The organism is Nonomuraea sp. H19, from assembly GCF_052068215.1.
Taxonomy (GTDB): domain Bacteria; phylum Actinomycetota; class Actinomycetes; order Streptosporangiales; family Streptosporangiaceae; genus Nonomuraea.
This window is the reverse complement of record NZ_JBQHCV010000007.1, coordinates 113771-226029: the sequence shown is the minus strand read 5'-3', so window position 1 is coordinate 226029 and position 112259 is coordinate 113771. Positions and strand designations below refer to the sequence as shown.

Annotated in this window: 101 protein-coding genes and 1 riboswitch (2 of these 102 running past the window's edge); of the genes, 44 read left to right on the top strand and 57 right to left on the bottom strand. The window is 71.0% G+C overall.

Annotated elements, in window-relative coordinates; all coding sequences use genetic code 11:
* On the top strand, positions 1-1456 hold the 3' portion of the coding sequence (locus ACTMTI_RS17450; protein WP_441121406.1) for an ExeM/NucH family extracellular endonuclease. The gene continues 227 nt to the left of window position 1, outside the view; the window shows 1456 of its 1683 coding nt (coding positions 228-1683); its start codon lies off the left edge, out of view; its stop codon occupies positions 1454-1456.
* Positions 1457-1617: 161 nt separating this feature from the next.
* Positions 1618-1992 (top strand): thioredoxin family protein, encoded by a 375-nt coding sequence (locus ACTMTI_RS17445; protein WP_441121405.1) that lies wholly within the window; start codon positions 1618-1620, stop codon positions 1990-1992.
* A 46-nt stretch (positions 1993-2038) separates the two neighbouring features.
* On the opposite strand, the gene ACTMTI_RS17440 is transcribed toward ACTMTI_RS17445, so the two are convergent.
* The 3 genes from ACTMTI_RS17440 to ACTMTI_RS17430 form a co-directional block, all read right to left on the bottom strand.
* Complete coding sequence (locus ACTMTI_RS17440) at positions 2039-2806, bottom strand: SAM-dependent methyltransferase (protein ID WP_441121404.1); 768 nt, start codon at positions 2804-2806, stop codon at positions 2039-2041.
* 201 nt (positions 2807-3007) lie between these two features.
* Positions 3008-4345 carry a class II 3-deoxy-7-phosphoheptulonate synthase gene (locus ACTMTI_RS17435; RefSeq protein WP_441121403.1) on the bottom strand — a complete coding sequence of 446 codons (1338 nt, stop codon included), beginning with the start codon at positions 4343-4345 and terminating at the stop codon, positions 3008-3010.
* Positions 4342-5619 carry an FAD-dependent oxidoreductase gene (locus ACTMTI_RS17430; protein WP_441121402.1) on the bottom strand — a complete coding sequence of 426 codons (1278 nt, stop codon included), beginning with the start codon at positions 5617-5619 and terminating at the stop codon, positions 4342-4344. The genes ACTMTI_RS17435 and ACTMTI_RS17430 overlap by 4 nt, the downstream gene beginning before the upstream one ends.
* A 117-nt stretch (positions 5620-5736) precedes the next feature.
* Between ACTMTI_RS17430 and ACTMTI_RS17425 the strand changes: the two genes are divergently transcribed.
* Together ACTMTI_RS17425 and ACTMTI_RS17420 are read left to right on the top strand one after the other, a co-directional pair.
* A complete protein-coding gene (locus ACTMTI_RS17425) occupies positions 5737-6783 on the top strand; it encodes an anti-sigma factor (RefSeq protein WP_441121401.1) in 1047 nt (348 codons plus the stop codon).
* Between the two features lie 78 nt (positions 6784-6861).
* Positions 6862-9108 (top strand): M64 family metallopeptidase, encoded by a 2247-nt coding sequence (locus ACTMTI_RS17420; protein ID WP_441121400.1) that lies wholly within the window; start codon positions 6862-6864, stop codon positions 9106-9108.
* Here ACTMTI_RS17420 and ACTMTI_RS17415 read toward each other — a convergent pair.
* Genes ACTMTI_RS17415 through ACTMTI_RS17390 form a run of 6 tightly spaced genes read right to left on the bottom strand, consistent with a single transcriptional unit; the run spans position 9052 to position 15624 of the window.
* The gene (locus ACTMTI_RS17415; protein ID WP_441121399.1) at positions 9052-10047 is read right to left on the bottom strand and encodes a phosphotransferase family protein; all 996 of its coding nucleotides are present in this window, start codon (positions 10045-10047) and stop codon (positions 9052-9054) included. The two genes, ACTMTI_RS17420 and ACTMTI_RS17415, sit on opposite strands and share 57 nt — an antisense overlap.
* A 10-nt stretch (positions 10048-10057) precedes the next feature.
* Positions 10058-11056, bottom strand: a complete 999-nt coding sequence (locus tag ACTMTI_RS17410; RefSeq protein WP_441121398.1) for a LacI family DNA-binding transcriptional regulator — start codon at positions 11054-11056, stop codon at positions 10058-10060.
* Entirely contained in the window at positions 11037-12446 is a 1410-nt protein-coding gene (locus tag ACTMTI_RS17405; protein ID WP_441121397.1) for a GH1 family beta-glucosidase, read from the bottom strand. Before ACTMTI_RS17405 ends, ACTMTI_RS17410 begins: the two co-directional genes overlap by 20 nt.
* Positions 12443-13273 (bottom strand): carbohydrate ABC transporter permease, encoded by an 831-nt coding sequence (locus tag ACTMTI_RS17400; protein WP_441121396.1) that lies wholly within the window; start codon positions 13271-13273, stop codon positions 12443-12445. The genes ACTMTI_RS17405 and ACTMTI_RS17400 overlap by 4 nt, the downstream gene beginning before the upstream one ends.
* Complete coding sequence (locus ACTMTI_RS17395) at positions 13270-14226, bottom strand: carbohydrate ABC transporter permease (RefSeq protein WP_441121395.1); 957 nt, start codon at positions 14224-14226, stop codon at positions 13270-13272. Before ACTMTI_RS17395 ends, ACTMTI_RS17400 begins: the two co-directional genes overlap by 4 nt.
* Before the next feature lie 57 nt (positions 14227-14283).
* Positions 14284-15624, bottom strand: coding sequence for an ABC transporter substrate-binding protein (locus ACTMTI_RS17390; protein WP_441121394.1), 1341 nt, complete (start codon positions 15622-15624; stop codon positions 14284-14286).
* Between the two features lie 630 nt (positions 15625-16254).
* Here ACTMTI_RS17390 and ACTMTI_RS17385 point away from each other — a divergent pair.
* A complete protein-coding gene (locus ACTMTI_RS17385) occupies positions 16255-17550 on the top strand; it encodes a UDP-glucose dehydrogenase family protein (RefSeq protein WP_441121393.1) in 1296 nt (431 codons plus the stop codon).
* A gap of 31 nt (positions 17551-17581) precedes the next feature.
* Here ACTMTI_RS17385 and ACTMTI_RS17380 read toward each other — a convergent pair whose 3' ends face one another.
* The 6 genes from ACTMTI_RS17380 to ACTMTI_RS17355 all read right to left on the bottom strand — a co-directional run bounded on the left by ACTMTI_RS17380 (position 17582) and on the right by ACTMTI_RS17355 (position 22900).
* Positions 17582-18460, bottom strand: a complete 879-nt coding sequence (locus ACTMTI_RS17380) for an aminoglycoside phosphotransferase family protein (RefSeq protein ID WP_441121392.1) — start codon at positions 18458-18460, stop codon at positions 17582-17584.
* A 116-nt stretch (positions 18461-18576) separates the two neighbouring features.
* Positions 18577-19809: an RNA polymerase sigma factor gene (locus ACTMTI_RS17375; protein WP_441121391.1), complete on the bottom strand. Its 1233-nt coding sequence runs from the start codon at positions 19807-19809 to the stop codon at positions 18577-18579.
* A gap of 17 nt (positions 19810-19826) precedes the next feature.
* Positions 19827-20282, bottom strand: a complete 456-nt coding sequence (locus tag ACTMTI_RS17370; RefSeq protein ID WP_441121390.1) for a YciI family protein — start codon at positions 20280-20282, stop codon at positions 19827-19829.
* A 94-nt stretch (positions 20283-20376) separates the two neighbouring features.
* Positions 20377-20739, bottom strand: a complete 363-nt coding sequence (locus ACTMTI_RS17365) for a hypothetical protein (RefSeq protein ID WP_441121389.1) — start codon at positions 20737-20739, stop codon at positions 20377-20379.
* A gap of 212 nt (positions 20740-20951) precedes the next feature.
* Complete coding sequence (locus ACTMTI_RS17360) at positions 20952-21812, bottom strand: phosphotransferase (protein WP_441121644.1); 861 nt, start codon at positions 21810-21812, stop codon at positions 20952-20954.
* 155 nt (positions 21813-21967) lie between these two features.
* Entirely contained in the window at positions 21968-22900 is a 933-nt protein-coding gene (locus ACTMTI_RS17355) for a LysR family transcriptional regulator (protein ID WP_441121388.1), read from the bottom strand.
* A 58-nt stretch (positions 22901-22958) separates the two neighbouring features.
* On the opposite strand from ACTMTI_RS17355, the gene ACTMTI_RS17350 reads away from it, so the two are divergent.
* The gene (locus tag ACTMTI_RS17350; RefSeq protein WP_441121387.1) at positions 22959-23777 is read left to right on the top strand and encodes an alpha/beta fold hydrolase; all 819 of its coding nucleotides are present in this window, start codon (positions 22959-22961) and stop codon (positions 23775-23777) included.
* Positions 23778-23792: 15 nt separating this feature from the next.
* Here the strand turns inward: ACTMTI_RS17350 and ACTMTI_RS17345 are convergent, their stop codons facing one another.
* Positions 23793-24488 carry a YoaK family protein gene (locus tag ACTMTI_RS17345; RefSeq protein WP_441121386.1) on the bottom strand — a complete coding sequence of 232 codons (696 nt, stop codon included), beginning with the start codon at positions 24486-24488 and terminating at the stop codon, positions 23793-23795.
* A gap of 312 nt (positions 24489-24800) precedes the next feature.
* Here ACTMTI_RS17345 and ACTMTI_RS17340 point away from each other — a divergent pair, with 312 nt between their 5' ends.
* From ACTMTI_RS17340 to ACTMTI_RS17320, 5 genes are read left to right on the top strand one after another with little or no spacing between them, the layout of a single operon-like run.
* Positions 24801-25334, top strand: coding sequence for an RNA polymerase sigma factor (locus ACTMTI_RS17340; protein WP_441121385.1), 534 nt, complete (start codon positions 24801-24803; stop codon positions 25332-25334).
* The gene (locus ACTMTI_RS17335; protein ID WP_441121384.1) at positions 25318-26070 is read left to right on the top strand and encodes a hypothetical protein; all 753 of its coding nucleotides are present in this window, start codon (positions 25318-25320) and stop codon (positions 26068-26070) included. The genes ACTMTI_RS17340 and ACTMTI_RS17335 overlap by 17 nt, the downstream gene beginning before the upstream one ends.
* A complete protein-coding gene (locus ACTMTI_RS17330) occupies positions 26057-26806 on the top strand; it encodes a hypothetical protein (protein ID WP_441121383.1) in 750 nt (249 codons plus the stop codon). The genes ACTMTI_RS17335 and ACTMTI_RS17330 overlap by 14 nt, the downstream gene beginning before the upstream one ends.
* Complete coding sequence (locus ACTMTI_RS17325) at positions 26803-27588, top strand: hypothetical protein (protein WP_441121382.1); 786 nt, start codon at positions 26803-26805, stop codon at positions 27586-27588. Before ACTMTI_RS17330 ends, ACTMTI_RS17325 begins: the two co-directional genes overlap by 4 nt.
* A 1-nt stretch (position 27589) precedes the next feature.
* Complete coding sequence (locus ACTMTI_RS17320; RefSeq protein WP_441121381.1) at positions 27590-28450, top strand: ABC transporter ATP-binding protein; 861 nt, start codon at positions 27590-27592, stop codon at positions 28448-28450.
* A 52-nt stretch (positions 28451-28502) separates the two neighbouring features.
* Here the strand turns inward: ACTMTI_RS17320 and ACTMTI_RS17315 are convergent, their stop codons facing one another.
* The 3 genes from ACTMTI_RS17315 to ACTMTI_RS17305 all read right to left on the bottom strand — a co-directional run bounded on the left by ACTMTI_RS17315 (position 28503) and on the right by ACTMTI_RS17305 (position 31250).
* Entirely contained in the window at positions 28503-29192 is a 690-nt protein-coding gene (locus ACTMTI_RS17315; protein WP_441121380.1) for a CHAP domain-containing protein, read from the bottom strand.
* Between the two features lie 12 nt (positions 29193-29204).
* Positions 29205-29342: riboswitch (cyclic di-AMP (ydaO/yuaA leader) on the bottom strand.
* A gap of 117 nt (positions 29343-29459) precedes the next feature.
* Positions 29460-30413 (bottom strand): Gfo/Idh/MocA family protein, encoded by a 954-nt coding sequence (locus tag ACTMTI_RS17310; RefSeq protein ID WP_441121379.1) that lies wholly within the window; start codon positions 30411-30413, stop codon positions 29460-29462.
* 15 nt (positions 30414-30428) lie between these two features.
* Positions 30429-31250 (bottom strand): aldo/keto reductase, encoded by an 822-nt coding sequence (locus ACTMTI_RS17305; RefSeq protein WP_441121378.1) that lies wholly within the window; start codon positions 31248-31250, stop codon positions 30429-30431.
* A gap of 98 nt (positions 31251-31348) precedes the next feature.
* On the opposite strand from ACTMTI_RS17305, the gene ACTMTI_RS17300 reads away from it, so the two are divergent.
* A complete protein-coding gene (locus ACTMTI_RS17300) occupies positions 31349-32293 on the top strand; it encodes a hypothetical protein (protein ID WP_441121377.1) in 945 nt (314 codons plus the stop codon).
* A 2-nt stretch (positions 32294-32295) separates the two neighbouring features.
* Positions 32296-33456: a DUF6716 putative glycosyltransferase gene (locus tag ACTMTI_RS17295; protein ID WP_441121643.1), complete on the top strand. Its 1161-nt coding sequence runs from the start codon at positions 32296-32298 to the stop codon at positions 33454-33456.
* 48 nt (positions 33457-33504) lie between these two features.
* Here ACTMTI_RS17295 and ACTMTI_RS17290 read toward each other — a convergent pair whose 3' ends face one another.
* The 5 genes from ACTMTI_RS17290 to ACTMTI_RS17270 all read right to left on the bottom strand — a co-directional run bounded on the left by ACTMTI_RS17290 (position 33505) and on the right by ACTMTI_RS17270 (position 40282).
* Entirely contained in the window at positions 33505-34740 is a 1236-nt protein-coding gene (locus tag ACTMTI_RS17290; protein WP_441121376.1) for a polysialyltransferase family glycosyltransferase, read from the bottom strand.
* On the bottom strand, positions 34740-35720 hold the full coding sequence (locus ACTMTI_RS17285; protein WP_441121375.1) for a glycosyltransferase family 2 protein: 981 nt from the start codon (positions 35718-35720) through the stop codon (positions 34740-34742). Before ACTMTI_RS17285 ends, ACTMTI_RS17290 begins: the two co-directional genes overlap by 1 nt.
* 25 nt (positions 35721-35745) lie before the next feature.
* On the bottom strand, positions 35746-37782 hold the full coding sequence (locus ACTMTI_RS17280; RefSeq protein ID WP_441121374.1) for an N-acetylneuraminate synthase family protein: 2037 nt from the start codon (positions 37780-37782) through the stop codon (positions 35746-35748).
* Positions 37783-37853: 71 nt separating this feature from the next.
* Positions 37854-38519: a response regulator gene (locus ACTMTI_RS17275; protein WP_441121373.1), complete on the bottom strand. Its 666-nt coding sequence runs from the start codon at positions 38517-38519 to the stop codon at positions 37854-37856.
* Positions 38516-40282, bottom strand: a complete 1767-nt coding sequence (locus tag ACTMTI_RS17270; protein ID WP_441121372.1) for a sensor histidine kinase — start codon at positions 40280-40282, stop codon at positions 38516-38518. Before ACTMTI_RS17270 ends, ACTMTI_RS17275 begins: the two co-directional genes overlap by 4 nt.
* 108 nt (positions 40283-40390) lie before the next feature.
* On the opposite strand from ACTMTI_RS17270, the gene ACTMTI_RS17265 reads away from it, so the two are divergent.
* Positions 40391-41719: a cation:dicarboxylate symporter family transporter gene (locus tag ACTMTI_RS17265; RefSeq protein WP_441121371.1), complete on the top strand. Its 1329-nt coding sequence runs from the start codon at positions 40391-40393 to the stop codon at positions 41717-41719.
* Here the strand turns inward: ACTMTI_RS17265 and ACTMTI_RS17260 are convergent.
* The 3 genes from ACTMTI_RS17260 to ACTMTI_RS17250 form a co-directional block, all read right to left on the bottom strand.
* On the bottom strand, positions 41716-42540 hold the full coding sequence (locus ACTMTI_RS17260) for an SAM-dependent methyltransferase (protein WP_441121370.1): 825 nt from the start codon (positions 42538-42540) through the stop codon (positions 41716-41718). The two genes, ACTMTI_RS17265 and ACTMTI_RS17260, sit on opposite strands and share 4 nt — an antisense overlap.
* A gap of 46 nt (positions 42541-42586) precedes the next feature.
* A complete protein-coding gene (locus tag ACTMTI_RS17255) occupies positions 42587-43927 on the bottom strand; it encodes a sensor histidine kinase (protein ID WP_441121369.1) in 1341 nt (446 codons plus the stop codon).
* Between the two features lie 64 nt (positions 43928-43991).
* On the bottom strand, positions 43992-45485 hold the full coding sequence (locus ACTMTI_RS17250) for a glycoside hydrolase family 13 protein (RefSeq protein ID WP_441121368.1): 1494 nt from the start codon (positions 45483-45485) through the stop codon (positions 43992-43994).
* 305 nt (positions 45486-45790) lie between these two features.
* Between ACTMTI_RS17250 and ACTMTI_RS17245 the strand changes: the two genes are divergently transcribed.
* Genes ACTMTI_RS17245 through ACTMTI_RS17225 form a run of 5 tightly spaced genes read left to right on the top strand, consistent with a single transcriptional unit; the run spans position 45791 to position 52564 of the window.
* Positions 45791-47065 carry a sugar ABC transporter substrate-binding protein gene (locus tag ACTMTI_RS17245; protein ID WP_441121367.1) on the top strand — a complete coding sequence of 425 codons (1275 nt, stop codon included), beginning with the start codon at positions 45791-45793 and terminating at the stop codon, positions 47063-47065.
* 4 nt (positions 47066-47069) lie between these two features.
* Complete coding sequence (locus ACTMTI_RS17240; RefSeq protein ID WP_441121366.1) at positions 47070-48638, top strand: ABC transporter permease subunit; 1569 nt, start codon at positions 47070-47072, stop codon at positions 48636-48638.
* The gene (locus ACTMTI_RS17235) at positions 48635-49474 is read left to right on the top strand and encodes a sugar ABC transporter permease (protein ID WP_441121365.1); all 840 of its coding nucleotides are present in this window, start codon (positions 48635-48637) and stop codon (positions 49472-49474) included. Before ACTMTI_RS17240 ends, ACTMTI_RS17235 begins: the two co-directional genes overlap by 4 nt.
* Before the next feature lie 5 nt (positions 49475-49479).
* Positions 49480-51258, top strand: coding sequence for a glycoside hydrolase family 13 protein (locus ACTMTI_RS17230; protein WP_441121364.1), 1779 nt, complete (start codon positions 49480-49482; stop codon positions 51256-51258).
* Between the two features lie 55 nt (positions 51259-51313).
* On the top strand, positions 51314-52564 hold the full coding sequence (locus ACTMTI_RS17225) for a NosD domain-containing protein (protein WP_441121363.1): 1251 nt from the start codon (positions 51314-51316) through the stop codon (positions 52562-52564).
* A 26-nt stretch (positions 52565-52590) separates the two neighbouring features.
* Here ACTMTI_RS17225 and ACTMTI_RS17220 read toward each other — a convergent pair whose 3' ends face one another.
* The gene (locus ACTMTI_RS17220; protein WP_441121362.1) at positions 52591-53478 is read right to left on the bottom strand and encodes a cation diffusion facilitator family transporter; all 888 of its coding nucleotides are present in this window, start codon (positions 53476-53478) and stop codon (positions 52591-52593) included.
* An 83-nt stretch (positions 53479-53561) separates the two neighbouring features.
* Positions 53562-53684 (bottom strand): hypothetical protein, encoded by a 123-nt coding sequence (locus tag ACTMTI_RS17215; protein WP_441121361.1) that lies wholly within the window; start codon positions 53682-53684, stop codon positions 53562-53564.
* A gap of 144 nt (positions 53685-53828) precedes the next feature.
* Here ACTMTI_RS17215 and ACTMTI_RS17210 point away from each other — a divergent pair, with 144 nt between their 5' ends.
* Positions 53829-54185: an ArsR/SmtB family transcription factor gene (locus ACTMTI_RS17210; protein WP_441121360.1), complete on the top strand. Its 357-nt coding sequence runs from the start codon at positions 53829-53831 to the stop codon at positions 54183-54185.
* A gap of 5 nt (positions 54186-54190) precedes the next feature.
* On the opposite strand, the gene ACTMTI_RS17205 is transcribed toward ACTMTI_RS17210, so the two are convergent.
* The gene (locus ACTMTI_RS17205) at positions 54191-54835 is read right to left on the bottom strand and encodes an ACT domain-containing protein (protein ID WP_441121359.1); all 645 of its coding nucleotides are present in this window, start codon (positions 54833-54835) and stop codon (positions 54191-54193) included.
* 200 nt (positions 54836-55035) lie between these two features.
* Positions 55036-58146, bottom strand: a complete 3111-nt coding sequence (locus tag ACTMTI_RS17200) for a bifunctional cytochrome P450/NADPH--P450 reductase (RefSeq protein ID WP_441121358.1) — start codon at positions 58144-58146, stop codon at positions 55036-55038.
* A 53-nt stretch (positions 58147-58199) separates the two neighbouring features.
* Here ACTMTI_RS17200 and ACTMTI_RS17195 point away from each other — a divergent pair, with 53 nt between their 5' ends.
* Positions 58200-58763 carry a TetR/AcrR family transcriptional regulator gene (locus ACTMTI_RS17195; protein ID WP_441121357.1) on the top strand — a complete coding sequence of 188 codons (564 nt, stop codon included), beginning with the start codon at positions 58200-58202 and terminating at the stop codon, positions 58761-58763.
* Positions 58764-58873: 110 nt separating this feature from the next.
* Here the strand turns inward: ACTMTI_RS17195 and ACTMTI_RS17190 are convergent, their stop codons facing one another.
* The gene (locus ACTMTI_RS17190) at positions 58874-59173 is read right to left on the bottom strand and encodes a hypothetical protein (protein WP_441121356.1); all 300 of its coding nucleotides are present in this window, start codon (positions 59171-59173) and stop codon (positions 58874-58876) included.
* A gap of 90 nt (positions 59174-59263) precedes the next feature.
* Between ACTMTI_RS17190 and ACTMTI_RS17185 the strand changes: the two genes are divergently transcribed.
* The 4 genes from ACTMTI_RS17185 (at position 59264) to ACTMTI_RS17170 (ending at position 62987) form a co-directional block, all read left to right on the top strand.
* Positions 59264-60574: an acyltransferase family protein gene (locus tag ACTMTI_RS17185; RefSeq protein WP_441121355.1), complete on the top strand. Its 1311-nt coding sequence runs from the start codon at positions 59264-59266 to the stop codon at positions 60572-60574.
* Complete coding sequence (locus ACTMTI_RS17180; RefSeq protein ID WP_441121354.1) at positions 60531-60794, top strand: hypothetical protein; 264 nt, start codon at positions 60531-60533, stop codon at positions 60792-60794. The genes ACTMTI_RS17185 and ACTMTI_RS17180 overlap by 44 nt, the downstream gene beginning before the upstream one ends.
* Positions 60795-61000: 206 nt before the next feature.
* Positions 61001-62173: a hypothetical protein gene (locus ACTMTI_RS17175; RefSeq protein WP_441121353.1), complete on the top strand. Its 1173-nt coding sequence runs from the start codon at positions 61001-61003 to the stop codon at positions 62171-62173.
* Between the two features lie 163 nt (positions 62174-62336).
* A complete protein-coding gene (locus ACTMTI_RS17170) occupies positions 62337-62987 on the top strand; it encodes a Uma2 family endonuclease (RefSeq protein ID WP_441121352.1) in 651 nt (216 codons plus the stop codon).
* Between the two features lie 21 nt (positions 62988-63008).
* On the opposite strand, the gene ACTMTI_RS17165 is transcribed toward ACTMTI_RS17170, so the two are convergent.
* Entirely contained in the window at positions 63009-64292 is a 1284-nt protein-coding gene (locus ACTMTI_RS17165) for an ABC transporter ATP-binding protein (protein WP_441121351.1), read from the bottom strand.
* Between the two features lie 341 nt (positions 64293-64633).
* On the opposite strand from ACTMTI_RS17165, the gene ACTMTI_RS17160 reads away from it, so the two are divergent.
* Entirely contained in the window at positions 64634-65659 is a 1026-nt protein-coding gene (locus ACTMTI_RS17160) for a LacI family DNA-binding transcriptional regulator (protein ID WP_441121350.1), read from the top strand.
* Positions 65656-66603 carry a carbohydrate kinase family protein gene (locus tag ACTMTI_RS17155; RefSeq protein ID WP_441121349.1) on the top strand — a complete coding sequence of 316 codons (948 nt, stop codon included), beginning with the start codon at positions 65656-65658 and terminating at the stop codon, positions 66601-66603. Before ACTMTI_RS17160 ends, ACTMTI_RS17155 begins: the two co-directional genes overlap by 4 nt.
* Here ACTMTI_RS17155 and ACTMTI_RS17150 read toward each other — a convergent pair.
* On the bottom strand, positions 66509-67723 hold the full coding sequence (locus tag ACTMTI_RS17150) for an MFS transporter (RefSeq protein ID WP_441121348.1): 1215 nt from the start codon (positions 67721-67723) through the stop codon (positions 66509-66511). The two genes, ACTMTI_RS17155 and ACTMTI_RS17150, sit on opposite strands and share 95 nt — an antisense overlap.
* Before the next feature lie 229 nt (positions 67724-67952).
* On the opposite strand from ACTMTI_RS17150, the gene ACTMTI_RS17145 reads away from it, so the two are divergent.
* Positions 67953-68573 (top strand): bifunctional 4-hydroxy-2-oxoglutarate aldolase/2-dehydro-3-deoxy-phosphogluconate aldolase, encoded by a 621-nt coding sequence (locus ACTMTI_RS17145; protein WP_441121347.1) that lies wholly within the window; start codon positions 67953-67955, stop codon positions 68571-68573.
* Positions 68574-68595: 22 nt separating this feature from the next.
* Positions 68596-69501, top strand: coding sequence for a D-isomer specific 2-hydroxyacid dehydrogenase family protein (locus tag ACTMTI_RS17140; protein ID WP_441121346.1), 906 nt, complete (start codon positions 68596-68598; stop codon positions 69499-69501).
* Positions 69502-69525: 24 nt separating this feature from the next.
* Here the strand turns inward: ACTMTI_RS17140 and ACTMTI_RS17135 are convergent, their stop codons facing one another.
* The 4 genes from ACTMTI_RS17135 to ACTMTI_RS17120 all read right to left on the bottom strand — a co-directional run bounded on the left by ACTMTI_RS17135 (position 69526) and on the right by ACTMTI_RS17120 (position 74231).
* The gene (locus ACTMTI_RS17135; protein ID WP_441121345.1) at positions 69526-71421 is read right to left on the bottom strand and encodes a serine/threonine-protein kinase; all 1896 of its coding nucleotides are present in this window, start codon (positions 71419-71421) and stop codon (positions 69526-69528) included.
* A 148-nt stretch (positions 71422-71569) separates the two neighbouring features.
* Positions 71570-72691 (bottom strand): cytochrome P450, encoded by a 1122-nt coding sequence (locus ACTMTI_RS17130; RefSeq protein WP_441121344.1) that lies wholly within the window; start codon positions 72689-72691, stop codon positions 71570-71572.
* Positions 72692-72894: 203 nt separating this feature from the next.
* Entirely contained in the window at positions 72895-73653 is a 759-nt protein-coding gene (locus ACTMTI_RS17125) for an IclR family transcriptional regulator (RefSeq protein ID WP_441121343.1), read from the bottom strand.
* A gap of 134 nt (positions 73654-73787) precedes the next feature.
* The gene (locus ACTMTI_RS17120) at positions 73788-74231 is read right to left on the bottom strand and encodes an XdhC family protein (RefSeq protein ID WP_441121342.1); all 444 of its coding nucleotides are present in this window, start codon (positions 74229-74231) and stop codon (positions 73788-73790) included.
* Positions 74232-74489: 258 nt separating this feature from the next.
* Here ACTMTI_RS17120 and ACTMTI_RS17115 point away from each other — a divergent pair, with 258 nt between their 5' ends.
* The gene (locus tag ACTMTI_RS17115) at positions 74490-75719 is read left to right on the top strand and encodes an RNA-guided endonuclease InsQ/TnpB family protein (RefSeq protein ID WP_441121341.1); all 1230 of its coding nucleotides are present in this window, start codon (positions 74490-74492) and stop codon (positions 75717-75719) included.
* Between the two features lie 144 nt (positions 75720-75863).
* Here ACTMTI_RS17115 and eda read toward each other — a convergent pair whose 3' ends face one another.
* The 4 genes from eda to zwf all read right to left on the bottom strand — a co-directional run bounded on the left by eda (position 75864) and on the right by zwf (position 81164).
* A complete protein-coding gene (gene eda, locus ACTMTI_RS17110) occupies positions 75864-76475 on the bottom strand; it encodes a bifunctional 4-hydroxy-2-oxoglutarate aldolase/2-dehydro-3-deoxy-phosphogluconate aldolase (protein ID WP_441121340.1) in 612 nt (203 codons plus the stop codon).
* Between the two features lie 63 nt (positions 76476-76538).
* Entirely contained in the window at positions 76539-77504 is a 966-nt protein-coding gene (glk, locus tag ACTMTI_RS17105; RefSeq protein ID WP_441121339.1) for a glucokinase, read from the bottom strand.
* A 235-nt stretch (positions 77505-77739) separates the two neighbouring features.
* Positions 77740-79692, bottom strand: a complete 1953-nt coding sequence (gene edd, locus ACTMTI_RS17100; protein WP_441121338.1) for a phosphogluconate dehydratase — start codon at positions 79690-79692, stop codon at positions 77740-77742.
* On the bottom strand, positions 79689-81164 hold the full coding sequence (gene zwf / locus ACTMTI_RS17095; protein ID WP_441121337.1) for a glucose-6-phosphate dehydrogenase: 1476 nt from the start codon (positions 81162-81164) through the stop codon (positions 79689-79691). Before zwf ends, edd begins: the two co-directional genes overlap by 4 nt.
* Before the next feature lie 143 nt (positions 81165-81307).
* Here zwf and ACTMTI_RS17090 point away from each other — a divergent pair, with 143 nt between their 5' ends.
* Positions 81308-82513, top strand: a complete 1206-nt coding sequence (locus tag ACTMTI_RS17090; RefSeq protein ID WP_441121336.1) for an ROK family protein — start codon at positions 81308-81310, stop codon at positions 82511-82513.
* Positions 82514-82545: 32 nt separating this feature from the next.
* Here ACTMTI_RS17090 and ACTMTI_RS17085 read toward each other — a convergent pair whose 3' ends face one another.
* Positions 82546-84120 (bottom strand): ABC-F family ATP-binding cassette domain-containing protein, encoded by a 1575-nt coding sequence (locus ACTMTI_RS17085; protein WP_441121335.1) that lies wholly within the window; start codon positions 84118-84120, stop codon positions 82546-82548.
* A 74-nt stretch (positions 84121-84194) separates the two neighbouring features.
* Between ACTMTI_RS17085 and ACTMTI_RS17080 the strand changes: the two genes are divergently transcribed.
* Positions 84195-84848, top strand: a complete 654-nt coding sequence (locus ACTMTI_RS17080) for a TetR/AcrR family transcriptional regulator (protein WP_441121334.1) — start codon at positions 84195-84197, stop codon at positions 84846-84848.
* 39 nt (positions 84849-84887) lie between these two features.
* On the opposite strand, the gene ACTMTI_RS17075 is transcribed toward ACTMTI_RS17080, so the two are convergent.
* Both ACTMTI_RS17075 and ACTMTI_RS17070 read right to left on the bottom strand, forming a co-directional pair.
* Complete coding sequence (locus ACTMTI_RS17075) at positions 84888-86294, bottom strand: MFS transporter (RefSeq protein ID WP_441121333.1); 1407 nt, start codon at positions 86292-86294, stop codon at positions 84888-84890.
* Positions 86295-86498: 204 nt separating this feature from the next.
* Positions 86499-88655: a bifunctional polysaccharide deacetylase/glycosyltransferase family 2 protein gene (locus ACTMTI_RS17070; RefSeq protein WP_441121332.1), complete on the bottom strand. Its 2157-nt coding sequence runs from the start codon at positions 88653-88655 to the stop codon at positions 86499-86501.
* A 3-nt stretch (positions 88656-88658) separates the two neighbouring features.
* On the opposite strand from ACTMTI_RS17070, the gene ACTMTI_RS17065 reads away from it, so the two are divergent.
* A complete protein-coding gene (locus tag ACTMTI_RS17065; RefSeq protein ID WP_441121331.1) occupies positions 88659-89096 on the top strand; it encodes a hypothetical protein in 438 nt (145 codons plus the stop codon).
* A gap of 121 nt (positions 89097-89217) precedes the next feature.
* Here ACTMTI_RS17065 and ACTMTI_RS17060 read toward each other — a convergent pair whose 3' ends face one another.
* Positions 89218-89919 (bottom strand): DUF2470 domain-containing protein, encoded by a 702-nt coding sequence (locus tag ACTMTI_RS17060; RefSeq protein WP_441121330.1) that lies wholly within the window; start codon positions 89917-89919, stop codon positions 89218-89220.
* Between the two features lie 75 nt (positions 89920-89994).
* Here ACTMTI_RS17060 and rpsD point away from each other — a divergent pair, with 75 nt between their 5' ends.
* Positions 89995-90609, top strand: a complete 615-nt coding sequence (gene rpsD, locus ACTMTI_RS17055) for a 30S ribosomal protein S4 (protein ID WP_441121642.1) — start codon at positions 89995-89997, stop codon at positions 90607-90609.
* Positions 90610-90719: 110 nt separating this feature from the next.
* On the opposite strand, the gene ACTMTI_RS17050 is transcribed toward rpsD, so the two are convergent.
* Positions 90720-91508, bottom strand: a complete 789-nt coding sequence (locus tag ACTMTI_RS17050; RefSeq protein WP_441121329.1) for an ion transporter — start codon at positions 91506-91508, stop codon at positions 90720-90722.
* A gap of 122 nt (positions 91509-91630) precedes the next feature.
* On the opposite strand from ACTMTI_RS17050, the gene ACTMTI_RS17045 reads away from it, so the two are divergent.
* A complete protein-coding gene (locus ACTMTI_RS17045; protein ID WP_441121328.1) occupies positions 91631-91954 on the top strand; it encodes a DUF4190 domain-containing protein in 324 nt (107 codons plus the stop codon).
* On the opposite strand, the gene ACTMTI_RS17040 is transcribed toward ACTMTI_RS17045, so the two are convergent.
* Positions 91868-92587, bottom strand: a complete 720-nt coding sequence (locus tag ACTMTI_RS17040; protein ID WP_441121327.1) for a TetR/AcrR family transcriptional regulator — start codon at positions 92585-92587, stop codon at positions 91868-91870. The two genes, ACTMTI_RS17045 and ACTMTI_RS17040, sit on opposite strands and share 87 nt — an antisense overlap.
* A gap of 66 nt (positions 92588-92653) precedes the next feature.
* On the opposite strand from ACTMTI_RS17040, the gene ACTMTI_RS17035 reads away from it, so the two are divergent.
* A complete protein-coding gene (locus ACTMTI_RS17035; RefSeq protein WP_441121326.1) occupies positions 92654-93394 on the top strand; it encodes an ABC transporter ATP-binding protein in 741 nt (246 codons plus the stop codon).
* A complete protein-coding gene (locus tag ACTMTI_RS17030; protein WP_441121325.1) occupies positions 93394-94119 on the top strand; it encodes an ABC transporter permease in 726 nt (241 codons plus the stop codon). The genes ACTMTI_RS17035 and ACTMTI_RS17030 overlap by 1 nt, the downstream gene beginning before the upstream one ends.
* A gap of 74 nt (positions 94120-94193) precedes the next feature.
* On the opposite strand, the gene ACTMTI_RS17025 is transcribed toward ACTMTI_RS17030, so the two are convergent.
* Positions 94194-95552, bottom strand: a complete 1359-nt coding sequence (locus ACTMTI_RS17025; protein WP_441121324.1) for a S8 family peptidase — start codon at positions 95550-95552, stop codon at positions 94194-94196.
* Between the two features lie 184 nt (positions 95553-95736).
* On the opposite strand from ACTMTI_RS17025, the gene ACTMTI_RS17020 reads away from it, so the two are divergent.
* Both ACTMTI_RS17020 and ACTMTI_RS17015 read left to right on the top strand, forming a co-directional pair.
* Positions 95737-97773 carry a spermidine synthase gene (locus ACTMTI_RS17020; RefSeq protein ID WP_441121323.1) on the top strand — a complete coding sequence of 679 codons (2037 nt, stop codon included), beginning with the start codon at positions 95737-95739 and terminating at the stop codon, positions 97771-97773.
* Positions 97774-98024: 251 nt separating this feature from the next.
* A complete protein-coding gene (locus ACTMTI_RS17015; RefSeq protein ID WP_441121322.1) occupies positions 98025-99368 on the top strand; it encodes a hypothetical protein in 1344 nt (447 codons plus the stop codon).
* 78 nt (positions 99369-99446) lie between these two features.
* Here ACTMTI_RS17015 and ACTMTI_RS17010 read toward each other — a convergent pair whose 3' ends face one another.
* Positions 99447-101030, bottom strand: a complete 1584-nt coding sequence (locus ACTMTI_RS17010; protein WP_441121321.1) for an LCP family protein — start codon at positions 101028-101030, stop codon at positions 99447-99449.
* 133 nt (positions 101031-101163) lie between these two features.
* Entirely contained in the window at positions 101164-102189 is a 1026-nt protein-coding gene (locus tag ACTMTI_RS17005) for a neutral zinc metallopeptidase (RefSeq protein ID WP_441121320.1), read from the bottom strand.
* A 523-nt stretch (positions 102190-102712) separates the two neighbouring features.
* Here ACTMTI_RS17005 and ACTMTI_RS17000 point away from each other — a divergent pair.
* Positions 102713-103582 carry a LysR family transcriptional regulator gene (locus tag ACTMTI_RS17000; RefSeq protein WP_441121319.1) on the top strand — a complete coding sequence of 290 codons (870 nt, stop codon included), beginning with the start codon at positions 102713-102715 and terminating at the stop codon, positions 103580-103582.
* A gap of 152 nt (positions 103583-103734) precedes the next feature.
* Here ACTMTI_RS17000 and ACTMTI_RS16995 read toward each other — a convergent pair whose 3' ends face one another.
* Positions 103735-105081, bottom strand: a complete 1347-nt coding sequence (locus tag ACTMTI_RS16995) for a sensor histidine kinase (protein ID WP_441121318.1) — start codon at positions 105079-105081, stop codon at positions 103735-103737.
* Positions 105074-105748 carry a response regulator transcription factor gene (locus ACTMTI_RS16990; protein WP_441121317.1) on the bottom strand — a complete coding sequence of 225 codons (675 nt, stop codon included), beginning with the start codon at positions 105746-105748 and terminating at the stop codon, positions 105074-105076. The genes ACTMTI_RS16995 and ACTMTI_RS16990 overlap by 8 nt, the downstream gene beginning before the upstream one ends.
* Before the next feature lie 127 nt (positions 105749-105875).
* Here ACTMTI_RS16990 and ACTMTI_RS16985 point away from each other — a divergent pair, with 127 nt between their 5' ends.
* The 3 genes from ACTMTI_RS16985 to ACTMTI_RS16975 all read left to right on the top strand — a co-directional run bounded on the left by ACTMTI_RS16985 (position 105876) and on the right by ACTMTI_RS16975 (position 108989).
* On the top strand, positions 105876-107018 hold the full coding sequence (locus tag ACTMTI_RS16985) for a LolA family protein (RefSeq protein ID WP_441121316.1): 1143 nt from the start codon (positions 105876-105878) through the stop codon (positions 107016-107018).
* Positions 107015-107989 (top strand): ATP-binding cassette domain-containing protein, encoded by a 975-nt coding sequence (locus ACTMTI_RS16980; RefSeq protein WP_441121315.1) that lies wholly within the window; start codon positions 107015-107017, stop codon positions 107987-107989. The genes ACTMTI_RS16985 and ACTMTI_RS16980 overlap by 4 nt, the downstream gene beginning before the upstream one ends.
* Positions 107990-108050: 61 nt before the next feature.
* Positions 108051-108989 carry an ABC transporter permease gene (locus tag ACTMTI_RS16975; protein WP_441121314.1) on the top strand — a complete coding sequence of 313 codons (939 nt, stop codon included), beginning with the start codon at positions 108051-108053 and terminating at the stop codon, positions 108987-108989.
* A gap of 247 nt (positions 108990-109236) precedes the next feature.
* On the opposite strand, the gene ACTMTI_RS16970 is transcribed toward ACTMTI_RS16975, so the two are convergent.
* Both ACTMTI_RS16970 and ACTMTI_RS16965 read right to left on the bottom strand, forming a co-directional pair.
* Positions 109237-109956: a YcnI family copper-binding membrane protein gene (locus tag ACTMTI_RS16970; protein ID WP_441121313.1), complete on the bottom strand. Its 720-nt coding sequence runs from the start codon at positions 109954-109956 to the stop codon at positions 109237-109239.
* Positions 109957-110003: 47 nt separating this feature from the next.
* Positions 110004-110543 (bottom strand): MFS transporter, encoded by a 540-nt coding sequence (locus ACTMTI_RS16965; RefSeq protein WP_441121312.1) that lies wholly within the window; start codon positions 110541-110543, stop codon positions 110004-110006.
* A 154-nt stretch (positions 110544-110697) separates the two neighbouring features.
* On the opposite strand from ACTMTI_RS16965, the gene ACTMTI_RS16960 reads away from it, so the two are divergent.
* Positions 110698-111138, top strand: a complete 441-nt coding sequence (locus tag ACTMTI_RS16960) for a hypothetical protein (protein WP_441121311.1) — start codon at positions 110698-110700, stop codon at positions 111136-111138.
* Here the strand turns inward: ACTMTI_RS16960 and ACTMTI_RS16955 are convergent.
* Together ACTMTI_RS16955 and ACTMTI_RS16950 are read right to left on the bottom strand one after the other, a co-directional pair.
* Positions 111132-111881, bottom strand: coding sequence for an ABC transporter ATP-binding protein (locus ACTMTI_RS16955; RefSeq protein WP_441121310.1), 750 nt, complete (start codon positions 111879-111881; stop codon positions 111132-111134). The genes ACTMTI_RS16960 and ACTMTI_RS16955 overlap by 7 nt on opposite strands.
* A gap of 2 nt (positions 111882-111883) precedes the next feature.
* Positions 111884-112259, bottom strand: the 3' portion of a protein-coding gene (locus ACTMTI_RS16950) for an ABC transporter permease (RefSeq protein ID WP_441121309.1). 413 nt of this gene lie beyond the right edge of the window; the window shows 376 of its 789 coding nt (coding positions 414-789); the start codon falls outside the window, past its right edge; it ends in the stop codon at positions 111884-111886.

Genomic DNA, 112259 nt, shown 5'->3' with positions numbered 1-112259 from the left:
GCAGGACCCGAAGCCCGACGCCGACCCGAAGACCTCCGAGGGCCTGTTCGCGTTCGCGCGCGAGTCGTTCAAGGACGTCAAGGTCGGCGACCGGGTGCTGGTCACCGGCAAGGCCGTCGAGTTCAACGGCTGGACCGAGCTGTCGCCGGTCACCGCCGTGGACGTGTGCGGCACCGGGAGCGTGGCGGCGCGGCCGTACACGCTGCCCTCCGACGGGCTCGAGCCGGTCGAGAACATGCTGCTCACGTTCCCGCAGCCGCTGACCGTCAGCGACCACTACAACCTGGGCCGCTACGGCGAGGTCACCGTGTCCTCGCAGGGCCGGCTGTACCAGCCGACCGACCGGCCCGGCGTGGACGCGGCGCTCGACGCCCGGCGCTCGCTGCTCGTCGACGACGGCTCGAACAGGGAGAACCCCGCCACCCTGCCGCCGATCGTGCGGACCGGCGAGGTCGCCGTCGGCGTCACCGGCGTGCTCGGGTACGGATTCGGCAAGTACCGCCTGCAGCCCACCAAGCCCATCGGCTACACCAACCTCAATCCGCGCCTGCCGAAGCCGTTCCCGGTGATCGGCAACGTCAAGGTGGCCTCGCTCAACACCCTCAACTGGTTCACCACGCTCGGCTCGCGCGGCGCCACCACCGCCGAGGAGCAGCAGCGCCAGCTCGCCAAGCTGGTGGCCGCGCTCAAGGGGCTCGACGCCGACGCCGTCGCGCTCATGGAGATCGAGAACAACGGCCAGACCGCGCTCCAGGCGCTGGTGGACGCCGTCAACGCCGAGGTCGGGGCGGGCACGTACGCGGCGCTCGCGCACCCGTACCCCGGCACCGACCTCATCCAGGTCGGCCTGATCTACAAGCCCGGCAAGCTCACCCCGGTCGGCGCGCCCACGGCCTCGCAGGACCCGGTGTTCAGCCGCCCGCCGCTGATCCAGACCTTCCGCAGGACGAGCGGAAGCCAGCCGTTCACCATGATCGTCAACCACCTCAAGTCCAAGGGCACCTGCCCCTCCGGCGGCCCCGACGCCGACCAGGGCGACGGGCAGGGGTGCTGGAACGCCACCCGCGTCAAGCAGGCCGAGACGCTGCTGGGCATCGTCGCGGACCTGCCGAACCCGATCGTGCTCGGTGACCTCAACGCCTACGGCGAGGAGGACCCCATCGACACCCTCGAGGCGGGCGGGCTGACCAGCGTGACCAAGAGGTTCGTGCCCGCGCCGCTGCGCTACAGCTACCTGTTCGACGGCCGGGCGGGCGAGCTCGACCACGCCATGGTCGGCAAGCAGCTGCTCAAGCGGGTCACCAGCGCGACGATCTGGCACATCAACGCCGACGAGCCGCGCATCCTCGACTACAACACCGAGTACAACCCGCCCGGCCTCTACAAGCCGGACGCCTACCGTTCCTCCGACCACGACCCCCTGATCGTCGGCCTGACCCTGCCGGGCGGCCGCTGATCTTCCCCAGGCGCGGCCCGCTCCGGGCCGCGCCTGCCCTCCACGGCGCGCATTCCGCATGATCGCCGATCATGGGCGGAACGGGGCCGAGCATGGAATGCTGGGAGCGGGTACGTGGTTGACACCCGTGCATTGAAGCGACGAGGAGCGAGGAGCCACGTGTGGCGACGATCGAAGTAACAGAGAAGAACTTCAACGACATCGCCGACAAGGGGATCGTCTTGCTCGACTTCTGGGCCGAGTGGTGCCCGCCGTGCAAGAAGTTCGGGCCGATCTTCGAGCAGGCGTCGGACAAGCACGACGACATCACTTTCGGCAAGATCGACACTGATGCCGAGCAGGGCCTCGCGCAGGGCTTCGACATCACCTCGATCCCCACGCTCATGGCGATCCGCGACGGCATCGTGGTCTTCGCCCAGGCCGGCGCCATCCCGGCTCCGGCGCTCGACGACCTGATCCGGCAGGTGCGGGCGCTCGACATGGACGCCATCAGGGCCGAGCTCGCCGAGGAACTGAAGAAGGCCGGGAACAACTGACGGTCCAGGCCCCGCCCGTCCGGCGGGGCATTACGCGTGCCCGGGGTCAGAGCTTGCGGCCGACCCCCACGTACCCGAAGTCGATGCCGTTGCCAGGAGCGTTCGGATCGTCGGGGCGCCAGCCGTTCGGGTACGTCAGCCCCGGCTCGGCGAGCTCGTAGCCGTCGAAGAAGCGCAGGATCTCCTCGCGGGTCCTGAGGCTGAGCGAGGCCGTGGCCTTCTTGTAGATCTCCAGAGCCTGCGGAGTGGTGTCCGGCGTGCTGTCCACCGCGTGACTGATCACCAGCCGGCTGCCCGGCACGCTGACCTTCCGCAGCTTCGCCACCAGGTCGTAGGCCGGGTCGTCCGGGACGAAGTGCAGGACCGCCAGCATCAGGAACGCCACCGGCCGCCCGAAGTCCACCAGGCCGCCCAGCTTCTCCAGCAGCGCGTCCGGCTCGCGCACGTCGGCCTGGACGAAGTCGACGTTGTCCTTCCTGGCCAGCAGCGCCCTGCCGTGGACGCACACCACGGCGTCGTAGTCGACGTAGACCACGCGCGCCTCCGGCGCGATCTCGTGCGTGTTCCCCTGCGTCGGCAGCCCGGCGCCCAGGTCGACGATCTGCAGCACGCCCTCGTCCACCACGTGCCGCACGGCGCGGCGCAGGAACGCGCGGTTCGCCCGGCAGCCTTCCTTGGTGTTGGGGAACGTCTTCAGGATCTGCTCGGCCGCTGCCCGGTCGGCTGCGAAGTTGTCCTTGCCGTCGAGGTAGTAGTCATACATGCGCGCGACGTTGGGGACGTTGGGGTCCACCCCCTCGGGGGCACTGTCCACGTTTTCTCCCGAAATTTCGCCTCTTTCGGGCGATCATAGTCGCGAAGGCTCTCAATTCACCGGAAACCGTATTAGTCCCATCCGGCTGAGACGCAGATCACTATGGCGCGCCTTTTCGACGTCGGAGCCGGTGAATCGCAGGGCGGAAAAGGGCGGACCGGAACACATTCCGGCCCGCCACGGTCGTACCGAATCGCGGGGTCAGCCGCGGTAGAGCTCCGCCACCCGGAAGGCCAGATCAAGCGACTGGCTGCGGTTGAGCCGCGGGTCGCAGGCCGTCTCGTAGCGGGTGGCCAGGTCGCCTTCGACGATCCCGTGCCCGCCCCCGACGCACTCGGTCACGTCGTCGCCGGTGAACTCGATGTGGATGCCGCCCGGATGCGTGCCGAGCGACCGGTGCACCTCGAAGAAGCCCGCCACCTCGTCGAGCACGTCGTCGAGCCGCCGCGTCTTGTGCCCGCTCGGCGCCTCGAAGGTGTTGCCGTGCATCGGGTCACAGATCCAGGCGACCTGCGCACCGGAGGCGGTGACCTCCTTGACCAGCGACGGCAGGTGCTCGCGGATCTTGGAGGCGCCCATCCTGGTGATGAACGTGAGCCGCCCGGCCTCGTTGTCCGGGTTGAGCCGCTCGACGAGCGCCAGCGCCTCCTGCGGCGTGGTCGTCGGGCCGAGCTTGACGCCGATCGGGTTGCGGATGCGGGCGAAGAAGTCGACGTGCGCGCCGTCGAGCTGGCGGGTGCGCTCGCCGATCCAGACCATGTGCGCCGAGACGTCGTACGGCAGCCCCGTACGCGAGTCGATGCGGGTCAGCGCCCGGTCGTAGTCGAGGATCAGCGCCTCGTGAGAGGAGTAGAACTCGACCGTGTGGAACTCCTCCGGATCGGCGCCGCAGGCGTGCATGAACGCCAGCGCCTGGTCGATCTCCCTGGCCAGCTGCTCGTAGCGGCGCCCGGCCGGCGACTCGGCCACGAAGTCCTGGTTCCAGGCGTGCACCTGGCGCAGGTCGGCGTAGCCGCCCTTGGTGAAGGCCCGGGCGAGGTTGAGCGTCACGGCCGAGGAGTGGTACGCCTTGAGCAGCCGCCACGGATCCGGCCTGCGTGACCCGGGGGTGAACTCGAAACCGTTGACCATGTCGCCGCGGTAGGCGGGCAGCTCGATGCCGTCGCGGGTCTCGGTGGGCTTGGAGCGCGGCTTGGCGAACTGCCCCGCGACCCGGCCGATCTTCACCACCGGCACCTTGCCCGCGTAGGTCAGCACGATCGCCATCTGCAGCAGCGTCTTGAGCTTGTTGCGGACGTTGTCGGCGGTGGCGCCGGAGAAGGTCTCGGCGCAGTCGCCGCCCTGCAGGACGAACGCCTCACCGCGGGCGACGGCGGCCAGCTGCTCCTTGAGCTGGTCGCACTCGCCGGCGAAGACCAACGGGGGCAGGCCGCCGAGCTCGGCGACGACCTTGTCGAGCTCGCCACGGTCGGGCCAGTCGGGCTGCTGCGCCGCGGGGAGGGCTCGCCACGAATCGAGATCCAGAAGATTGCTGCTCACAAGATACGAGGGTATTCCACTGAGTCACCCCCACCGACCCCTGTTGTCCACGTTTTGACCCCGAGCCCGGCAGCTCGATCATGCCTTTTCGTGGCCACGTGCTCGGGGCGCACGCCGTAGCCGAAGAAGCGCGCGGTCAGGCGGGCGAGCGGCGGGATCCGCGACAGGTTCCGCGGCAGCCTCGCCGGGTCGAACTGGCGCTTCAGCGCCCTTTCGATCAGCAGGTTCTGAACCACGCGCTGGGCGGCCTGGGTCACCTTGGTCGGCCGCATGCGCCGCTGTTGCAGCAGACGCAGGGTGGACTCCGGGATGGGCGCGCCCGACCGCAGCGACCCCGCCAGCAGGTTGGCGGTGGCCACCGCGTCCTGTATGGCCAGGTTGATGCCCACCCCGAACACCGGCGACATGGCGTGCGCCGCGTCCCCGATGCACAGGAAACCGGGCCGGTGCCAGCGTCGCAGCCGGTTGATCACGACCGTGAGCACGCTGACGTCGTCGTAGCCGCCGAGCTGCCCGATGCGGTCCCCGAGGAACGGCAGCAGCGCCGCCACCGGCTTGCGGAGCGCGTCGGCGCCCGCCGCCACGAGCCGGTCGAACCCGCCCTTGGGGATCATGTACGCCAGCTGCCAGTAGCTCACCCGGTTGATCGCGACCATCATGTGGCCCCGCGCCACCCGCAGGAAGGTGTCCTCGGGATCGCCCTCCCGCCAGGGCAGCCGGAACCACACCACGTCCATCGGCGCGCCGAACTCCTGCGGCACCAGGCCCGCGCGCTCGCGGAGCACCGACTGCCGGCCGTCGGCCGCCACGGTGAGGTCGGCCCTGATCTCGTGCTCGCCCGACTCGTCGCGATAGCGCAGCCCGCGCACGGCCCCGCCCTCGCGGATCAGGTCGTACGCCTCCGACCTCATCAGCAGCCGGAACCCCGGATACCGCGCGGCGGCCGAGGTCACGATGGAGAGGAAGTCCCATTGCGGGATGAACGCGATGTAGTTATAGGGTCCGGGCAGCGTGCGCAGGCTCGTCAGCCGGACCTCGCCCGTGTCGGTGACCAGGCGCGGCTCGTACAGCTTGCGGTGCGGCAGCTTCAGCACCTCGTCGGCCAGCCCCAGCTCGTCCAGGACCTGAAGCGTGGACGGGTGGATCGTGTCGCCCCTGAAGTCACGCAGGAAATCGGCGTGCTTCTCCAGCAGCGTGACCTCGACACCCGATCTTGCCAGCAGCAGGGCGAGCATCGCGCCCGCCGGGCCGCCTCCCGCGATCACACAAGACATAATTCATCACCCAATGAGATTGTTCCACATCACGGGAAATGAGCAAGGCCCCGCGGCCATCCGACATGCCCGAGCGGCCGAAGTACATGCGTGAGCCGCCTCTCACCGTGGGAGTGGATGATGTACGACGACCTCCACGCCCTCTCCGGTGCCTACGCCGTGCACGCACTGCCGTACGCCGAGTGGGTGCTGTTCGAGGAGCACCTGCGCGCGTGCGAGAGATGCGTGGCCGAGATACGGCGCCTGCGGGAGACGGCCGCCAGGCTGGCGGAGTCGGTGGCCGAACAGCCGCCCGCCGTGCTGCGCGAGCGCCTCCTCGCCGAAGCCCGGCGCCGTGCCGACCGGCCGGACCGGGTGCCCGACGACAGCCCCACCATCTGGCGCCCTCCCGAGACCCGCGCGCCCTCGCGGCCCCACCAGGACGAACCGCCGGCGAACGCCCCGGCCGTCCGGCGGGCGCCGGAGTCCTTCGCCTCCGGCGCGATGCCGTCCGACGCGCCCACGCTCGCATTCCCTCCGGCCCAGGGACAGGGCGACGCCCCGCCCCCTGGGATCGCGCCCCGGCCGCCGGACGCTCCGGGCTTCCGGGCCGGGCCGGTGCCGGCGTTCCCGATGACACGGGAGATCCCGCTGCGCCCGGAAGAGGCCGGAGAGGCCCCGCGGCCGGAGGGCGGCGGGGAGGTCGTGCCGCTCAGGCGAGGACGGTCGAAGGTCATGGCGGGGCTGGCGGCGGTGGCCGCGGCGGCCGCGGTCGCGCTCGGCGCCGTCGCCTTCGACGCCCGCCGCGACCTGGGCGAACTGGCCGCCAGGAACGCGGAGACGGCCGCCGTGCTGGCCGCCCCCGACGCCGAGACGCTCCGCCGGCCGGTCACCTCGGGCGGCACCGGCACGATCGTGATCTCGCGTGCCGAGGGCCGGATGGTGTTCATCTCCTCGGGCCTGGCCGCGCTGCCGGATTCCCGGACGTACGAACTGTGGCTGATGAGCCCGGACGGCCCGCGCCCGGCCGGGCTGCTCGGCCCGGCCCCGGGCGGCGTCACCGCGCCGATCCTGGTCACGCCCCTGCGGGAGGACGACCACGTGGCGCTCACGGTCGAGCCCGCCGGCGGCTCCGGCAAGCCCACGGGCAAGCCCATCCTCCTGGCCGAGCTGCCTGCCGCCTGAACGGGCCCGTGGCCCCCGCCGAAACGCCGCGATCATGTCCTACTGGGCAGTGATCGCGGTCTGCGAGATAGTGCGGGCATGCGTACATTCGCGGCACTGCTGCCGGCCGCCGCCCTGCTCTTTCCCCTGGTATCCGCAGCCCCGGCGCACGCGTCCGCCGTCCCGGGCGCGGCCACCGTGGTGCCCGTGCAGGTCACCGGCGCCCCGGCCAAGAGGTTCAACCTCATCCTCATGGGCGACGGCTACACCGAGGCCGAGCAGGCCGAGTTCCAGGCCGACGCCGACCGGCACCTCAACGTGATGTGGTCGATCGAGCCGTTCAAGTCGTACCGCAACTACATCAACGTCTTCCGCATCGACATCGTCTCCGGCGAGTCCGGCATCAGCTGCGACCCCGGCCTGGACGCGCCGAGGAGGACGACGCCGCTCGGGATGGGCTTCTGGGGACGGTGCAACCCGAACAGCGTCCAGCGCCTCATCACCATGGACAACGCCGCCGCCACCCGCTACGCGAACATGGTCACCGGCACCACCTCGGCCAACAGGCAGATCCTCGCGCTCGGCAACAGCGGCACGTACGGCGGCGCGGGCGGCACGTACGCCACCGCCTCCGGCAGCAACAGCATGTCCGCCCTGATCAGCCCGCACGAGCTGGGCCACTCCCTGGGCGGCCTGCAGGACGAGTACGACTACTACCAGCGCGGCGTCCCCGGCGGCGCCTACACCGGCCCGGAGCCGTCCAGCGCGCACCACACGCTGCTGACCGAGCAGCAGTTGCGCGACCAGCAGCAGAAATGGTGGCGCTGGCTGGGGGAGCCGAGCGAGTCCGGCGGCCCGATCGGCCGCTACGAGGGCGGCCTCTACTACACGACCGGCGTGTGGCGGCCGAGCGCGCACTCGATGATGAAGACCCTCGGCTACTACTTCGACCAGGTCAGCCGCGAGGTCATGACGCAGCGCATCACCGCCAAGACCACGGTCATCCAGGACTCGGCGCCCGTGGACGCCCCCGTCGGCGCCGACCGGGTGCTGTGGGTCGAGCCCATGCGCCCCGTGAGTCACTCGCTGACGACCACCTGGACCCTGGACGGCCGGGAGCTGCCGGGCGACCAGGACGCTCTCGACCTGCGCACACTCGGCCTCTCACCGGGCACGCACACGGTCACGGCCACCGTCTCGGACCCGACCGGGTTCGTCAGGGACCCGGCGGTCAAGGCGGCCATGACGCGCTCGCGCACCTGGACAGTCGACACCGCGCTGACCACCCCGCCGGACGGCGTCGAGCCCGCCTTCGTCTCCTCCACCCCGGTGGACCGGCCGGTCGGCCGCGACGACGTCGTGTACGCCGAGACCACCCATCCCGCCGCCGCCATCCCCAAGATCACCTGGATGCTCGACGGCAAGCAGGTCCACGGCGGCGCCGACCTCGACCTGGGAGAGCACGACCTCGGGCCGGGCCGGCACACGCTCACCGCGGCTCTCGGCGGTCAGACGCTCACCTGGTCGATCGACGCGGCGCCGCCCGCCACCGCGTACGAGCTGTCGGAGCCCCTGGCCGCATCGGCCGGCACCTACGTCTACAACGGCCCGTTCACGATGCGGCTCACCGGGACCGACGACCGCGACGGGTATGTGGTCTCGGAGTCCAGGGTGGACGGCGACGGCTGGTTCAACTATTTCGGCTGGCCCACGTCCTCCGAGCTGCCGTGGACCTTCTCGGAGCGGGGCACGGTCATCGACTCGCTGGTGTACGGCAAGCTGCCGCGCGGCCGCCACACCATCGAATACCGCTCGATCGACGCCGCCGGCAACCACGGCAAGGCCAGGAGCTTCACCGTCACGACGATCGCGCCGCCGCCCGCCTGCACCCGTACGGTCACCGGCGATCACCGGGGCGCGCTCGTCATCGCCGGCGGCGTCACCTGCCTCGACCACGCCCGGGTGACCGGCCCCGTCACGGTGAAGGCCGGCGCCTCACTGGTGGTCACCGGCGGCGCGATCACCGGCGCGCTGGCCGCGTCCAAGCCGGCCGCGGTGCACCTGCTCGGCGCCCGCCTCCAGGGCGCGCTGACCGTGCAGGACGCGGCGGAGCTGATCGTCGTGGGCGCCGATCTGCGCGGCGCCGCGCTGCTGACCGGCAACACGGCGCCGATCCTGTCAGGCACCACCGTCAAGGGCGCGCTCGCCTGCGCCGGGAACACGCCCGCGCCGGCGGACCTCGGCGTGCCGAACAAGCAGGCCGGAGCCGGCGCGGGACAGTGCGCGAAACTATCCCAGGGCGCTGAGGGAGGAGCGTACGAGGCGGTCCAGCACGTCGTCCAGTGACTTCGTCGCGCCGTCGCGGATCCTGGCGTACTCGTCCTCCGGGTATTGCCGGGGTCCGTTCTCCACCAGCAGGATCAGGGAGAGGTAGGCCCGGTAGAGGTCGAGCCGGATGCGCGCGGCAGGGGTGAGCTCCAGCGGCGTCACCTCGCGGTAGCCCACCAGCAGCGGGTCGTCCTCGCGCAGCTCACCGAAGATCGTCGGAGTGACGAACTCGGCGAGTGGATCGCCCCAGAACGCCCGCTCGTGATCGATGATGGCCTGGATCCGCGGCGGCCCGCTCAGGTCCAGGAAGACGTTGCCCACCCACACGTCGAAGTGGACCAGGCGCGGCGTCGTCACCTCGTCGAGCACGGGCGCGGCGGCCTCGAACACGGCCATGATCTCCTCGACCGGCCGGGGCAGCGGTGTCGGATAGCGCTCGGTGTCGCCGAGCAGCGCCGCCACCATCGCCAGGAACGCCTCCCGCCAGGTCGCGCCGACGATCCCGGCGTGTGGATAGCCGAACACCTCGCCGGTCACCGTGTTGAACCTGGCCAGGTGGCGGCCCAGCTCCCGGCGCAGCGCCTCTTCGCCCTCGGGCTTGACGTCGTTCCACGACACGCCGTCCAGCGCGGCCAGCATGAGGAAGTCGCCGCCCAGCACCGGGTCGTCGTAGCCGGCGTGCACCAACGCCGCGACCGGGACGCCCGCCCCGGCCGCCAGCTCGATCGCGGCGGCCTCCATGCGCAGCAGGTTGCGCTCGTAGCTGAGCTGGTCGAAGTCGGGCGGCGGCGCCAGCTTCAGCACCACCTGGCGCCCGTCCTCGAGCGCCAGCCGCCAGACGGCGTTGGCGTAGCCGTCGGTGAGCTCGGTGGCGGCCGCCACGCCCGCGCCCAGCGCCCGCCGGGCCAGGGCGTCGAGCTCGGCGGGGGATAACCGGCGCTTGGTCCTGCTGTCCACGGAAGTCCTCTCAGGCCGATTGCCTGCGCACCAGGTGGGTGTCCAGGATCACGACGGGCTGGCGCAGCTCCTCGCCGTTGATGCGGGCCACGAGCAGCTGCGCCATCTGCCGGCCCATCGCCTCGGTCGGCTGATGGACGGTGGTCAGCGGCGGGTCGGCGCTCACCGCGGCCTTGGAGTCGTCGAACCCGATCACCGCCACGTCCTCCGGGATCGTCCGGCCCGCGGCCTTGAGCACCCGCATCGCGCCCAGTGCCATCGGGTCGGACGCGGCGAACACCGCGTCGAGATCGGGATGCCGCTGCAGTAGCTCGGCCATCGCCGCCGCGCCGCTCTGCTCGGAGAAGTCGCCGTAGACCACCAGCTCCGGCAGGCCCGAGGGCAGCAGCGCGTCGCGGTAGCCGGCCAGCCGGTCCACGCCCACACCCATGTCCTGCGAGCCGGCGATCGCGGCGATCCGGCGGCGGCCGAGGCCCAGCAGGTGCTTGACCGCGTGCCGCGCCCCGGCTCTGTTGTCCATGTCCACGTAGCTGTAGGGGTCGAGGCCGACGGGGAGGCCGCCCAGCACGGTCGGCACGCCCATCGCCTCCAGCCGGCCCGGCAGCGGGTCGGCGCCGTGCAGTGACAGCAGCAGCACGCCGTCGACGTGCTGCCCCGTCAGGTAGTGCTCCAGCCGCGCGTGCTCCTCCGGCGTGCGGGCCATCGCCAGGATGAGCTGCAGGCCGGTCTCGGCCAGCGCCGAGCCGATGCCGCGGATGGTGCCGGCGAAGTAGGGCTCGTCGAACACCCGCAGCTGCGACTCGGACACCACCAGCGCCACCGTGTCCGTGCGGCGCGTCACCAGGGCGCGCGCCGCACGGTTGGGCACGTAGCCCAGCTCGCGAATGGCCAGCTCGACGGCCTCGCGGGCCCTGGCGCTGACGTTCGGCGAGCCATTGATGACTCTCGACACCGTGCCCCGGCCTACACCGGCCCGAGCCGCGACTGCCTCAAGAGTCGGTCGGTTCATGACGCCTATTCTGCCGGATGATCTCTGAGTACCAGAGCGCGCTGTCCTTGAGCAGTCGTTCCTGGGTGTCGAAGTCCACATGGACCAGGCCGAACCGCTTGCCGTAACCCCACGCCCACTCGAAATTATCCATCAGCGACCAGGCGAAATAGCCCTCCAGCGGCACGCCCGCGTCGATGGCCTCCTTGCACGCGCCGAGGTGCGCCTCCACGTACGCCTGCCGCTCCCGGTCGTGCACCCGGCCGTCCACCAGCACGTCGTCGAAGGCGGCGCCGTTCTCGGAGACCACCATCGGGATCGGCGGGTACTCCTGCGCCACCCTCGTGAGGACCTCCACCAGGCCGCCCTCGTCGATCTCCCAGCCCATCGCCGTCACCGGATTCCCGGCGTTGACGAACGACACGTGCTCGCTGCCCACCCATGGCGAACCCGTGTCCACGGGGGCCGCGGCCGCCGACTGCTTGCCGCCCGGCGCTCCGGAGACCGTGAAGCGGCTGTAGTAGTTGACGAGCAGCACGTCGATGGGCGCGTTGATGATCTTCATGTCGCCCGGCCGGATGAAGTCGGCGTCGCCGGGCAGGTCGTTCAGCACGTCCTCGGGATAGCGGCCCAGCAGCAGCGCGTCCAGGAAGAACCGGTTCTGCAGCCCGTCGATGCGGCGGGCCGCGTCCAGGTCCGCGACGCTGTCGGTGGCGGGCGTGATCGCGTACAGGTTCACGCAGCCGCCGACCCGCCGGGCGTTCATCGCCTGCACGGCCAGCCCGTGCGCCAGGTTGAGATGATGCGCGCCCCTGATCGCGTTCTGCGGCTCGCGCCGGCCGGGGGCGTGCTCGCCCGAGGCGTAGCCGAGGAACGCGGCGCACCATGGCTCGTTGACGGTGCTGAAGGTGTGCACGTGGTCCTTCAGCGCCTCGTGCACCGTCGCCGCGTAGTCGGCGAAGCAGTACGCGACGTCGCGGTTGGGCCAGCCGCCCTTGTCCTCCAGCTCCTGGGGCAGGTCCCAGTGGTAGAGGGTCAGCCAGGGATCGATGCCGTGCCCGCGCAGCTCGTCGGTGAGCCGCTTGTAGAAGTCCAGCCCCTTCTGGTTGACCTTGCCGGAGCCGGTCGGCTGGATGCGGGGCCACGACACCGAGAACCGGTAGGCCGTCAGGCCCAGGTCCGCCATGATGGCGACGTCTTCCCGGAACCGGTGGTAGTGGTCGATGGCCACGTCCGCGTGGTGCCCGTTGAGAATCCGGCCCGGCGTCTTGGTGAAGGTGTCCCAGATGGAGGTGCCCCGCCCGTCCTCGGTGACGGCCCCTTCGATCTGGTACGCCGAGGTCGCCGCGCCCCACGCGAAGCCCGCAGGGAAGCGCAGTCCGGCACGCGTCTGTTCCTCTTGTGTCGTCACGCCTTGACCGCACCTTCCATGAGTCCGCCGACGATTTGGCGGCCGAATAGGACGAATACCGCGACGAGCGGGATGATGGACAGCGCCGTGCCAGCGAAGATCAACGTGTAGTTCGTGGAGAACCTGGCGTTGAGCTGGGTGATCGCGATCTGCACGGTGGGATTGTCCGGGGTCAGCACGATCAACGGCCACATGAAGTCGTTCCACATGAGCATGAACGTGTTGATGCCGAGCACCGCCATGCCCGGACGCACGGCGGGCAGGACGACGTTCCACCAGATCCGCAGTGTGGCGGCGCCGTCCACCCGGGCCGCCTCGACCAGCTCCATGGGCACGGCCTGCCGGGTGTACTGGGTCATCAGGAACACGCCGAACCCGTTGAGCAGGTACGGCAGGATGACCGCCGTGAGCGTGCCCGTCCACTCCAGGCTCACCATGAGCCGGTAGAGCGGCACGACGCCCATCTGCTGCAGCGGCACCGCCATTGTCAGCAGCACGAGCACCAGCAGCAGGTTCCTGCCCTTGAAGTTCAGGTTGGCGAACGAGAAGCCGGCCAGCGTCGAGATGATGACCACGGAGACGGTGACGACGCTCGCGACGATGAACGAGTTCGTCAGGCCCAGCAGGAAGTGCGCGTCCTCGTTGTTCAGCACCGCGACGATGTTCTCGCCCAGGTTCCCGCCCGGCAGGAACGCCGGCGGCACCGAGACCGCGTCCGCGTTGGTGCGCGAGGCGATGACCAGCATCCAGTACAGCGGGAACGCCGACAGCACGATGGCCAGGCCGAGCATGACCCTGGTGAGGATGGTCGGCGACCAGTTGGTCATTTCGTGCCCCCGATCCTGCGCACGAACAGGAAGTTGATCGCGGCACCGATGAGAATGAGCAGGAACAGCAGCCAGGCGGCCGCGGCGGCGTAGCCGTAGTCGAACTCGCGGAACCCCTGCTTGACGATGAACATGGCCACCGTCTGGAACTGGCCCTGCGACCCGCCGTCGACGTTGCCGTTGTAGAACGTGGTCGGCTCCGAGAACAGCGTCAGGCCGCCGATCGTGGAGTTGAGCACCACGAAGATCATGGTGGGGCGCAGCATCGGCAGCGTGATCTGCCAGAACTGCCGGCGCCTGGACGCCCCGTCGATCGCCGCGGCCTCGTACAGGTCTTTCGGGATCGTCTGCATGCCGGCCAGGAAGATGATCGCGTTGTAGCCGGTCCAGCGCCAGTCGACCATGGTGGCGATGGCGATCCACGACGGGATGCGCTCGGCCCGCCAGTTCGTGCTGTCGATGCCGAACCAGCTCAGCACCCAGTTGACCAGGCCCCAGTCGCGGGCGTACAGCTGCGTGAACACCACCGCGACCGCCACCACCGAGGTCACCAGCGGGAGCAGCACGCTCATCCGGATCGCCAGGCGGAACTTGAAGCGCTTGTTGAGCGCGTTGGCCAGGAACAGCGCCAGCAGCATCTGCGGGACGGTGGCGATGACGAACATGGCCACCGTGTTGGTCACGGCGTTCCAGAAGTCCTCGTCGGCCAGCAGCGCGGTGTAGTTGTCCAGCCCGGCCCACTCGATGGTTCCGGCCAGGTCGTAGTCGTAGAGCGAGTAGTACAGCGTGAAGGCCAGCGGGAAGAGTCCGAAGGCGGCGAAGAGGAGGAAGTACGGAGACACCAGGGCGTACGGCATCGCCTTGACGTCCAGGCGGGAACGCCAGCGGCGGCCGGGCGGGCGGTCGCGGCGGTGGTTGCTCCGCGCCGCCCGCGGAAGGGTGTCGAGGCTCATAACAGACCTTTCAGCGGCAAGGAGCCCGGCCCGCTTCTGGCGGGCCGGGCGAGGAGATCAGCCCGCGGCCTTGACCGCGTCGTCGACCAGCTGCTGCCAGGCCTTGTCGTGCGGAACGGAGCCGTCGTCCATGCCCTGGACGACCGACTCGATGGCGTTCTTGACCTGGGCGTGCTTCACGCCGAGGAAGACCGGCTGCAGGCTCGACGCCGACTTGGCGAAGATCTCACCGATGGGGGCGTCGTTGAAGAACGGGTTCTTCGCGCCCTGGACGGCCGGGTCCTGCTGAGCCTTGGTGTTGCTCGGCATGTTGCCGAAGTCGGTGAAGATGCTCGCCTCGGTCTGCGCCTGCGTCAGGTAGTCGGCGACCATGGCCGCTTCCTTCGGGTGCTTGGTCTGCTTCGGCACGGCGACCCAGGAGCCACCCCAGTTGCCGCCGCCGCCCGGCACCGTCGCCACGTCCCACTTGCCCTTGCCGGCGTCGCCGGCGTTGCCGCTGACCACGCCGAGCATCCACGACGGGCAGCCGAGCGTGGCGAAGGCGCCCTTCTGGGTGCCCGCCGCCCACTCGTCGCTGAAGTTGCGCAGCTTGGCGGTCAGCCCCTGCTGGCTCATCTTCGTGGCGAAGTCGAACGCCGTCTTCACCGCCGGGTTCGTGTCGACGATGAGCTTGTTGCTCTGGTCGAAGTAGGAGACGCCGCCGTTCTTGGCGGCCTCCTGGTACAGCACCACCTGGTAGAGGGTGTTGGTGCCGTCAGCCCACTTGGTGTCCTTGACCTTCGCCTGGAACTGCTGGCCGACCTTCATGAACTCGTCCCACGTCGGCCACAGGGCGCTGACCTTCTCCCGGTCGGTGGGCAGGCCGGCCTTCTTGAACAGGTCCGTGCGGTAGCAGAGGCTCATTCCGCCGATGTCGGTGCCCAGGCCGAAGACCTTGCCGTCCGTGGTGACGCCGTTCTCCCACTTCCACGCGGGGAAGTCGGCCTTGCGGGACTCCAGGCCGTGCTCCTTCAGGTCGACCCACCACTCGGGATGGGCCTTGGCCAGGCCCATGCCGCCCTCGTCGATGCCGACCACGTCGCCCGCGCCGTTGCCGGACTGCAGCCACTGGATCATCTGCGGCCAGTACTGCTGCTCGAACTGGTCGGTGAGGTTCTCGTGCTTGATCTGGATGTCCTTGTGCTCGGCGTTCCACTTGGCGACGGCCTTCTCGTAGCCGAAGTTCGAGCCGCCGCCGAAGGTCTGCACGCGGATCGTGACCGGCTCGGCCGCCGCCGAGGAGGCGGGAGCGCTGCTCGACTGCGGGGTGCTGCCGGAGCCGCAGGACGCGACGGTCAGCGCCGCCGCGGCAAGGGCCGAAGCCGCGGCAAGACCGCCGCGACGCTTGCTGATCATCATGGAGGACCCCTTCTCGGGTGGATTGTTGGGGAGTGCACCGCGGCACGCGCTCCGCCGCGGTGGGAGTCTTTGGGAGCGCTCCCACAAAGGGTGCACTTACCGGGTCTGCACGTCAATCCACTGAAACGCAACCGTTACCTATGGTGCAGTTTGTCACTGTGAAATCGGAATTTATGCATCATACCTCGCAAAGAGCGGATTGGGAGCGCTCCCACCACAAGAGACATCTTTTGTGTCGCATCGGGGCCATGTCTCCCGCACACAGCCCGCTTTGCCAGGGGTTGGACCAGCAGTCATGCGCCGGGCGCCGAGGATTTCGCGGTTCCGGCGGGCCTTGCGAAGCCCTCCGGGAGTGAGCATCGCCCTATCCAAGATCCGCCACCAGGAAATCGCCTCCCGGATCGGGTCGAAGGCGAAGATCATACGGATGCCTTGGGCGGTGTTGCGGTGGTAGCGGATGAGTGGTCCCGCCGGGCGGGGATTCCGGGCACTTGATGGCGTTGGCGCCCTTGGAGATCGAAGGGATGGTGGATGGCGGGTTAGGGTGGGCATCCTTCGCAGGCTTCGACGCCGGCTTCCCAAGGAGCGGATGAACTGGGAATTCGGCCGCGTGAAAATGGAGGGTCGGTCATGGTCGGCAAGCCGCAACGGCAGGTCGCGGTGTTCGGTGCCGGATACATCGGTCTGGTGACCGGCGCATGCCTCGCCGAGCTCGGGCACCGGGTGGCGGTCCGGGACATCGACCCGGAGAAGATCAGGCTTCTGCGCTCCGGCGACGTGCCGATCTACGAGCCGGGGCTGGGCGACATGATCGCTCGAAACAAGGAGCGGCTGACGTTCACCCTGGATCTGCAGGAGACTCTGGACGGCGCCGAGATCGCGTACGTGTGCGTGGACACGCCGCCGTCGGCGTCGGGCGATGCGGATCTGTCACGGGTCTGGTCGGTGGTGAAGTCCCTGGAGGGCGCGGCACACCTCAAGGCAGTGGTGGTGAAGTCGACCGTGCCGGTGGGCACCGGCACGCGGGTGCGGGCCGCCCTGGACGCGGCCGGGCTCGGTCACGTCGGGTACGCCTCGAATCCGGAGTTCACCGCGGAAGGCACGGCGGTCAACGACTTCCTGCACCCGGACCGGGTCGTCGTCGGTGCTTCCGACGAGGCGACCGCCGCCCTGCTCTCGGAGTTGCACGAGGGCGTGGACGGACCGGTCGTCGTGATGGACGTGCGCTCCGCCGAGATGGTGAAGCTCGCCTCGAACGCCCTCCTGGCGACGAAGATCAGCTTCATCAACGAGATCGCCACCTTGTGTGAGAACACCGGCGCGGATGTCGAAGAAGTCGCCAACGCTGTCGGGCTGGACCATCGCCTCGGCCGCCACTTCCTGCGTCCCGGTATCGGCTGGGGCGGCTCCTGCTTCCCCAAGGACTCCGAGGCGCTGCGGCAACTGGCCAACAACACCGGTTACCACCCGCAGTTGCTCTCGGCCGTGATCGAGGTCAACAACCTGCAGAAACGCCGGGCGATCCAGAAGCTCAAGGATGAGCTCGGCACGCTGGTGGGCGCGCGGGTGGCGCTGCTCGGGCTGACGTTCAAGCCGGGGACGGACGACATGCGCGAGGCTCCGAGCACCGTGCTGGCGGCCCGGCTGCTGGCCGAAGGCGCCGAAGTGCGCTGCTGGGATCCGATGGCGCGGCCGGCCAAGGTCGAGCCCTGGACGTCCACGAGCCGTCACGCGAGCCCCGAAGCGGCGGTCGAGGGTGCGGACGCGGCGATCGTGGTCACGGAGTGGCCGCAGCTCAAGGAGGTCGATTGGGCGCGGGCCGCGTCGGTGATGCGGCGGCCCGTGCTCTTCGACGGCCGCAACCTGCTGGACCCGGCCGGGATGCGCGCCCTCGGCTTCACCTATAGCAGCGTCGGGCGTCCCTGACCTGCCCGAGCTCATGGCGCCGTCCTCCGCGTCAGGGCCGGGCGTCGGCGAGGACCTCGTCGATCGTGTGCTGGAACGGGGCGGCGACGGCCGGATCGATGTCCCTGTAGTAGGGGAGCGCGATGAGCGACATCGACAGCGCGCGGCCCCGGGCCCGCGTCCAGGTGGCGTCGTCGGCGTCGGCCGCCGACCGGAAGGCCGCCCGCGCGCCGGACGGCAGCAGGTTCCACGCGACCATCAGGTCGCATGCGGGGTCGCCGACGCCCACGGTGGCGAAGTCGATGACGGCGGAGAGGCGCCCGTCCACGGTCAGCACGTTGCCGGGCAGCAGGTCCGCGTGGACCCACGTGGGCGGCCCGTCCCATGGGGGAGCCTGCAGGGCGGCATCCCACACGGCGGTGGCCGCGTCGGTGTCGATCACCCCGTGCAGCTGTGCGATGGCGGCACGCGTGGGCGCGTCCAGCGCCGCCAGTGACCCGCCGCGGTAGGCCTGGGGGCCGTCAGGGAGATCGATCGTGCGGAAGGCGCGGACGAACGCCGCCAGGTCGGCGGCGAGCGCGTCGGGCCGGGCCGGGCGGCCGGGGATCGGGTTGACGCCGTCGAGCCAGTCAAGGACCATCCACGTCCAGGGGTATTCGCCGGTGGGCCGTCCCTCCGCTATCGGCGTGGGAACGGCGACCGGCAGGTGAGGGGCCAGCCGCGGCAGCCACCGGGCCTCTGCGATGACGTCGTCCGCGCCCCAGGGCACGCGCGACATTCGTACCGCCATGGTCTCGCCCAGCCGGAACATGGCATTGACGGTGCCCGTCGAGGACACCGGCCGGATCGGGAGGCCGGACCACTGCGGGAACTGCGCGGCGATCAGCCGGGCGACCATGTCCGCCGTGACATCGATCTCGTCGGCGTGCAACTTCTGCGCGGGCAGGGTGGTTCCTCCTCATGAGCCGGGTGGGCCGTTTCGACCCGTGCGGCAGTATCTTCCGATCGGCGGGCTCGCAGCAACCGGAATAGGCGGCGGTGATCGGCTCAGCAGGCGGCGGCGCGTTGCTCCAGGAGGGCGCGTTCGCGGGCGTTGCGGGTCATCCCGGCCGCCCGCTCGAACTCCGCCCGCGCCTCCTCCCGGCGTCCCAGCTTGAACAGCAGGTCCCCGCGGACGCTCGGCAGCAGGTGGTAGTCCTTCAGCGACGGCTCGTCCACGATCTGGTCCAGGAGCTGGAGGCCCACCGCGGGGCCGTAGGCCATGGAGAGCGCCACCGCCCGGTTGAGCTCGACGACGGGGGAGCGGGACAGCTTGGCCAGGGCCTCGTACAGGGCCGCGATGCGTTCCCAGTCGGTGTCCTCGGGGTTGACGGCACGGGCGTGACAGGCGGCGATGGCGGCCTGCAGGGTGTACGGGCCGGGCGTGCCGCCGAGTTGCTCGGCTCGCTCCAGCGCGGCCAGCCCGCGGCGGATGAGGAGCCGGTCCCAGCGGGCCCTGTTCTGGTCCAGGAGGAGGATCGGCTCGCCGGACGGGCCCACGCGGGCGGCCGACCTGGAGGCATGGATCTCCATGAGCGCGACCAGGCCGTGGACCTCGGGTTCCGTGGGCATCAGGCCCGCCAGCACCCGGCCCAGCCGCAGCGCGTCCTCGCACAGGGCGGGGCGCATCCAGTCGTCCCCGGCCGTGGCCGAGTAGCCCTCGTTGAAGATCAGGTAGATGACCTCCAGCACGGCCCCCAGGCGGCCCGCCAGCTCGGCGCCCTGCGGGACCTCGAAGGGGATCTGCCTGTCGGCCAGCGTCCGCTTCGCGCGTACGATGCGTTGCGCCACCGTCGGCTCCGGGACCAGGAACGCCCGCGCGATCTCGTCGGTGGTCAGGCCGCCGAGCACCCGCAGCGTCAGCGCCACCCGCGCCTCCATGGACAGCGTGGGATGGCAGGCCGTGAACACCAGCCGCAGCAGGTCGTCCTCGATCTCATCGGCCTCGGGCAGCTCCTCGTCGTCCAGCCGGTGGCCGAGCTCGACCAGGTTGCGCTCGAAGCGCTCGTTCCTGCGGATCATGTCGATGGCGCGGCGCTTGGCCACGGTCATCAGCCAGGCACCGGGGTTGCGCGGCACCCCGGACTCCGGCCACTGCTCCAGGGCGGCGACCAGCGCGTCCTGCGCCAGCTCCTCGGCCAGGCCGACGTCGCGCACCAGCCGGGCGAGCCCGGCGATGAGCCGGGCCGCCTCGATCCGCCATACCGCCTCGATCGCGCGATGCGTGTCGGAAGCCGTCACCGGCCCATGAGAGCAGGTCAGCCCTCCGGACGCAACCCGTCAGGGGTTGTGGCCCGGAGCCGCTCGCGCAGGACCTCCTCGCGCTCCCGCTCCTCGGCGGGCATGGAGTCGTCCGGTACGTCCGCGGCGTCGAACACCTGCCACACGTCGAGCCCGATCCCTTCGGCCCCCGGCGGCACCGGGAGGCGCAGCGCCCACTCGATGGCCTCTTCCCTGGACTTGACCTGGATCAGCCAGAATCCGGCGATGAGCTCCTTGGCCTCGGCGAACGGCCCGTCGATCACGGTCGCCTTGCCGCCGCTGTAGGCGATCTGCGCGCCGTGCGAGCTCGGGTAGAGCCCTTCGGCGGCCAGCAGCACCCCGGCCTTGGCCAGCGACTCGTTGTAGGCGTGCATGTTGTCGACGAGCTCCTGGCTGGGCAGCGCTCCGGCCTCGATCTCCGCGCTCCCCTTACCCACGATCATGAACTTCATCGGTGTCTCCTTTTTCGCGCGTTCCGTGTCTCACCAACGCGTCGAACGAGCCCGGCGCGGATCGACAGCATCTAGCGGGTGAACAGCCGGGCGGCTATGCCGTCGAGAACGTACTCCAGTCCCGTCTCGAACTGCCAGTCCGGATCGTTCTTGCGTTTCCGTCGTAGAGCTCGGTGGCCAGCCGCCGCATGGTGATGGCGTCGAGCCCCTCCGCGTCGGCGATGCCGACGGCCACGGCGGCGATCCGCTGCGGCGACAGGCTCTGGCGGGGCGCCGGCGCCGACCGGCCTATTCCGCCTCCATGCGGCTGGTGAACACCGCCCCGAGCCGTCGGGGAGGCGGTCAGCGCGGGCCTGCAGGGGGTGCTGGCCGGTTCGGCGGTCCTGGCTGTGCTGGCCTTCGCCGCGGCCTGGTTCGTACGGGAGGTGCCGCTGTGCCGGGCCACGATAGTTGGCACTAATCGGGCTGTGTGACCTGGGGCTCCCAACGGCCTGGCCACGCTAGTTGGCACCGTCTGGCCAAGATTCTTGGCATCTGTAATGAATTGCCACGTTTGTTGGCACCGGCGCCATGGTTCAGCGCGGCAGCGAGGCCGGCGCGCATGGGGTTGTAACGGCGACAGTCTCGTCGCTTGGTTCCTTGCCGCTTTCACGTGACCTTCGGCGATTTCTACAGAACATCCAGTCGCCTGGTCACTGTGTCGAGTGTCGGCCAAGGAGGACCCTCGCGCAGCAAGCGCAGGAATTCCTCGCCGAATCGCCTCCCATTCGGAAACTGGTCGCCAAGCTCCCAACGCCACGCGGCGACCATCGCGATAACGAGCTGCCGGCACTCGTCCAGCAGCCCTTGGTCAACGCTTGGGTAGTGCTCGCAGACCGCCTCGGGAACATGGGCGAGATCGAACTCGACGGGTCCACGGCAGCACGTCTCAAGGTCGATGAACAACGGGCCGTTCTTCGTGCTGAGCACATTGCCTGGATGCGGCTCGCCGTGGAGCAACTGCTCCACGGCGCCGCGGTCGTCGATCGCTCGCCGCAGGCTTGCCAGCCTGCCGCTGAGGAACACGCGGTCCGCGTCGGCGAGCTCCGGCGAGCGATCCGGGTCGGCGACAACTTCTTCCGCCTCCGTGATCCGGTCCGTGAACCTCGGGCTCGGCACATCGACCTTGCGCATGCCGGCGTGCAGCTGCTCCAGCGCCTTGGCGTAGTCGACCGGTGAGGTGTGAGGTGTCACGGGCTCGTAGTAGGTCCACAGCGTCACTGCGAAGCCATCGCGCGTGTACACACGCGGGTCCGCCCGAGGCTCCAAGGGACACACCGGGCATCCGACCTCGGCGAGCCGCTGAGCGAGCTCGACTTCGAACTGTGCAACCTCTTGTCCCACAGGGGCGACCCGGGCAAGGACGTCGCATGGCGTCAGCCGCAGTGCCAGCTTGTTCGAGTTGTGGAGAACGATTGCGTCGTTGGCTGGCAGGTCGAGCGATGCGGCGACCGAAGTCGCAGCCGCGATCGCACGCGTGACGTCGATCATCTCCACCCTCGAATCTTGGCATAGATGAGCGAGGGCGATGTCAACCAGCGTGGCCAGGTGCCAACTATCGTGGCTCGGCACAGCCGCTCCGCACCGAGGCCCCCGCCGCGGTCGCCGAAAAATCTACAACGTAAAGGCGGGGAGCCGGCGGTCCGTCACGGCGACGGCTCGGCGAGCTGATCGAGGAACGCGCGGGCGGCCGGACCGCAGTCGGGCAGCGACGGGACGGCGAGGGCCAGCGATCGGGTCGTCTTCGGCTCCAGCGGGCGGGTGACGACGGCGCCCAGGTCGGCGGGCAGGCCGAGCGTGGGCACGATGCTGACGCCCAGCCCCGCGGCCACCATCTCCAGGATGGCGGCGGGTCCGCTGGCCTCGAAGGCGATGTCGAGCCGTACCCGGGAGCCGCGCGCCGCCGCCATGATCAACGGCCGGCAGCCGGCGGTGGTCAGGATGAACGGCTGGCCGGCCAGGTCGGCGAGGCGGACGGCCGGCCCTTCGGCCAGCCGGTGGCCGGCGGGCAGCGCGGCCACCATGTCGTGGGTGCTGAGCGGGACGGTGTGCAGGCCGGGGGCGGGCAGGGTGACGACGCCGATCTCGGCGGCGCCGCGGCGCAGCCAGGCGCGGATGTCGTCGTCGACCCCCTCGAACAGGCGCACCTGGACCTGCGGGTAGCGGTCGCCGAACGCGCGCAGCAGCCGCGCGATGAGCGTGCCCGTGGCGCTGGGGAGGCTGGCCAGGCGCAGTTCGCCGGTGACCTGGCCGGCCGCGGCCGCGACGTCGGCGCGGATGAGGTCGAAGTGGCGCAGTGCCTCGCGGGCCCGGTCGACCGCCCGGCGGCCGGCCTCGGTGAGCGCGATGCCCTGATCATGCCTCTCCCCGCTCTGGTCGCTACGCTCATGCCGCTCCTCCAGGCGGCGGCGCTCCCTCGCGGGGCGGTGGCGGACGAACAGGGCCGCGCCGAGCTCGCGCTCGAGGGCGGCGATCGCGCGGCTGACGGCGGGCTGGGACATGCCGATGTGGTCGGCGGCGGCGGTGAAGCCGCCGTGCTCGGCGACCGCGATCAGGGCCCGGAGCTGCGCCAATGTCATACCGGCATACCCTAATTGATATTTGACCAGGGGTATGTCAGAACCCGATGGTTATGCCATGTCTGAGCGAATGACGATCGAGGTCGACGGGCTGCGGGCCAGCTATCTGACGGCGGGCGAGCGGGGCCCCGTGGTGTTGCTGCTGCACGGCACGTACTGGAGCCGGGTCTGGCAGCCCGTGCTCGACGATCTGGCCGCGGCCGGGCTGCGTCCCGTAGCGGTGGATCTGCCGGGGTTGGGGCGTTCCGAAGGGGAGCTCACGATGGCGACGGCCGCCGTTCCGGCGCTGGCCGGGTGGGTGGCGCGGTTCGCCGCGGCGGTGAGGGCGGACCAGCCGCTGGCCGTGGCCGGGCACGACATCGGTGGGGCGGTGGCGCAGCACCTGCTGGCCGGTGGCGAGGTGAAGGTGCGCCGGCTGGCGCTGATCAACTCGGTCACCTACGACTCGTGGCCGGTGCCGGGCGTGGCCCGCTTCCGCGACCCGGCCGTGGTGGCCGCCGTGACGGCGGAGGAGTTGCTGGCCGCCCGCCGTACGGCGATCACCACGGCGCTGGCCCGTCCCTCGACGGAGGCCGAGCTGGCCGACTACCTGGACCCCTGGAACGACGCGCGGGTGCGCCGGTCCTGGATGGCGCTGGCGGGCGCGGCCGACAGCCGCTACACCCTCGACCTCGTGCCCGCGCTGGCCTCCGATGGGACGCCGAAGCTGCTGGTCTGGGGCGAGGACGACACCTTCCAGGAGATCCGGTACGCCGAGCGCTTCGCCGCCGAGATGCCGGGCACGACGCTGGTCCGCGTCCCCGGCGCCGGCCACATCCCGATGGAGAACGACCCCGCCGCGGTGGCCCGCGCCCTGGCGGGATTCTTCCTGGAGTGAGCCCTCGGGCGGTGTTCAGCTCCCGTGCCCGCTGCGCCGGCGGGCCACAAGAGCGACGCTCATGAGCAGAACCAGGGCCGCGCCCAGCGCGGGCGCGGGTCCGGCGGTCAGGTGCAGGGCGGCGCCGGCCAGCGCGCCGAGGAACATCGCCGCGACGGACACGAACCGGCGCCGGGCCGCTCGCCCCGGAGTGTCGGCGGCCAGGCCCGTGAGGGTGGTGGTGAGGACGTTGGTGGTCAGGTCGGGCACCGCCAGCGCGCGTACGGACGCGTTCTGCACGCCCATGCCGCAGCCGAGCAGGGCGATGAGCGCCGCCTGCGCCCCGGTCTCATGGTGTCCCGCCACCGCGGCCACGACGAAGGCGGCCGCGACGAGGAGCGCGTGCGCGGCGGTGGCGGCGGCGAACGCCCGCCGCGCGTCCGCCGTCCGTCTGGCCGCCCGCCCGGCACTCCACGCGCCGGTCGCGAAGGAGGCGAGGGCCAGCGGTGAGGCCCATTTCGACAGCTCGTCGGCTCCGGCCAGGGCGAAGCCGAGGAAGACGACGTTGCCGGTCATGTTGGCGACGAAGACGCGGTTCAGGCAGAGGTAGCTGACGGCGTCCACGAGGCCCGTCACGAGGGCCAGCAGGATCAGCAGAGCCGGAAGGACGCCGTGCGGGTTCGCCCCGGTGGGGAACAACCCGTCGGCGACCCATCGCAACCCGCCCCTCACGGGCCCTCCGTGCCACTTGCGCGGGGTGGCCGGCCGGCGCTCGTGCCGGTTTCGCGGCGGGGTGGCGGGCTGGTTCTCATGGTGGCTCCTTGGCGAGGTCGCGAGCGGCTCTTCTCGGGGGAGCCCCGATCGGCGGGCGGCTTCCATCGAATGTTCCCGCTGGCAGCAGGTGCATCCCGGCTGGCCGGAGCGCTCGCGTTCCCGCTCGTGTCCGTCAGCGGGCTGCCGCCGGCCTCATCCCGACGGAGATCGACCTGGCAGGCTGCTTCCTGCAGTGAACCCGGCGGGGGCGGCGATGCTACTAACTTCCCGATGAAGGGGACCGATCCGGACGCGCGCGTCCTGGCCCGGGTGTCCGACGGCGACACCCGGGCGCTGACCGAGCTGTACGAGCGATTCGGCGAGCCGCTGTTCGCGTTCCTGTTCCGGCTGGCCGGGGACAGGGGGACGGCCGAGGAGATCCTGCAGGACACGCTGCTGGCCGTGTGGCGCTCCGCGGGGACGTTCCAGGGCCGGTCGAGCGTGAGCACGTGGCTGTTCGGGGTCGCGCGCAGGCAGGCGCACAACCGGCTGCGGAACGCGCCGCCGCCGGCCGCCGCGGAGCCGTACGAGCGGGCCGATCAGCTGCCCGGACCGGAGGAACTGGCCGTGGGCGGCGGCTGGCTGCAGTCGGCGCTGGCGCGGCTGCCGCTGGCGCAGCGGGAGGTGGTCGTGCTGCATTTCGTGGAGGATCTGGCGCTTCAGGACATCGCCGAGGTCCTGGGGATCCCCGTGGGCACGGTGAAGAGCCGGTTGCGGCTGGCTCGGGCGAAACTCAGGGAGTGTCTCCATGAACAACCGGCCTGAGCGGGAAGGGATCCCGGCGCCGCCGCCGGCGGATCAGCTCATCCCGGCGGTGCTGGCCGCGTCCGCGGCGGAGGGCGGGCTCGGTGACGTGCGGGCGCATGTGGTGCCCGCGCCGCGGCGGGCGTGGCAGTTGCTGGTGATGGAGGCGCGGCTGCTGCATCCGGGGGTGTGGGCGGCCTCGCTCCTGGTGATGGCGGTGTGCGTGGCGTCCTCCATGGTGTGGTGGGCGGTTCCGGAGGCCGTGCTGGGGCTGGGCGCGCCGCTGATGGCGGGGCTGGGCGTGGCGGGGCTCTACGGGCCGGAGCGTGATCGCGCGTTCGAGGTGGTGGCCGTCACGCCGACCTCGCCGCGTGTGGTGCTGCTCGCACGGGTCACACTGGTGTTCGGGTACGACCTGGTGCTGGCGTTGCTGGCCTCGGGCTTGCTGGCAGTGGCGGGGCGGTCGCCGGCGGGTGTGGTGGCGCTGGTCACGACCTGGCTGGGGCCGATGGCGCTGCTGGCGGCGGTGAGCCTGCTGCTGTCGGTGTGCTGGCATCCGGGTGGGGCGATCGGGGTGGCGCTGGCGGCGTGGAGCGTGCCTGCGCTGGCGCTCACCGATGTGCCTGTTCCGGATGGGTATCTGGTCATCTGGTGGAGCGGGCCGTGGACGATCGGGCTGGCCGTGGCGCTGGCGGGGGCGGCCATCGCGCTCGCGGGCCGCGTCGAGCCTATGAGGCGCCGCCATGCCGGTCACTGACGTGCATGCGGTGAACCTGGGCGGCGGGGCGGCGCTACTCACCGTCGTGAAACCTGTTGATCTGTGGCGGCACGAGGCGCGGCGGGCGGGGCTGCCCGCCCTGCTCGGCCCTCCGGCGCTGGCCGCCTTCACCCTGCTCCTCGCCGTGTCCGGAGCCTGGCTCGGCTCGCGTGAGGAGAACACCCGCTGGTTCGTGATGTGCGCGCTGGAGAGGGGCGTGCCATTGCTGGCGGGCGTGGTCGCGGCCACGCTGCCGGGCCGCGACGCGGTGACCGAGCTGCGGCTGGCCATCCCACACGGCCACCGTGCGGCGCTGCTGCGCCGGCTGGCCGTGGCGCTCGGCTGCGGGGCGCTGTGCGCGCTGGCCGTCTCGGTGGCGCTGATGGCGAGCGGCTGGTGGAGGTTCGAGTACGGCGGGGCGGCCGGGCAGCTCGTGTGGCTGGCGCCGGCGCTGTGGCTGGCGGCGCTCGGGTTCTTCGGCGCCGTGGCGCTGCGCGGCACCGCGGCGGCCACGGCGCTGGTGGCGTTCGTGTGGACGGGGGAGCAGCTGTTCGGCGGCGGCCTGGCGGACAACCCGGCGTACCGCGTGCTGCACCTGTTTGCCACCACCTCATGGGAAAGCGACGGCTGGCCGCTCAACCGCTTGTTCCTGCTGCTCACCGCCCTGCCGCCGGCGGTGGGGGCGTGGCTGCTGCTCGGGAATGCCGAGCGCGTCCTGCGAGGCGAGGCTGAATGATCGCCGCCCTGCGCTATGAGTTCGTCATGCAGGTCCGCCGCCCGTCGCTGTGGATCGTGTACGCACTGGTCTTCGCCGTGCTCGTGGCCACCCTGCCGTTCGGGACGCTGGACCTGAACGCGTATGACGGGGCGGTCGCCAGGCAGGCGATGTCGGTCGCGGCGCAGATCCTCGTGAGCCTGCTGCCCATCGTGTACGGCTCCCTGCTGGCTGACCGGCCGCTGCGAGACCGGGTGCTGCGTGTGGAGCCGCTCCTGGACGCCACCCCGTCCGGCCGCACCGCGAGGCTGATCGGGAAGTGGGCGGGGGCGTGCGCGGCCACCGCCGTGCCGTTCGCGATCGCCTACTTCGGGCGGGCGCTGCTGTACGCGATCGTCGAAGGGCAGCCGTCGGCACTCGGGTGGGCGGCGCTGACCTTCCTGGCCTCTGTCCTGCCGGGGCTGGTGTTCATAGGGGCGCTGGCGTTCGCGGGGCCGTTGCTGCTGCCGCCGATGATGTTCCGCGTGCTGTTCGTGGCCTACTGGTTCTGGGGCAACCTGATCCCGGCGACCATGATGCCCACGCTGTCGCACACGATCTTCTCGGCGACCGGTGAGTACGTCAGGTACGGCATCATCGCCCCGTACCCGATCGACTACGGGCCCGATCCGGCGGCCGTGCTCGACTTCCTGCGCCCCGATCACACCCCGGCGACCGCCGGGCTGTGGATCGGCGTGATGATCGTGCTGGCCGCGGCCGTGCTGTCCCTGGTCCGTCTCCATGCGTCCAGAAGCGAGGACTGACATGCGTATCGACGTTTCCGGCCTGACCAAGACCTTCAAGGGCGGCACGCGTGCCCTGGACGAGCTGAGCCTGGTGGTGCCGACCGGCATGTACGGCCTGCTGGGCTCCAACGGCGCGGGCAAGACCACGCTCATGCGGATCCTGTCCGGGCTGCTGCGGCCGACCGCGGGCCGGGTGATGATCGGCGGCCACGACGTGGCGACGGCGGAGGGGCGGCTGGCGGTGCAGCGGGTGCTCGGCTACCTGCCGCAGGACCTGGGGGTCTACCCGGATCTGAGCGCCCGGCGCTTCCTGGACTACATCGCGTTGCTGAAGGGCCTGCACTCCAGGTCGGCGCGGCGGCGCAGGATCAGCGAGTTGCTTGAGCTGGTGGGACTGCCGGAGGTGGCGGATCGCAAGCTGAAGGGGTTCTCCGGGGGCATGCTGCGGCGGGTGGGCATCGCGCAGGCGCTGCTGGCCGATCCGCGGCTGCTGATCGTGGACGAGCCGACGACGGGGCTGGACCCGGAGGAGCGGATCCGGTTCCGCATGCTGCTGTCGCAGCTGGCCGGCGACCGTACGGTGCTGCTGAGCACGCACATCGTGGACGACGTGGCGCAGACGTGCCAGATGCTGGCGGTGCTGGCCAAGGGGCGGCTGGCGTTCCAGGGGACGGTGCGGGAGCTGGTCTCGCATGCCGACCGGCGGGTGTGGACGGTGACCACGGCGGGCGCGGCGCCGGCCGCGGGGCGGGTGGTGTCGGCGCTGCCGGAGGGGGCGGGGATGCGTTACCGGGTGGTGGCGGCGGCGCCGCCGGATCCGGGCGCGCGGCCGGCCGAGCCCACGCTGGAGGACGGCTACCTGGCGCTCATGGACGGCTGAAACAGGAGCGCGCGCCCCGCGTGGGGCGCGCGCTCCTTCCGGCTGCGGGGGCTCAGCCGGCGTACTGGGGGTAGCCGTAGCCGACGACCTGCGCCGTCGGCCGGACGCGCTCTTCGACGCGGCCGTTGCCGGTGTTGCCCTCGATGGTGGTGATGGTGCCGTCCTGGTTGTCCTTCTCGACGAACCCGACGTGCTGGATGTCCTTGATGTTCTTGCTGCCCTTCCAGGAGAAGAACACGATGGCGCCGGGCTTGGGGACGGTGCCGAAGCGGTTGTTGGCGGCGAACCATTTGGCGTGGGCGACGGTCCAGGCGTCCCAGCCGACCTGCGGGCGGGCGCCGGTGTGCTCGCCGACCCAGGAGACGAACATCGCGCACCAGGGGGCGTTCAGGTACTCGGTGCGGGTGCCGCCGTCGCGGGCGAGGGTCTCGGCGGCTCGCTGCGAGTTGGCGTACCACTGCTGGTACGGGGTGCCGCCGCCGGCGGCGTTCTCGGTGGTGCCGACCTGGGACTTGGCCAGGGCCAGGACCTGGGAGGCGGTGACGTTGACCCGGACTTGTCCGCGCTTGGCGGAGTCGGCTTCGGGGCGGTCGTTGACCGTGGTGACCGGATGCCCGGCCTTGATGGTGGCGGCGTACGCCGTGGCGGTGTGAGCGCCCAAGGCTGAGACGACGACGGCTGCGCAGAGGGCGGCGTGAGCGAAGTAGATCTTTGGGGCAGCGGAAATGGGGTGCTTGGCCATCGAGGGGGTTACTCCTTGCTTCCATACCGCTTACCGGGTTAGCTGACGGGTTCGGACGTGGAAGCTGCCCTACGGCACCGAAGTGCCGATTCACCCCAAAGGACGTGGGTCCCCGGTTCCGCCCTCAGGCGGATTCAGCGGTCACAGGTGGATCCTGTGATCTCGTACGCGATGGTCGGACATCTCCGGATAAACCGGACATGTGCTGCGGAATGCCCCATAAGGTAATGCATAAGACAAGTGGATTACAACTACATAAAACGCCAGCTAGGCGAGTTGCCGGCGGGCGTCGGCCAGAAGGCCCATCATGGCAAGGGATTCGTCAAGCGGCATGATCGAACTTTCGGTCCTGCCTTCGGCCGTCGCGGCGCGGACCTCGCGAAGCTCCCCGGCGTACCCGTTGTCGGCCGGATCGAGCAGATGCTCTTCCGGCTCCATGGAGGGCCCGGTCAGGACGATCCGCTGCGGCGCCCAGAACGGCGCCTGGATGTCCGCCCGCATCCCCGTCCCCACCACGCAGGCCTGGTTCGGGTGGTTCCCGAGCAATGAGGTCTCCACGAGGGCGTGCCTGCCGCCGGGGTAGAGCAGCACGCCGGCGGCCTCGGCGTCCACGCCGTTCGGCGCCAGCGAGCCGGTGACGCGCATGCCGGAGGGCATGCCGAGCAGCAGCTGGGCCAGCCCGAACGGGTAGATCCCCAGGTCGAGCAGGGCCCCGCCGCCCAGCTCCGGCGCCCACAGCCGATGCGCGGGATCATAGGGCAGGGTGAAGCCGAAGGACGCCTGCACCGAGCGGATCTCCCCGAAGCGGGGATCGGCGGCGATCTTCTGGATGAGGGGGTTGAACCTCATCCACATGGCCTCCATCAGGAAGACGCCCGCCTCACGCGCCAGCCGGACCATCTTCTCGGCGTCGTCGACGGTCGCCGCGAGCGGCTTCTCGCACAGCACGGCCTTGCCGGCGGCGATGGCGGCCTCGGCGACCTGCAGGTGCTGGGCGTGCGGCGTCGCCACGTAGATCGCGTCCACGGCCGGATCGGCGCACAGCCGCTCGTAGGAGTCGTAGGCCGACTCCGCGCCCAGCGTCGCGGCCAGGGCCTGCGCCCGGCCGAGGTTCCTGGACCCGACGGCGGCCACCCGCATCCCGGGCTCGGCCACGATGGCCGCCCCCACGGTACGCGCGATGCCGCCGGTCGCCGCTATGCCCCAAGTAAAGTCCCGCACAAGGGCAGATCGTACTCAGGTCATGCTGAACGTGTCGGGGTCGGGTCCTATCCGCCGGTTGCGGTTCATCGCGCCGATCGCGGCCATGTCCTCGGCGTCGAGGAGGAAGTCGAACACGTCGATGTTCTCGGCGATGCGCGACGGGGTCGCGGACTTGGGGATGACGACGTTGCCGAGCTGCAGGTGCCAGCGCAGCACGATCTGGGCGGGCGTCTTGCCGTACTTCCCCGACAGCACGGCCAGCGCCGGGTCGGCCAGCAGCCCCTTGCCCCGGCCGAGCGGGCTCCACGCCTCGGTCAGGATGCCGTTGGCCTCGTGGAAGGCGCGCATCTCGCGCTGCTGCAGGTACGGGTGCAACTCGATCTGGTTGATCGACGGCCTGATGCCGGTCTCGTCCATCAGCCGCGTCAGGGTCCCGGCGGTGAAGTTGGAGGTGCCGATGGCCTTGGCCCGCCCGTCACGGTAGATCTTTTCGAGGGCCTTCCACGCCTGGACGTACTTGTCCTGCTTCGGGACCGGCCAGTGGATGAGGAAGAGATCGACGTAGTCGAGGCCCAGCCGGGCCAGGCTCTCGTCGAAGGCCTGCTCGGCGCGGTGGTGGTCGGAGTTCCAGAGCTTCGTGGTGACGAACAGCTTGTGGCGCGGCAGTCCGCTGCCGCGCACGGCCCGGCCGACGCCCTCCTCGTTGCCGTAGGCGGCGGCGGTGTCGACGTGCCGGTAGCCGGCCTCCAAGGCGATCGTCACGGCCTGCTCGGCCTGGTCGCCCGGGATCTGCCAGACGCCGAACCCGAGCTGCGGGATCTGCACGCCGTCGGTGTTGAGCAAGAGCGAATTCATGCCCTCCATTGTTCACGCACCGTTTCTGGCGGCTTAAGTCGGCCGGGCTAGCTTGAAGCGGTCGTGAACGGGCCATCACCCGGCTGGGAGGGCAACGAGTGGTCGAACAGGCGTCGGCCTGGGTGGAGTCCCCGCTCCAGATGCTGTGCGCCGTCGAGGCCCATCATGCCGGGCTGCTCGGTCCCGCCACGGTCGTCGTGCCGCGGGCGGGGCTGCGACCGTTGAAGGCCACACGCCGGGAGCTGGGCTCTCTTGAGCTGCCCGCCGGCCTGGAGCTGGGCGAGCCGCGCGAGCGCATGCCCAGGCGCGTGCAGGCCGTGGGCGACGCCTTCTCCGGCAAGGTGCAGCTGCGCTGGCTCATCTCCAACCCCGGCCGCATCGTCGTCGTCGACGACGGGCTCGCCACGATCCAGCTGCTGGAGCTGCTGGCCGCGGGGCCGTTCCGGCCGCTGCTGCGGGCCCGTGCGAAGCCCTCTGCGCTGCGCGCCGCGCTCGGCCTGGCGGCCGCGCTGCGGCTGCGCCTGAGCAAGGTCTCGGTCTTCACCGCGCTGAGCGTCGGCAAGGACCTGGAGGAAGCGGTCCGCCGGGCGGGCGTCGATCTGGTCCGCCACGACTTCGCCTGGCTGCGTTCCCAGCCGCCCAGCGCCGAGGGCCCCGCCGAGCGCACGGTCGTCCTGGGCACCTCGCTCGTCAGGAACGGCCTGGTGCACCGCGACCACTACCTGCGCTGGCTGACGGACCTGGCCTCGCAGGAGCCGGTCGCGTACTACCCGCACCGCCGCGAGGACCCGGTGGACGTGGCGCTGATCCGGGCGCGGCCCGGCATCACCGTGCACGACGCGGGCGCGCCCGCCGAGCTGACGCTGCGCGGCCTGGACCCGAGCCAGCGCGTGCTCAGCCTCCCTTCGACGGCGATCACCTCGCTGCGGGTGCTGCTCAGCCCGCGCGGTGTCGCCGTCGAGCCCGTGGACGTTCCCGATGACTGGTGGACCAGCAGGGCGGCGCCCGCCCTGCGCTCGCATCTGACTGGAGTGTCCGGTTGAAAGTGTTGGCGGTCGCCGACTCCGACTCGTACCTGAAGTGGGCGGCCTGCCTGCTCGCCGACCTGCCCGAGGGCTGTGAGACGGAGCTGGTCGTGGTGCGCACGCCCATCGCGCCCTCGCCCGAGCAGATCGCCGCCGCCGTGGGCGACCGGGAGCCGCCGCCGGTGGTGTCGGCCCGGTCGGTACGGCGCGCGGCCGAGCGTACGCGGCCCGACGTGATCCTCGTGGCCTGCACAGGCCCGGTCGTCGACGTGCTGGTGGCCGAGGTGTTCGCGGGGCTGCGGCCGCGGCCGGTGTTCGTCAGCGGGCTGCCGGGCATCTCGGTGCCGGCGACGGAGAAGGCGTGGCTGTTCCGCAGCGGCTGCGACCTGTTCGTCGTGCACAGCGAGCGCGAGGTGGCCGAGTTCTCCGCGATCGCCGACCGGCTCGGCGGGGGAGGGGCGGTGGGCCTGGCCCGGCTTCCGTTCCTGCGTCCCGGGGCGCTCGCCCAGGGCGGGAACCGGGTCGTGTTCGCCACCCAGGCCAAGGTGCCGCGCCAGCGCGAGGAGCGTGAGCGGATCCTGCTGGCGCTGGCCGAGCTGGCCGCGCAGCGCCCCGGACTGGACGTGGTGGTCAAGTTGCGGGCGCTGGAGGACGAGCGGCAGACGCACAACGAGCGCCACCACTACCAGCGGCTGTGGCGGGAGATGGGCGAGCCGGGACGGCTGTCGTTCGCCGCCGGGCCGATGCACGACCAGCTCGCGCGGGCGGCCGGGTTCGTCACGGTCAGCTCGACGGCGGCGCTGGAGGCCATCGCGATGAACGTGCCGTCGCTGGTGCTGAGCGACTTCGGCGTGAACGCCGACATGATCAACCTGGTGTTCGAGGGCAGCGACCTGGTGGGCACCCTCGACGACCTGGCCGCCGGTGACTTCCGCACGGCCTCGGCCGTCTGGTGCGCGGCGAACTACTTCCACCCGGCCGAGCGCGACGACTGGGCGGGGCTGCTGACCGCGCTGGTGATCTCGCGGCCGCGGGTGCCCGCGAAGTCGCTGCTGGACGGGCCCGAGCACGCGGCCGCGCGGCGCCGGGCCAGGCTGCGGGTGGAGGTGCCGCCCACGATGCTGCGGGCCGGCTTCAAGGCCAAGCGGCGCATGCGCCGCTACCTGAAAGCGCTCAACTGAGGCGCGTCAGGGCCCTCAGGTGAAAACCGAGGGCCCTGACGCGGGTGATCAGATCGCCGACCTGATCTTCCTGCGCAGCCGTGTCAGCGCGGTGGGCCTGGCCACCAGGCCCAGCGTCTCCAGGCGCTTGCGCTTGAAGTAGCGGGCGTCGAACTCGAGGGCCGCCGGCCGCAGGTCGGGATAGGTCTCGGCCTGCATGCAGTAGCCCACAGCGCGCACCAGCGCCGGCAGGTCCACGCCCGGAGGCTGCTCGATGCGGCCGTCCGGCGACAGCCTCGGCAGCAGCGCGTCCACGATCGTGACCGGGATCCGGTTGCTGTTCTCGTACGGCGAGAGCCGGTCGAGCACCAGCCGCGTGCCGTAGGAGGCGACCGGCAGCCCGAAATACCGCTGCGCGGTCACCAGGCCGGTGGAGAAGCAGCCCACGACCAGCTCGGGCCGCAGCGCGGCGAAGCACACCTCGGCCGGCACGCTCTCCCCGGCCACCGCCAGGCGCACCCCCAGGGGCTCGGCGGCGGCCCGCATCAGCTGGGCGTGCCGGCGCCCGGCGGCCGGATGCGGCTTGAACACGATGCTCTTGTAGCCGCGGGCGGCCAGCGCCTTCAGCATCGTCTCGTGCAGCTCCGCCTCCTCCTCCGGCGTGACGATATCCAGCGCCGACAGGTACTGGCCGAGGATGATGGCCTGGCCGGGCAGCATGTCGGGAGCGGTGGAGGTGACCTCGGCCACGATCTCCAGGAAGCGCTCGCCGGGCAGGATCTCGGGGGCGACGCCGTACTCGCTGAGCAGCAGCGGCGTCAGGCCCGGCACCAGGTCCAGGTGGATCAGCCGGCCGATGCGGCGGAAGATCTCGGCGGGCAGCGGGTCGCGGGTCGGGCCGTAGCTCATCAGCCCGTCGGAGTAGACCGTGATCGGGCAGTCGCGCACCAGGCCCGCGATCGTGCGCGCGGGCGGCACCGCGATCGACTCCAGCACCAGCTCCTCGACGCCGTCCAGCCCCAGGTGGGAGCGGACGAGGCGCTCCATCATCGGCACCTCGATGACGCGCGCCCGCCAGTCCGACGGGTGCAGCGGCGCGATGAGCTCGTTCCAGGAGTAGACCTCGTCGAAGCGTGAGCGCAGCACCGCGAAGCCGGGCGTCTGGTCGAGCGGCAGCGCCACCTCCGGGATGGCCGCGTTGTTCGACACGATGAGCACGCGCCGCCCGTCGCCGAAACGGCCGTCGTCGATCGCGGCGGCCAGCGACATCGCCCCGAACAGCGTCGAGGCGTAGAACACCTTCACTATGGCTCCTCCCGGTCACGGCGGACCCGGACGTGCGGGCTGGGGGGCAGGTCGGGCACCAGGGTCCGCAGCGTGGCCTCGCGTTCGGCGGACATCCGCGCCACCGACTCGGACACCAGGTCCGGGGGCAGCCCGCGCACCATCTGCGCGCCGCGCTCCTCGAAGCGGGCGCGCAGCGCGGGCGTGAACCGGCCGCCGATCTCCAGGTGGTGGGCCAGCAGCGCGCAGAAGTTGCGCACCGCCTTGGGCATGAACTCCGGCTCCAGGTCCTTGAACACCAGCTGGAAGGCGTCGAAGAAGTGCAGTTGCCGCTCGTCGCCGACCTGCGTCAGCGACCCGGCCACCATCCGGCGGTAGAACACCCCGGCCAGTGACACCACGGCGAACGTGGCGGCCTCCCGGTGCAGCCGCCAGATCCACGGCCGGTCCTCGGCGGTGTGCAGGGAGCCGGGGAAGTACAGCAGGTCGCGCAGGGAGCGGCGGTAGATCCCGGCCCAGGCGTACGGGTAGTCCACCATGGTCCGCACGTTCGCCGGCAGGATCGCCTGGCGCGGGTCGAGCACCGTGTCCCTGCGCGCCGCCGGGGCCCGGTGCACCACCCGCTTGCGGCCCTCGACCTGCACGTGGTCCACCCGGACGAAGTCGCAGCCGAGCCCGTCGATGGCGGCGACGAGCCGGGCCAGGTAGCCGGGAGCGAGCCAGTCGTCGCCGTCCATGAACGTGACGTACGTCCCGGAGGCAGCCGACAGGCCCGTGTTGCGCGCGTCCGCGAGCCCCACGGGCTCGGGATTGCGCAACACGGTCAGACCGGGCAGGTCGCGTCGGAAGTCGTCGATGATGTCTCCCGTGGCGTCCACGGATCCGTCATCGACGACGATGAACTCGAAGTCGTGCCGCGCGTTGCGGCAGAGCGAGGTGAGCGCGTCGGCGATGAAACGCTCGCCGTCACGAATCGGCACGACGACCGAGAGGGTGATCAAGGGTTCGTTCTCCTGGTGGTGACGGTCAGACGGTCGCCCGGCGCAGGCGGGCCTTGGGGGCCTCCTCGCCGGGGAAGACGCGCTTGACGCCGTCGCCCATGGCCTGCTCGATGATCCGGATGTCGCGCACGAGGTGTTCGAGCCCGGCCGGCTCCAGCGAGGCGGCGTGGTCGGAGCCCCACATCGTCCGGTCCAGGGTGATGTGCCGCTCCACGCACACCGCGCCGAGCGTGACCGCGGCCAGGGAGATCTGCAGGCCCCGCTCGTGGCCCGAATAGCCCACCGGTACGCCGTAGCGGTCCTTGAGCGTGGTGATCGTGCGCAGGTTCGCCTCCTCGGGAGGCAGCGGGTAGGTGGACGTCGCGTGCATCATGATCAGCTTCTCGGTGCCGAGGATCTCCACGGCCGCGTCGATCTCCGACAGCGTGGACATGCCGGTCGACAGGATGATCGGCTTGCCGGTCGCGGCCAGGACGCGCAGCAGCTCGTGGTCGGCGACGCTCGCCGAGGCCACCTTGTGCACCAGGACGTCCATCTCCTCCAGGAACTCGACGGAGGGCACGTCCCACGGGGAGGCGAACCAGTGCAGGCCGCGCTCGTCGCAGTATTTCGCGATCTGCCGGTACTCGTCGTGGCCGAACTCGGTCCGCTCCTTGTACTCCAGGTACGTCATCTCGCCCCACGGCGTCTGCCTGATCTGGCCCTTCTGCTCCTCGGGCACGCAGATCGCCGGGGTGCGCTTCTGGAACTTGACCGCCTGGCACCCCGCGTCCGCGGCCACGTCGATGAGCCGCCGGGCGATGTCGAGGTCGCCGTTGTGGTTGATGCCGATCTCGCCGATCACGTAGACGGGCTCGCTGTCGCCGACCAGCACGTCGCCGATCGCGACGGGGCCCAGCCTGGGCCGGGTCCTGGTCTCCGCGGCGGGCGCCTCGGGGCGGGCGGCCACGACGCGGTCGCACAGCTCGCGCACGGCGCCGGACCCGCCCGGCCTGGTCAGCACCACCCGGGCGGCGGCGCGCACCCGCGGGTGGGCGTCGGGGGTGGCGATCGGCCAGCCCACCTCGGCCATCGGGCCCAGGTCGTTGACGTCGTTGCCGACGTAGGCCACGCGGGCCGGGTCGAGGCCCTCGATGCGCAACCAGTCGCGCAGCACCGTGCGCTTCTCGGTCAGGCCCTGCAGCACGGGCACGCCCAGCTTGCGGGCGCGGGCGGCCACGACCGGGTTGTGCTCGGTCGACATGATCAAGATCTTGACGCCGGAGCGGCGCAGCAGCGACACGCCCATCCCGTCCGAGCGGCTGACCAGCACCATCTCGCGCCCGTCGGAGTCGACGTAGGCGCGGTCGTCGGTGTGCACGCCGTCGAAGTCGGTGATCACGGCGTCGACGTCGATCGGCTCCGGCGCGTCCAGGAACGGGGCGAGCGCGCGTACCAGCTCCAGGTCCTCGGGGTTGTCCACCTCGATGGCGTGCTGCGGCGGCACCTGCTGCACGGCGGTCTTGCCGAAGAAGCGGTGGCCGTGCGCGCGCAGCCCGGAGGTGCGCATGACGTAGAAGGCGCCGTTCTCGCGGAACTGGGGGTCGCGGTCCTGCCGGCGCGGCCGGACGGCGGGGTCGTGGTTGACGCCGGCGCCCGTGGCCGTCCACAGGAACTCGTGCGTGGGCAGCCCCGACACCACCGAGTCGGCCTCGCCGTCGAGCACCTTGCGCACGGCCGCGGACAGGTCGTCGGGGTCGATGAACGCGCTCGTGCACTGCACGAGCACGACCACTTCGGGGTCCTCGCCGAGCGTGTCGAGCGCGTGCAGCACCGCCGACTCGCTGGAGGCGGTGGCGCCGGCGAGCTCCTCGGGCCGGTCGACGACGAGCGCGCCGGCCTCGCGGGCGGTCTCGGCGATCTCGGCGTGGTCGGTGCTGACCACGACCTGATCCACGAGCTCGGCACGCAGGCACGCCCGCACCGCGCGGGTGACCAGCGGGACGCCCCCGACCAGGGCGAGGTTCTTCAGGGGTACGCCCGCCGAACCTCCGCGGGCGGGAACTACGGCCAGGACTCGCAAGGTGTCTCCTCAGTGCATCGGATTGCACCCAGAAGCTAAGGGTCCGGATTGAACGGCCAGCGTCACCATCATTAACTTTCCATGGGGATCCGGTAGAGCAACTCTGGCCGACCCACCCCGCCGTACTGCGGGATGCGGGCCGCCATACCGAGCTCCACCAGGTGTTCCAGGTATCGGCGGGCCGTCACGCGGGACACTCCTATCGCATCCGCCACGGCCTGGGCGGCCATGCCCTCCGGTCGCTCCCGCAGCTTGGCGGCGACGGCGTCGAGGGTGTCCCTGGACATGCCTTTCGGCAGCTCCGAGCTGCCTCTGAGGGTGCCGAGGACGCGGTCCACGTCGCCCTGGCCGACGGCGACGCCCGCTTCCTCCTTGAACCTCGCATAACGGGTCAGCTTCTCGAGCAGTGTCGCGAACGTGAACGGCTTGAGCAGGTACTGGGAGATGCCCAGCGACACGGCCGAGCGGACCATGGCCAGGTCGCGGGCGGAGGTGACGGCGATGATGTCGCACATCAGGCCGCCGGCGCGGACGGCGCGGCACACCTCCAGGCCGTGCATGTCCGGCAGGTACAGGTCGAGCAGGATGAGGTCCACGGGCCTCTTGCGCAGGAAGCGCAGCGCCTCGCCGCCGGAGCGGGCCACCCCGGCCACCTCGAACCCGGGCACCCGCTCCACGTAGATGCGGTTGGCCTCGGCGGTTATCTCCTCGTCCTCGACGACCAGCACCGAGATCATCGCCCCGCCCCCGCTCCGGGTCCCGGCTCGGCCCTCGTGCCCGCGTCCGGCTGGGTCCCCGCGCCCGGCTCGGCCCACGCTCCCGACGACGGCTCGGCGCTCGCACCTGGCGCGCGCCCAGGTTGCGGCCCGGGACCCGGTGCGGGGCGTGGCTCGGGCCGCGGCGCCGCATCTGGGCCTGATCCGGGCGGCGGTGTCAGGGCCGGGCGCGGCGCGGGCGGCGGCTGGTTCGGGTCCGGGGCGGGTGGTGACGTCCGGTTCGGGTCGGGGGTGCAGCGGGGTGGTGGGAGCGGGAGCCGGACGGTGAACGCCGAGCCAGCCACGTCGATGGTGCCGCGCAGCCGCCGCACCGCCTGCCCCACCAGCGCCAGCCCGAGGCCGTGCCCGTCGCCCTTGGTGGTCCAGCCCTTGGAGAAGGCCGCGGGATCGGTCAGCCCGGGACCGTTGTCGGCCACCCTGATCAGGACTTCCTCCTCGTCGGAGCGTACGTGCACCTCCACCCGGGTGGCCGCGTCGATGGCGTTGTCGACCAGGTTGCCCACGATCGTGACCAGCTCGCGCGGGTCGAGCCCCAGGTCGTCGAGCTTGCTGTCCGGGCTGATCAGCAGCTCGCGGCCGCGCTCGGCCGCCTCCGCGCTCTTGCCCAGCAGCAGCGCCGCGAGCACCGGTTCGCGTACCGAGCCCACCACCCGGTCGGTCAGGTCCTGCGCCGCCCGCAGCTCGGCGGTGCCGAGCGCGATGGCCTGCTCGGTACGGCCCAGCTCCACCAGCGTGATGACGGTGTGCAGCCGGTTGGCGGCCTCGTGCGCGGCCGAGCGCAGCGTGTCGGCGAAGCCGCGCTCGGCGTCGAGCTGGCCGGTCAGCGCCTGCAGCTCGGTGTGGTCCCGTACGGTGACGACCGTACCGAGCCTGCTGGCCGCGCTGTTCACCGCCAGGAGCCGGTCGCCGACCAGGTGGACGCGCTCCTCGTCGGCCGCCAGTACGTCGGCGAGCCCCAGCTCGTCCAGGTGCCGCCCCTCGGCGTCACCGGGGAGGCCGAGCAGCAGCCGGGCGGCGTCGTTGCACAGCGTCAGCGTGCCGTCCCTGCCGACGAGCAGCAGCCCCTCCCTGACGGCGTGCAGGACCGCGTCGTGGTGGTCGTGGATGCGGCCCAGCTCCACCGGGCCGAGCCCGTGGGTCTGGCGGCGCAGCCGCGCGGTGACCAGCCACGTGCCGGCGGCGCCCAGGCCGAGGGCGAGCGCCACGAAGAGCGCGCCCACGGCATACTGGTCGCGCAGCCACGCGCTGATCCTGTCGATCCTGATGCCGGCGCTGACCAGCGCGACCACCCGGCCGCCCGACATGACGGGCGTGACGGCCCGCTGGGACGGGCCGAGCGTGCCGGTGTAGGTCTCGGTGAACGTCCGGCCCGCCAGCGCCGGACCGGTGTTGCCGCGGAAGCGCTTGCCGATCTCCGCCGGGTTCGGGTGGGTGTAGCGGGTGCCGTCCGGCTTCATGATCGTGACGAAGTCGACGCCGGAGGCCGCGCGGACCCGCTCCGCGTACGGCTGCAGCCGCGCCGTGGGGTCCGGGCGGTCCAGGGCCTCCAGCACGTAGGGTGAGGCGGCCACGCTCACCGCCACGCCCCTGGCCGTGTTGGCGGCCTCCTGGTTGAGCAGCTCGTGCGCCTGCACCAGGGCGAGCGCGGCGCCGCCGGTGGCCGTGACCAGGACCACGAGCAGTTGCAGGACCAGCATCTGCCCCGCCAGGCTCCAGCGCCGCATGGTGAACCTTCTTCGTGAACGAAACTTACTCAATGGTGACTTGGGTCACTTGTGCAGCGCATAGTCGCACAACCAGAAGTTCCTTCGAAACCGCTGGAGAACCCCCCTATGCGCGATCGCACTCGCTACCTTTACCTCGCCGTCATCGCGGCGGTCCTGCTCGGGATCGTGGTCGGATTCATCTGGCCGGACGTCGGGAAGGAACTCAAACCTCTCGGCACCGGCTTCGTGTCGCTGATCAAAATGGTGATCGGGCCGATCATCTTCTGCACGATCGTGCTCGGCATCGGCTCGGTCAGACAGGCGGCCAAGGTCGGCAAGGTCGGCGGCCTGGCACTCGGTTACTTCCTGGTCATGTCCACAGTAGCCCTGCTCATCGGCCTGGTGGTCGGCAACGTCATCCACCCGGGCGCCGGGCTCCAGCTCACGGAGACCGCCAAGCAGGCGGCCGCGACGGAGGCGGCCAAGGGCGCCGGGAGCAGCACGGTCGACTTCCTGCTCGGCATCATCCCCGACACGCTGGTGTCGGCGCTGACCGCGGGATCGGTGCTGCAGGCGCTGCTCGTGGCGCTGCTGTCCGGGTTCGCGATCCAGGCCATGGGCGCCAAGGGCGCGCCGCTCCTGCGGGGTGTGGAGCACTTCCAGCGGCTCGTCTTCCGCGTCCTCGCCATGATCATGTGGGTGGCACCGGTGGGGGCGTTCGGTGCGATCGCGGCCGTGGTGGGCGCCACCGGGATCGAGGCGCTCAAGAGCCTGGGGATCATCATGGTCGCCTTCTACATCACCTGCCTGGTGTTCGTCGGCGCGGTGCTCGGCCCGATGCTGTGGCTGATCGCCCGGATCAACCTGTGGTCGCTGCTGCGCTACCTGGGCCGGGAGTTCCTGCTGATCCTCTCCACGTCGTCCTCGGAGACGGCGCTGCCCAGGCTCATCGCCAAGATGGAGCACCTGGGCGTCAGCAAGACCGTCGCGGGCATCACCGTGCCGACCGGCTACTCCTTCAACCTCGACGGCACCGCCATCTACCTCACGATGGCCACGCTGTTCATCGCCTCGGCGACCGGCTCGCCGCTGGAGTTCGGCGAGCAGGTGGCACTGCTGCTGTTCATGATGGTCGCGTCCAAGGGCGCGGCGGGCGTGACCGGCGCCGGTCTCGCCACACTGGCCGGCGGCCTGCAGGCGCACCGGCCCGATCTGGTCGACGGCGTGGGCCTCATCGTGGGCATCGACCGGTTCATGTCCGAGGCGAGGGCGCTGACGAACTTCGCCGGCAACGCCGTGGCCACCGTGCTCATCGGCACCTGGACGGGCGAGTTCGACCGGGAGCGCGCGGGCCAGGTGCTGGCCGGGCAGGCGCCGTTCGACGAGGCGACGCTGCTGGACGAGGACGAGCAGCCGGAGCCCGAGCCCGGCGACAGGGCGATGTCGCCCGTCTAGGAGGGGAGCTTCCGGCCGATGCCGGCGTAACCCATGCGGGCCATCTCCTCGTCGAGGAAGATCGGCTGGTTGGGGTCGGCGAACGGCCACACCAGCTCCTGCGCCATCCCGTTGGCCAGGCCCGGCGGGATGAGCTCGAAGTCACCGAAGAAGGCCGCGATCTCCTTGCCGGGTCGCGGCCTGAACGGCATGTTGGCCCGCTGGTAGAACTCGCTCACCCGGGCCGTCAGCTCCGAGTGGTGGTCGCTGCCCACGTGGGTGATGGCCAGATAGCTGCCCGGCGCCATCGCCTCGCGGTAGGCGGCCACGAAACCCTGCGGGTCGTCCTCGTCGGGAATCAGGTGCAGCAGGAACATCATGAGCACGGCGATCGGCCGGTCGAAGTCCAGCAGGTTGCGTACGTCCGGGTCGTTGAGGATCTCCTCCGGCCGGCGTGCGTCGCCCAGCACCATGGCCACCCGGTTCGGGTCGGCCAGCATCGCCCTGCCGTGTGCGGCCACCACCGGGTCGTTGTCCACGTAGACCACGCGGGCCTCGGGGTTGTGCCGGTGGGCGACCTCGTGCACGTTCTCCTGCGCGGGAAGGCCGGAGCCCAGGTCGAGGAACTGCGTGATTCCCTGCTCGCACAGGTAGCGCACCACCCGGCCGATCAGGGCCCGGTTCTCCCGTGTGCCGTCGCGGGTCTCCGGCAGCACGCTCAGCACCAGTTCGGCCAGTTCCCGGTCGGCCTGGAAGTTGTCCTTGCCGCCCAGGAAGTAGTCGTACATGCGCGCCGCGTTGGGAATGTGCGGGTCAACGCCCTGCGGCACTTCTTCTGTCATGGCTCCATGATCCACGACATGGGTGCCCGAATTCTACTGATTCGCGCTAAACGGCGGGAAGTCGCAGGACGAAGCGCGCGCCGCCCGGGCGGTCCTCCACGGTGATCTGGCCGTGGTGCGCCATCGCCACGTCCCGGGCGATGGCCAGGCCGAGGCCCGTGCCGCCGGCGTCGCGGCTGCGGGCGGCGTCCAGACGGGTGAAGCGCTCGAAGATGCGCTCGCGGTCCTCCTCGGCGATCTCCACGCCGTCGTTCTCGACCGACAGCACGGCCGTGCCGTCCTCCCTGGCGACCGTGACCTCCACGAAGTGCTCGGCATGCCGCTCGGCGTTGTCGAGCAGGTTCGTCAGCACCCTGGCGAGCTGGAGGCGTACGCCGTCGACCGTCACCCCTTCGGCGAGGTCGGCGGTCACGGGGATCTTGTCGCTGCGGGTGCCGAGCTCCTGGCGGACCAGCTCGGCGAGGTCCACCCGCTCCTTGGCCGCGTCCACCCGGGAGCCGATCCTGGCCAGCAGGAGCAGGTCCGTGATGATGGCCTCCAGGCGGTCGGTGTCGCGCAGGGCGCTGTGCACCAGCGTCTCGAGGTCGGTGTCCTCCGGGTAGAGCTGGGCGCTCTCGAGCTGGGCGCGCAGCCCCGCGATCGGGGTCCGCAGCTCGTGCGAGGCGTCGGAGGCGAACTGGCGCTGCTGCTCGGCCGAGCGCTCCAGCCGGGCCAGCGTGCCGTTGATGGACTTGGCGAGCTGGGCCACCTCGTCCTCGCTCGGCGGCTGCGTGACGCGGCTGCTGAGGTCGCCGGTGTGCACCGCGTCCAGCTCCGCCCGCATGGTCGCGACCGGCCGCAGGGCTCGCCCGGTGACCAGCCACGTGGCCCAGCCGGCCAGCGCGACGAGCACGGCGATCTCGGCGAACACGACGGCCTCGAGGATGCGCGTGGCCAGCAGTTCGGGCGTCCTGCGGCCCGCGTAGACGACGGGCGAGTCGGCGAACATCGTCACCCTGACCGCCGACAGGTGCACGCACTCGGTCGGCAGGCAGTTGGTGGTGCTGACGATCCGGTGCTCGATCGTGGGGTGCACGTTGCTGAGCGGCGGCAGGTTCCTGGCCGCGTCACTCGTGGCCAGGACGCGCCCATTGGACCCGACGACCTGGATCAGGTCGACCGACGGGTTCGGCACGGGGATGGCGGCGCCCATGGGGAGGGTGCCCCCGCGCATCTCGTACGCCACGCGCTCGGCCGTGTCTCTGGTGTCGTTGAACACGCTGGCCTCGACCAGTGACCGCGACACGGCGACCCCGCCGATGCCCACCGGGATCAGCACGAGGGCGGCCACGGCCGTCGCGATGAGGGTGACGCGTCCCCGTAGGGATCTCGCCCACAGGGCTGACACCCACCGAGGCTACCGAGCGTGTTTACTGGCGTATGTCGTGTAAAGGGAAAGATTCTCCCAATGGTCAGCGTTGGAGCCAGACCGCGGTGTCCGGCGGAACCGTTCCGTCGCCCGGCAGCGGGCCGCTGGACAGCAGGATCTCGCCCGGCAGGTCGAGGCGCACCGCCTCCTCGCCGGTGTTGAGCACCACGATCAGCCCGGGGTCGCGCTCGATGATGAGCACGTCCTTGGGGGAGTCGAGCCACGTGAGCGTGCCGCCGCCGAGCGCCGGGTGCTCCTTGCGGATCTTCAGCGCGGCCCGGTAGAGGTTCAGCGTGGAGCCGGGGTCGTCCTCCTGGACCTCGGCCGACAGCTCGGCCCACGACTCGGGGATCGGCAGCCACGGCTCCCGCCAGCCGCAGCCCGGGGCGGCCGTCCAGGGAATCGGCACCCGGCAGCCGTCGCGGCTCTCGCCGGTGCGCCGGAACGCCGGGTCCTGGCGCAGCTCGTCGGGCAGGTCGAGAACCTCGGGCAGGCCCAGTTCCTCGCCGTTGTAGAGGTAGGCCGAGCCGGGCAGGGCCAGCATGAGCAGCGTGGCCGCCCGGGCGCGGGCGATCCCGCCGTGCCGGGTGACGTGGCGGGGCTTGTCATGGTTGGACAGCACCCAGGTGGTAGGGGAGCCCACCAGCTCCGCCTCTTTGAGCGACTTGTCGATCACCGTACGGAACGACTTGGCGTGGAAATCCGCCATCATGAACTCGAAGTTGAACGCCTGGTGGAGCTCGTCGGGCCCCACATAGCGGGCCAGCCGCTCGGGCGAGGACACCCACGCCTCGGCCACGGCCATCCGCCCGCCGGGGTAGGAGTCGAGGATCGGCCGCCACTCGCGGTAGATGTCGTGCACGCCGTCCTGGTCGAAGTACGGCAGCCGCTCGTCGCCGAGCATCTCGGCCTGGCGGCCCTCCTTCGGCCCCACGTCGGGCAGCCCGTCGGCCTTGACCATGCCGTGGGCCACGTCGACCCGGAAGCCGTCCACGCCCCGGTCCAGCCAGAAACGCAGGATGTCGCGGAACTCGGCGCGCACCTCGGGGTTGTCCCAGTTGAGGTCCGGCTGCTCGGGCGCGAACAGGTGCAGGTACCACTGGCCGTCCGCGGCCTGCGTCCACGCCGGGCCGCCGAAGATCGACTCCCAGTCGTTGGGCCGGTCACGGAAGATGTAGCGGTCGCGCAGCCCGGCCTGGAACCACGGGTGCTGGTCGGAGGAGTGGTTCGGCACCAGGTCCACGATGACCCTGATGCCGGCCGCGTGGGCGTCGGCGATGAGCGCGTCGAAGTCGCGCAGCGAGCCGAACATGGGGTCCACGTCGCGGTAGTCGGCCACGTCGTAGCCGCCGTCGGCCATCGGCGAGGTGTAGAAGGGGCTCAGCCAGATGGCGTCCACGCCCAGGCGGGCGAGATAGCCCAGGCGCTCGCGCACGCCTTCGAGGTCGCCCATGCCATCGCCGTTGGCGTCGGCGAAGCTCCGGGGGTACACCTGATATACGACGGCGTCCCGCCACCAGTCGTCGTTGCCGAGCATGGCAGTCCTTCCCCCGGATGCCCGAGATGTCGGGTGATGTTCTGGTGAAGGATGACGCGACGAATCGCACCCGGTCAAGTGCAACTTTCGGAAAGTTGCAAAGGTCACCATGGGCTGGAGATTCGGTGTCGGTGAGGTCAGCGCCGTGAGGATCGGGTAACGCTCTTTCGCAAGTTCTTCCAATTCTTGCAAAGAGCGGCTAACGTCCCGGAAACATGGGGCCGCTAAGGCCGCCACTCAATGATCTTCCGGCAGCGGCGCGTACCCCCGTGCGCCGCTGCTCCTGTGTGACCTCAGGAGGTCCCATGCGCATGCGCGCTCTGGGAGCGGCCGCCCTCGCGACGCTCGCATTAACCGCGACGGCCTGCGGCGGCGAGTCCCCGTCGGCCACCCCGGCGACGCCCAGCGGGTCGGCGAGCGCCTCCGCGAACGCGGCCGGCGGCACCCTCGTGATCTGGGCCGACGCCAACCGCGTCAAGCCGCTCAAGCCCTTCGCCGACCAGTTCGGCACCGAGAACGGTGTGACGGTCGAGGTGAAGGAGATCAGCAAGGACAACCAGCAGACCTTCCTCACCGCCTCCCAGCAGGGCAGCGGCCCGGACATCATGATCGGCGCGCACGACTGGATCGGCAACCTGGTGCAGAACGGCGCCATCGACCCCGTCACGCTGACGGAGGAGCAGAAGGCCGCCTTCTCCGACAAGGCGATCCAGGCCGTGACCTTCAACGGGCAGATCTACGGTGCCCCGTACGCGGTGGAGAACATCGCCCTGATCCGCAACACCAAGCTCGCCCCCCAGGCGCCGCGCACGATCGAGGAAATGATCGGCAAGGGCAAGGAGCTCAAGGCGGCGGGCAAGGTCGAGGACGTCCTCTGCCTCCCCGTCGGCCAGAAGGGCGACGCCTTCCACGTCTACCCGATCTTCGCCTCCGCCGGCGGCGCGCTGTTCGGCACCACCGCCACCGGCGACCCCGACCCCAAGAAGGTGCTGCTCGACGCGCCGGACTCGGTCAAGGCCTTCGGCAAGCTGAAAGACCTGGGCGAGAAGGGCGACAGCGCCCTGAAGACGTCGATCACGAACGAGAACTACATCGTGAACTTCGCCGCCGGCAAGTGCGCCTACCTCATCTCCGGCCCGTGGGCGATCAGCGAGGTCAAGAAGGGCGGCATCGCCTACGACATCACGGCCGTCCCGCCGGTCGAGGACGGCAAGCCGGCCACCCCGTTCGTGGGCGTCCAGTCGTTCTTCGTGGCCTCCAAGGGCAAGAGCAAGACGCTGGCCCAGGAGTTCGTGACCAACTACGTGACCAACCAAGAGGTCGCGATGGCGCTGTACAAGGCCGACCCGCGGCCCCCGGCGCTGACCGCCGCGCTGCAGCAGGTCCAGAACGATGACCCCGACGCGGTCAAGTTCATGGAGGCCGGCGTGGACGGCTTGCCGATGCCGGCCATCCCCGAGATGGCGGCCATCTGGGAGCCCTTCGGCATCGCCGAGACCGCCGTCGTCAAGGGCGGTGACGCGGCCAAGGCCGCCGCGGCCGCGCAGAAGGCCATCGACGGCGCGCTCAAGAACGACTGACGGCATGGCTCTGGACGTGCGTGAGACCGCGCGGGCGAGCTCGCCCGCGCGGCCCCGCCGGGAGATCACCACGGCGTTCGTGGTGAGCAGGATCGCGGTGCTCGCCGTGGCCGCCGCGATCCTGCTCTACGCCGCGCCGCCGCTGGTCGCCGCCGGGTCGTGGGTGGCACTCGGGCTGCTGCTGGCGATCAGCGCGGCCATCGCGTACCTCTATCTGACCCGCCGCTTCATCCCCGCCAAATACCTCATTCCCGGCACCGTCTTCCTGCTCGCCTTCCAGGTGTTCCCCGTCCTCTACACGGTCACCACCGCGTTCACGAACTTCGGCGACGGGCACCGCGGCGACAAGGCCGCCGCCATCACGGCCATCGAGACCGGCTCGGTGCGGCAGGCCCCCGGCTCGCCCGAGTACACCCTGACCGCGGCGCTGCGCGGCGACGAGCTGGTGTTCCTGCTGGTCGACCCCAAGACCAAGCAGGCGCGGCTGGGCACCGCCGAAGGGCTGGCCCCGCTGGCCGGCGCCGAGGTCGGCGTCACCGGCAAGGTCCTCAAGGCGCCGGGCGTGACCGTGCTCAAGGCGCCCGAGGCGGCCGCCCGCGGCTCGCAGATCTCCGCGCTGGCCGTGCCCACCGACGGCGGCGTGATCAAGGCCAACGGGCTCAGCCGGGCCGTCGAGGGCAGGGCGACGCTGGTGTACGACGCCGCCTGCGACTGCGTGCGCGGCGACGGCGGCACCTGGACGGCCGACGAGAGCCAGGGGTATTTCGTCAACGCCAAGGGCGAGCACCTGGCGCAGGGCTGGCAGGTCGGCGTCGGCTTCGACAACTTCGCCCGCGTCCTGACTGATCCCACTATTTCGGGCTATTTCATGGGCGTGCTCGGCTGGAACATGGTCTTCGCCCTGGGCTCGGTGTTCGGCCAGTTCGCGCTCGGCATGTCCGTGGCGCTGGCGCTGCACCATCGGCGGATGCGCGGCACCCGGTTCTACCGGATCGCGCTGATCCTGCCGTACGCGATGCCCTCGTTCGCCATGCTGCTGGTCTGGCGGGACATGTTCAACCGCGACTTCGGCCTGATCAACCAGCTGCTCGGGGCGCACGTCGACTGGCTCGGCGAGCCGATGACCGCCCGGCTCGGCGTGATCCTGGTCAACCTGTGGCTCGGCTTCCCGTACATGTTCCTGGTCACCACCGGCGCGCTGCAGGCGATCCCGCGCGAGCTGACCGAGGCGGCCGGCATCGACGGGGCCACGCCGTGGAAGGCGTTCCGCGGGGTGACGCTGCCGCTGCTGCTGGTCGCGCTCACGCCGCTGCTGATCTCCTCGTTCGCGTACAACTTCAACAACTTCAACGCGATCGCGCTGACCACCGAGGGCGGGCCGTTCCCCGCCGAGAGCCCACAGGTGGGCGGCACCGACCTGCTGATCACCTACACGTTCCGGCTGGCGTTCGGCGCGGGCGGGGCGCAGTTCGGGTTCGCGGCGGCGATCTCGGTGTTCATCTTCGCGATCGTGGCGGTCATCTCGACCGTGGCGTTCCGCCGCACCCGCAAGCAGGAGGAGGTCTACGCGTGAAGCTGGCACTCAGGCACGTCTTCGTGCTGGCCGTGTGCGCGTTCGCGGTGTTCCCGGTCTTGTTCGTGGTGTCCGCGGCGTTCAACCCGCTCGGCACGCTGGCCTCCACCGACCTGCTGCCGAACGGGGCGAGCCTGCGCAACTTCGCCGACCTGCTCACCTCCGACGCCTACCCGTTCGCGCGATGGTTCTTCAACTCGGTGTTCATCGCGCTGACGGCCTCGTTCGCGAGCCTGCTGCTGTCGATGTTCGCCGCGTACGCCTTCAGCCGCATGCGCTTCGCGGGCCGCCGGGTCGGGCTGCTGGCGCTGCTGCTCATCCAGATGTTCCCGCAGTTCCTGGCCATCGTGACGATCTTCATGATCTTCACCGAGGTGACCGAGCTGTATCCGGCGTTCGGGTTCAACACCGTGTGGGGGCTCATGCTGCTCTACCTCGGCGGCGCGCTCGGCGTGAACACCTGGCTGATGAAGGGCTTCCTCGACACCGTGCCCAAGGAGCTCGACGAGGCCGCCACCGTGGACGGCGCCACGCACGCGCAGATCTTCTGGCGGGTCATCATGCCGCTGGTCACGCCGATCCTCGCGGTCACCGCGCTGCTGGCGTTCATCACCACGATGAGCGAGTTCCTCATGGCGAACGTGTTCCTGCGCGACCCCGAGAGCAAAACGCTCGCCGTCGGCATGTACGGGATGATCGCCGGCGACCACCGCAACGCGAACTTCGGCATGTTCGCCGCGGCCACGCTGCTGACCGCAGTGCCCACGGTCGGTGTATTCCTCTGGTTGCAGAAGTACATCGTCTCCGGGCTGACCGCCGGAGCTGTCAAGGGATAGGTGCGTTGCGCTACATCGGGGAGCCGCATCACGACGGCTCGGTTCTGTACGTCTCCGACCAGGAACCCGCGCTCGGCGCGCGGGTGACGCTCTGGCTGCGGGCGCCGCTGGCCGCCGGCGTGACCGGCGTGCACGTGCGCACGGTCCACGACGGCGAGCCGCGCTACGCCCAGGCGTCCGTGGACGGCTCGCGGACCAGAGCGGGCGGGTACGGCGACACCGACGTCTGGTGGCGGGCCGAGATCACCGCCGTCAACCCCGTCACCCCGTACCGCTTCCTGCTCGCCACCGACGGCGGCCAGGCGTGGCTGACGGCGGCCGGGCTCGTCACGCACGACGTGACCGACGCCGGCGACTTCCGCCTCGTGTGCCACCAGCCGCCGCCGTCGTGGATGTCGGACGCGATCGTCTACCAGATCTTCCCCGACCGCTTCGACCGCTCCGGCCCCATGCCGGACCTGCCGGACTGGGCGCTGCCCGGCGACTGGGACCGCGACCCGGTCATCCCCAGCGGATCCGGCACCTCCCGCCAGTTCTACGGCGGCGACCTCGACGGCATCGCCGGGCGGCTGGACCACATCCAGAGCCTCGGCGCCGACACCGTCTACCTGACGCCGATCTTCCCCGCCCGCTCCAACCACCGCTACAACGCCTCCAGCTTCGAGACGATCGACCCCCTGCTGGGCGGCGAGGCGGCCCTGCACCGGCTGTCCGGCGCGCTGCACCGGCGCGGGATGCGGCTGCTCGGCGACATCACCACCAACCACTGCGGCGACACGCACGAGTGGTTCACCGCCGCGGTGTCCGACGTGAACGCCCCAGAACGCGAGATGTTCTTCTTCGACCCCCATACCGGCGACTACGAGAGCTGGTGGGGCGTCAAGACGCTGCCCAAGCTCAACTGGGGCAGCGACCTCGTGCGCTCCGGCATGCGGGCGGTGCTGAAGAAGTGGCTCGGGCCGCTCGACGGCTGGCGCGTGGACGTGGCCAACATGACCGGACGGCTCGCCGCCGCCGACCACAACCACGAGGTCGCCGCCCTGCTGCGGCGCGCGCTCGGCCCGGAGGCCGCCTTCATCGCCGAGCACAACCACGACGCCTCGCCCGACCTCGACCGCGACGGCTGGCACGGCACCATGAACTACGGCGGCTTCACCCGCCCCGTCTGGGCCTGGCTGCGCGGTCCCGACCTGGACCTGGAGCACTTCCTCGGCGTGCCCGGCGGCGTGCCCGCACGTGACGGCCTGGCCACGCTCGCCACGTTCCGGGCCTTCGCCTCCCACATGTCGTGGCGCTCGCTCACGCACTCCTGGCAGCTGCTCGACTCACACGACTCGCCGCGCATCCGCACCGTCACCGGCTCGCGCGAACGCCACCTGCTCGCCCTCGGCCTGCAGGCCACGCTGCCCGGCACGCCCATGGTGTTCGCCGGCAGCGAGTTCGGCCTGACCGGCGTGAACGGCGAGCACTCCCGCACCCCGATGCCCTGGAACCGGCCGGGGGAGCAGGACCTCGCGACGCTGGCGGCCTACCGGGAACTCCTCGGGCTGCGCCGTGCCGAGCCCGCCCTGCGCCACGGCGGCCTGCGCTGGCTGCACGCCGACGCCGACTGCCTGGTCTTCGCGCGCGAGACGTACGAGGAGTCCCTCGTGGTCTGCGTACGCCGGGCGCCGGGCGAGCCGCTGGCTCTCGGCGCCCGCGCGGAAGGCGTCTACGACGCGCAGGACGGCGACGTCATACCAGGTGACGGACCCTCGCTGCGAGTCTGGCGCCTCAGGCGCTGATCAGGCTACGGTGGCCTCTGCTCGATTCATCCTTCAACTAGATAGTGGTGCTCGTATGAGGGTGCTGTCCTTAGCCGTCATGGCCGCGCTCCTGCCTGCCGTACCGTCCGCCGCTCTGGCCCAGGCGGGCACGGCCTACTACGTGGACTCCAAGGCAGGCGACGACGCCGCTGCGGGCACCAGCGCCACCGCACCGTGGAAGTCGCTCGACAAGGTCAACACGGCCGACCTCAAGCCGGGTGACACCGTCGCCTTCAAGCGCGGCAGCGCCTTCACCGGCACCCTCACCCTGTCGGCCAAGGGCACCGCGGCCCGGCCCATCTCCGTCAAGGCGTACGGCACCGGCTCCCTCGCCAAGATCAGCGGTGCCGACGGCGACTGCGTCGTCATCAGCGGCAACCACTGGCGCGTCAGCGGCCTGCGCGCCTCCGGCTGCCGCTGGGCCGGCTTTCAGATCGACGGCGACCACAACGAGCTGGCCGGTGTGCAGGCCGACCGCAACATCGCCGGCGTGTACGTCACGCTCATCGGCTCGCACAACACCATCCGCGACAGCGTCCTGACCGACAACAACCGGATGAGCATCAACGACGAGGGCGGCGACGACGACTCCGGCGCCTTCGGCGTGCTGCTCAGCGGCGACGACAATGTGGTGACCGGCAACACCATCACCGGCAGCTTCGCCAAGAGCCAGGACTACGGCACCGACGGCGCCGCCATCGAGATCTTCAACGGCGACCGCAACCGGATCACCCACAACGTCTCCAGGAACAACGAGACCTTCACCGAGCTCGGCGCCCAGAAGGGCAAGACCGCCACGGGCAACCTGTTCGCCTTCAACGTCGTGACCTCCTCCCGCGGCCGCGGCTCGTTCCTCATCACCCGCGGCTCCGGCCACATCGTCGGCCCGGTCAAGGGCACCGTCGCCACGCACAACTCGGTCTACCTGCCCGCCAAGGACACCGTCGGCTGGTCCTGCCACGACGGCTGCGCGCCGTCGATACTCAAGCTCCGCAACAATGTGATCGTCGTCGGCGGGGTGTCCGGCTGGGAGGACGGCAAGGGCGCCGACGAGAATGGCGGCGTCTACAAGAGCCGCTCCGGCAAGTTCAAGCTCGGCCCCAAATCGGTCATGGCGGATCCGCGCTTCGTCTCCCGTACGGACCTGCGCCTGAAGCCCGGCTCCCCGGCGCTCGGCCGCGGCCTCGCCCTCACCCCCGCCTGGTACGGCGGCAAGGCCTTCGCCAAGGACGCCGCAGGCAAGCCCCTGACAGGGCCGCTGGACGCGGGCGCATACCAGCACTGAGCTGCCGGTGGCCCCGTCGCGGGCGGTCAGGTGGTGCGGTGGGTGGAGAGTGACGCGTGGTGGTCGGCACCGTCCGGGCCGTGCGGGTCGGTGTGGACGGTGGCGGCTCTCAGGCGCGGCAGCTCGTGGATGAGCCGGTGTTCGGCCTCCACCGCCACCGCGTGGGCGTCGACGACCGACATGTCGTGATCAACGAGGATTTCTACCTCGGCGTGCAGTGCGTGCCCGATCCACCGCAGCCGTACGGAGCCGACGTCCCGCACACCCTCCACCGTGGCCAGGATGCGCTCGGCGGCGTCCACGAGGGCGGGATCGACGGCGTCCATGAGCCGGTGGTAGATCTCGCGGGCCGCGTCACGCAGGACGAAGCAGATGGCGACGGTGATCAGGAGGCCGACGATCGGGTCGGCGATCGGGAATCCCAGCCCCGCGCCGCCCGCGCCCAGGAGCACGGCCAGGGAGGTGAAGCCGTCGGTCCTGGCGTGCAGGCCGTCGGCCACCAGCGCGGCCGAGCCGATCTCCCTGCCCACCTTGATGCGGTAACGGGCGACCCACTCGTTGCCGAGGAACCCGGCCACGCCCGCGGCCGCCACCCACCAGACGGCCTGGATGTCCTGCGGATCCAGCAGCCGCTTGACGGCCTCGTACCCCGCCAGGGCCGCCGAGGCGGTGATGAGCAGGACGATGACGATGCCGGCGAGGTCCTCCGCCCGGCCGTACCCGTAGGTGAAGCGGCGGGTCGCGGCGCGGCGGCCGACCGAGAACGCGATGGCCAGCGGGACGGCGGTGAGGGCGTCGGCGAGATTGTGCAGGGTGTCACCGAGGAGCGCGACCGAGCCGGACGCGATGACGATCACCGCTTGGACGGCGGCGGTGACCATCAGCACGGCGAACGAGATGGCCAGCACGCGCATGCCGCGGCTGCTGGACTCCAGGGCGGCGTCCGTCTTGTCGGCGCTGTCGTGACTGTGGGGCGCGATCGCGTGACCGACCCGGCTCAGAACCGCCCGAACCCCCCGCGGCCGCTCCGACCCGCCGCCATCCCCATGTCCATGCCCGTGCCCATGCCCGTGCCCATGCCCATGCCCATGCCCGTGTCCATGCCCGTGGCCTCGGTCATGCTCGTGTCCGCCGTCACCGCGTACCTGCCCGTCGGTCTGGCCGGGCGGGTCGGCCGGAGGTGGTGTGGGGCCGGAATCCCGATGCTCGGACATGGCATCCCCTCGCTTGCGCAATACATCCCTTTTGGCCAGGATATGTAGTCATGTACGCACGCGACAACGTCTCAGGTGCCGATCACTCGCAGGAGCAACCCACTCCCGCACAGGTCAGCGCCGCCGTTGACGCCTTCCGCATGCTCAGCGACGCCACCCGCCTCAGGCTCATGTGGCTGTTGTCGTCCGGGGAACTGGATGTGAATTCCCTTGCCGCGGCCCTCGGCGTGCCCCGCCCGTCGGTGTCCCAGCACCTCGCCAAGCTCAGGCTCGCCGGACTGGTGACCACCCGCAGGGAAGGCCGCCGCGTGCTCTACCGCGCCCGGGACTCACACGTGCGCGCGCTGATCGCGGAGGCCATGTTCCACGCCGACCACGAGGTCTCCGGCCTGCCCCGCCACGACTGACACCCCTACCCGGTCAATCGCCCGGTCTCCTGGACGCGCGCGCGGTTCTCCCCGCGGGCGGCCAGTTTGGCGACCACGTCCACGATGCGGACGGCGCGTTCCAGTTCGGCGCGGTGGAAGACCGGCCCGTCGGCGCGCGCGATCACCACGTGCATCCCGTGCGCCAGCACCGGCAGCAGCATCAGCCGCAGTTCGGCGGCGGCCATGGTGGCGGCGCGCGGCGGCGGCTCCGGCAGCTCGAACTCGGCGGGAGCGGCCAGCGAGGCGTGCCGTACGACGCCGTCGGCGACCGCCAGCGACCACTCCGCGCCGCACAGCCCGGGCAGGGCGTCCACCAGCGTGGCCAGGCCCCGCGAGGGCTCGGCCACCACGTGCATGAGCAGGTCGTAGTCCGGTGCCGAGCCCGGCACTTCCTTGGTGGCCCAGACCCCTTCGATCCGTACGCCGGGCAGGGCGGACAGCCGCTCGCGCGCCTCCGCCGTCGTCACCGGCCCCGGCCAGGACACCGTGAAGTCGTCCACGGCCCGCCCGGCCTCGCGTTCGAGCACGGTGACCTGCAGGATGTCGGCTCCGAGCGCCCCCAGCGCCTTGGCCACCTGCCCCAGCCCACCTGGCCGGTCCGGCAGCGACACCCTCAGTCGCAGCAGCATTGCCGCCCCCTTTCCACAGGCTTTCACAGTGCCGTGGAAAGGTTTCGAGTAAGTTCCACGGACATGTCGCACATGCTGCGGTTATATCCCAGGATGCGAGTTTAAGTCCGGATTGTCGATAAATGACTGCTGTGGTTTTCCATCCTCTCTCCCGCCCGCGGCCCTGGCCATCGTGTTCTGCTGACCAGGGCCTGCGGCGGTCAGGCGAAGACGTCCTGCTGGTAGCGTCCGGCCGCCTCCAGCCCGGCCAGCCAGGCGGCACCGTCAGCGGCGTCGTGACCCGTCTTGCGGTGGTGGATGTCCAGCAGCGTCTGCCGCACCGCGGGCGCCATCCGCAGCCCGTCGCCGCACACGTACACGTGGGCGCCCTGGTCGAGCAGCTGCCACACCTCGTCGGCGTGGGCGGCGACGGCGTCCTGGACGAACCGGTACGGGTGGCCCGGCACCGCTGAGAACGCGGTGTGCGCGGAGACGCCCCAGGCCGCCAGGTCGCCGGTGTACAGCAGGTCGTGCGCGGGGTGGCGGCAGCCGGTGAACACCGCGGCGGGACCGGTGGCGCCCGCCAGCCTGCGCTCCTCCAGGAAGCCGCGCAGCGGCGCGAACCCGGTGCCGGGACCGATGAGGATCACGGGCGTGGCCGGGTCGTCGGGGAGCCGGAACGGCGGGGCCGGGACGCGGACGTAGCCGTAGAACACCTCGCCCTCAGGCAACCCGGCCAGATAGGCCGAGCACATGCCCTGGTAGGTGCCGGTGCCGGACCAGGCGGGGCCCTCGACGAGGCCGACGGTGAGCCGCACCAGCGACGGGTCCGCCAGCGGCGAGGAGGAGACCGAGTAGTAGCGGGGCTTGATCGGCCCGGCCATCTCCAGGAACACCGGCAGCGGCAGCTCGATCGCGGGGAAGCGTTCGAGCAACGCCAGCGCGGAGAGGCGCTTGGCGAGGATCTCCTCGGCGTAGCCCGCGGTCAGCTCGGCGAGCTGTCCGCGGGTCCACGGGCACGCGGTGTGGGCGGCCAGCGCCTCCAGGTCGGACCTGTTGGCCACCTCCTGCAGCTCGGCGAACTCGGTCAGCAGCAGACCCGCCGTGACCGGCGTGTCCACGGGCAGGTGGGTGGCGCCGGCGGCGCGCAGCCGCACCACCTGCTGGCGGGGGACGCGCAGGCAGTGCAGCGCCCATTCGACCAGCTCCGGGTCGTTCTTGGCGAAGACGGCGATGTGGTCGCCGGCCGAGTACGTGACCCCTTCCGGGAGCCGGGCCACGATGGAGCGCACGCCGGGGCGCGGCGCCTCGATCGAGAAGTCCCAGAGTCCGGCGGGGTCGCCGGTCAGCTCCTCGTTGGAGACCACGGTCAGCGGGTAGGCGCGCTCGGAGACGACGGCGGGCCTGATCTCGGCCTCGGTGAGCACCTCCATCTCATAGCGCGGCCCGGCGGATCCGGTGTCGGCGCTGTACTGCTCGGCCAGCGCCGCCCACAGCCGCGCCGTCCACGCCGACACGTCGCCGTCGAAGTCGCCGTCGGTGTCGGCCTCGCCGCGCTCGATCAGCGGCACCGCTCCGGCGGCCGTCAGCTTCTCGTACGCGCGGCGCGGGAACTCCTGGTACGTCGGCCACTGCGTGTTCCCGCACCCGAGCACGGCCAGCCGCACCCCGGACAGGTCGGGCAGCGCCTCAAGGGCGTCGAAGCGCTGGGCGTTGTCGGGGGCCTTGCCGTTGTAGGAGGAGGCGACCACGATCAGCAGGCCCTCGCCCGGCGGCGTCAGTTCATCGAGGGTGGTCAGCGTGGTGGCGAACCCGGCCCGCCCGGCCCGCTCGGCCAGCCGCTCGGCGATGTCGGCGCTGGTGCCGAGGTTGGAGCCGTAGGCGACGGTGAGCGGCACGCCGGTGACGGCGATGTCCTGCTGCTCGGCCTCCTGCACGGCCTGCTCGGTCACGACGCTCCGCTCGTGGGCGCGCCGCTCCCGCACCCGGAGCGTGAACCCCTCCGGCTTGAGGGTGAGCGTCTGCTTGATCTTCATACGGTAGGCGTCCGGGTCGGACAGGGCGAAGCGGCGCAGGATCATCGCCAGCGCCAGCCTGGCCTCGGTGAGCGCGAACTGGCGGCCGATGCAGGCCCGCTCCCCGTTCCCGAACGGCTTGTACGCACCCGGGTGGTGGGACTGCTTGTTCTCCGGCAGCCAGCGGTCGATGTCGAACTCGTCGGGCCGATCCCACGCCTTGGGGTGGCGGTGCAGCACCGGCAGCAGCACGACGACCCCCTGGTCCTTGGGGATGGGGTAACCGCCGATCACGGTGTCCTCGATCGCGCTCACGCTGAACGCCGGGATCGGCGACCAGAACCGCAGCGTCTCCTCCAGGACGCGCGAGATGACGTCGAGCTTCATGATCGCCTCGTATGTCGGCGGTTCGTCGCCCGGCAGCAGCCGGTCGACCTCGTCGTAGGCGCGGGCCAGGGTGTGCGGCTCGCGCAGCAGGTTGTAGAGGGCGAAGGAGAGCAGGCCGCTGGTGGTCTCGTGGCCGGCGATCAGGAAGGTGAGGACCTGGTTGCGGATGTTCTCGTCGGACAGGCGGCCGCCGGACTGCGGGTCGGACGCCTCCAGCATGAGGCCGAGCAGGTCCTTCGCGCCGCCGGCGCCGTCTGCGCGACGCTGCTTGATCACGTCGTCGACCAGCTCCTGCATGGTGGCGATGTCGCGCCGGTACGCCTCCTCGCGCCCGCGCTTGAGCTTGGTGACGAACGGCAGCTGGCTGTTGCGCAGCATGGCCTCGGTCAGCGCGCCGCCCATGGCCTGCAGGAACGGGTGCAGCTCGGGCGAGTCGAAGGAGTCGAACCGGTAGCCGAAGCCGGTCAGCGAGATCGTGTCCAGGGTCAGCCGGGTCATGTCATCGGAAACCGGCAGGTCCTCCCCCTGGCGACCTGCCCACGACGCGACGAGCTGCTCGGCGACCTCCAGGAACTGCGGGTAGTACGCCTTCATCGAGCGCTGGCTGAAGGCGGGCATCAGGATGCGGTGGGCCTGCCCCCACACCGGCTCGTCGGGCTCGGCCGTGAACAACCCGTCGCCGGCGAAGTCACGCACGATCGTCAGCGGCGGGCGGATGCGCTTGACGAAGCGGCTCTCATCGCACACCTCCGTGACGAGGTCGGGGTCGTACACCACGATGACCGTGCGGCCGACGATCTCGAGCTGGAAGATGCCCTCCTTCCGGTATCGGGAGGAGACCTCGATGAAGTGCTCAATGGGCGAGTGCGCGGGGATCTGCAGCGTGTTGCCCAGGATGGGCAGGCCCTGCGGGGCGGGGATCCGTGCCATGAATGCTCCCTGACGTAGCCATACACCGTATGGTGGACGCTACCATACGGTGTATGGCTGTGAGCGCGCGCAGGGGCGCACCCCTGAGTCTCAGCGAGATCGGCGCCGTGGCGCTGCGCCTGATGGACGAGGGCGGCGTGGAGGGGCTGTCCATGCGCAAGCTGGCGGCGGAGCTGGATGTCAACCCGATGTCGCTCTACCACCACGTGGAGAGCAAGGACGCGCTGCTGGGGCACATCTGCGCCATGGCGGCAGAGCGGGTGCATCTGCCGCCGGACGACGGCACGCCGTGGCAGGACCAGCTCAGGGCCCTCGCGCTGGCCTACCACCGCAACGCGCGCGAGCATCCGGCCCTATGGACATACGTACACAGCCGTCCCGACATCACCTCCGACCGGCGGCTGCCGATGTGGGAGGCGCTCGACCGGATCCTGCGGCTGGCCGGGGTGCCGGAGGCGGAGCTGCGCCGGACGGGCGACGTGTTGCACGCGTTCGTCGGGGGGATCATCACGGCCGAGATCCAAGGGCGCATTCCGGACGATCCCGAGGAGATCGACCGCACCCTCGACACGGCCGTCAACCTGATCGTCCACGGCCTGAGCGGATCCGGCCGGTAGCGGATCCCCGCACCCGTCGGCCGGCGGGCCGGTGCAGCAGGCGTAAGGCGAGGAGTGTGAGCCGGGTCCAGTCCGGCGGCGATCGGGCCCGCGCGGGACAGGCTTCCAGCCTAGGCCGATGCCTGCCAGACGGCCTCGAAGGCCGCCTCGGTGATCTCGGTCAGCTCCCAGATCTCCAGCGGCTGGTCGGTGAGGAAGCCGTGCTCGTCCTGCAGGTGCCGCCACCAGTAGCGGCGGGCGAGGCGGTCGGCGCCGACCTCGACCTGCCTGATCGCCCAGTGCTCGCCGTCGCCCTCGACGCTCTCGAACAGCCAGGCGCGGCCGTCCTCGTCGGCAAGGTGCCAGTAGTGGCGGGGGGCGTCGGACTCGGCGAGTTGCCTGACCAGCGGCTGGCGGAGATCTTCAAGCACGGGCCCACTCTAGACACCCCGGCCCATAGGCGCAGGCTGTTGCGCATCCCGAAACACCACCGCATCACTTGTCCCCATGCGGGTATGTTGATGCGGGTGTCTACAGCCGTCGCCCGTTCTGTGCCCATTCCCGTGGCCAGGCTCGCCTGGCTGGACGCGTTGCGTGGCATCGGCGCGCTCGCGGTCGTGGCCGAGCACCTGCTGCCGTGGTTCCTGCCGGACCTGCGGCCGTACTGGTTCAACCTGGGCGTCTACGGCATTTTCGTGTTCTTCCTGGTCAGCGGCTACATCATCCCCACGTCGCTGGAGCGGCACGGCGACGTGCGGGCGTTCTGGATCAGCCGGTTCTTCCGGCTCTACCCCCTCTACCTGAGCGTGATCGTCCTGGTGCTGGCCCTGGCGTGGTGGGTGCCGGTACGCGGGGAGGTGCCGCGGGACGGGAGCGCGGTGGCGGCGCACGCGACCATGCTGCTCGACGTGGTGAGCGTGGGAGGCGTGGCCGACACGATGTGGACGCTGTCGTACGAGATGGTGTTCTACCTGCTGGTCACCGCGCTGTTCCTGATCCGGGCGCACGATCGCAGCGGACTGCTGTCGATGCTCTTCGCCGCGGGGTCCGTGGTCGTGGGGCTGGTGGCGTCCGGAGCGGTGCTGGTGGGCGGGTGGCCGGCGTACTTGTCCTGCGGGATGTTCGTGGCCGGGCTCGTGTGCGTGGTGTGGGGGCGGCTCCGTACGCCCGCGGCCTGCGTGCTCGGCGTGATGGCGCTGGCGCTGCTGCTGCTGAGCAGCCGGGTGCCGTGGCTGGGCGCGGCGGTGATCGCGATCATGTTCGCGGGCACGGCGATCCACCGGTGGGAGCGCGGCGGCGGCTCGCTGTGGCCGGTGGCGGTGACGACGGCGCTGGTCGCGATCGCGCCCCTGTGGGCCATCGAGAGCGGCTGGTGGTGGGTGCAGGCCGACGTGTGGCTCACCACGATCGCGCTGGCGGGCGCCACGTTCGCGGGCGCGATGGCGCTCCGTGCACGGCGGTTGCCGAGGGTGCTCGTCTGGCTCGGGCTGATCAGCTATTCGCTCTACCTGGTGCACCATCCGCTGCTGAAGTATTTCGTGGAGATCAGCGGCGACCTGCGGCAGGCGGAGTTGCCGTACCAGCTCGGTATGGCGGCGCTGGCGATGACCGTGGTGCTGGTCGTCAGCGCGCTGGCCTACCGCTGGATCGAGCGGCCCATGCAGGCGCTGGGCCGCCGCGTCTCACGCAGGAGCACCCGCGGGCTCCAGGGCCCGGCCGATCAGCGGGTGGCGGGACAGGGCCCGCGACACGACGGGGTCCTCGGCCATGAGGAAAGCCAGATGCCTGATGGCATGCGCGACCACGTTGGCCGGGGCGACCCGGTCGGGTGATGGCGCGGCGGGCGCCTCGCCGCGGGCGATCTCCAGCACGGGGACCTCGATCGCGGGCAGCCATGGCGCCGGATCGGGGCACACCGCGTACGTCAGGACGATCCTGTCGTCCGGCTCATATCGCCAGCTCGTGGAGTGCACGACGGTGTCCGGATCGGCCGCCGTCACCCCGCTGAGCCGCCGCGCGGCCGCGTCCGGGCTCTCGCCGGGTCCCGGCTGAATCATGGCATGCCGATACGACCAGCGATTGTCGGTGCTCACCCGTAGCATGAGCGTCTCAACCAAGACCACGTGTCTTCCCGTCACCGCGAACAACTTACTGCCAATGATATGCAAGTGCGCTACTGACGCAGATGTCTCCCTGCTCTTGAACACCGCGGCGCGCCCGGCTGTAGTCGATGGCGTGCGAGAGAGAGGCCGACAGCCATGCCCGGCTTGCTGGTGCTGATGGGATCGGGCGAGACGAGCCCGACCATGGTCGAGATCCACCGCGCCGCCGCGCGGACGCTGCGCGCGGGGGCGCGGGCGGTGCTGCTCGACACTCCTTACGCCTTCCAGGAAAACCGCGCCGACATCTCCGCCCGCGCCTGCCGATACTTCGCCCGCAGCGTCGGCCTGGACGTCGAGGTGGCCTCCGGGATCACCGGCGCCGACTGGGTCTTCTCCGGCCCCGGCAGCCCCACCTACGCGCTGGACCGGTGGACGGACTCGGGCGTGGCCGGTGACCTGCGCGCCCGGGTCCGGGCCCGTCAGGGGGTGACCGTGCTGGCCTCTGCGGCGGCCTGCACGGCCGGCCTGGCCACCGTCCCGGTCTACGAGATCTACAAGGTGGGCGCGGACCCGCACTGGCGCGAAGGCCTCGACCTGCTGGCGCCGCTCGGCCTGCGGGCGGTGCTGATCCCGCACTTCGACAACGCCGAAGGCGGCACCCACGACACCCGCTACTGCTACCTCGGCGAGCGCCGGCTGTCGCGCCTGGAGGGCGAGCTGCCGCCCGGCACCGTCGTGCTCGGCCTCGACGAGCACACGGCGGTCGTCATCGATCTGGAGAGCGAAACGGTGCGGGTGGCGGGCAGGGGAGGTCTGACGGTCCGGTGTCCCGGCTCGCAGACCGTCCTGCCCACGGGGACGCGCACCGACCTGGCCGAGCTCCGCCGCCTGGCGGAAGGCGGCCCCGGCAGGCCGGCGCCGCCGCGGGCCGATCCGGAGCCGGTGCCCGCCGAGGTCACGCTCGAGGAGACGATCCGGTCGTGTGAGGAGCTGTTCAAGGCGGCCGCGGCCAAGCCCGACATGGTGGCGGCCGCGCAGAGCGTGCTCGACCTCGAAGCGGAGGTCGTCAAGTGGGCGGCCGACACCGAGGAGGACGCCGGTGGCGTGGATCAGGCCAGGGAGCTGATGCGGCTGCTCATCGCCCGGCTCGGCGAGCTGGCCGCGACGGCGAGCCTGCCCGGCCTGGTGGAGCCGCTGCTGGCGCTCCGTGCGCGGTTGCGGGATGAGGGTCGCTACGAGGTCGCCGACGCGCTGCGGGCGGCGATGCTCACCGGCGGCGTCCTCGTGGAGGACACACCCGACGGGCCCCGCTGGACTCCTGCGCCGTGAACTGCCGCCACCCATGGGAAGCCGGTGACCTGCTCGTCGCCGTGCGGCTTCTCCCCGGACTGGCTGACGGAGCCGGTAAAGGCGGGGTAACGTGGCGCCGTCACTCGACGTGCCCGCGACGTTACAGTTGGCTCTGGTTGTCGTGCGTGCGAGACTCGGATGCATGGAAGGCGATGAGGCGATGACTGCTTTGCCGGACGATGGGTGGTTGGTTGCCCATGCGCCACCGCGGCGTGTCAGGCTTTTCGTCGTGCCACCGAGCAATGATGGCTACACCGTCGAGGACTGGCTCAAGCTGCCTGAAACCGGGGAGCGGATCGAGTTGATCGACGGGAGTTTTGTCGTGAGTCCCATGCCCAAATCCGATCATGCACTCGCGGCGAAGCGCCTGGTCCGCATCCTGGATGATGCGCGCCCTCCGGAATACGAGGTGGTCGAGACGATCAACCTCGAGGTTGGCGAAGATGGTCTCATCCCTGACGCCGTGGTAGGGCTTGCCGAGACGATAGCGGCGGGGGTCGCAAGTCTCACCGCCGCCCAGGTCGTGTGCGTGGTCGAGGTCGTCAGCCCGGGCAAGGTAAACCGTCGCCGCGACTATGAGATCAAGCCGCCCATATATGCCGCAGCAGGCATCGCGGTCTTCATCCGGGCCGAGCTCATGGGCGACGACGCGCCGCGTGTCGAAGTCTTCAATCTCGGCGCGCAGGGCTACGAATTGATTGCGGAGGCCAAGGCAGGGGACATTCTGACGATCAGTGAGCCTTTCCCCGTCTCCTTCGACCCAGCGGTGCTCGCCGGTCAGCGACCCAGATAGCCGTCTCCACGCAGGCGTGAGTCAGCGGCGCGGAGGGTCGATGCGGGTGCCGTCCATGGTGAAGATCATGAGCCGGGACAGGTCGACCGCCACCTTGGCGGCGTCGCCGACGCGCCAGACGGGCCGGTTGCCGAGCCGGACGATCAGGTCGGAACGCCGATGGATGCCGCTGTTCGGGTGCTGTCCCACCTGCTCCTGCTGCTGGTGCTCCTCCTTCGGCGTCGAGAACAGCCGCCGCACCAGCCCCGACAGCTTCCCCGACCCGTTCTTCTCGCCGTTGACGTGATGGCGCGGGTCCGGCGGCTCGGGCACCGGCATGGCCGGCATGCCGCACTCCAGATACGCCAGCCACTCGTGCCCGTGGTACTCCAGCGCCCGCACCCGGCCGAAGAACGACGGCCCCTCGTACGACTCCGGCACCGCCGCCAGCCCGTCGGGCCGCAGCCCCACCAGCACCTGCCCGCCCGTGTGCTGCGAGATCGCGTACGCCCTGGGATCGCTCCACGGCAACATCAGCCGGTGCGGGCCGAAATCGAGCATGACGTACTGGTTCTGAGGCGTCCTGACGCCGGCGGCCAGCAGATTCAACTGCTGCGAGTTGAGGAACGCCGCCACGAACGCCGTCGCTGGATCGTTGTAAATCTGGGCCGGGGTGCCGACGTCCTGCAGCACCCCGCGATTCAGAATGGCGATCCTGTCGGCCAGCGTGAGGGCCTCGACCTGGTCGTGCGTCACGTAGATCGTGGTGACGCCGAGCGACCTGACCAGCGCGGAGATCTCCATGCGCAGCTCGGTACGCATGCCGGCGTCCAGGTTCGACAGCGGCTCGTCCATCAGGAACAGCTTGGGCTGGCGGACGATCGCCCGGCCCATCGCGACACGCTGGCGCTGACCGCCGGAAAGCGTGCCCGGGCGGCGGTCGAGCGTCTCGTCGATGTGCAACGCCTTCGACAGCTCCGTGACCCGCTCGCGCACCATCGCCGGGTCCGACTTGGCGATCTCCAGGGGGAAGGCGATGTTCCCGCGTACGGTGCGGTGGGGGTAGAGGGCGCCGTTCTGGAACACCATGGCGACGTCGCGGTCCCGCGGAGCCAAGTGGTTGGCCAGCTGGCCGTCCAGCCACAGATCACCCGCGGTGATCTCCTCCAAGCCCGCGATCATGCGGAGCAGCGTGGACTTGCCACATCCGGACGGACCGAGGAGGACGAGGAACTCGCCGTCTTCCGCCCGCAGGCTCAGCCGGTCGACTGCGAGGTAGCCGCCCGGATACACCTTGGACACTTTGTCGAGAACGACCGAGCTCATGGGCCCACACCTTGCACGCGTGTCACCTGTGACGGGATTGAAGGGGTAGTACATCGCGCCTTAACGCTGCATGTCCACCCTTGACATAAAGAATCTGCTTCCAATTAGTTTCGGCCGGGGTTTTTAGGGGACCGAAACCGAAATTTCCGGACAAGTAGGCTGCGGCAAGCAGTTGCGTAAAGTTGCGGAAAGAGCTTTCATGGTCGAAACGTCCGTGGGGAGACTATGACCGCGTGGTGGCGGAACGCCGGTAGTTCGGCGTCGCGTGGCACGTCGCTGCTCGCCTCGGATGTCCCTGGAGCAGCGGATTCGGCAGCCTGGTGGAAAGTAAAGTGAGTGGCATGAACGGTCACGCTCGCCTCGCCGACATCGCCGCCCAGGCAGGGGTGAGCGAGGCCACGGTCAGCCGGGTGCTCAACGGCAAGCCCGGGGTCTCGGCCACCACCCGGCAGGCGGTGATGACCGCGCTCGACCTCATGGGCTACGAGCGGCCGCCCCGGCTGCGCCAGCGCAGCCACGGGCTGATCGGCCTGGTCACGCCCGAGCTGGACAACCCGATCTTCCCGGCGTTCGCGCAGGCGATCGAGAAGGCGCTGACCCAGCACGGCTACACGCCGGTGCTGTGCACCCAGCTGCCCGGCGGCGCGCCGGAGGACGAGTTCACCGAGCTGCTGGTGGACCGGGGGGTGAGCGGCATCGTGTTCGTGTCGGGCCTGCACGCCGACACCACCGCCCGCATGGACCGCTACACCCGGCTGATCGACCGCGGGCTGCCGATCGTGCTCGTCGACGGCTACAGCGAGCACATCGACGCGCCCTTCATCTCGCCCGACGACCGCATGGCCGTCCGGCTGTCCGTGCAGCACCTGGTCGACCTCGGCCACGAGCGCATCGGCCTGGCGCTGGGGCCGCGCAGGTTCGTGCCGGTGATCAGGAAGATCGAGGGATTCAAGCAGACCATGGCGCACCTGCTGGGCGCGACCGACGTCGACGACCTGATCGCGCACTCGCTGTTCTCGGTCGAGGGCGGGCAGGCGGCGGCCGCGCAGCTGCTCGTCCGCGGCTGCACCGGCATCGTGTGCGCGAGCGACCTCATGGCGCTGGGCGCCATCCGCGCCTGCCGGGAGAAAGGGCTGTCGGTGCCGGGAGAGGTGTCCGTGGTCGGCTTCGACGACTCGCCGCTGATCGCCTTCACCGACCCGCCGCTGACCACCGTACGCAAGCCGATCGGCGCCATGGCCTCGGCGGCCGTGCAGACGCTGCTGGAAGAGGTCAACGGCGCCCCCGCCAAGCACGTGGAGCTGATCTTCCAGCCGGAGCTGGTCGTGCGCGGCTCCACCGGATCGGGCCCGCTGGTCAACCGGTGACGCGCGACGTCCTGGTCCTCGGCGGCGCCGGGGTCGACACGACGGTTTACGTCCCCGAGCTGCCGCTGCCGTACAAAGACACCTACCAGGTGCCGCCGGTCGTCGACCGGATCGGCAGCACCGGCGCCGGGGTGGCGCTCGGCTGCCACGCGCTCGGGCTGGACGTCGCCTTCGCCGACCTGATCGGCGACGACCCGCAGGGCGCGCTGATCCGCCACGCGCTGCGCGACCTGGACTGCGCCTGGGGGCGGGCCGCGGCGGGCACCCGCAGAAGCGTGCTGCTCGTGGGACCCGACGGCCGCCGCACGTCCTTCTACGACGCCAAGGCCACCCCCGGCGAGCGGCTGCCTCGGGAGCTGTACGCGAACGTGCGGGCCAGGCACGTCCACCTGTCGATCATGGACTTCTGCCGCCACGCCTACCCGGACCTGGACGGCACGCCGACCTCCACCGACCTGCACGACTGGGACGGCGCCGACGACTACCACAAGGACTTCGCCTACCGCTCCGACCTGGTGTTCCTGTCGGCCACCGCGCTGCGGGAGCCGGCCGCCACCATGCGCGGCATCCTCGCCCGCGGCCGCGCCCACACGGTCGTGTGCACGCGCGGCGCCGACGGCTGCCTCGTGCTGACCCGCGACTCCGGCGTACGTGCCTTCCCGGCCGCGCCGCTGCCCGGGCCGGTGGCCGACAGCAACGGCGCGGGCGACGCGTTCGTCTCCGGATTCCTGTACGGCACGCTGCGCGGCCGGCCGCTGGAGGAATGCGTCGAGCTGGGCTCGATGGCCGGCGCGCACGCCTGCACGGTCGCCGGCACCCACGAGTCCCCGATCACCGAGCCCCTCCTGCTCACCCGGGCGGCCGCGGCGCGGCGGCCAGATCAAGCTCCCGCCAGGCCCGTCCCACGAACGGCGGGACCGAAGCCAGCAGATAGACGCACGTGAACGCGTACAGCGTCGCCGTGAGCCCGGCCACCTCGGTGAGCGAGCCGGCCAGCAGGCCGCCGACCGGCATGCCCGCGTACGCGGCGGCGTTCATGGTGCCGAGCACGCGTGCCCGCAGGTGGGCGGGGATCCGGTCGTACTGCATGACGCCGAGGATGGGGTTGATGGCGCCGGCCGCGAATCCGGAGAGCGCGGTGACGCCGAGCGCCACGGGCAACGGCGCGCCGAGCGCCAGCACCAGCACGCGCGGGACCCCGGCGAGGACGAAGGACAGCCCGAACGTCAGCCGCCGGGGTAATCGCGCGCCGGCGGCGCCGTAGACGATGGTCCCGGCCAGCGCGCCCGCCCCGACCGCGCCGGCCAGCAGCCCGAACGCGCGGGGATCGTCCGTCACGTCGCGGGCGTACAGCGCCAGCAGCACCTGCGTCACGCCCGTGTCCAGCAGATTGACCACCACGACCATCGTGGTGGCGCTCACCTGCAGCCGGTCGCTCCACAGAAAGGCCAGCCCGTCGCGCAGGCCGCGCAGATATCCGCCAGGCGCCCCGCCGCCGCTGACCCGCGGAACGCCGCAGCCGATCAGCAGCGCGGAAAGCAGGAACGTGACCCCGTCCACGTAAAGGAGTGCGTTCGCCCCGAGCCAGGCGATCATCACCCCGGCGAGCGGCGCCCCCACCATCGCCGCGCCCCGGTGGACGCCGTCGTAGGACGCGGTCGCCCGGTCGATCCGCACCTCCCCGAGCGCGGACAGCTCGGGGAGCAGCGCCTTGCGCGCGGTCTCCCCGGGGGTGGCCACCAGCCAGCGCAGGAACAGCAGCGCCAGCAGGGCTGGGTAGGACAGCCCGGTCGTGGAGAACAGCACCGGAACGGCCAGAACCACGAGCCCGCTCGTCAGGTCGGACAGCACGCTCGCGCCCCGGAAACCCAGCTTGTCCACCAGCGTCCCGGCGAAGGCGGCGGACAGGACGATGGGGAACGTCGTCGCGAACGCGGCCAATCCCGTGAGCGCCGCGCTGCCCGTGGTGTCCAGGACGAACCACGGCACGGCCATCAGGGAAAGCATGCTCCCGGTGACGGAGAGAGCGTTGGCGGACAGCAAGATGATGAAGGGACGCCTCACGCGCAATGCCTCCGGAAACGTTTCCCTCATCGCTCGACCGGCGCCGAGGGTGTCGCACCCCTCGATCATGAATACCGCACGGCTGCCTAGCAACCGCCTGCGCCGATCGCGCCCCGATGCCGGGCGACGCCGCGCCTGTCTCTAAACTCGGGCACGCGGCCCGGCCTCGCCGCGGGTTTCGTCCGGGATATGCGGTGCGGGGTGACGGTTCGCCGTTAGAGGGGAAGTCATGTACCGGTGGGAGATCGTCCAGGCCGTCACCGAGCAGCGGGTGTTCGGGATCGTCAGGACCGCGGGGCCCGACGAGGCGGTGGCCGCCGCGGAGGCCGTGCTGAACGCCGGGCTGCGGGCCGTGGAGGTGGCGCTGACCACGCCACGCGCGCTGGCCGCGGTGGCGCGGCTCACCGAGCGGCGGCCCGAGGCGCTCGTCGGTGCCGGGACCGTGCTGGACGCCGCCGCGGCGCGCGCCGCCGTGGAGTCCGGCGCGCGCTTCCTGGTCTCGCCGAACCTGCACCCCGAGGTGATCCGCACCGGGCACCGGTACGGCGTGCCCGTCTTCCCCGGCGTCTCGACCCCCACCGAGATCGTCAGGGCGCTGGAGGAGGGCGCGGACGCGGTCAAGATCTTCCCGGCGTCCGCGGTCTCCCCGTCCTGGCTGCGTGACGTACGGGCCGCGCTGCCGCAGGTCCCCGCGATCCCCACCGGCGGTGTGACGATCGACGACGCGCCGGAGTGGATCGCGGCCGGCGCCGTGGCCTGCGGCATGGGCTCGGCGCTGACCTCCGGCGGGGCCGAGGCGGCGGGAGAGCGCGTCACCGCCCTGCTGACCAGGCTCGCCGCCGCCCGCTGAGATCCACCAGGAGGTTTCCACGATGACCGTCGCCATCCATGTCGGCCCGGAGCCGGTGCCCGTGCTCATCGACGCGGTACGCCGCGCCGGCGGCCGGGTCGTGCCGCTGGAGGAGGCCGAGGCGATCGTCTACTTCGGCAGCGACGACCCCGGCGAACTGCGCTCCATGCTCCACGAGGGCATCCGGTGGGTGCAGCTGCCGCACGCGGGCGTCGAGCGGTGGGCCGGGGCGGGCGTCATCGCCGAGCACCCGACCTTCACCGCCGCCGCCGGAGCGTACGGCCCGGCCGTGGCCGAGCACGCTCTGGCGATGATGCTGGCGGCCGCGCGCGGGCTGCACCGCCTGGCCGGGGCCACGCGGTGGGGACCCAACACGTCGAGGGAGTTCGCCGGCTCGACGGTCGCGATCGTCGGCTGCGGCGGCATCGGCCGCGCGCTCATCCGCATGCTGGAGCCGTTCGGCTGCCCGGTCGTCGCCGTCACGGACCGGGGCGAGGCGCCCGGCGCGGCCAGGGTGGTTCCGCGCGCCCGCTACCGCGAGGTCCTGCCCGAGGCCGGCTACGTGGTCGTCGCGGCGCCTGCCACCCCGGGCACCAGGGGCATGTTCAGCGCCCGCGAGTTCGCGCTCATGCGCCCGGACGCCTGGCTGGTGAACGTCGCCAGAGGCAGCCTCGTCGTGACGGACGACCTGGTGGCGGCACTGCGGGCGGGCCGCATCGGCGGCGCGGCGCTCGACGTCACCGACCCCGAACCGCTGCCGGACGGGCATCCGCTGTGGAGCCTGGACAACGTGCTCATCACGCCGCACTGCGCCAACCCGCGCCCGGCCTATTGGCGCGGGCTGGCCGAACGCGTCACGGCCAACGTGCGCCGCTTCGGCGAGGGCGCCCCGCTGGAGGGCCGGGTCTCCCCATCGGAGGGCTTCTGATCCCGGACAGGCGCTGAGGGGGCGTCAGCCCAGAGTGATCCGGACGCCGGTGCTCAGCCCGGAGTCGTGCGCCTCGAGCCCCACGGCGTCGCGTTCTTTGGGCAGCTCGAACACCAGCGTCCCGGTGAACGCCGCGCCGGCCTCGATGCGGATCGGCGTGATCTCCTTGCCGTCACCGTCGAGCAGCTTGGTGCCGCCGTAGAGCGCGTCGTTCTCGTCGATCAGCTTCTGCTGGCCCGGATAGAGGACCCTGGCCTCCTGCCCGACGTTGTCGACCCGCACCCTGATCTGGCAGGTGCGCTTCGTCGCGGTCTTCGCGGGCTTGGGACACTTCGTGCTCGTCACGGCGAACCTGAGCTTCCCGTCCTGCGCAGGCCCCTCCGCGCCGGCCGGGGGCGTGCGGAACACCCATGCCAGCACGGCCAGCAGCAGCACCAACAGCACGCCCGCGATCGCCAGCACGGTCAGGCAGCCCACGAGCGTGCTCCGCTTCGGCCTGGCGGGCGGGTAACCCGGCAGCGGCCCCTGGCCGGTGGCGGCGTGGTGGGGGAGCGGCCCCTGCCCGGTCTGGTGGTGGGGCAGCGGCCCTCTGCCCGTCCCCGGGAGGGGGCCGGTGCGCTCGGGATGCTGCGCCTGCGTGCCCCGCCCCGGTCCCGGTGGCTGCGGCCCTCTGCCCGTCCCCGGGACGGGTCCGGTCCGCTCCGGATGCGGCGGCCCCTGCGGCCCCTGCGGCCCCCGGCCGGTGCCCGGCGTGGGTCCGGTGCGTTCGGCGGGTGGCACGTGCGGCCCCCGGCCGGTGCCTGGGGTGGGTCCGGTGCGCTCGGCGGGTGGCACGTGCGGCCCCCGGCCGGTCCCAGGGGTGGGTCCGGTGCGCTCGGCGGGTGGCGGCGCCTGATGGCCTCGGGCCTCGGCGGGTGGCGGTGCCTGGGGGGCGCGTCCCGGTCCCGGTGGCTGCGGCCCTCTGCCCGTCCCCGGGCCGGGTCCGGTCCGCTCCGGATGCGGTGGCCTCGGGTGCGGCCCATGCGCGAGCGGTGCGAACTCCGACGGATTCCACGCGTTGGTCAAATGCTTGGTGGCCGCGAGCTGCGCCGCCGGCTCGTCCGCCGCCTCCACCAGCTCCAGCAGCAGCTGCCGGGCCGCGGGCCGGCGCGCCGGGTCCGGGTGGATGGCCGCCGCGACCAGCCGGTCGAGCGGCGCGGGCAGCCCTCTCAGATCAGGAGGCGCGGTACGGGCCCGCGCCGCCATCACGTACGCGTCCCCTTCCCCGAACGGATGCCCGCCCAGCCCCGCGTAGGCGATCAGCGACCCCCATGCGAACACGTCGCCCGCCGGGCTCGTGCGCCCCTCGAAGACCTGCTCGGGAGCGATCCATCCAGGCGTTCCCATGACCATTCCGGCGTTGGTGTGCCGGGAGTCGACGTGCGTGGAGCGCGCCAGGCCGAAGTCGATCACCCGCGGCCCGGCCAGCGTCAGCATCACGTTCGCCGGCTTGAGATCGCGGTGCACCAGCCCGGCCGCGTGGATGGCGGTCAGCGCGGCGGCCACGCCGACGGCCGCGGCGTGCAGCACCGACGGCGACAGCGGCCCCTGCTCGATCAGGTGGTCTTCCAGCGAGATGCCGTCGATGTATTCGGTGACGAGGTAGAGGACGCCGCGGTCCTCGCCGTGGTCGAGCACGCGCGCGGTGCAGAACGAGGCCACCTTGCGCGCGTTGGACACCTCTTCGTGGAAGCGCGCCCGGTAGACGGGGTCGGCGGTGTAGTCGCGGCGGATCGCCTTGAGCGCCACCCGCGACCCGTCGGCGGCCTTGGCGAGGTAGACCACGCCCATGCCGCCGGAGCCGAGGCGGCTGACCAGCTCGTAAGGGCCGATCGCCGGCGGGTCGTCCGGCTTCAGCGGAGAGCCTGCGGAGCGCCCCAATGTCGCCGTCCTCTCGCCGTCGTCATCCCGTCTCAACCCGAACCGATCCTCCGCCCGGCCAGCCCGTCACTTGAGGGCCCGTTTGTACCCAAGACTCTAACGGAGGACGGGCATCCCTGTTCGCCACAAGGCCTGAGCGGGCCTCGCTTCAGGCATGAGCGGGCTTGCGGCGGGCCGGCCGCATCGTCACCTTCAGCCGCGCGACATCGAGCGTGGGAGGCAGCGGGCGGTGCGGTGAGAGCAGCCGGCCGACCGGCTTGGGGCGGGCCGTCCGCAGGATGCCGGCCAGGAAAGCGGTGCCGACCGCGAGCGTCAGCTGCGCGCCGTCGCATCCGGGCCGGGCCCACCATGCGCCGGAAGCGGTGCCGTCGAGCCAGATCTCGGGCGCGAACGTGTTCGCGTACGGCAGGCGCGGGCTGCGCTGGTGCGCCGCGATCGGCACGAACACGGTGGTGCCGGCCGGCAATGTGGTGCCGTACCAGCCGGTCTCGGCGGTGGTGACCCGGGACAGCGCCGGCACCGGCGGCCACAGGCGCAGCGCCTCGCGCAGGCAGGCCCGCAGGTGGGCGGGGTCGGCGCGGGCCGCCTTGCGGTGGGCGGGGTGGACGGCGAGCACGGCGAGCGTCCGCATCAGCCCCGGGGCGGTCACGCCGAGTCCCGTCAGCCAGAACGCCGCCTGCATCAGTCCGCGCGACTCGGGTTCGCCGGCGATCAGGCCGGCCAGGGTGCCCGGCTCGGCGCGGCGCAGGTGGTCGACGATCCGGGCGTCGTGGCGGCCGGAGAGGATCCGCCGCCGCCTGCCCGCCCGCGTGAGGCCCGCCGGCAGCCTGGTGAGCTCCTCGTCGCCGGCCGCGCCGTCCCCGTACACGCAGCGCCTGGCCACACGCTGCCAGCGGGCGTTCAGCCGCGGGAAGTCCACCACGCCGTCGACCAGGTCCTCCGCCTCCTCGCGGGCGATGTCGATGAACGCCGGGCGCAGGACGTCCGCCGGCAGGGCGAGCGGGCGCTCCGCGACGGCCTGGGCGTAGGCGTCCTTCTCCTCCGACAGCACGCGCACCGCGTCCCGGTCGCACAGCACCAGCAGCGCCGGACCCTTCGGAGCGCGCACCAGGACGGGGCGGCCGCCGTACCGGGCTTCGAGGCGGGCCAGCAGGGAGCGGGCGCGCAGCAGGTCGGGGCCGGGGGGCACGTGTGGCGCGCGCGGCGCTACGAGCGTGGCCGCCAGGCGCAGGCTCTCCAGCGCGGTGGCCGTGGGCAGGCCCCTAGGCACGCGCGGCCTCCCGCCGTCCCACCGGCGCCCGCGAGTCCGGGGCCATGTGGGGCCATGTGCACCGGACCGCGGGCGCCTCCGGGGTGGCAAGGAAATCCATATCCCTGATGTGATCGCTGCGGTGCCGGGTTCCGCAATCGTGGTTTCGGTCAGTGGAACGCTTTCGGGCGGGAACCCGATGGGCGTTCCAGTGACCGGAACGTCTAGGCGCCGAGGAGCGCGGCCGAGATGGCCTGGGCGGCGCCGCGTACGGAGATGCCGAGCTTGGCCAGCGGCGCCGCGTGGGCGGGCGCGGCCACGCCGAGGGACATGCAGACGCGGCCGCCGGGGCCGAACACCGGGGCGGCCACGCAGGCCACACCCTCGGTGTACTCCTCCCGCGCGTAGGCCACGCCGTGCCGGCGCACCTGGGCGAGCTCGCGTTCGAGCGCGGCCAGGCTGGTGACCGTCCGGCTGGTCATCCGCTCGAACGGGCCGCGCGCCAGCAGCTCCTGGCGCAGCCCCGGGTCGAACGCCAGCAGCGCCTTGCCGGTCGCCGTGCAGTGCAGCGGCGCCCGATCCACGTCGTCGGAGCGGGAGCGGACCCGGTCGTGCCCGTAGAGCCGCTCCACGTAGCGGGCCTCCAGGCCGGACGGCACCGCCAGGTTCACCGTCCGGCGGGTCGTCTCGTGCAGGAACAGCAGGTACGGCAGCACCGCCCGGCGCGTGCCGGGCACCCGCGCGCGGTTGCGGCTCGCCATCGACTCCAGCAGCTCGCCGGGCAGGTAGCCGTTGCCCACCCGCCTGGCGAGCTCGCGCGAGCACAACACGCCCAGGATCCGGTGCGCGGTGGACTTGGGCAGGCCCGTGCTGCGGCACAGCTGCGCCAGGCTGACCGGGCAAGCGGCCGTGCTTAGCGCCAGCAGGAGGTCGATCCCCCTTTCCAGGCTCCCCGGCTGCGACGCCGGACGATCGTCGGTCAACGGCTGAGTTTGGCCGGCCGTTTGCGTCAGCATCAATGTCCCTTCGCTCTCCGAGAGCAAGAGGGGGGCCTCCCGGGGGCTGTGGTTTTCCATTCGCTGGCGTACCCGGCTGCCGCGTCTCCGAATACCCGTGGTCAGCGCGTGATCACGTTGGGTGGCTCGGTCGCCCTGTGCCGTCGCAGGCTGATGAGCTCGGCGTACACCGACACGGCCACCTCACCAGGCGTTCTGGCCCTTATGTCCAGACCTGCCGGAACGCGTACCCGCTCACCACCCTCCACGCGGGCCAGCACCGCCGCGCCGCGCTTGCGGCCGGCGATCAACCCGATGTACGGCACGCCCTTGGCCAGCGCCGCCCGCAGGACCGGCTCCTCCGCCACCCCGTGGGAGGCCACGAGCACGGCCGAGGTGTCGTCGGCGATCGCCGCCGGCGGGTCCGCCCTCGCCTCCAGCTGGTAGCCGACCGCGGTGAAGGCCCGCGCGATGGGGCTGTCGCCGTACACGTGGACGAGCACGGGAGGCAGCACGGCCTCCAGGAAGATCTCCAGCGTGCCACCGGACAGGCACGGCTGGCCCACCGCGACCAGTCCCTCCTCCTCGTAGCCCCATACAGCATGCCGGGCAGTCGCACGTCGTCGGTGTAGTTGCCGCGGCCCCGGATGAAGCGGGCGTCCTCTTTCCGATGCATCCGCCCGAAGCTCATCTGAATTGTGGCGCGGAGACTCGGCCCTGCAGGGCCGGAGAAAGTGCGACCCTCCTTTCGAAAAGAGTATGGAAAACTTGGTTACGATTAGTAATATGCGCGGTGGGTGATGCGGCGTTACAGGAGGTGCTAGATGGCGATCCGCCGCTCTGCCACCAAACAGCAAGGCCTGCCCGCGGTGGTGCAGTTGCGGCTCTCGCCTACCCTGGCCCAGGCCGACGCCCTGACGGCAGCGCTGCTGCTGTGCAATCAGGCGGCCACCTTGATCTCCCGCCTGGCCTGGCAGCACCGCACCTTCACCATCCTGGAACTGCACCGTCTGGCCTACCATGCGGTCCGCGCACAGATGGCCGGGCTGGGCGCACAGGCGACCGTGCGGGCCATTGCCCGGGTAGCGGGTGCCTACGCCAACCGGCGCGCCACCAAGAAGCGTGCCCACATCTTCCGCCCGCAGGGAGCGGTCCCCTACGACGCGCGCCTAATGAGCTGGTGCCGGGATGCCCGCGCCGTGTCGCTGTGGACCCCCACCGGCCGTGTCACCGTCCCGTACACCGGCCGACCGGAGGACCTCAAAGCCGTCGATGCGCTGCCGATCGGCGAGGCCGACCTGATCTTCCGGCGCGGCGTGTGGCTGTTGCAGGTCACCGTCACTCTGCCCAAGCCGGGGGTGCGTGAGCCGGTCCACGGTTTCCTGGGGGTGGATCAAGGGGTGGCCAACCTGGCGGTCACCTCCGACGGGGCGGTGCTGCCCGGCCCCGCCCTGCCCGGGCCGATCCAAGGCAACGGGCACGTCCGCACGTTGCGGGAGCGGCGGCATCGCCAACGCCGCCGCCTGCAGGCCAAGGGCACCAGCGCGGCGCGGCGGGTGCTGCGCCGCCTGTCCGGGCGTGAGTACCGGATGATGACCGACCTCAACCACCAAATCAGCAAGTATGTGGTGCGCGAAGCCGAACGCACCGGCCAAGGGATCGCCCTGGAAGACCTCCAGGGCATCCGCGGACGGGTAAGGGCTCACCGGCTCCAGCGGCGCACCCTGCACAACTGGGCCTTCGCCCAGCAGATCGCCTTCACCCGCTACAAGGCCGCGCGCGCCGGGATCGCCTTCCTCCTGGTCGACCCCGCCTACACCTCGCAGGCCTGTCCGGGGTGCGGGTGCGTTGCCAGGGCGAATCGGCCGGCGCGGGGCCGGTTCGGCTGCACCGGGTGTGGCCTCGCTGGGCACGCCGACCACATCGCGGCCCGCAACATCGCCGCACGCGGCGCTGCGGGCTGGGCTGCTGTCAACCAGCCACACGCTACCGGCCTCCCCTCAGCCAGACGGGACCGTGAGAGCAAACCACCGGCATCGGTCGGCGATAGTTGACCATGGGGATGAGGCCGTGCCAACCTGCAACGATCCTGGCGGAATGTCGCGGGAACCTGCATGCCTCCCGGGGGCGAAGGGCGGGCAAAGGCGCCCAACCGTAGCGAGCCCCCACGAAGATGATCAAGTGGCCGCGAAGAAACGTCAGCGCAGGGCCGCGGCCTCGGACGCGAGCTTCTCCACGCGGCCCCAGTCACCGGCCGCCAGCGCGTCGGCGGGGGTCAGCCAGGTGCCGCCGACGCAGCCCACGTTCGGCAGCGCGAGATAGGTGGGCGCGGTGTCGACCCGGATGCCGCCCGTCGGGCAGAAGCGCACGTCGGGCAGCGGCCCGGCCAGCGACTTCAGGTAGGGGACGCCGCCCGCCGCCTCGGCGGGGAAGAACTTCAGCTCCTTGATCCCCCGCTCCACCAGCGCCATCACCTCCGACACGGTCGCGGCCCCCGGCAGGTACGGAACCCCGCTGGAGTCCATCGCCTCGACCAGCGACAGGGTCGTACCCGGCGAGACCAGGAACTTCGCCCCCGCAGCCACAGAAGCCGCGATGTCCTCGGTGGTCCGGATGGTCCCTGCGCCCACGGTCGCCGCGGGCACCTCGTCGGCGATCCTGGCGATGGCCTCGCGCGCGACGGGGGTGCGCAACGTCACCTCGATGACCGGCAGCCCCCCGGCGACCAGGGCTCGGGCCAGCGGTACGGCGGTCTCCACGTCCTCGATCACCACGACGGGGATCACAGGCGCGAGATCGAGCAAGCTCATGGGTTTTCTCCTCATCGGCCCGTCAAAGGCCGTCTAGTACCGGACACCACGGCCGGTGCCGTCTCAGCTCACCAGTTCCCTGCGGGCACGCTGGCTCAGCCAGGCGGCCGCGCCGGTCAGCGCCGGTTGGGGCGCGACGATCAGCGCGGTCCCGATAGCTGCCAAATATGCGGCCATGTCGGGATTAGCGGTGAAGCGCGTACGGAAATTGCTGGTGCGGACGCGTTCCACGATACGTGGCAGCACTCCGCCGCCCAGATACACCCCACCTCGTGCGCCGAGAGTCAGCGCCACGTTCCCGGCGAAACTGCCCAGCATGCCGCAGAACACCTCGACCGTCTCCGCGCACAGCGAGTCGTCGAGCCTCGCCACGATGTCCGAGGCGGTCAGCTCGGGCGCCTTGACGCCGTTGACCCGGGCCAGCGCCCGGTGCAGTCGGACCAGGCCCGGCCCGGACAGCACGTGCTCGGCCACCACGTGCGACAGCCCCTGCTCCTGGAGCACCCGGACGACCTCCAGCTCCCGCTGGTCCACGACCGGCACCGTGACGTGCCCGCCCTCGCCGGGGATGGGCGTCCAGCCGCGCTCGGCCGGCACCAGGCCGCCGACGCCGAGCCCGGTGCCCGGTCCCAGCACCGCCTTGACCCCGTAGCCGAGCTCCGGCCCGCCCAGCGACACCAGGTCGTCGCCGTCCAGGTGCGGCAGCGACACGGCCAGCGCCTCGAAGTCGTTGAGCAGCGCCGCGAACGGCACGTCGAGATCCTGTACGGACCCGGCCCACGTCGAGTTCGTGAGCCGGTAGTGGTCGCCGTCGATCGGCCCGGCCAGGGCCAGGCAGGCCGCCCCCGGCCGCACACCGCCCGCGTGTTCCGCGAGGTAGGCGGCCACGGCTTCGGGGAGTGTGTCGTAGTCGGCCCCGGCCAGGACCGCGACGTGCGACGGTCCCGCACCGAGCGAGGTGACCAGGCCGAACCTGGCGTTGGTCCCCCCGATATCGGCGACGAGCCAGGGAAGGTCAAAGGCACTCACCGCACACCTCCGGCAGTCAGGGCGGCCTCAAGATCGCCCGCCATACTCCGAAGGATGCCATGAACGCTCACGCCACCCCATCCAGGGTCGTGAGCGCACACATCACGCCATACGGGTCCAACGGCGCTGACCGCGGGCCGTATCGTGCCAACCTTGCTCGCCGTACCCCGTACCAGGCCGACGACACGTATCGCGCCAACGGCGCTCGCCGTACCTCGTAACCGCTCACAAGCGCTCACCTCGCCAGCCCGGCGGGGTGAGCCCCGGCGGTGGCGCCCGTCTCCAGGTGGGAGGAACCGGCCTCGGCGGGGAAGCCCAGGCCGGGACCGTGGTGCGGCGACTCGGCGCCGCTCACGCCGAAGATCCCGGCGCCCTGCTCGGCGTGCCCCGCCATCCGGCGGAACGCCGCGAACAGCTCGCGGCCCGTGCCGACCCACTGCGCGTCGCTCAGCGGCCGCCCCTCGGGCGTGCGCCGGGCCAGCTCCTCGGCGGGCACCAGCAGCTCCAGCGTCCCGGCGGCCGAGTCGAGCCTGATCACGTCGCCGGCGCGGACCAGCGCGATCGGGCCGCCGTCGGCGGCCTCGGGCGACAGATGGATGGCCGCGGGCACCTTCCCCGAAGCCCCGGACATGCGCCCGTCGGTGACGATCGCCACGCGCTGCCCGCGGTCGAGCAGCACGGCCAGCGGCGGCGTGAGCTTGTGCAGCTCGGGCATGCCGTTCGCGCTCGGCCCCTGGTAGCGGATGACCGCCACGAAGTCCTGCCCGTCCAGCTCGCCCGCCTCGAACGCCTTCAGCAGGTCGAGCTGGTCGTCGAAGACCTTCGCCGGCGCCTCGATCACCAGGTGCTCGGGCTTGACCGCCGAGACCTTGCTGACGGCGCGGCCCAGGTTGCCCTCGACCATGTGGATGCCGCCGTCCGCCGAGAACGGCTTGGCGACCGGCCGCAGCACGTCCAGGTCGCCGCTGCCGCCGGTGACGGGCTCCCAGACCAGCGAGCCGTCCACCAGCGACGGCGCCTCGCGGTAGCGGTCGAGGCCGCGCCCGGCCACGGTCATGACGTCGGCGTGCAGCAGCCCTTCGTCGAGCAGGTCGCCGATGAGCACCTGCATGCCGCCGGCGTCGCGGAAGTGGTTCACGTCCGCCTGGCCGTTCGGGTAGATCTTGGTGAGCGACGGCACGACCGGCGACAGGCAGGCGAGGTCATCCCAGGTCAGGACGATCCCCGCGGCCGCCGCCATGGCCACCAGGTGCAGCGTGTGGTTCGTGGACCCGCCGGTGGCCAGCAGGGCGACGCAGGCGTTCACGATGGACTTCTCGTCGACCAGTTCGCCGATCGGGGTGTACTCCGCGCCGTGCGCGGTGATCTCCACCGCCCGGCGTCCGGCCGCCTCGGTGAGGGCGTGGCGCAGCTCGGTGTGCGGGTTGACGAACGTGGAGCCGGGCAGGTGCAGGCCCATGACCTCCATGAGCGCCTGGTTGGAGTTCGCGGTGCCGTAGAAGGTGCAGGTGCCGGGGGAGTGGTACGACTTCGCCTCGGCGTCGAGCAGCTCTTCCCTGCCGACCTTGCCCTCGGCGAACAGCTGGCGGGTGCGCGCCTTGACCTTGTTCGGCAGCCCGGAGGCCATGGGCCCGGCGGGCACGAAGATCGCGGGCAGGTGCCCGAAGTGCAGCGCCCCGATGAACAGCCCCGGCACGATCTTGTCGCACACGCCCAGCAGCAGCGACGCGTCGAACATGTCGTGCGACAGCGCGATCGCGGTGGCCATGGCGATCACGTCACGGCTGTAGAGGGACAGCTCCATGCCGGCCCGCCCCTGGGTGATGCCGTCGCACATCGCCGGCACGCCGCCGGCGACCTGCGCCACGCCGCCGGCCTTGCGCACGGCCGCCTTCAGCGCCGGCGGGTACGTCTCATACGGCTGGTGGGCCGACAGCATGTCGTTGTAGCTGGTCACGATCGCGACGCCGGGCTTGGCCGTGTTTCCGGCACCCCGCAGAACTAGCTTGTCCTCGGCAGGCGCGGCCGCGAAGCCGTGCGCCAGGTTCGCGCATCCGAGGTGCGCCCGCGCGGGGCCCTTGGCCCTGGCGGCCTCGCCGTCGCGGCGGATCCGCGCCAGGTAAGCGGTGCGGCTGGTGGCGCTGCGCTCGGCGATCCGGTCGGTCACGTCTTGGATGATGGGATTCACATGTCCTCCTCGTGCCACGCGCGACCGCTGCGGCCGAGCAGTTCGTGGGCTCCGGCGGGGCCGGTGGTTCCGGCGGGGTAGGGCTCGGGCAGGGCGGGGTCGGCCTTCCAGGCGTCCAGGATCGGGTCGATCCAGCGCCAGGCCGCCTCCACCTCGTCGCGGCGCATGAACAGCGTCGGGTTCCCGGCCAGCACGTCGGTCAGCAGCCGCTCATACGCCTCCGGCACCCGCGTCGTGAACGTCTTGCCGAAGCTCAGCGACATCGGCACCGGCTTCAGCGTCACCTCGCCCGCGCCCGGCTCCTTGGCCATGATGTGCAGCTCGATGCCCTCCTCCGGCTGCAGCCGCAGCACCAGGCGGTTCGGCGTGCCGCCGGGGTAGATGGAGTGCGGCACGTCCTTGAACTGCACCACGATCTCCGAGCGCCGGTACGGCATCCGCTTGCCGGTCCGCAGGTAGAACGGCACCCCGGCCCACCGCCAGTTCTTGATCTCGGCGCGGATCGCGGTGAAGGTCTCCACCCGGCGCGAGGCCTCGGTCGTCGGCGTGGAGGCGGGCTCGTCGAGGTAGCCCGGCATGTCGTCGGCGCCGACGTACTGGCCGCGCACGGTGAACCGGTCCACCTCGCTTCCCGCGATCGGCCGCAGCGCCTGCAGCACCTTGACCTTCTCGTCGCGGATGGCCTCGCGGTCGTTGCGGGCCGGCGGCTCCATCGCGGTCAGCGTGAGGAGCTGGAGCAGGTGGTTCTGCACCATGTCGCGCAGCGCGCCCGCGTGGTCGTAGTAGCCGCGCCGGCCCGGCGTGCCGACGGTCTCGGCGGCGGTGATCTGGACGTGGTCGATCCACAGCGAGTTCCAGATCGGTTCCAGGAAGGCGTTGGCGAAGCGCAGGACCAGGAGGTTCTGGACGGTCTCCTTGCCCAGGTAGTGGTCGATGCGGAAGATCTGGCGCTCCTCGAAGATGGCGCCGACCTCGTCGTTGATCGCCTGCGCGCTCGGCAGGTCGTGGCCGAGCGGCTTCTCCAGGACCACGCGCGAGCGCGGCGTCACCAGCCCGGCCTCCGCCAGCTCCCGGCAGAAGGGCCCGAACGTACGCGGCGGGCTGGCCAGGTAGAACACCCGGTCACGCGCCTCGGAACCGGCCAGCATGGCCGACAACGCGGCCCAGCCCGACTTGTCGGCGCCTCCGACATCGACCGACACATGGTGCAGACGGCCCAGGAACCGCTGCCACACGGCCGGATCGTCGACCGGGACCCGATCGCGTACCTCGGCGTCCACCTTGCCGCGGAAGTCGTCGTCGGTCAGCCCGCCCCTGGACATGGCGATGACGCGGGTCTCCGCGGAGAGCCGGCCCTCCCTGTCGCTGTGATACAGCGCCGGGAGCAGTTTGCGCATGGACAGGTCGCCGGTCCCGCCGAAGACGACGAGGTCAGCGGTGTGGGCGGACGCGGTGATCGGAAGGGTGGACACGGTGAGGGGCTCCGATGATCTTCCAAAGCAGGGACAGAACGGACACTAACCGGAGTTTGGGTCGTAGACAAGCGGAGTTTTGGCATTTGAGATAAAAAAGTACGGACTTTTCATTACCTAACCCCATGTGGTTCACTTAGCCGATGCCACGACGTACCGCCGCGACCCTCGCCACGAGTGGCGAGGTGCTGCGCCTGATCCGCACCGGCGAGGCCGTGACGCGGGCCGACCTCGGCCGGGTGACCGGCCTGTCGCGCCCCGCTGTGCAGCTGCGCGTGGCCGAGCTGCTGGAACGCGGCCTGGTCGTGGAGCGCACCGACGCCCCGTCCACGGGCGGGCGGCCGCCGGTCCGGCTGGAGTTCAACGCCGCGGGCGGCGTGGTGCTGGTGGCGGCGCTCGGCGCCAGCCGCACCAGAGTGGCCGTCTGCGACCTGGCCGGGCGCGAGCTGGCCGGCCGCGAGTTCGTGATGGACGTGGAGCAGGGGCCCGACATCGTGCTGCCGCTGCTCATGGACACCTGGGACGAGCTCCTCGGCGACCGGCCGCGCGAGATGATCAGGGGCGTCGGGATGGGCGTGCCGGCCACGGTGGAGTTCGCGCAGGGCCGCACGGAGAGCGCCCGGGTGATGGCGTCGTGGACCGGCGTGGTGATCCCGCCGATCATCCGCGCGCGCTTCCCCGTCCCCGTTCTCGTGGACAACGACGTGAACGTGCTGGCCATCGGCGAGCATCGCGGCGCCTACCCCGACCTGGACGACCTGATGTTCGTGAAGGTCTCCACGCGGATCGGCGCGGGCGTGATCGCCGGCGGCGAGATCCTGCGCGGCGCGCTGGGCGCGGCGGGCGAGATCGGGCACATCCCCGTGCTGGACGGCGCCGGCGTGCTGTGCCGCTGTGGCAACACCGACTGCGTCGACTCCGTCGCCAGCGGCACCGCCCTGCTGCGCGACCTGCGCCGGGCGGGCAAGGACGTCAAGACGATCGCCGACGTGACCGCATTGATCCGGGCGGGCGACGCCGAGACCATGGCCATGGTCCGCACGGCCGGGCGCAGGATCGGCGAGGTGCTGGCCGGGGCGGTCAACATCCTCAACCCGTCGGTGGTGGTGCTGGGCGGCGACGTTGCGGAGGCGTTCGGGCCGCTCGTGTCGAGCATCCGCGAGGTCGTCTACCGCCGTTCCACGGCCCTGGCGACCCGGCGGCTGCGCATCGAGCCGAGCAGGCTGGGCGCGGGGGCGGGGATCAGCGGCTGCGCGGTGATGGTGCTCGACCACGTGCTGTCCCCGGAGGCCGTCGACGAGACCATGACCGTCTCCGGCCTGCGCCGCGACCGCGTGGCCTTGAGCTAGCAGCCTGGTGCTCCTCGTTGGGGCGCGTCCGGCTAGCGATCCCAGCGGGGCTCGTCGCTCTCGCGTACCAGGCCGTCCGCGCCGAAGATCAGATACCGGTCCAGGTCGGCGGCGAACCACCGGTCGTGCGTGACCGCCAGCACCGTCCCCTCGAACCCGTCCAGCCCCTGCTGCAGCGCCTCCGCGCTGGCCAGATCCAGATTGTCGGTCGGCTCGTCCAGCAGCAGCAACGTCGCCCCCGACAGCTCCAGCAGCAGGATCTGCAGCCGGGCCTGCTGACCGCCCGACAGCGTCTCGAACGGCTGCCCGCCCGCCGGGGCCAGCTCGTAGCGGGCCAGCGCCGCCATGGCCTCGTTGCGGGTCATCGCGTGCTCGCCCATCACCACGTCGGCCGCGGCCCGTCCCTTCAGGTCGGGCCGCAGGTGGGTCTGCGCGAAATGGCCGGGCGTGACCCGGGCGCCCAGGCGCGCCACGCCGGTGTGCGCGATCGGCTCGCCGGCCAGCAACCGCAGGAAGTGGGACTTGCCGGTGCCGTTCAGGCCGAGCACGCCGACCCGCTCGCCGTACCAGATCTCGGTCGAGAACGGCCGCAGCAGTCCCGTCAGCTCCAGCTCCTCGCAGACGACCGCCCGCTTCCCGGTACGCCCGCCGCGTAGCCTCATGCGGACGTTCTGCTCCTTCGGCGCCCGCTGCGGCGGCCCCTTCCGCTCGAACCGCTCCAGCCTGGTGACCGCCGACTGGTACGCCCCCGCCAGCGCGTCGTTGTTGGCCGAGCGCTGGCGCAGCGTGTGCACCAGCCGGCGCAGCCTGGCCCGCTCGTCCTCCCAGCGCTGCCGCAGCTCCTCCAGCCGCTCCCGGCGCCGCCTGCGCGCCTCGGCATAGCCGGCGAAGCCGCCGCCGTGCACCCACACCCCGCGCCCCTCCACGGTGATGATCCGGTCGGCCGCCTCGGCCAGCAGCTGCCTGTCGTGCGAGACGAGCAGCACGGTCTTGGCCGAGCCCCTGATCGCCCGCTCCAGCCACTGCTTGGCCCGCACGTCCAGGTAATTGTCCGGCTCGTCGAGCAGCAGCACCTCATCCGGCCCGCGCAGCAGCGCCTCCAGCATGAGCCGCTTCTGCTCCCCGCCCGACAGCGTGGCCAGGCTCCTGTCCTTGATCTGCTCATACGGCAGTCCCAGCGCCTCGGTCGCGCACACGTCCCACACCACCTCCAGCTCGTAGCCGCCCGCGTCGGCGTAGTCGGCGAGGGCCTGGGCGTAGCCGAGCTGGGTGGACTCGTCGTCCTTTCCGGAGATCGCCGCCTCGGCAGTGGCCAGCGCGCGAGCGGCCTCGCGGATCCGCCGCGGCGCCACGTTCAGCAGCAGATCGTGCACGCTGCCCTCGCCGAGGAACTGCCGCATCACGCCGATCCCGCCGCTGCTCGCGACCCGGCCGTCGGAGGGCTCCAGCTCGCCCGCGATCAGCCGCAGCAACGTGGTCTTGCCCGCGCCGTTCGGCCCCACGAGCGCCGCCTTGGCCCCGTCGCCCACCTTGAACGACGTCTCCAGCAGCAGCGGGCGCCCATCGGGCAGCAAGTACGTCAGCCCGCTCACTTCGACGTGCCCCATGGCGATCCCTCTTCTCGATCCCTGTTCCATAACTAGACCATCGATCCGGTCTGCGTACAACGTATTATCTCCGCGTGGACACCGTGTGGTCGCGCCCCCGGAAGGCGCCCAGGCAGACGCTGACGCTGGAGCGGATCGTGGCCGAGGCGGTGAGCCTGCTCGACGAGGAGGGCGCGGACCGGTTGACCATGCGCCGCCTGGCCGACCGGCTCGACACCGGCTCGACCACCCTCTACTGGCACGTCAAGACCAAGGGCGACGTCCTGGACCTGGCCCTGGACGCCATATTCGGCGAGGTGTCCCTGCCCGGCCAGGCGTCGGGGGACTGGCGGGGCCCAGTCCGCGAGCTCATCAGCGGCTGGCGCGCGGCTCTGCTGCGCCACCCCTGGTCGGCCACCATCCTGGACCGCCCGCTCATGGGCCCGAACGCGCTGGAACGCACCGAGTTCCTCTACCGGGCCCTGGCCGCCGCCGGCTTCGCCGCGCCCAAGGCCGCCGCCTACAGCCTGTCCAACTACGTCATGGGCTCGGTCGTCATGCAGGTCACGTTGCAGGACCGCGACCAGGAGGACACCGGCGAGTTCCTGCGCGAGCGCGCCGACCGCTACCCGTCCCTCGCCGAGCACGGCCTCGACCACGAGTGGGACGCCACGTTCGACGAGGGCCTCGGCTACCTCCTGGCCGGCATGGAACAGGCCAGGAACGGAGCGACCGCCCGGCTCGATTGAGCCGGGCGGTCACGCCCCCGCTGTGCGGGCCAGCAGGACTCAGTGGGCGACGTTCGCGTCCTCGCGAGCCTCCTTGGGGAGCAGCAGCCCGACGGCGAAGGTCGCGGCGATCATCCCGGCCGCCACCCACAGCGTGATCTCGACGCTGGCCGTGCCGAAGTAGACCGTGCCCAGCAGCGCCACCCCCAGAGCGCCGCCGACCTGCTGGAGCGCGGTGAGCGCGCCCGAGGCGGAGCCGGTCTCGCCCGGCTCGACCGCGGCCATCACGATGCCGAAGTACGGGCTCATCACCAGACCGCTGCCCAGGCCGGTCACCGCCAGCGCCGGAGCCAGCTGCCAGGGCGTCACGCCGGGCGAGGCGGCGGCGATCACGCCGACCACGCCGAGTGCCATGACGATCGCGCCGGCCAGCAGCACCTTGCGCCCGTGCCGCCGCGCCGCTTGCGCGAGCCCCATGCCCGCGATCATGCCGAGTGACGACGGCACGCCGGTCAGCGCCGCCTTGAGCGGCGAATACTCCAGGCCGAGCTGGGTGTAGAGGCCGATCGCCAGAAGGAACCCGGTGAAGGCGGCGAAGTAGATCGTGCCGGTCGCCATGCCGGAGACGAACGCCCGCTTGCGGAACAGGCTCGGCGCCACCAGCGGGTCACCACCGCGCGCGGCCCGCCGCTTCTCGTAGGTGGCGAAGGCCACGAACACCGCGCCGGAGGCGGCCATCATGCAGAACGCCCACGCGGGCCACCCATGCTCGCCACCCTGGACCAGCGGGAACACCATCAGAACGGTGCCCGCGCAAGCCAGCAGCGCGCCCGGCAGGTCCAGCCGCACGCCCCCGGCCGGGCGGGAGGCGGGCAAGAAGCGCAGAGCGGCCAGCGCGGCGACGGCGCCGATGGGCAGGTTGATGAGAAAGATCAATCGCCAGTCCACGCTGGTCAGCGCTCCGGCCAGGATCGGCCCGCCCACCGCGGACAGCCCGAGGACCGGCCCGAACAGCCCCATCGCGACCGCCAGCTCCTTGGCCGGGAACATCTCCTTCATCAACCCCAAACCCTGGGGGATCATCGCCGCCCCGAACAGCCCCTGCACGACCCTGGCCGCGATGATGGTCTCGGGGGAGAAGGCCAGAGCGCACAGCAGCGACCCGACCGTGAACCCGATCATGCCGATGAGGAACATCCGCTTGCGCCCCACGATGTCCCCGAGCCGCCCACCGGTCAGCAGCCCCGCGGTCATGGCCAGGGTGTAGGCCGCGCCGAGCCACTGAATGAGCGAGACACCACCACCGAGATCACCCCGCATCGTGGGCCCGGCGATGTTGGTGACGGTCGCGTCGAGCAACTCCATCACCGAACCGGCGAGGATCACCGCCAGCGCGGCCCAACGCCACTTGTAAGGCGCAGGCGCAGGCGCAGGCGCCGGCACCGGACGGGTGTCGAGGACGGTCATCGCTGCCTCCAGAATCGGAACGGTTTGTTCTGTTCCATAATATCAGAACGGAACGCTTCATTCCACAACCACCGGAACGGGACAAGAGGACGCTCCGTCACGGCGAGCAAACCCGTGAGCCTTCACAACCGGCCATGACAGACGGAGGGGACTACGGCGCGTGCGGTGCCGCCGGGCGACCGTGAAAGAAGAAGAAGTTCTTGATCAGGAGGAGAACGTCCCCTGGCGGTGGATGGTTTGCCAGGGGAGGCGGACGCCGAGGAGGGCGGTGGCCAGGGACTGGATCACCACGAGATACATCAGCTGACGATAGACGAACTGCTGCAACGGCAGCACCCACAGCACGCGCGCCCGCTCCCGGTCGAGTCGCAGCGCGTACCACCCCGTGAGCGCCTGCACCACGACGAACGCCGCCCACACCGCCACCACCGGCAGTGGATCGCCCATCAGCACGCTGTAGAGGGCCATCACGTCCACCACGGGCGCGAACAGCGGCAGCGCCACCTGGAACAGCGCCAGATACCCCAGCCCCCGCCGCCCGAACGTCCCCCGCTCGGCCACCGCCCGCCGGTGCTTCCACATCGCCTGCAGCGTCCCGTAGCACCACCGGTACCGCTGCCGCCACAGCTGCCCCAGCGAACTCGGCGCCTCCGTCCAGGCCAGCGCCTTCTCCTCGTAGACCACGCGCCAGCCCGTGCGGCAGATGGCCATGGTCAGGTCGGTGTCCTCGGCCAGCGTGTCCACGCTCAACCCGCCTGCGGACTCCAGCGCGGCACGGCGGAACGCGCCGATCGCGCCGGGCACGGTCGGCATGCAGCCGAGCAGGTCGAACGCCCGCCGGTCCAGGTTGAAGCCGATCACGTACTCGATGTGCTGCCAGCGGCCGAGCAGCCCGCGCCGGTTTCCGACCTTGGTGTTCCCGCTGACGGCGCCCACGTTCGGGTCGCTCAGCGGCGCCACCAGGTGGCCGATCGTGGCGGGCTCGAACACGGTGTCGCCGTCCACCATGATCACGATGTCGTGCTGAGCGTAGGCGATGCCGGTGTTGAGCGCCGAGGGCTTGCCGCCGTTCTGCTGCCTGATCACGCGCACGCCCGGCAGCCCGAGTGCGGCGGCCCTCGCCGCGGTGTCGTCGGTGGAGCCGTCGTCCACCACGATGACCTGGAGCTCGCCCCGGTAGCCGGTGGTGACCAGCGACAGCACCGTCGCCTCGATCCCGGCCGCCTCGTTGTAGGCCGGGACGATCACACTGACCGGCGGCGGCGACGGCCACGGCGGCGCCCGCCCGGCCCGCCTCCTGCCGCCTCGCACCCGCCGCACGTGGGCCCAGGCCAGCACCAGGAACAACAGCAGCCTGGCCAGCGTGAGCGCGCCCGCCGCGGTCAGCACCCACACCAGCGACTCGGCGAACGCCGTCGAGGCGCGCTGCACCACGCTCAGCCCTTTGCCGACGATCTGGTCCATCGTGCCGGCCGCCACGTACGCCGAGCCCAGCCCGAGCGCTTCGGCCAGCGTCGTGGCCCGGTAACCCTCCTTGCCCAGCCGCGTGAGCAGCCGGTCCACGGCCTCGACCGTCTGGCTCCGGTCGCCGCCGGAGTCGTGCAGCATGACGATCGCGCCGCGCCCCTTGGCCGGCGTGCCGGCCCGGACGATCTGCTCGGTGCCCGGCCGGCTCCAGTCCCTGGTGTCCAGGTCGGTCAGTGCCACCAGGTAGCCGGCGCTCCCGAGCGCGCGGATGGCCTGCCACTGGGGCGTGGTGACGGCGCTCGGCGTGGACGAGTACGGTGGCCGCACCAGCCGCGTGTGCACCCCGGTCGCGCCCGCGATGGCCTTCTGCGTCAGCGACACCTCCATGTTCAGCCGCCACGCCGGAACGCCGGACAAGTCCGCATGCGCGTAGGTGTGGTTGCCGAGCTCGTGGCCCTCGTCCACGATGCGCCTGGCCAGATCGGGGTTCTCGGCGACGCGGGCGCCGACGGCGAAGAACGTCGCCTTCGCGCCGTGCCGCTTCAACACATCGAGCAGCCGGGGAGTCCACTCCGGATCCGGCCCGTCGTCGAACGTGAGCGCCACTGTCCGCGCGGGCATGCGCCGGCTGCGGAACTCCTGGCCGGTCGTGTTCACCATGGGGCCGCCGCGCCGTACCCGGTCCAGAACCGGAGAGGAGGCGGTACCGGCGGGGGCGGCGTGAGTCTCGCCCACCTCGTTGGTGGCGTAGCCGTGCAGCACGAGCGCGAAGGACATCAGCAGGACGGCGATCACCACCACGAACCAGTGACCGCGCGGGTCGGCCTGCTTGGCCCGGTGCGTGACCGGAGAGACGGGCTCGACCGGCCACACATGGGTGTCGGGCAGGCTCACCTCTTGGGGCCGCGCGTCTTGTCCGGGTCCAGTCCCGGAGGCTGCCTCGTCGCCTGGCCGGGCGGCGTGCGATCGGCCTCGGTCGCGGGCGGGGCGCTCGTGGAGGCGCCCGAGGTCGGCGTGGCGGACGGGCTGGTGCTCTGCCGCGCGACGGGGGCCTGGCTCGGCGCCGGGGTCCCCGTACGCCTGGGCGTCGGCGTGGCCGAGACCTGGGGCGCGACCGACCGGGTGGGCCGCGTCTTCGCCGAGGTGGTCGGGCGCGACTCCACGACCGCGGGCACGGATCCCTTGGGCGCGCCGTTCTCGTCGCCCGGCCAGTCGACGGCGTCCAGCCTGGTCGTGCTGAACGCGCCGCCGACCAGCATCGCGGCCGTGGCCAGCATCAGCGTGCCCAGCAAGACTCCGACGATCATCAGCACACGCCTGCGCCGGCCACTCTGATCGACGAACACGGCCGTGCCCGATGGATGGTGCGTCCCACTCACGCATCAAATGCTAGAGACCTGTGCGTACTCCTCTGACCGAAGTGACTTATGTCGTGATAATTCACATAAAACCGTAACTAACAGGTGCATAGCAGGCCGCGCAGCGCCGTCTCCAGGCACAACCCGGAGTGCGCCGGGCTCGGCCACGGGAAGCGCACCAGCGACGAGTCCACCCGCACGGTCGCCCCGAACCGGTCCAGCTCCCACAGCCACACCTCGCCGGCCGCCTCGCCGAGCTGCCTGGACACCCCCGCGGTCAGCTGCGCCCGGTGTGATTCGTTGACGTGGGCGAGCACCCGCTCGGCCGTCTCGCTCAGCGGGTCGGGCGCCGCGCCCAGGTAGTCGTCGGCGTCGAGCAGCCCCGACTCCTGCCCGGTCAGGTAGACGACCTGTCCCACGTCGACCCGCAGCAGCCGGGGCGCGTCCCGCTCCCCGAACCGCTCCAGCGCGTCGAACAGGCTCTCGTCCGCGCAGTGCGCGGCCACCGCCACCGCCGCCGCGCGCGCCTCCTCTTCCGGTACGGCCTCCGCCCAGCCCTGCACCTCGATCAGCCCGCGCGGGTGAGTGACCTCGCCCAGCAGCCGCATCGCCGTCAGGTTCACCGCCAGCACGGCATCCGCGCGCAGGCCGTGCAGCGCCTCGCCGGGCAGCACCAGGAGCACCGGGCGGCCGCGCTCGTCGACCCCGCCGCGGGCGGGGGAGGGGGTGCCGTCGATGGACAGCTTGGCGACGCCGGCGGTCGCGGCCAGAGTGCGGACCCGCTCGGGGATCGGGAGCATGGCGCCTCCTTGGAGTGATCAGGTGGTAGGTTAGCCTTACCTAAGTAAGGAATACCTAATCACATCGAGGTGAACGTGCGCTACACCGGCCCCAAGGTGCGACTGTCACGTCGCGCGGGCGTCCCGCTGACCAGGAAAGCCGTCCGCTACTTCGAGCAGCGCCCCTACCCGCCGGGCGAGCACGGCCGCAAGACCAACCGCCGCAGCACCGGCGACTACGGCCTGCGGCTGATGGAGAAGCAGAAGCTGCGCTGGTACTACGACGTGTCGGAGCGCCAGCTGCGCCGCTACTGGGACCTCGCCCTCCGCAAGCCGGGCGCCTCCGGCGCCGAGCTGGTGACCCTGCTGGAGAGCCGCCTGGCCTCGCTCGTGCTCCGTGCCGGCCTGGCGCCGTCGATCTATGCCGCCCGCCAGTGCGTCAACCACGGCCACATCGCCGTGGACGGCCGCAAGGTTGACATCCCCAGCTACCTGGTCAAGCCGGGCCAGGTCGTCTCGGTCAGGGAACGGTCGCGCAAGATGCAGCCGTTCGTGGCCGCCGCGGAAGGGATCTACGCCGACGAGCGCACCGCCCCCTACCTGTCCGTCGACTACGCCGACCTGCGCTTCACGTTGACGCACCGGCCCGAGCGCGAGCAGATCGTCGTCCCGGTGGACGAGCAGCTCGTGGTGGAGTTCTATTCGCGCTAGCCGTGGATCCTCGCGGTCGTCGCCCTCCGCGACGACCGCGGGCGGCTGCGACGGCGGCACGGCAGGCCACTCGTCGCCTGTGGCGGGTGGCCCGAGGGCCGGGCGGCGGCTCAGTCCAGGGCGCGGTGCCTGCGTAGTTCGGCCACCTCCTTGCGCAGCTCGGCCAGCTCCTCCAGGATCCGCTCGGTGTGGGCCGTGGTGTCCTCGATCGCGGCCCGTTCCTCGGCGTTCTCCTCGTCCATGGCGCTGACCACCACGGCCATGAAGAGGTTCAGGATCACGAAGGTGCACACGAGGATGAAGATGGTGAAGAAGATCCACGCCGAGGGGTGCCGGCTCATCACCTGCCTGGCGATGTTGCCCCAGTCATCCCCGGTCATCGTCTGATAGAGGGTGAACAGCGAGGTCGGCAGGCTGCCGAAGCGGTCAGGGGCGGCCTCACCGTAGAGCTTGGTGGCCATGACCGCGGCCACGTACAGCACCAGGAAGAGCAGCACCACGATGGAGCTCATCCCGGGCATGGCGCGCAGCAGCGCCGACACCACGCGGCGCAGGCTCGGCACCACCGACAGCAGTCGCAGGGCGCGCAGGATGCGCAAGGAGCGCAGCACCGACAGGCCGCCCGTGGTGGGCGCGAAGGCGATGGCGACGATCAGCGTGTCGAAGATGTTCCACGGGTCGCGGACGAACGCCGAGCGCTCCACGTAGACCTTGGCCAGCAGTTCGACGGCGAAGATGTAGAGCGCGGCGTGGTCGACCGCGGTGAGCAGGTGGCCGTGGCGCTCCACGACGGCCGGGAAGGTCTCCAGGCCGAGGGTGCCCGCGTTGACCACGATGACGCCGATGATGAACCGCTGGAAGTGCCGATGGGTGAGGATGGCTTGGGTGCGTTCACGCACGGGGACGGGCTCCTAGGGGGATCGATCAGGTGCCCCACCATGATGACGCAACATGATCAAGTGGAGACTGTGGTATAAAACCCACTTGATTCGCTGGACGACGAGGGGACCCGAGCGACCGCATGTCCTATCCGAACCAGGGTCCCTTCTCCTACGGCCCGCAGCCCCACACCCATCCCAACGGCACCACCATCCTGGTGCTGGGCATCCTGAGCCTGGTGGTCTGCACTCCCCTCGGCCCGTTCGCCTGGTCGATGGGCAACACGGCGCTGCGCGAGATCGACGAGAGCGGCCTCTTCTATGACAACCGCGGCTCGATCCAGGCCGGGCGGATCTGCGGCATCATCAGCTCGATCCTGCTAATCGTCACCGTCGCGTTCGTGGTGATCATATTCGCGATCTTGATCATCAGCGGCGCTCTCGCCGGCGGCAGCAGCAGCTTCTAGGGGCCGCGCGCCGTAGTCGCCGAGGCCCGACTCCAGGAGGTCGAAGGCCTTTTCCGCCTCTGTCCTGAGATCGGGCGCGATCATCTCCCACACCTCGCCCGCGACCATCCGCTGGACCGCGTAGGCCGTCAGGATCCGTGTCGTGTTGAGGATGTGCGCCGCCGCCAGCTGTGGCCCGAGGTCGTCAGGGTCGGCCTCCAGCTCGTCGGCCAGCATTCGCCGCAGTGCCTGCTCCCGCTCGTCGTGGACCTCGCGCAGCCGGGCGACGAGCGCGGGGCTGGCGTTCACGATCCTGGCGAACACGTCGCTGCCCAGGTTGAGCCCGTGGCGCCAGTGGCGGGTGTCGATCGCGTCGAGATAGTCGCGCCGGAAGGCCCGCACCGCGCTCTCTCCCGGCGCGCGCTCCCGCATGACCTGTTGCGGCAGGTCCACGGCCATCTCCTGGCGGTCGGCGAACAGGTCCTCCTTCGTGGAGAAGTAGTTGAAGACCGTGTTGACCGACACGTCGGCGGCGTGCGCCACCTCGGCCACGGTCACGTTGTCGAACCCCCGCGCCATGAACAACCCCATCGCGATGTCCGCGATGCGCTGCCTGGTCTCGCGCTTCTTCCGCTCCCGCAGGCCCTCTCGCATGTCCTCATGCTACCTAATTTGCAGTGACTCCAAAATTGTGGTTACCTCAATTTTGGAGGCGATGAAATGATCAACACTTCGGGTCTGACGAAGACCTTCGACGGCGGCGCGGAGGCCGTCAAAGGCGTGGACATCTCGGTGGAGCCCGGCGAGATCGTCGGCTTCCTCGGTCCCAACGGCGCCGGCAAGACCACGACCATGCGCATGCTGACGACCCTGCTGCAGCCCACGTCGGGCAGCGCCACGGTGGCCGGGCACGACCTGCTCGCCGACGCGCGGCAGGTGCGCAGGCGCATCGGATACGTGTCCCAGGGCGGGGGGATCCTGCCCACGGTGCCGCTGAAGGACGAGCTTGAACTCCAGGCCAGGTTGTACGGAATGAGCCGCCAGGAGGCTGCCGCCAGGACGGAGGAGGCCCTGGCCAGGCTCGAGCTCAAAGGGCTCGAGACCAGGCCCGCCATGACGCTGTCGGGCGGGCAGTGCCGCCGCTTCGACATCGCGTTCGCCCTGCTGCACGATCCGGTCCTGCTCTTCCTCGACGAGCCGACGACCGGCCTGGACCCGCAGAGCCGGGCCAACCTGTGGGACCACATCCGCTCGCTGCGCAAGGAAAAGGGCATGACGGTCTTCCTGACCACCCACTACCTCGACGAGGCCGACGCGCTCTGCGACCGGCTGCTGATCATCGACCACGGCCGGATCGTGGCCGAAGGCACTCCTGCCGAGCTGAAAACCGGCGGCCGCACGCTCGACGACGTGTTCCTCGACATCACCGGCCGGTCGCTGCGCGAGGAGGTGGGCGCCTGATGCTGCGCGACACCTGGGTGCTGTTCCGCCACGGCGTGCGCGTCACGCTGCAGCAGAAAATCGGCATGATCTTCGGCGCCATCCAGCCGCTGCTGTTCCTGGTGCTGTTCGGGCCCATCTTCACGACGTTCGGCACCTGGGAGACCCTGGTGCCCGGCCTGATCATCCAGCTCGGGCTGCTGAGCATGGGCCTGGCCGGGTTCGGGGTGGTCTTCGAGAAGCGCTCCGGCGTGCTGGAGCGCATGCGGGTCACCCCGGCCAGCCGCCTGGCGCTGCTGCTCGGGCGGGTGCTCAACAATGTGGTCACGCTGGTCGTCCAGACGGTGCTGCTCCTGGTGGTCGCCTTCGCCTTCGGCCTGCGCGCGCCGGCGATCGGGCTGCTGGCCGGGTTCGTCCTGGTCGTGGTGCTCGGCGCCAGCCTGGCCGCGCTGTCGTACGCCATCGCGCTGACCATGAACGAGCAGCTGTTCGCGCCGGTGATGTCCACGGCGGTGATCCCGCTGATCCTGCTGTCCGGCTCCTTCCTGCCGATGTCCATGGCGCCGGGCTGGCTCGACGCGGTCTCGCACATCAGCCCCTTCCGGTATGTGCTGGAGGCGCTGCGCGACCTGTTCCACGGGCAGTACCTGACGGGCACCGTGGGCGTCGGGGTGGCCGTGACCGCGGTCTTCGCCGTCGTCAGCCTCACGATCGGCACGCGTGTCTTCAACCGGGCGAACGCCTAGAGAGCGCGGCCGGCCAACCGGCCGCGCTCCTACCACGCCCAGTCCATGGGATCCGTGTGGGCGGAGCGGGTGGATCAGGCCGCGCTCCTGGACCGTCGCCGGAGCGCGGCGATGACTCCCGCCGGATCCACGATCCCGTAGCCGTAGTCGTAGTCGAACCCGACCTCGCTACGGTCCTCCGCGGTACGCCGCAGCAACGCCCGCAACTGCGCCGGGGACAGCGTGGCGGCCGGCCACCGGGTACGCACCGCCGCCACGAGCCCGGCCGCCACCGGAGCCGCCGCGGAGGTCCCCGAGTCGGGCTCGCCCGCGCCGAAGGCCTTCGAACCGGAGAAATGCGTGTACGCGCAGATGTCCGGCTTGCGGGCGGTCAGCCGGCCGGGCCCCTGCGAGGAATAGCCCACCCGCTCCCCGTTGACGTCGATCCCGCCGATCGACAGGGCCTTCGGATGCGAGTTCGCGCCCACGATCGGCCGGTTGGTATAGGCGCACCGGCCGTCCGGGCACTGGCTGCCGCAGTTGCCCGCCGCGAACAGCACGTCGGCGCCCGCCCGGTCCAGCGCGGCCACCATGAGGTTGAACGGATGCGCCGCGTTGTCGGAGTAGTTGCCCGGATGACCGACGGGGAAGTCCCACTCGGGCGAGAACGATCCCCACGAGTTGTTCACGACCAGTGCCCGCGACTCGGCCGGCTGGGCGTCGAGCACGTTGCGCAGGTGCGCGAACGCCGCCACGGCGTCCGACAGCAGCCCGTCCATCGCCGAGCCGCCGGGCCGGGTGGACAGCAGCACCGGGATGTCGATCAGCGACGCCTGCGGGGCGGCGATGAGCGCGTCGAACGCGCACATCGTCCCGTGATCGACCTCGAACTCGCCCGGTCGGCCCCGCACGCCCGCCGGGCTCCAGCACCGCTCGGCGTCGAGCGTGACGGCCCTGCCGAGGTGCTTGGCCGTGTGGGCGGTGTTGACGCCGGTGTCCAGCACGGCCAGCGCCACCCCGGCGCCGTCGAGCCCTTCGGCCTGCAGCCCGGCCACGTTCAGCAGCCGCTCGACGTCGTGCCAGTCGCCGACCGGCGGATCGCCGCCACAGGCGGGGGAGGACTCGATGACCGGGTCGGCGAAGATCCCCACCACGTCGGGCCTGAGCCCGGGCAGCAGCGTGACCCTGGAGGCCAGTTCGTCGTCCGAGATCGTGCCCCGCACCAGCACGGAGGCGTCCTCGGCGGCCAGTGAGAAGTCGAGCGGCTGGTTGAGTGAGAGGGGGTCGCCGCCGGCCGTGGGAACGGGCCGCGGCACGGCCACGGGCACGAACGCCGTGTCGAGCTCGACGCCGGGGAGGCCGTCGGCGACGTCGGACGTGGTGGCGGTCCGGCCGGGGTCGGCCACGGCCGCGACCAGATCGGGGGAGGGACGGAGCTGGATCAGGACCCGCATGTGTCACCACCGAACCTAGTGGAGGGAAGGAACGTCCCAACATTCCTCCACGCGCCGCCAAACGTCCAGTGCGTTACAGGGCTTTTGACCTGCGAAAACACCTCAAACTACGCGAGCCGGGCGACATTTCTTCTGGGGGCGTCGGACTTCCTTGTTCTCGATCTGTTCACTACGGTGAACCACCATGACGCTCCAGGCGCAGAAGCCGGTCGACGACGGGGAAAAGGCTCACTGGCTGGCGGTGCGGCCGAGGCTCATCCTCGCCAGTGCCTTCATGCTCTTCCTCGAGCTGGCGCTGATCCGGTGGACCGGGTCCAACATCGTCCACCTCAGCTATTTCACCAACTTCGTGCTGCTCGGCTCGTTCCTGGGCATCGGGCTCGGGTTCCTGCGCGTGGGGCGCTCGCGGCGGCAGCCGTACTACTCGCCGGTCGTGCTCGCGATCCTGGTCGTCGTCGTGCTGACCTTCCCCGTGACCGTCGACCGGGACACCGAGGGCGTCCTCTACTGGACGAGCCTGTCCACCAGCGGCCCGCCCGCGTGGCTGATCCTGCCGGTGATCTTCTGCGCCGCCGCGCTGGTGGTCATGGGGCCGGCCGAGCTCGTCGGGCGCTGCTTTCCGGAGCTGCCGCGCCTGGAGGCCTACCGCTACGACCTGATCGGCAGCCTCACCGGCATCGCGGCGTTCACGGCGCTGTCGTTCCTGAGCGCGCCGCCGGTGTTCTGGGGGCTGATCGCGGCCGTCTGCTACGGGCTGCTGCTGGTGCCCAGGCCACGCTCCCTTTATGTCGGGCTGGTGACGGTGCCGTCCTTGGCGGTGGTCGGCTTGTTGCTGGCCGAGACGCTGACCGCGGGGGCGATCTGGTCGCCGTACTACAAGGTCACGTTCAAGGCGATGCAGGTGGTCGGCATCGGCGTCACCGACATCGCGGTCAACGGCATCCCGCACCAGCAGGCCGTGCCCGCCGCCGCCCGCCTGCAGTGGGAGCGCCAGTACGGGCTGCCGTACGAGCGGACCACGAAACCGCCCAAGGACGTGCTCATCGTCGGCGCGGGCAGCGGCACCGACGTGGCCATCGCGCTGTCCAAGGGCGCGGCCCGCGTCGACGCCGTGGAGATCGACCCCAAGCTGCGCGAGCTCGGCGGCTCGGTCCACCCCGACCGGCCCTACGACGACCCCCGCGTCACCACGCACATCACCGACGGCCGGGCGTTCCTGGAGCGCACCGGCAACACCTACGACCTGATCCTCTTCGCGCTGCCCGACTCGCTCACCCTCGTCTCCGGGGCCAGCTCACTGCGGCTGGAGAGCTACCTGTTCACCGAGGAGGCCATGCGGGCCGCCCGCGCCCATCTCAAGCCGGGCGGTACGTTCTCGATGTACAACTACTACCGCGAGAGCTGGCTCGTCGACCGCCTGGCCTCGACCATGCAGAGCGCCTTCGGCCACAAGCCGTGCGTCGACGTGGTCAGCACCGCGGGCCACCAGGCCGTGATCACCGCGGGGGTCACCGCGTCGGCCCAGCGCTGCGCCTCCGAATGGCCGGGCGCCGCCGCCGGCACCCCGCAGCCCGCCAACGACGATCGGCCCTTCCTCTATCTGAAGGACGCCACGATCCCGCCGATCTACATCATCACCCTCATCCTGATCCTCATCGTCAGCCTGATCGCCGTCCGCGTCGTGGCGGGCCCGTACCAGCGGATGCGGCCGTACGCGGACCTGTTCCTGCTGGGCGTGGCCTTCATGCTGCTGGAGACGAAGAGCGTGACCGGGTTCGCGCTGTTGTTCGGCACCACGTGGGTGGTCAACGCGATCGTGTTCGGCGGCGTGCTGGTGGCCGTGCTCGCCGCCGTCGAGGTGACCCGCCGCTTCCGCGTGCCGCCGCTGCCGGTCATGTACGCGGTGCTGCTCGCGGGCCTGCTGCTGGCCTGGCTGGTGCCCAACGAGTGGCTGCTGTCGCTCCCGGTGCCGCTGCGGGCGGTGGCGGCCGTGACGGTGGCATTCCTGCCGATCTTCGCCGCGAACGTCGTCTTCGCCAAGCGCTTCGCCGACACGGCCGACGCGACCACCTCCTTCGGCGCGAACCTGCTGGGTGCGATGGTGGGCGGCTGCCTCGAATACGCGGCTCTGGTGATCGGCTACAAGGGCCTGCTGATCGTGGCCGCCGTGTTGTATCTGGGCGCGCTGGCCCTGCTGCCCCGCAAGCGCGCACTGGTGTGACGGCCTGATTTCGGGAATGGCGCCCGCCGGGCGCCAAGCCGTAATTTCCGATCACTTCTTGACGCGTGGTCAGGAGAATTGTTTCTGCCGCGGGTTGATTTGTCGGTGCCTGCGAGGTGCAGTAGAGGTAACACGGCCAGGCCGTGATCGCGATGATCGTTGAATCTGGAATGGGAAATCCGTCTTATCGAAAAGGAGGCGCGGAGATCGGGGGTGACGTCCGGTGAACCCACGAGAAAAGGTGAATAATCATGGCGACACAAAGGGCAGCCAGGATCGACGTCGAGTGCGCCCTGCGGCAGGAGCCGCAGCCGGTGCCCGCAGGTCGCGCGGAGCAGGTCGCCCAGGTTCTCCCCAAGGGAGTGCTGTTCGCAACCGCGGCACCGGGCACGGCAACCGGACAGGCGCGCGTGCCCGACACCGAGTGGGCGCTCACCTCCGCCTGGTCTCATGAGGGACAGATCGCCGCGGGGGTCGCCGCCGTGTACTACGGCGCGGGCCACGACCGCCTCGTCCGGCCGATGATCTTCGCTGACGAGTTCGGCTACGGGCCGAGCGATCTGCCGGCGTTGTGGCGCCATTTCAACGCGCCATATCCGCCCCACGAGAATCGCCTGCTCGACCAGCTGCTCTCCCAGGGAATCGACGTCGTGCTGCTCGGTTTCGGCGTCCGGCACACGCACATCCAGGCCAACGCCGGGGTGGCGGCGGCGTGCATACGGCGGGCCATCGCCGAGCGCACCGGCAGCGCCCCGCTGATCGTCGGCGGTGTCGGCATGGGCGGGCTGATCACCCGCTATGCGCTGGCTGAGATGGAGAACCGCGGCGAAGACCACCAGACCATGACGTACCTGTCCTACGACACGCCGCACAACGGCGCGTGGATCCCGCTCATCCTGCAGCAGCTCGTGTACTTCTCCGAGAGCCTCGCCCCGGCCGAGCCCGGCCAGGCCGAGCTGATCAGGAGCCCCGCGGCGCAGCAACTGCTGTGGGCGTGGGTCGAGAGCGGCCACTATTCGGGACCTGTCGCCACCGCCAGCCCGTTACGCACCGCGTTCCTGGCGGACCTGCGCCGCGTGGGCTGGTTCCCGGTCAAGCCGCGCAAGCTCGGGGTGGCCAACGGCGCCGCCGACGGGACCGGCCGCAACGTGCCGCCCGACGAGCCGGTGTTCGAGTGGAACGCGCTCGGCGGCGCCGTCGGGGCGAGCGTGCGCACCCAGCCGGACCGCGGCACCAGCAGGCTCGTCGGCGGCATGCGAGCCGTGCCCATGTGGGCGGGCAAGAGCTACACCAGCGACGTCGCGTCATTCGACGGGGCGCCGGGCGGGAGGATCCCCGCCTACGGCATGATCGCCGACGAGCTCGGCGCGCCGATCGCGAGCCGTTACCGTTCGGCCTGCTTCGTCCCGTCAGTGAGCGCCGTCGCGCTTCAGTACGACCCCGTGGAGTGGACGGTGGACCTCTACACCGACATCACCGCCCTGTCGCCGGCGCAGAGCCAGCTCGACGACTACCAGTGCGACTCGGACAACTCCGAGCACGGCAAGGTCACCGCCACGCTGGCCGAGTGGATCCTGCGGCAGCTGGCCAAGTAGAAGCCGCCGAGGGGCGTGCTGCGGCGTCCCGCGCGCCGCCGCAGCACGCCCCTCGCGCGCGGGGACGTACGGCGGGACTCAGAGGCCGCAGAGCTCCTCGAGCGACTTGGCATCGGCCTTCTGGGTGTTGCGGGTCGGCGTCTGCGTGGGCGTCGCGGCGCGGGTCTTCGCCGGGGTCGGCGCGGCGCCGCTCGGGGAGGCGCTGACATTGGCCGTCTGCGCCTGCTTGGGCGGACGCATCGAGTCGCTGATCGCCTTCTTCGCGGCCTGGCGGATCTTCAACCAGTCCGGGCTGCCCGGCCAGAACTGCGGCGGCACGAACTGCAGGCTCGTGATCTTCGCGTCCTTGACCTTGACGGCCACCTCGACCAGCGGCTGTACGAGCGGCTCCGGGATGTTGGTCTGGGCCATGCGCTTGGCCGCGCCGGCGATCTTGCCGAAGTTCGCCAGGATGACGCCCGGCGTGGCCTGCTGGGCGAAGGCGCCGATGACGCAGCGCTGGCGGCCCATGCGCGAGAAGTCGTCGCTGTTCACGCGGGAGCGGCCGTACCAGAGGGCCTGCTCGCCGGTCAGCTTCCGGTGGCCCGCCTTGATCGTGCCGGCGGTGCCGTACAGGCCGCCCCACTTGACGTCCTGCTCGATCCGGATCTTCAGGCCGCCGATGGCGTCGACCAGCGCCGCGAAACCGTACATGTTGATCAGGGCGTAGTAGTCGATCTTCAAGCCCAGCGTGTGGCCGATGGCGTCCATCAGCGCTCGCGAGCCCTTGTTCTTGCCGCCCATGATGTCGGGGTGGTCGTTGGCGTACTGCCAGACCTCGTTGAGCAGGCCGCCGTTCGGCAGCTCGGCCATGAAGCCGTTGGGGAACTGCTTGTGGAGCGGCGAGGACGGGGGGAAGCGCACGTGCTGGAGGTTGCGCGGCAGGCTGAACAGGACCGTGTTGCCGGTCTTGAGATCCACGCTGGCCACGTTCATGCTGTCGGTCCGCACGCCGGTGCGGTTGCCCGCCGCGTCGCCGCCGACGAGCAGGAAGTTGACCCGGGTCCGGCCGCCCCATGGGTCCTCGGCGTTCTGGGCGAGGGGCGGCGCGTCGGAGTCGGGCCCGGAGGGGAAGATTCCCTTGATCGCGCTCCGGGCGGTCCCCACGGTCTGGGCGACCAGCGCGAACGGCGACATGACCGCCACGCACAGCACGCCCACCACGATGCCGGTCACCACCTGGCCCTGCTGGTTCAGCCGGTTCGGGCCGAGCGCCACGTACGAGACGACCACGAGCGCGAACCAGGCGAGCGCGAGCACCGAGGCGACGACGATCACCGTGACCATCATCGAGTCGCCGGCAAAGGACGTGAGGCTCGCCAGGAGGTTCTCCCGGGTCAGGCTGAAGGCCAGGGCCGCGAGGAGCACCACCGCGTACACGCCGACGAGCACCAGCCCGGTACGGCGGTGCCCCGCGCGCAGGTGTGCGGCGCCGGGCACGAGGGCGGACAGGGCGGTCCAGCCGAGCAGGGAGGCGGTCGTCAGCGGTTTGGCGAAGCGCGGCAGGCGGGAGCCGGACGCGGGGCGGGAGCCGGACGCGGGGCGGGATGCCGGGCGCGGGCGGCGCGGGGGGCGTCGTTTCCTGCCTCCAGGCACGGTGTCCACCCCATCGCGCTTGCTCACGCCGGCTCCTTCGCATGCCTACCAGGCAAGACCCTCGTTTGCCCCCCGTTGGGCACAAGATTGCCAGGATTCTAGTCCCCATATATGGACATCAGAGACAAGTGCCCAACATGAGATGAACACCACGTACATTTCAGGAGGTCGTCGAGGCCGGCGCCATCCACGTGTTGCACTGGTACGCCTGGCTCTTCTCCCAGCCCTGCCGGAACCACCGGTTGTTGTTCATGGGAGAGCCGTGGTCACGCGGATAGCCGGGATAGTCTCCCACCTGTCCGTAGAACCAGAACAACCGGCTCCGGTTGGACATGTTGATCGGGTACGACGCCGCCACCGATCGCATCCACATGCCGCCGAAGCAGGTGGCCTGCAGCTCCAGCCGCCTGCTGAGCGCCAGCTTGCCGCTCTGGCTGGAGGAGTCCAGCGTGCTGCGCCACCAGGAGTTCATCAGGCCGGTGATGTTCTGGACGTGGTGGCCGTACTCATGGGCCATCATGCTGACGATGCCGCCGTGCCAGCTGATGATCTCGCCGTAGCCGCGGGAGTTGCCGTTGCCCCTGGCCATGGCCGAGGTCGAGGCGTAGATCGTGTTGTTGCGCGGGCAGTAGTACGGCACCATGCTCCCCGGCGACGGGTAGTCGCCGCACGCGCCCCGGCCGCGCGTGGCCGCGATCGCGTAGCCCGGCGGGCTGAACCGGATGCCCTGCTTCTCCAGGATCGGCCTCCATGCCCGGTCCATGCACTTGCCGGTCTTCAGGATCAGCGACTTGAGCTGGCTGTGGCTGAAGATGTTGGCGTTGCCGGCCGGGCAGCTCAGCCGGGGCAGCGCCCCCGCCCGGTAGACGGTGTTGTTCCTCAGGCTCGTGTTCAGCGTGACCTTGGGCGGCTGCGTGACCGTCGTGTCCGGCTCGTCCGGTTCCTCGGTTTCCCGCGTCCTCGTGGGGAACGGATCGGGGTCGTCGGTGGAGCGGGACGGCGGCTCGTACGTCGGAATCGCGATCGGGTTCGTGGTCTCCGACCGCGAGGAGCTCTTGAGCATCGCCGCCCCGATGACGATCAGCACGAACAACGCGGCCAGTGAGCCGAACACGGCGCCGAGCACCCCGACGACCCCCATGCCCGACTTCCTGCGCGGCGGCTGCTGCCACTGCCGCGGCGGCATCGGCGGCATCGGCGGCGGAGGTGGAGGGGGTGGCGGCTGCCGGTGCTGCTGCCCGTACTGCTGCTGCCCGTACGGAGGGGGCGGCGGCGGATACTGCGGGCCTCCTTGGGGGTACGGCTGCCCCTGCGGGAAGGGCGGTCCCTGAGGGGGATAGCCCTGGGGATAGGCCGGCTGCGGTGGTGGCGGTGGCGGCGGGTACGAGTGGCCGCCGCCCTGAGGTTGCGGCTGGCGATGGCCCGGCGGCGGCCATGGCAACGAAGGTGGCCGCTGTGGCTGTCCTGGCCCTTGTGGCGGGGGTGGGTATTGCCCGTTCCCTGTCACCGTGTCTCCCCGATCGGCCGGTTGTCGCTTATGCCTAGCTTTGCGCCGCGACTTGACGGACCTTTGGCAAATTTGGGGCAAAAGCATACTGGCGTATCACCCGTCACGGATGTAGCAGTGCTCGGTTACAGTCCGAAATCATTCGAGGTGATCTCGGTTATCTCCCGGTCCGCGGAGCGGGCGGTGTCCTAGCTTCTTTGGCATGAATCTCCAGCAGCTCCGCTATGTGGTCGCGACTGCGGAGCACCGCACCATGACCGACGCGGCCAGGTCGCTCTACATCGCGCAGCCTGCGCTGTCCCGCGCGATCCGCGATCTCGAGCGCGAGCTCGGCATGACGCTCTTCGCACGTTCCGGCCGTGGCGTGGTCGTCACCGCACAGGGCCGCCGGGTGGTCAAGCTGGCAAGGGAGGCGCTCGACGCCGTTCACGAGATCGAGGGCCTGGCCAATCACGGCGCCGTCACCGAGGCGGAGCTCCGCATCGCCGCGACGCCCAGCCTCGAACCCGGCCTCGCCGGGCGCCTCCTGCCGGCTTACGCGTCCGAGCACCCGGGCGTACGCGTCCAGATCGTGCGCTGCGACGGCCGAGAAGGCGTCGTCAGCGCCATCCGAGATCAGCGAGCCGACCTTGGGCTCACCGATCTTCCCGTGCCCGCCGACCTCGTCACACATCCGCTCGAACGCCAGGAGATCGTGCTGATCTCCCCGCCCGGGCTCGAACTACCCAACCCGGTGCCGATGGGCAGGCTGCACGGCATGCGCCTGGCACTGCCCGCCCGCGGCAGCACCCGGCGCAGGGAGCTCGACGCGATGTTCGGCAAGTACGCGGTGACTCCGCTGGTCGTGCTCGAAACCGATGAGCGCAACGGCTGGCTCAACGCGGTGCGCGCCGGGCAGGCGTCGTTGCTGTGGTACCGCGGTATGGCCGAGCAGGCCAGCCGCGCGGGCCTGGTGGTGCGCTCGCTCGAACCCGCCGTCCGCCGCGTCATAGCCGTGGTGCACGCCCGCCGCCGGCTGCCGCTGATCGCCCAGGACTTCCTGGCCACCGCCGAGAAGGGGACTGCCGCCTGACCTTCCTCCGGAACGCTCCATGATCCCCCTACAACCCCCCGAAACCGCACCATCGATGAGGGCCCGGAACACACCGAGCCCGAGGGGCCCGGCGCCCACGCCGTGCCCCTGAGGGCCGCCCACGATATGGGCGCCCCCCGAGAGCGCCGTCCCTATCGGGACACCGGCAGCCTCACCACGACCCGCAGCCCCGGCTCGGCGTCCTCCAGAGCCACCGTGCCGCCGTGCGCCCGCACGGTCTCCCGCACGATGGCCAGCCCGAGCCCGGCGCCGCCCTCGTCGCGGCTGCGCCCGGAGTCGAGCCTGGTGAAGCGGTTGAACACGCGCTCGCGGTCCTGCTCGGGAATGCCCGGACCGTCGTCGGCGACCGTCAGCACGCCGTCGCCGGTCAACGCGACCTCGACCTTGGAGGAGGTGTGGCGCACCGCGTTGTCCATCAGGTTCGTCAGCACCCGGCTCAGGTCCAGCGCGTCGCCGCGGACCACGACCGGGTCGCAGACCCTCAGGCTCGCCTCGCCGTACCTGTCGACGATCTGGCGCACCACCTCGTCGAGGTCGACCGGCTCGCTCCTGGCCGGTACGCCGCCGCGCTCGTCCAGCCGGGCCAGCGCCAGGAGGTCCTCGGCCAGCCTGGACAGCCGCATCGTGTCCTCCAGCACGCCCTCGGCGGTCTCCTGCCAGTCCTGGCCGTCGGGATGGCCGAGCGCCACCTCCAGTTGCAGCCTGATGCTGGCGAGAGGGCTGCGCAGCTCGTGCGCGGCGTCGGACACCAGCGCCCGCTGGCGCTGCTCGGCCTCCTCCAGCCGGGCCAGCATGTCGTTGAGCGTGGTGGCCAGCGAGTGCACCTCGTCCCGCGACTGCGGCACCGGCAGCCGGCGCGACCTGGCCGTGTGGGTGATGTCGGCCGCGCCCATGCGCAGCGCGGCGATCGGGCGCAGCGTCCGGCCGATCATGATCCAGCTCGCCACCGCCAGCAGCACGACCAGCGCGGGCGTGCCGATCAGCAGGACCCGGCCGGCCGTGGCGAGGCTGGTCTGGATCTCGTTGATGGGCCTGGCCGCGATCACGGTCTGCCCGCGGTCCGCGCTGAGCACGATCACCCGCAGATATCCGGAGATCGCGTACGGCCGGCCGTCCAGCAGCGTCGCCTGCCCGTCGCGCAGCACCTTCGCCCGGGCCGCGGCGTCCAGCAGCGGCACCAGCCGGTCGGTGCCGTACGTGACGTGCGTGATGCGCCCCTGGGCGTCGATGACCTGCACGATCGTGCCGTCGTGGGTGGTGATCGGGCTGGTCAGCGTGCCGGCGTCGGCCGCTACGCGCACGGTCTGCGCCTGCTGCCTGGTGCTCTGGTCCACGGTGTCCATCAGCGCCCGGTCCAGGACGCTGACCAGCACCGACGCCGACAGCGCCAACGCCAGCGCGAGCACCGCCGCGGCCGCCACGCTGAGCCTGAACCGCAGCCCCTGCCGCCGCCACCAGACCAGCGGCGACTCAGCCACCGTCGCCCGCCAGCCGGTAGCCCGCGCCGCGCACGGTCTGCAGCGCGTTCCTGCCGAACGGGGCGTCGATCTTGCGCCGCAGGTAGCCGACGTACACCTCGACCACGTTCGGGTCGGTGTCGAAGGTGTCCCACACGTGCTCGAGGATCTCCGACTTCGACACCACCTCGTCGCGCCTGCGCATCAGGTACTCCAGCAGCGCGAACTCCCGCGGCGTCAGCTCGATCGAGCTCCCGTCCCGCTCGACCCGGCGCCGCGCCGGATCCAGCGACAGGTCGCCGGCCGTCAGCACCGACGGCCGCCGCCCCGCGTCGCGCCGCAGCAGCGCCCGCAGCCTGGCCACCAGCACCACGTACGAGAACGGCTTGGTCAGGTAGTCGTCGGCCCCCAGATCGAGCCCGTCGGCCATGTCGTATTCGCCGTCCTTGGCCGACAACATGAGGATCGGTACCCAGTTCTCCTCCGCGCGCAGCCGCTTGCACACGTTGTAGCCCGACAGCCTCGGCAGCATGATGTCGAGCACCACGACGTCGTATTCGCCCTGCCGGGCCGCGTGCAGTCCCTCCTCGCCGTCGTGGGCGAGGTCCACGGCGAAGCCCTCGGCCTGGAGCCCGCGCTGGAGAGCGGCCGCCATCCGCCGTTCGTCCTCGACCACAAGTACCCTCATGTGCCAATTCTCCTGTTCCGGCGCTGAGACGACGCTGAGAAGCCTGAGAGACGTCTCAGACTGTCTCAGGTCCCCCTAAGGATGCGTGACGCAGGCTCTAGGCATCGACATACGGTTAAGGAGTGAGATGCGTAGAGGCACGCTCGTGAGGTGGGGGGTCCCGATCGCGGCCGCAGCCGTGATCGGAGCCGCGATCGGCGCCGGCCCCGTCATAGCCGCGGTCAGCGGCGAACCCGTGCTGCCGGAGCGTTCGGCCGAGCAGTTGCTCGCCGACGCCGCGGCGGCGACCAGCAAGGAAGGCGGCATCCCGCCGATGTCCGGCACCGTCCAGCAGACGGCGTCGCTCGGCCTGCCGGCGCTGCCACAGGGGATGGGCGGCGCGTCGTCACCGCTCAGCCTGCTGTCCGGCTCGCACGAGGTGAAGGTCTGGTACGGCGCCACCGACAAGCTCAGGGTGGCCCTGCCGACCCAGCTGAACGAGACCAACCTGATCGTGAACGGCGACCAGGCCTGGTACTGGGACAGCGCCACCAACACCGCGACCAAGCTGACGATCAAGGCCCCGGCCGGGAAGCAACAGGCCGCGCCCACGCCCCAGCCGACCGACCTGACGCCGCAGCAGGCGGCGCAGCGGGTGCTGGCCGGGGTCGACGAGCACACCGCCGTCCGGGTGATCAACACGGCGGAGGTGGCGGGCCGGTCCGCCTACCAGCTCGTGCTGTCCCCCAAGGACGAGGGCTCCCTGGTTCAGGAGGTACGCATCGCGCTCGACGGCGAGACGTACGTGCCGCTCCAGGTGCAGGTGTTCGCCAAGGGCTCGGCGGAGCCCGCGTTCCAGGTCGGCTTCACCCAGGTGACGTTCACGCCGCCGGCCGCCGAGAACTTCACCTTCACCCCGCCCGCGGGCGCCAAGATCGAGGAGTCCACGCTCGGCGAAGCGGGCCTCGGCCAGAAGGCCGAGGAGCACGCGGACAAGACCACGGACGTGGCAGACAAGGCCAAGCTCGTCGGCGAGGGCTGGACGAGCGTCGCGGTCGTGCCGTTCTCACTGTCGGACCTGCAGAGCCAGGTCCCGGAGGGATCCGAGGGCGCCGACGCGAGCGCCATGATGGACAGCGTGCTCAAGTCCGCCACCCCGGTGAGCGGCACGTGGGGCTCCGGCAAGCTGATCAAGACCAAGCTCGTCACCGTCCTGCTGACCGACGACGGCCGCCTGTTGGCCGGCGCGGTCACGCCCGAGGAGATCATCAAGGCGGCGGGCACCAAGTGACCGTCGTCATGCAGGAAGCGGGGGCGCCCTTCGGGGCGGCCCCGCCCTCGGGGGAGAGCGCGATCGTCACCCGCGGGCTGACGAAGCGTTTCCGCGGCGGCCAGGTCGCGGTCGACGCGCTGGACCTGACCGTGCCGCGCGGCTCGGTGTTCGGCTTCCTCGGGCCGAACGGCTCCGGCAAGACCACCACGATCCGCATGCTGCTGGGCCTGGTCACGCCGACGGCCGGCGAATACTCCGTGCTCGGCCTGCCGTCCGCCCAGGCCCTGCCCAGGGTGGGGGCGCTGGTCGAGGGACCGGCCTTCTACCCGTACCTGTCCGGCGCGGCCAACCTGCAGCGCTTCGACGCCGCCGACCCGACCGCGCCCCGCGCCACCGCCAGGGAGCGGATCGCCGACGCGCTGGAGCGTGTGGGCCTGTCCGCCGCCGCGGGCAAGCGTTACCGCAACTACTCGCTCGGCATGCGCCAGCGCCTGGCCATCGCGGCCGCCCTGCTCGGGCCGCGCGAGCTGCTCATCCTGGACGAGCCGACCAACGGTCTCGACCCCCAGGGCACTCGCGAGGTCCGCGCACTGGTCAAGGAGATCGCCGCCGACGGCACCACCGTCTTCGTCTCCTCCCACTTACTGGCCGAGGTCGAGCAGATGTGCACGCACGCGGCGATCATGCGTACCGGCAGGCTCGTCGCGCAGGGCACGATCGCCTCGCTGAGCAGCGGGCTCGTCGCCCGGGTCAAGGTGGAGACGCCGGACGCGGCCGACGCGGCGCGGGTGCTCGGCGGGCTGGGCCTGGCCGACGTGCGGGCAGCGGACGCGGAGGTGACCGCCGATCTGGGCGGGCACGCGCCGGAGAAGATCAACGCCGCGCTGGTGGGGGAGGGCGTGGCCGTACGGGGGCTGGCGGTCATGCGGCCGAGCCTCGAGGACGTGTTCGTCGGACTGACAGGGGAGGGATTCGATGTCGACGGCTGAGACCCGAACCCGGGCGAACGACGCGGAAGGGGCGCCTGCCGGCGACGGAGATGGGACGGCGATGACTGAGATGGGGAGCCGGCGCACCCCCGGGCTCGTACCGGTGACGGAGACGCTGCGCAGCGCCGAACGCCACCCGCCCGAGCAGCCCGCACCGCCCCGGCCGCAGGCGCCGGCCAGAAGAGCGGGGGCGTTCTGGCGGCTGCTCGGCTCGGAGCTGGGCTTGACCTTCCGCCGCCCGCGCAACCTGGTGATGCTCGCCGTGCTCGCCCTCGTGCCGGTCGTCATCGGCATCGGCCTGCGGCTCGCCGGCGACTCGGACGACCAGGTGGGCGGGATCATCCAGGCCGCCATGGGCAACAGCCTCATGCTCACGTTCGTGTCGTTCTCCTTCCTCGTGCTGCTGCTGATGCCGGTCGTCATCAGCGTGGTCGCGGGCGACTCGATCGCGGGGGAGGCGGGCGCGGGAACGCTGCGCTACCTGCTGGCCGCGCCGGCGGGGCGGACGCGGCTGCTGGCGATCAAATACCTCAACGCGGTCGTCTTCGCTTACGCGGTCACCGCGGTGGTGGCGCTGTCCGCGCTGCTGACCGGGCTCGTCCTGTTCCCGGCGGGGCCGGTGACGCTGCTGTCGGGCACCACCATCTCGGTGGCGGACGGGCTGCTGCGGATCCTCATCGCCGTCGGGTACGTCGGCGCCGGCATGGCCGCGCTGGCCGCCATCGGGCTGGCGCTGTCGACGTTCACCGAGGTGTCCATCGGGGCCATCGCGGGCACCATGGTGCTGGTCATCATCTGTCAGGTGCTGCGGGCCATCCCCCAGCTCGACCCGATCACCCCGTATCTGCTGCCGACCAGGTTCACCGACTTCGACGCGGTGCTGCGCAGCCCGATCGACATGGGCGCGCTCGGGGAGGGGCTTCTGACGTTCGGGGCGTACATCGTGTTGTTCGGCTCGATCGCGTGGGCGCGCTTCTCCGGCAAGGACATCACGTCCTGACGGGTCTGACGGCCCAGTCCGAGCGCCGCCCGCACGTGCGGGACGGCGCTCGGCCGCGTCGTGCGGCCCCGGCCGCCGGTGGCCGAGCACAGGGAAGCGCCCGGCCGTAGAGGAGGCGTCAGGCCATTGGGCGCTGGGAGCGCCCGGCCGTGGGAGCGGCGTCAGGCTGACGGACGGTTGGGAGCGCCCGGCGGGGGAGGGGCGTCATGCCGACGGGCGGTTGGGAGCGCCCGGCGTGGGAGCGGCGTCAGGCCGACGGGCGGCGGCGGAGGCCGAGGGCGGCCAGCGCGACGCCGATGACGCCCACCGCCAGGCCCGCTCCGCCCAAGAGCCGCGCGGTCCCGTCAGACGACGGCAACGACTCCACCGCCACCGAAGTCGCCGTCGGCGACACCGCCGCCGCAGCGGCGCCGGCCGAGGCCGACGGGGACGCGCTCGCGGCGGGGACCAGCTTGAGCAGCGGGGCCGGGTGCTCGGCCTCCGTCCCGTCCGTCTTCGGCGCCTCGGACCAGTCCACCACCTCGCCGCTCGAATACGTCTGCTTCGTCGGGAACATGAGCTGGCCGGTGTCCTTGGGCAGTTGCCCCATGGACACCTCGAACTCCTGGAACTCGCCCGGATTGATCTTGCCGCCCGACCAGACGACCTTGGTGACGGCTTCCTCCAGGTCGCCGTACTCGGTCTTGACCGGCGCGGGCAGCTTGCTCTCCGTCACCTTCACCTCCCACCCGGGCACGGGCTTGACCGACACGAATGCCAGCGGGTGGTCGGCGGGGAAGCTCACTTCGATCTTGGTGGTCGAGGCGTCGTCGCGCTCGTTCGGCACCCGGAAGGCGACCTTGGTGAACCCGCCCTGCTCGGCGGTGCCCGGCTGGATGGTGACGTGGGCCAGCGCGGGCAGGGCGAGGCCGGCGGTGAGGGCGGTGGCCGCCGCGAGCACGGTCGCGGCACGGCGTACGAAGGACATGGCGAAACTCCACTTGGCTGAGAGAAAGAAGAACGGGTGTCAGATGGTCAGGCGGGAAGTGGAGGACCGCGCCTGGCCACGCAATGCCGGAGAATCCCCGGTCGGAATGGGACGAACCCGGTGAAGACCACCGGCACGGACGGCCGTACGGCGGGGACGGCCACCGGCCGCAGCAGCACGAGACGGCGGCCGAGGCGGCGCAGCAGCGACCAGAGCGCGGCCTCGCCGCGCGCCAGCCACAGGCCCGTGATCAGTGTCGCCGTCAGGTGCGCGAGCAGCATGCCGGCGTTGATCGCCAAGCCGCCCCCGTGTCCGTGCACGGAGACGTAGGCGGTGGTGTCGTCGACCGCGAACAGCTCGTGCAACCCCAGTTGCGCCCCGGCCAGCACGACGTTGATCGTCGCGGTCGAGCGCTCTCTGCCGCACAGCGCCAGCCCGAAGCCGGCCACCGCCGCGAGCCCCAGCCCGGCGGCCCACGGCGCGGGAGCCGAGCCGCCGCCCAGCACGTGGGAGAGTGCGGCAAGGGTCACGCAGACGGCGGAGAAGGCGGCCGTCCGCGCGAGTCTCAGGGGGAGTTGCGCGCGCATGGGTGTGCCACATGGTCTCACGGGGCAGGGTCTTATGAGACCTCGAGTGCACAATGCCTGGTCGCATGGCGGCTTTTGTCGCTAGGGTCGTGCCGATCGCGTTGACATAGAGGTGAGAACGTTGCGGCACTTGGGTGGTTTGCTCATCGGGCTTGTGGTGACGGTGGCCGTTCTGGGAGGCGGCGGCTGGGCCGCGCAGCGGGCCCTCGGCATTGCCGCGGCGCCCCCACCGGACCCCCAGCAGATGTGGATCGCGCTCGGCGCGATGGCCGCGGTGGGGCTGGTCGTCGGATTGGTGGTGGCCGGCCGGGTCTCGCCGCTGGCGACGTTCGTGCCTTCGATGGTGCTGCTGGCCTGGACGGTCGTCTACGCGCTCGACATGAACCGGGCGCTTTCCTTCATTCCGGCCGAGCCGTCGGTGAACCAGATCATCAGGGACGCCGGCGCGGGCGACAAGACCATGCTCACGAGCGGCGTGTTCGCCCTGCTGGGCGTGCTGTTGTTCATCCCGGTCCTGATGCCGTCGCGCTGGTCGCGCCAGCGCGACGACATGGATGAGGACTACGAGGAACAGCAGGAGGGCAGCTACTACTGAGCGCTGCTGCCGGTGTAGAGCCGGGTGACGACGTCCTCGATCGAGGCTTCGTCGGGCGCGGTGGCCATCAGGTCCTCCAGCGTCCCGTCGAACGCCAGCCGCCCGTGGTCGATCAGCATCACCCGGCGGCACAGGCGTTCGATGTCACCGAGGTCGTGCGTGGTCAGCAGCACGGTCGTGCCCTGCTCGGCGTTGACCCGGCGCAGGAAGTCACGGATGCCGGCCTTGCTGACCACGTCCAGCCCGATCGTCGGCTCGTCGAGCACCAGCACGTCGGGCGCGTGCAGCAGCGCCGCCGCCAGGTCGCCGCGCATGCGCTGCCCGAGGCTGAGCTGCCGCACCGGCGTGCGCAGGAATGTCCCCAGGTCGAGCGTCTCGGTCAGCTCGGCCAGCCGGGAGCCGAACGCCGCGCGGTCGACCTTGTAGAGCAGCCGGATCAGCTCGAAGCTGTCGGCCAGCGGCAGGTCCCACCACAGCGTCGTACGCTGCCCGAACACCACCCCGATGCGCCGCGCCAGCGTGGTGCGCCGCCGCGACGGGTCGAGCCCGGCCACGCGTACCCGCCCCGAGGTGGGCGTGAGGATGCCGCACAGCATCTTGATCGTGGTGGACTTGCCCGCGCCGTTGGGCCCGAGGTAGCCGACGAACTCTCCCGCCGACACGGTGAACGACAGGTCGCGTACGGCGTGCACGACGTTCCTCTTGACCTTGAACGAGCGTCCCGCCTGGTCAAGCTCGATCATTCTCAACTCCCCGTGGATCGGTAGTGTCTGACGCCCTGCCGCCAGGCGAGCCCGGCCGCCAGGGCGAGGACCAGCGCGGCGGCCGGTCCGAGGAAGCGCATGAACTCCGGCGTGCCGAACGGATCGTCCCGGCCCAGCACGTACAGGCCGGGCTGCCAGTTGATGAAGGCCAGCGGGAACACGTACGTCACGCCGCGGACCAGGTCGCGGCCGTAGATGCTGAACGGGTACTGGCTGAGCTGGTGGCTGCCGTAGGTGAAGGCGTTGGCCACCTCGGGCGCGTCGGTCAGCACGAACTGCATCGCCCCGGCCAGCGTCCAGATCGCCGCGAAGATCACGATTCCCGTGACGATCATGACGGGGATCATCCAGGCGCGC

Excerpts from the sequence above, each read along its gene's own strand:
- ACTMTI_RS17430 (WP_441121402.1), bottom strand. The coding sequence starts at position 5,619 with ATGTCTTGTGTGATCGCGGGAGGCGGCCCGGCGGGCGCGATGCTCGCC.
- ACTMTI_RS17425 (WP_441121401.1), top strand. The coding sequence starts at position 5,737 with ATGATGTACGACGACCTCCACGCCCTCTCCGGTGCCTACGCCGTGCAC.
- ACTMTI_RS17420 (WP_441121400.1), top strand. The coding sequence starts at position 6,862 with ATGCGTACATTCGCGGCACTGCTGCCGGCCGCCGCCCTGCTCTTTCCC.
- ACTMTI_RS17410 (WP_441121398.1), bottom strand. The coding sequence starts at position 11,056 with ATGAACCGACCGACTCTTGAGGCAGTCGCGGCTCGGGCCGGTGTAGGC.
- ACTMTI_RS17400 (WP_441121396.1), bottom strand. The coding sequence starts at position 13,273 with ATGACCAACTGGTCGCCGACCATCCTCACCAGGGTCATGCTCGGCCTG.
- ACTMTI_RS17395 (WP_441121395.1), bottom strand. The coding sequence starts at position 14,226 with ATGAGCCTCGACACCCTTCCGCGGGCGGCGCGGAGCAACCACCGCCGC.
- ACTMTI_RS17390 (WP_441121394.1), bottom strand. The coding sequence starts at position 15,624 with ATGATGATCAGCAAGCGTCGCGGCGGTCTTGCCGCGGCTTCGGCCCTT.
- ACTMTI_RS17385 (WP_441121393.1), top strand. The coding sequence starts at position 16,255 with ATGGTCGGCAAGCCGCAACGGCAGGTCGCGGTGTTCGGTGCCGGATAC.
- ACTMTI_RS17370 (WP_441121390.1), bottom strand. The coding sequence starts at position 20,282 with ATGAAGTTCATGATCGTGGGTAAGGGGAGCGCGGAGATCGAGGCCGGA.
- ACTMTI_RS17360 (WP_441121644.1), bottom strand. The coding sequence starts at position 21,812 with ATGATCGACGTCACGCGTGCGATCGCGGCTGCGACTTCGGTCGCCGCA.
- ACTMTI_RS17355 (WP_441121388.1), bottom strand. The coding sequence starts at position 22,900 with ATGACATTGGCGCAGCTCCGGGCCCTGATCGCGGTCGCCGAGCACGGC.
- ACTMTI_RS17350 (WP_441121387.1), top strand. The coding sequence starts at position 22,959 with ATGTCTGAGCGAATGACGATCGAGGTCGACGGGCTGCGGGCCAGCTAT.
- ACTMTI_RS17340 (WP_441121385.1), top strand. The coding sequence starts at position 24,801 with ATGAAGGGGACCGATCCGGACGCGCGCGTCCTGGCCCGGGTGTCCGAC.
- ACTMTI_RS17335 (WP_441121384.1), top strand. The coding sequence starts at position 25,318 with ATGAACAACCGGCCTGAGCGGGAAGGGATCCCGGCGCCGCCGCCGGCG.
- ACTMTI_RS17330 (WP_441121383.1), top strand. The coding sequence starts at position 26,057 with ATGCCGGTCACTGACGTGCATGCGGTGAACCTGGGCGGCGGGGCGGCG.
- ACTMTI_RS17325 (WP_441121382.1), top strand. The coding sequence starts at position 26,803 with ATGATCGCCGCCCTGCGCTATGAGTTCGTCATGCAGGTCCGCCGCCCG.
- ACTMTI_RS17320 (WP_441121381.1), top strand. The coding sequence starts at position 27,590 with ATGCGTATCGACGTTTCCGGCCTGACCAAGACCTTCAAGGGCGGCACG.
- ACTMTI_RS17315 (WP_441121380.1), bottom strand. The coding sequence starts at position 29,192 with ATGGCCAAGCACCCCATTTCCGCTGCCCCAAAGATCTACTTCGCTCAC.
- ACTMTI_RS17305 (WP_441121378.1), bottom strand. The coding sequence starts at position 31,250 with ATGAATTCGCTCTTGCTCAACACCGACGGCGTGCAGATCCCGCAGCTC.
- ACTMTI_RS17275 (WP_441121373.1), bottom strand. The coding sequence starts at position 38,519 with ATGATCTCGGTGCTGGTCGTCGAGGACGAGGAGATAACCGCCGAGGCC.
- ACTMTI_RS17270 (WP_441121372.1), bottom strand. The coding sequence starts at position 40,282 with ATGCGGCGCTGGAGCCTGGCGGGGCAGATGCTGGTCCTGCAACTGCTC.
- ACTMTI_RS17265 (WP_441121371.1), top strand. The coding sequence starts at position 40,391 with ATGCGCGATCGCACTCGCTACCTTTACCTCGCCGTCATCGCGGCGGTC.
- ACTMTI_RS17260 (WP_441121370.1), bottom strand. The coding sequence starts at position 42,540 with ATGACAGAAGAAGTGCCGCAGGGCGTTGACCCGCACATTCCCAACGCG.
- ACTMTI_RS17250 (WP_441121368.1), bottom strand. The coding sequence starts at position 45,485 with ATGCTCGGCAACGACGACTGGTGGCGGGACGCCGTCGTATATCAGGTG.
- ACTMTI_RS17245 (WP_441121367.1), top strand. The coding sequence starts at position 45,791 with ATGCGCATGCGCGCTCTGGGAGCGGCCGCCCTCGCGACGCTCGCATTA.
- ACTMTI_RS17240 (WP_441121366.1), top strand. The coding sequence starts at position 47,070 with ATGGCTCTGGACGTGCGTGAGACCGCGCGGGCGAGCTCGCCCGCGCGG.
- ACTMTI_RS17225 (WP_441121363.1), top strand. The coding sequence starts at position 51,314 with ATGAGGGTGCTGTCCTTAGCCGTCATGGCCGCGCTCCTGCCTGCCGTA.
- ACTMTI_RS17220 (WP_441121362.1), bottom strand. The coding sequence starts at position 53,478 with ATGCGCGTGCTGGCCATCTCGTTCGCCGTGCTGATGGTCACCGCCGCC.
- ACTMTI_RS17215 (WP_441121361.1), bottom strand. The coding sequence starts at position 53,684 with ATGACCGAGGCCACGGGCATGGACACGGGCATGGGCATGGGCATGGGC.
- ACTMTI_RS17210 (WP_441121360.1), top strand. The coding sequence starts at position 53,829 with ATGTACGCACGCGACAACGTCTCAGGTGCCGATCACTCGCAGGAGCAA.
- ACTMTI_RS17205 (WP_441121359.1), bottom strand. The coding sequence starts at position 54,835 with ATGCTGCTGCGACTGAGGGTGTCGCTGCCGGACCGGCCAGGTGGGCTG.
- ACTMTI_RS17200 (WP_441121358.1), bottom strand. The coding sequence starts at position 58,146 with ATGGCACGGATCCCCGCCCCGCAGGGCCTGCCCATCCTGGGCAACACG.
- ACTMTI_RS17195 (WP_441121357.1), top strand. The coding sequence starts at position 58,200 with ATGGCTGTGAGCGCGCGCAGGGGCGCACCCCTGAGTCTCAGCGAGATC.
- ACTMTI_RS17185 (WP_441121355.1), top strand. The coding sequence starts at position 59,264 with ATGCGGGTGTCTACAGCCGTCGCCCGTTCTGTGCCCATTCCCGTGGCC.
- ACTMTI_RS17180 (WP_441121354.1), top strand. The coding sequence starts at position 60,531 with ATGGCATGCGCGACCACGTTGGCCGGGGCGACCCGGTCGGGTGATGGC.
- ACTMTI_RS17175 (WP_441121353.1), top strand. The coding sequence starts at position 61,001 with ATGCCCGGCTTGCTGGTGCTGATGGGATCGGGCGAGACGAGCCCGACC.
- ACTMTI_RS17170 (WP_441121352.1), top strand. The coding sequence starts at position 62,337 with ATGGAAGGCGATGAGGCGATGACTGCTTTGCCGGACGATGGGTGGTTG.
- ACTMTI_RS17165 (WP_441121351.1), bottom strand. The coding sequence starts at position 64,292 with ATGAGCTCGGTCGTTCTCGACAAAGTGTCCAAGGTGTATCCGGGCGGC.
- ACTMTI_RS17160 (WP_441121350.1), top strand. The coding sequence starts at position 64,634 with ATGAACGGTCACGCTCGCCTCGCCGACATCGCCGCCCAGGCAGGGGTG.
- ACTMTI_RS17145 (WP_441121347.1), top strand. The coding sequence starts at position 67,953 with ATGTACCGGTGGGAGATCGTCCAGGCCGTCACCGAGCAGCGGGTGTTC.
- ACTMTI_RS17140 (WP_441121346.1), top strand. The coding sequence starts at position 68,596 with ATGACCGTCGCCATCCATGTCGGCCCGGAGCCGGTGCCCGTGCTCATC.
- ACTMTI_RS17115 (WP_441121341.1), top strand. The coding sequence starts at position 74,490 with ATGGCGATCCGCCGCTCTGCCACCAAACAGCAAGGCCTGCCCGCGGTG.
- eda (WP_441121340.1), bottom strand. The coding sequence starts at position 76,475 with ATGAGCTTGCTCGATCTCGCGCCTGTGATCCCCGTCGTGGTGATCGAG.
- ACTMTI_RS17090 (WP_441121336.1), top strand. The coding sequence starts at position 81,308 with ATGCCACGACGTACCGCCGCGACCCTCGCCACGAGTGGCGAGGTGCTG.
- ACTMTI_RS17085 (WP_441121335.1), bottom strand. The coding sequence starts at position 84,120 with ATGGGGCACGTCGAAGTGAGCGGGCTGACGTACTTGCTGCCCGATGGG.
- ACTMTI_RS17075 (WP_441121333.1), bottom strand. The coding sequence starts at position 86,294 with ATGACCGTCCTCGACACCCGTCCGGTGCCGGCGCCTGCGCCTGCGCCT.
- ACTMTI_RS17060 (WP_441121330.1), bottom strand. The coding sequence starts at position 89,919 with ATGCTCCCGATCCCCGAGCGGGTCCGCACTCTGGCCGCGACCGCCGGC.
- ACTMTI_RS17045 (WP_441121328.1), top strand. The coding sequence starts at position 91,631 with ATGTCCTATCCGAACCAGGGTCCCTTCTCCTACGGCCCGCAGCCCCAC.
- ACTMTI_RS17040 (WP_441121327.1), bottom strand. The coding sequence starts at position 92,587 with ATGCGAGAGGGCCTGCGGGAGCGGAAGAAGCGCGAGACCAGGCAGCGC.
- ACTMTI_RS17035 (WP_441121326.1), top strand. The coding sequence starts at position 92,654 with ATGATCAACACTTCGGGTCTGACGAAGACCTTCGACGGCGGCGCGGAG.
- ACTMTI_RS17030 (WP_441121325.1), top strand. The coding sequence starts at position 93,394 with ATGCTGCGCGACACCTGGGTGCTGTTCCGCCACGGCGTGCGCGTCACG.
- ACTMTI_RS17025 (WP_441121324.1), bottom strand. The coding sequence starts at position 95,552 with ATGCGGGTCCTGATCCAGCTCCGTCCCTCCCCCGATCTGGTCGCGGCC.
- ACTMTI_RS17020 (WP_441121323.1), top strand. The coding sequence starts at position 95,737 with ATGACGCTCCAGGCGCAGAAGCCGGTCGACGACGGGGAAAAGGCTCAC.
- ACTMTI_RS17015 (WP_441121322.1), top strand. The coding sequence starts at position 98,025 with ATGGCGACACAAAGGGCAGCCAGGATCGACGTCGAGTGCGCCCTGCGG.
- ACTMTI_RS17005 (WP_441121320.1), bottom strand. The coding sequence starts at position 102,189 with ATGCCGCCGCGGCAGTGGCAGCAGCCGCCGCGCAGGAAGTCGGGCATG.
- ACTMTI_RS17000 (WP_441121319.1), top strand. The coding sequence starts at position 102,713 with ATGAATCTCCAGCAGCTCCGCTATGTGGTCGCGACTGCGGAGCACCGC.
- ACTMTI_RS16990 (WP_441121317.1), bottom strand. The coding sequence starts at position 105,748 with ATGAGGGTACTTGTGGTCGAGGACGAACGGCGGATGGCGGCCGCTCTC.
- ACTMTI_RS16985 (WP_441121316.1), top strand. The coding sequence starts at position 105,876 with ATGCGTAGAGGCACGCTCGTGAGGTGGGGGGTCCCGATCGCGGCCGCA.
- ACTMTI_RS16975 (WP_441121314.1), top strand. The coding sequence starts at position 108,051 with ATGACTGAGATGGGGAGCCGGCGCACCCCCGGGCTCGTACCGGTGACG.
- ACTMTI_RS16970 (WP_441121313.1), bottom strand. The coding sequence starts at position 109,956 with ATGTCCTTCGTACGCCGTGCCGCGACCGTGCTCGCGGCGGCCACCGCC.
- ACTMTI_RS16965 (WP_441121312.1), bottom strand. The coding sequence starts at position 110,543 with ATGCGCGCGCAACTCCCCCTGAGACTCGCGCGGACGGCCGCCTTCTCC.
- ACTMTI_RS16955 (WP_441121310.1), bottom strand. The coding sequence starts at position 111,881 with ATGATCGAGCTTGACCAGGCGGGACGCTCGTTCAAGGTCAAGAGGAAC.